The organism is Rudaea sp. 3F27F6, assembly GCF_005503555.1.
GTDB lineage: Bacteria > Pseudomonadota > Gammaproteobacteria > Xanthomonadales > Rhodanobacteraceae > Rudaea.
Map to the genome: position 1 here is coordinate 57,672 of NZ_SCNG01000009.1, position 88,366 is coordinate 146,037.

The 88,366-nt window shown below is 58.6% G+C and carries 58 protein-coding genes and 2 pseudogenes (1 of these 60 running past the window's edge); 27 read left to right on the top strand and 33 right to left on the bottom strand.

The window, feature by feature from the left end; translation table 11 throughout:
• A protein-coding gene (locus tag FFS30_RS23215) for an Ig-like domain repeat protein (RefSeq protein ID WP_171014826.1) crosses the window boundary here: on the bottom strand, positions 1-2,750 show its 5' portion. 5,200 nt of this gene lie to the left of the window's left edge; only the first 2,750 of its 7,950 coding nucleotides appear in the window; its start codon is at positions 2,748-2,750; its stop codon lies off the left edge, out of view.
• 590 nt (positions 2,751-3,340) lie between these two features.
• Between FFS30_RS23215 and FFS30_RS23220 the strand changes: the two genes are divergently transcribed.
• The gene (locus FFS30_RS23220; RefSeq protein ID WP_137915596.1) at positions 3,341-3,976 is read left to right on the top strand and encodes a YoaK family protein; all 636 of its coding nucleotides are present in this window, start codon (positions 3,341-3,343) and stop codon (positions 3,974-3,976) included.
• Positions 3,977-4,794: 818 nt separating this feature from the next.
• On the opposite strand, the pseudogene FFS30_RS23225 reads toward FFS30_RS23220, so the two are convergent.
• Positions 4,795-5,052 (bottom strand): annotated as a pseudogene (locus tag FFS30_RS23225) (transposase); the annotation flags it as partial.
• A gap of 41 nt (positions 5,053-5,093) precedes the next feature.
• On the opposite strand from FFS30_RS23225, the pseudogene FFS30_RS23230 reads away from it, so the two are divergent.
• Positions 5,094-5,177, top strand: a pseudogene (locus FFS30_RS23230) (integrase core domain-containing protein); the annotation flags it as partial.
• Positions 5,178-5,305: 128 nt separating this feature from the next.
• On the opposite strand, the gene FFS30_RS23235 reads toward FFS30_RS23230, so the two are convergent.
• From FFS30_RS23235 to FFS30_RS23275, 9 genes are all read right to left on the bottom strand, one after another.
• Entirely contained in the window at positions 5,306-7,519 is a 2,214-nt protein-coding gene (locus FFS30_RS23235; RefSeq protein WP_137915598.1) for a hypothetical protein, read from the bottom strand.
• A 154-nt stretch (positions 7,520-7,673) separates the two neighbouring features.
• Positions 7,674-9,182, bottom strand: coding sequence for a glucoamylase family protein (locus FFS30_RS23240; RefSeq protein WP_137915599.1), 1,509 nt, complete (start codon positions 9,180-9,182; stop codon positions 7,674-7,676).
• Between the two features lie 41 nt (positions 9,183-9,223).
• Positions 9,224-9,868 (bottom strand): site-specific DNA-methyltransferase, encoded by a 645-nt coding sequence (locus FFS30_RS23245; RefSeq protein WP_137915600.1) that lies wholly within the window; start codon positions 9,866-9,868, stop codon positions 9,224-9,226.
• Positions 9,869-9,955: 87 nt separating this feature from the next.
• On the bottom strand, positions 9,956-11,110 hold the full coding sequence (locus FFS30_RS23250; RefSeq protein WP_171014827.1) for a DegT/DnrJ/EryC1/StrS family aminotransferase: 1,155 nt from the start codon (positions 11,108-11,110) through the stop codon (positions 9,956-9,958).
• A 10-nt stretch (positions 11,111-11,120) separates the two neighbouring features.
• On the bottom strand, positions 11,121-13,187 hold the full coding sequence (locus FFS30_RS23255; protein WP_137915602.1) for a radical SAM protein: 2,067 nt from the start codon (positions 13,185-13,187) through the stop codon (positions 11,121-11,123).
• The gene (locus tag FFS30_RS23260; RefSeq protein WP_137915603.1) at positions 13,174-14,781 is read right to left on the bottom strand and encodes an SIS domain-containing protein; all 1,608 of its coding nucleotides are present in this window, start codon (positions 14,779-14,781) and stop codon (positions 13,174-13,176) included. Before FFS30_RS23260 ends, FFS30_RS23255 begins: the two co-directional genes overlap by 14 nt.
• Positions 14,778-15,509 (bottom strand): nucleotidyltransferase family protein, encoded by a 732-nt coding sequence (locus FFS30_RS23265; protein ID WP_137915604.1) that lies wholly within the window; start codon positions 15,507-15,509, stop codon positions 14,778-14,780. Before FFS30_RS23265 ends, FFS30_RS23260 begins: the two co-directional genes overlap by 4 nt.
• Positions 15,506-17,119 carry a glycosyltransferase family 2 protein gene (locus FFS30_RS23270; RefSeq protein ID WP_137915605.1) on the bottom strand — a complete coding sequence of 538 codons (1,614 nt, stop codon included), beginning with the start codon at positions 17,117-17,119 and terminating at the stop codon, positions 15,506-15,508. The genes FFS30_RS23265 and FFS30_RS23270 overlap by 4 nt, the downstream gene beginning before the upstream one ends.
• Positions 17,092-17,796 (bottom strand): hypothetical protein, encoded by a 705-nt coding sequence (locus FFS30_RS23275; RefSeq protein WP_137915606.1) that lies wholly within the window; start codon positions 17,794-17,796, stop codon positions 17,092-17,094. The genes FFS30_RS23270 and FFS30_RS23275 overlap by 28 nt, the downstream gene beginning before the upstream one ends.
• A 501-nt stretch (positions 17,797-18,297) precedes the next feature.
• On the opposite strand from FFS30_RS23275, the gene FFS30_RS23280 reads away from it, so the two are divergent.
• Positions 18,298-19,917 carry a glucan biosynthesis protein gene (locus FFS30_RS23280; RefSeq protein WP_137915607.1) on the top strand — a complete coding sequence of 540 codons (1,620 nt, stop codon included), beginning with the start codon at positions 18,298-18,300 and terminating at the stop codon, positions 19,915-19,917.
• On the opposite strand, the gene FFS30_RS23285 is transcribed toward FFS30_RS23280, so the two are convergent.
• From FFS30_RS23285 to FFS30_RS24015, 4 genes are all read right to left on the bottom strand, one after another.
• Entirely contained in the window at positions 19,907-23,011 is a 3,105-nt protein-coding gene (locus tag FFS30_RS23285; RefSeq protein ID WP_137915608.1) for an efflux RND transporter permease subunit, read from the bottom strand. The genes FFS30_RS23280 and FFS30_RS23285 overlap by 11 nt on opposite strands.
• A 21-nt stretch (positions 23,012-23,032) precedes the next feature.
• A complete protein-coding gene (locus FFS30_RS23290) occupies positions 23,033-25,189 on the bottom strand; it encodes a peptidase domain-containing ABC transporter (RefSeq protein ID WP_137915609.1) in 2,157 nt (718 codons plus the stop codon).
• Positions 25,186-26,016, bottom strand: a complete 831-nt coding sequence (locus FFS30_RS23295; protein ID WP_137915610.1) for an HlyD family efflux transporter periplasmic adaptor subunit — start codon at positions 26,014-26,016, stop codon at positions 25,186-25,188. The genes FFS30_RS23290 and FFS30_RS23295 overlap by 4 nt, the downstream gene beginning before the upstream one ends.
• 242 nt (positions 26,017-26,258) lie before the next feature.
• On the bottom strand, positions 26,259-26,420 hold the full coding sequence (locus FFS30_RS24015) for a hypothetical protein (RefSeq protein WP_171014829.1): 162 nt from the start codon (positions 26,418-26,420) through the stop codon (positions 26,259-26,261).
• A gap of 32 nt (positions 26,421-26,452) precedes the next feature.
• Between FFS30_RS24015 and FFS30_RS24495 the strand changes: the two genes are divergently transcribed.
• The 5 genes from FFS30_RS24495 (at position 26,453) to FFS30_RS23320 (ending at position 32,000) form a co-directional block, all read left to right on the top strand.
• Positions 26,453-26,848 carry an ATP-binding cassette domain-containing protein gene (locus FFS30_RS24495; RefSeq protein WP_283235246.1) on the top strand — a complete coding sequence of 132 codons (396 nt, stop codon included), beginning with the start codon at positions 26,453-26,455 and terminating at the stop codon, positions 26,846-26,848.
• The gene (locus FFS30_RS23305; protein WP_137915611.1) at positions 26,838-28,730 is read left to right on the top strand and encodes an HlyD family efflux transporter periplasmic adaptor subunit; all 1,893 of its coding nucleotides are present in this window, start codon (positions 26,838-26,840) and stop codon (positions 28,728-28,730) included. The genes FFS30_RS24495 and FFS30_RS23305 overlap by 11 nt, the downstream gene beginning before the upstream one ends.
• 8 nt (positions 28,731-28,738) lie before the next feature.
• Positions 28,739-29,989: an efflux RND transporter periplasmic adaptor subunit gene (locus tag FFS30_RS23310; RefSeq protein ID WP_137915612.1), complete on the top strand. Its 1,251-nt coding sequence runs from the start codon at positions 28,739-28,741 to the stop codon at positions 29,987-29,989.
• Positions 29,986-31,242 carry an ABC transporter permease gene (locus FFS30_RS23315; protein WP_137915613.1) on the top strand — a complete coding sequence of 419 codons (1,257 nt, stop codon included), beginning with the start codon at positions 29,986-29,988 and terminating at the stop codon, positions 31,240-31,242. Before FFS30_RS23310 ends, FFS30_RS23315 begins: the two co-directional genes overlap by 4 nt.
• A gap of 68 nt (positions 31,243-31,310) precedes the next feature.
• Entirely contained in the window at positions 31,311-32,000 is a 690-nt protein-coding gene (locus FFS30_RS23320; protein ID WP_171014830.1) for a DsbA family protein, read from the top strand.
• A 13-nt stretch (positions 32,001-32,013) separates the two neighbouring features.
• Here FFS30_RS23320 and FFS30_RS23325 read toward each other — a convergent pair whose 3' ends face one another.
• Both FFS30_RS23325 and FFS30_RS23330 read right to left on the bottom strand, forming a co-directional pair.
• Entirely contained in the window at positions 32,014-32,478 is a 465-nt protein-coding gene (locus FFS30_RS23325; RefSeq protein ID WP_137915615.1) for a toxin-activating lysine-acyltransferase, read from the bottom strand.
• Positions 32,471-34,225, bottom strand: coding sequence for a hypothetical protein (locus tag FFS30_RS23330; RefSeq protein ID WP_137915616.1), 1,755 nt, complete (start codon positions 34,223-34,225; stop codon positions 32,471-32,473). Before FFS30_RS23330 ends, FFS30_RS23325 begins: the two co-directional genes overlap by 8 nt.
• 206 nt (positions 34,226-34,431) lie before the next feature.
• Between FFS30_RS23330 and FFS30_RS23335 the strand changes: the two genes are divergently transcribed.
• Positions 34,432-39,669: a glucoamylase family protein gene (locus tag FFS30_RS23335; protein WP_137915617.1), complete on the top strand. Its 5,238-nt coding sequence runs from the start codon at positions 34,432-34,434 to the stop codon at positions 39,667-39,669.
• Positions 39,670-40,010: 341 nt separating this feature from the next.
• Here FFS30_RS23335 and FFS30_RS23340 read toward each other — a convergent pair whose 3' ends face one another.
• A complete protein-coding gene (locus FFS30_RS23340; RefSeq protein ID WP_137915618.1) occupies positions 40,011-40,484 on the bottom strand; it encodes a MarR family winged helix-turn-helix transcriptional regulator in 474 nt (157 codons plus the stop codon).
• A 111-nt stretch (positions 40,485-40,595) separates the two neighbouring features.
• Here FFS30_RS23340 and FFS30_RS23345 point away from each other — a divergent pair, with 111 nt between their 5' ends.
• Positions 40,596-41,996: a hypothetical protein gene (locus FFS30_RS23345; protein ID WP_137915619.1), complete on the top strand. Its 1,401-nt coding sequence runs from the start codon at positions 40,596-40,598 to the stop codon at positions 41,994-41,996.
• Here the strand turns inward: FFS30_RS23345 and FFS30_RS23350 are convergent.
• Complete coding sequence (locus tag FFS30_RS23350; protein WP_137915620.1) at positions 41,986-42,462, bottom strand: protein kinase; 477 nt, start codon at positions 42,460-42,462, stop codon at positions 41,986-41,988. The two genes, FFS30_RS23345 and FFS30_RS23350, sit on opposite strands and share 11 nt — an antisense overlap.
• A gap of 357 nt (positions 42,463-42,819) precedes the next feature.
• Here FFS30_RS23350 and FFS30_RS23355 point away from each other — a divergent pair, with 357 nt between their 5' ends.
• Positions 42,820-43,911, top strand: a complete 1,092-nt coding sequence (locus FFS30_RS23355) for a hypothetical protein (protein ID WP_137915621.1) — start codon at positions 42,820-42,822, stop codon at positions 43,909-43,911.
• Positions 43,912-44,468: 557 nt separating this feature from the next.
• On the opposite strand, the gene FFS30_RS24130 is transcribed toward FFS30_RS23355, so the two are convergent.
• Positions 44,469-44,636, bottom strand: a complete 168-nt coding sequence (locus tag FFS30_RS24130; protein WP_212742566.1) for a hypothetical protein — start codon at positions 44,634-44,636, stop codon at positions 44,469-44,471.
• A 623-nt stretch (positions 44,637-45,259) separates the two neighbouring features.
• On the opposite strand from FFS30_RS24130, the gene FFS30_RS23360 reads away from it, so the two are divergent.
• Positions 45,260-45,739 (top strand): hypothetical protein, encoded by a 480-nt coding sequence (locus FFS30_RS23360; RefSeq protein WP_137915622.1) that lies wholly within the window; start codon positions 45,260-45,262, stop codon positions 45,737-45,739.
• Between the two features lie 342 nt (positions 45,740-46,081).
• On the opposite strand, the gene FFS30_RS23365 is transcribed toward FFS30_RS23360, so the two are convergent.
• Entirely contained in the window at positions 46,082-46,960 is an 879-nt protein-coding gene (locus FFS30_RS23365) for an NmrA/HSCARG family protein (protein WP_137915623.1), read from the bottom strand.
• Between the two features lie 118 nt (positions 46,961-47,078).
• Between FFS30_RS23365 and FFS30_RS23370 the strand changes: the two genes are divergently transcribed.
• The 5 genes from FFS30_RS23370 to FFS30_RS23390 all read left to right on the top strand — a co-directional run bounded on the left by FFS30_RS23370 (position 47,079) and on the right by FFS30_RS23390 (position 50,705).
• Positions 47,079-47,978, top strand: a complete 900-nt coding sequence (locus tag FFS30_RS23370) for a LysR substrate-binding domain-containing protein (protein ID WP_137915624.1) — start codon at positions 47,079-47,081, stop codon at positions 47,976-47,978.
• A gap of 94 nt (positions 47,979-48,072) precedes the next feature.
• Positions 48,073-48,567, top strand: a complete 495-nt coding sequence (locus FFS30_RS23375; RefSeq protein ID WP_137915625.1) for a hypothetical protein — start codon at positions 48,073-48,075, stop codon at positions 48,565-48,567.
• Complete coding sequence (locus FFS30_RS23380) at positions 48,567-49,172, top strand: TetR/AcrR family transcriptional regulator (protein ID WP_171014831.1); 606 nt, start codon at positions 48,567-48,569, stop codon at positions 49,170-49,172. Before FFS30_RS23375 ends, FFS30_RS23380 begins: the two co-directional genes overlap by 1 nt.
• A 501-nt stretch (positions 49,173-49,673) precedes the next feature.
• Positions 49,674-49,988, top strand: coding sequence for a GIY-YIG nuclease family protein (locus FFS30_RS23385; protein ID WP_137915626.1), 315 nt, complete (start codon positions 49,674-49,676; stop codon positions 49,986-49,988).
• Between the two features lie 348 nt (positions 49,989-50,336).
• A complete protein-coding gene (locus tag FFS30_RS23390; protein WP_137915627.1) occupies positions 50,337-50,705 on the top strand; it encodes a hypothetical protein in 369 nt (122 codons plus the stop codon).
• Between the two features lie 333 nt (positions 50,706-51,038).
• Here the strand turns inward: FFS30_RS23390 and FFS30_RS23395 are convergent, their stop codons facing one another.
• Together FFS30_RS23395 and FFS30_RS23400 are read right to left on the bottom strand one after the other, a co-directional pair.
• Positions 51,039-51,245, bottom strand: a complete 207-nt coding sequence (locus tag FFS30_RS23395) for a hypothetical protein (protein ID WP_137915628.1) — start codon at positions 51,243-51,245, stop codon at positions 51,039-51,041.
• 21 nt (positions 51,246-51,266) lie between these two features.
• Complete coding sequence (locus FFS30_RS23400; RefSeq protein ID WP_137915629.1) at positions 51,267-51,599, bottom strand: hypothetical protein; 333 nt, start codon at positions 51,597-51,599, stop codon at positions 51,267-51,269.
• 350 nt (positions 51,600-51,949) lie between these two features.
• On the opposite strand from FFS30_RS23400, the gene FFS30_RS23405 reads away from it, so the two are divergent.
• From FFS30_RS23405 to FFS30_RS23425, 5 genes are read left to right on the top strand one after another with little or no spacing between them, the layout of a single operon-like run.
• Positions 51,950-53,077, top strand: a complete 1,128-nt coding sequence (locus FFS30_RS23405) for a VWA domain-containing protein (RefSeq protein WP_137915630.1) — start codon at positions 51,950-51,952, stop codon at positions 53,075-53,077.
• Positions 53,077-55,122 carry an SWIM zinc finger family protein gene (locus FFS30_RS23410; protein ID WP_137915631.1) on the top strand — a complete coding sequence of 682 codons (2,046 nt, stop codon included), beginning with the start codon at positions 53,077-53,079 and terminating at the stop codon, positions 55,120-55,122. Before FFS30_RS23405 ends, FFS30_RS23410 begins: the two co-directional genes overlap by 1 nt.
• Positions 55,123-55,156: 34 nt before the next feature.
• Positions 55,157-58,969 carry a DUF4132 domain-containing protein gene (locus tag FFS30_RS23415; protein ID WP_212742567.1) on the top strand — a complete coding sequence of 1,271 codons (3,813 nt, stop codon included), beginning with the start codon at positions 55,157-55,159 and terminating at the stop codon, positions 58,967-58,969.
• 58 nt (positions 58,970-59,027) lie between these two features.
• Positions 59,028-60,149, top strand: coding sequence for an AAA family ATPase (locus tag FFS30_RS23420; protein WP_212742568.1), 1,122 nt, complete (start codon positions 59,028-59,030; stop codon positions 60,147-60,149).
• A gap of 28 nt (positions 60,150-60,177) precedes the next feature.
• Entirely contained in the window at positions 60,178-62,715 is a 2,538-nt protein-coding gene (locus tag FFS30_RS23425; protein WP_212742569.1) for a DUF5682 family protein, read from the top strand.
• Positions 62,716-62,875: 160 nt separating this feature from the next.
• Here FFS30_RS23425 and FFS30_RS23430 read toward each other — a convergent pair whose 3' ends face one another.
• Positions 62,876-63,781, bottom strand: coding sequence for a hypothetical protein (locus tag FFS30_RS23430; RefSeq protein ID WP_137915633.1), 906 nt, complete (start codon positions 63,779-63,781; stop codon positions 62,876-62,878).
• Positions 63,782-64,513: 732 nt separating this feature from the next.
• On the opposite strand from FFS30_RS23430, the gene FFS30_RS23435 reads away from it, so the two are divergent.
• Positions 64,514-65,017, top strand: coding sequence for a hypothetical protein (locus FFS30_RS23435; protein ID WP_137915634.1), 504 nt, complete (start codon positions 64,514-64,516; stop codon positions 65,015-65,017).
• 43 nt (positions 65,018-65,060) lie between these two features.
• Here FFS30_RS23435 and FFS30_RS23440 read toward each other — a convergent pair whose 3' ends face one another.
• Complete coding sequence (locus tag FFS30_RS23440) at positions 65,061-65,876, bottom strand: DNA-binding protein (RefSeq protein WP_137915635.1); 816 nt, start codon at positions 65,874-65,876, stop codon at positions 65,061-65,063.
• Positions 65,877-65,978: 102 nt separating this feature from the next.
• On the opposite strand from FFS30_RS23440, the gene FFS30_RS23445 reads away from it, so the two are divergent.
• Positions 65,979-67,058 carry a site-specific integrase gene (locus FFS30_RS23445; RefSeq protein WP_137915636.1) on the top strand — a complete coding sequence of 360 codons (1,080 nt, stop codon included), beginning with the start codon at positions 65,979-65,981 and terminating at the stop codon, positions 67,056-67,058.
• Positions 67,059-67,440: 382 nt separating this feature from the next.
• Here FFS30_RS23445 and FFS30_RS23450 read toward each other — a convergent pair whose 3' ends face one another.
• The 7 genes from FFS30_RS23450 to FFS30_RS23480 form a co-directional block, all read right to left on the bottom strand.
• Positions 67,441-68,559, bottom strand: coding sequence for a hypothetical protein (locus tag FFS30_RS23450; protein ID WP_137915637.1), 1,119 nt, complete (start codon positions 68,557-68,559; stop codon positions 67,441-67,443).
• A 489-nt stretch (positions 68,560-69,048) separates the two neighbouring features.
• The gene (locus FFS30_RS23455) at positions 69,049-70,017 is read right to left on the bottom strand and encodes a glycosyl hydrolase (protein WP_137915638.1); all 969 of its coding nucleotides are present in this window, start codon (positions 70,015-70,017) and stop codon (positions 69,049-69,051) included.
• A 109-nt stretch (positions 70,018-70,126) separates the two neighbouring features.
• Positions 70,127-71,794, bottom strand: a complete 1,668-nt coding sequence (locus tag FFS30_RS23460; RefSeq protein ID WP_212742570.1) for an alpha-glucosidase — start codon at positions 71,792-71,794, stop codon at positions 70,127-70,129.
• A 133-nt stretch (positions 71,795-71,927) separates the two neighbouring features.
• Positions 71,928-73,340 carry a sugar porter family MFS transporter gene (locus FFS30_RS23465; RefSeq protein ID WP_137915640.1) on the bottom strand — a complete coding sequence of 471 codons (1,413 nt, stop codon included), beginning with the start codon at positions 73,338-73,340 and terminating at the stop codon, positions 71,928-71,930.
• Positions 73,341-73,462: 122 nt separating this feature from the next.
• Complete coding sequence (locus tag FFS30_RS23470; RefSeq protein ID WP_171014832.1) at positions 73,463-76,741, bottom strand: TonB-dependent receptor; 3,279 nt, start codon at positions 76,739-76,741, stop codon at positions 73,463-73,465.
• Positions 76,742-76,856: 115 nt separating this feature from the next.
• Positions 76,857-78,347, bottom strand: coding sequence for a GH1 family beta-glucosidase (locus FFS30_RS23475; protein ID WP_343182338.1), 1,491 nt, complete (start codon positions 78,345-78,347; stop codon positions 76,857-76,859).
• 611 nt (positions 78,348-78,958) lie between these two features.
• Positions 78,959-79,972, bottom strand: coding sequence for a LacI family DNA-binding transcriptional regulator (locus FFS30_RS23480; RefSeq protein WP_137915643.1), 1,014 nt, complete (start codon positions 79,970-79,972; stop codon positions 78,959-78,961).
• Between the two features lie 347 nt (positions 79,973-80,319).
• Between FFS30_RS23480 and FFS30_RS23485 the strand changes: the two genes are divergently transcribed.
• The 3 genes from FFS30_RS23485 to FFS30_RS23495 all read left to right on the top strand — a co-directional run bounded on the left by FFS30_RS23485 (position 80,320) and on the right by FFS30_RS23495 (position 84,613).
• Positions 80,320-80,856, top strand: a complete 537-nt coding sequence (locus FFS30_RS23485) for an ECF-type sigma factor (RefSeq protein ID WP_171014833.1) — start codon at positions 80,320-80,322, stop codon at positions 80,854-80,856.
• Entirely contained in the window at positions 80,811-83,870 is a 3,060-nt protein-coding gene (locus FFS30_RS23490; RefSeq protein WP_137915645.1) for a serine/threonine-protein kinase, read from the top strand. Before FFS30_RS23485 ends, FFS30_RS23490 begins: the two co-directional genes overlap by 46 nt.
• 281 nt (positions 83,871-84,151) lie before the next feature.
• On the top strand, positions 84,152-84,613 hold the full coding sequence (locus tag FFS30_RS23495) for a hypothetical protein (protein ID WP_137915646.1): 462 nt from the start codon (positions 84,152-84,154) through the stop codon (positions 84,611-84,613).
• Here the strand turns inward: FFS30_RS23495 and FFS30_RS24135 are convergent.
• Positions 84,536-86,896 carry a PKD domain-containing protein gene (locus FFS30_RS24135; RefSeq protein ID WP_212742571.1) on the bottom strand — a complete coding sequence of 787 codons (2,361 nt, stop codon included), beginning with the start codon at positions 86,894-86,896 and terminating at the stop codon, positions 84,536-84,538. The two genes, FFS30_RS23495 and FFS30_RS24135, sit on opposite strands and share 78 nt — an antisense overlap.
• Positions 86,897-88,366 lie beyond the last annotated feature (1,470 nt).

The following is an 88,366-nucleotide window of genomic DNA, read 5'->3' on the forward strand; positions in this document are numbered from 1 at the left end:
AGAGTGAAACTGCAGCTCGGCTGGCTCGCCGATGCATCGCAGCGCAGACCGCCGCCGAGGCCGCCGAGACCGGCGTCGCCCGCAGTGATGACGAAGCCGTCAATGACGCTATCGGCGCCGTAGCCGGCCGCGCCGCCGTTGTTCATAAGGATCACGTTCGCGCTGTTGCTGCCGGCGATCTGCGCGGCATCGAGCACGACACCGTTCGCATCGGTCGTGTCGTTGCTGTCGATATCGCCTGAGAGCACCGTGGGATTCGCCGCGATCACGCTCGACGTACGCTGATCGAGCGAGGTCTCGGTGCCGGCGAAGCCGCCGTAGAGTTTCACTCCGGCGCGCGGCTGGAAGCTGTCGCTCGTCGCGCTGCCAGGTTTGTACACGCCCTTCGCCGTCCAGATTTCGATGCAGCCGATATCGCGCACGGCGGATTGCAGGTCGGTGTAGGCATTGGTCCAGCTCGTACCGTCGTTTGTGCCGGCGGCGGTTTTGCTGACGTAGCAGCGCCGCTGCACGTTCGCCTGGAACTGATCGCCCGTGCGGAATCCACCGGAGATCGCATTGCCTGCGAGGTCGGTAATACCGGTGCCGCTGTTCTTCAGCGTGAGGAATAAATGACCGATGCCGCCGATGCGCGTGACGACGACGGTGTAGGTGCCGCCGCTGCCGCTCACAGCGCCGAGCTGGCCGGTCGCGGTGCCGTCAACGGTCTCGACAGTGAAAGCGCCCGCGGCGACGCCGGTGACGCTTTCCGAGAAGATCACCGTGTACGAGATCGTCACGCTCGTCGGCGGCGGCGAGCCGACCAGCGTGATTGCCGTCGCCGCCGGCGGCGTGCCGTCGAGCGTGATGCCGGCGAGCGAGAGCGCATTGTTCAAGGCCAATACCGCGGCGGCGGCGTTGCCCGCATCGGCGATGCCGCCGCCGTTGGCATCGATGCTGCCGGCCAAGGTGACGCCGCTGGTGTTGTTGGCAATGCCGCTGGCGACCGTGTAGCGGAAAAGCAGGTCGGCGGTGCCGCTGCCGGAAACGTAGTTCGCATACTGCGTGCCCGTGACCGGCACGCTCAGCGCGAGCCGCGGCGTTCCGGTCACCGTCACCGATTTGCTGAAATGCACGGTGAAGTCGAGCGGCTTGCCGATGCCGTAGAGGCCCGCGGCGGGGCCGTTCACCGAGGACACGGCCGGTGGAGGCGGCGCCACGTTCAACATCAGCTTGGTGCCCTGAACGCTCAAGGTGTAGAAATAACTTCCGCTCGGGCTAGTGGCCAGAGCGAAGTTCGCTGCGCTGATTCCGCTCGGTGTCGCGCCGGTGAAATCGATCAGTGTGTAGTTGCCGTAGCCGAAGCCGCCGCTGTCGGTGACGTTGATCTTGATGCCGCTTGCGGCGCTGAACGTGCCGCTGCTGACGCGTACGAGATCGCTCGTCGTGCCGAGTTCGAGATCGAGCATCGCGCCGCCGTTGAGAGTCAGTCCGTTGGTGAACGTCAACGTGCCGGGAGAATTGCCGGGCGCGAGGTGGCCGTTGTTCTGGATCGTCGCCAAGCCGTTGACGCGACCGCTGCCGCCGAGCGTCGCGTTGGCGGCAACCGCGAGCGTGCCGCTGCCGACCGCGCCGTTCACACGCAGCGTGCCCCCGTTGACGCTGGTCGTGCCGGTGTAGGTGTGGGTGCCGCTGAGGATCAGCGTGCCGCCGCCGATCTTGACCAAGGATCCCGAACCGCCCATCGCGCCAGAATACGTGGTGTTCGCACCGTTGTTGCCCGCGGCGAGCGCGACCGCGGTGCCGTCGGTGTTCTGCAGGGTGAAGTTTTGCGAGCCGGAAAGGCCGCCGAGCGTCGCGCTGGTGATCGCACTGAACGAGAGCGGGCCGCCGCTCAGCACGGCCGTACTGTTCACGAGCGCATTCACGTTGGCCAGCATCAGCGTGCCGGCTTCGACGTTGCTGTTGCCGGTGTAGGCGTTGCCGGCGCTCAAGGTCAGCGTGCCGGCACCGCGTTTGGTCACGCCGCCGCCGGTGATCGCCGGCGATATCTGACTGCCCGTGGAGAACGCCACGGGCAGCGGCTGCTGGATGCCCATGTTGCGCCCGTTCGTGTCAAAGATCGCGCCGCCCGCGTCGATCGCAAGCACGGTGTTGTTGTAACGCCTGTTCCAGCCGTTGTTGAAATTGATCCAGTTGGGATTGTCCGTGGTCCCCGCGCGCAGCGTGCCGCCGTTGAAATGCAGCTCCGCGATCGTCTGCTGGCCGACGTTGTCGCCGTTGCGGTCGATTTCGCTCGTGGTCAGCGTGCCGCCGTTGAGATAGAGATAGGCCTTGGCATTCGTCGTGCCGTCCTCGACCAGATTGACGTTGCCGCTGACATTGAGATTGCCGCCCGAGAGTGTGTAGACGCCGGTGTTGCCGGTGTAGATGGCAAATCGGAGTTTGCCGCCCGCGTTCATCGTGCCGCCGGACTGATTGAAATACGAGGTGACCGCGCCGCTGCTCCAGATGCTGATGATGAGGTCGCCGGTAAGCGTGGTCGTACCGCCGCTCATGTTGTAGGTGACGCTGTTCCACAAACCGAGTCTCTTGGCGAGGACGGTACCGCCGAGCTGGGTGATCGTCGGCGACCCGGCCGCCGTGCTCATCAGGTCGATCGAGTTCCAGCTGCGGTAGTCGTAGGTATTCGGGTCCGTATACGTGCGGTTGTAAAGAATCTCGCAGTCGGCCGCCGGGGTGTCGCACATGGCCGCGAAAACCGACGACATCGGCGCAAATGCGAGTGCCGCCAATAGGCCGGCACCGATTGCGGAACGGCGGCGGGCGAACGAAATTCGCGCCGGCAAGAACCGATGCGTAGTCGGCGGACTTTCCGTAAGAAACATGCGAGCGAATGCCGCGCGGAATCCGCGCGCCCCTGTGCAGTGATCGTCCGAGCTTAGTGGATGAGCAAAAGACGGCGTACGCCCAAAACTAGGCATATCCGTGTGCCGGGCCGAACTCGGTGCAGGGAAGAGCGCGGCGCGACGAAGCGGCCGGCGGATGGCAGTCGGATAGAGCACGGTATTCCCCTAAGTTTCCGGCAAACAGTGGCGTCGTCCCGGTATTCGTAATTCGGGGCAGCCGGGGATCATCGAGACCGAAAAGTGCAGGCGACTGTGCAGGCGGGCAGGGCTGAAGAGTGCTTCAGGTTCTTTTTTGATCGTACTTCCAGATGGGACTGGGTGCGTCACCATAAAAACCGAAGTTATCCACGATTAGAAAGCGTTATCGATGGCAAGAAGCGAATCGGACGTTGATGGCGCACTTTGGGATATCCAAGCCATGCCGGGTATCGGGTAGCCGCTAGAATGGGGCGATGCACACGACCCACCATTCCGTTCGCCGGCTTGCCTGTGGCATCGCCGCAGCTGCCGGCTATGTCGATGCGACCGGCTTCATGGCGATGAAGGGATATTTTGTATCGTTTATGAGCGGCAACTCCACGCGTCTATCGGCCGAAGTTGGCACCCTGGATCCCGCCGGTTGGGTGCCTGCGGCCATCATCGTTGGGTTTGTCGCCGGCGTGGCCGTGGGGGAGGGGCTGGGGATGTCGTTTGGCGCGGGTGCTCGGAGAACTCGATGGGTGCTGCTCCTGGTTTCAGTACTGCTTTTGCTGGCGATAGTCGTTTTCGCCAAGTCGCCGACTGTTGGTATGTTCCTGGCCGCCGGCGCGATGGGCACGAGCAACGCTGCATTGGCCGTGACGACACGGCTGCCGGTCGGCCTGACTTATATGACCGGCACGCTGGTAGCAATCGGACGGCAAGTTGCGCGACGCCTGCACCGCCAACCTTCAAACGTTTCGCCCTATTTGCTTCATTGGCTGGCGTTGATCGTCGGCGGCACTCTAGGCGCGGCGGTAGAACTGCGTATGGGAATCGATGGACTGTGGTTGGCTATTATGTGGTTGGCAATGCTGGCGCTTATGGTTCCGAAGGCTCTCGATCAATAAGACGCCTTAATGGATTTCACCGCGGCTCAGCGGTGATTTTTCGTCGCCAAATGAGTTCCGCTGCGCGGAGGCGGGCGAATAGCATTCAGTCGCACTCTCTCTTCCGAAGCGATTTCGAAAGTATTTAGGGTAGATCTCTATCGAACTCACTTGGGGCGATCAAGGAACACTCGCGATGGTGACGCGTCTCAACCCAAAGAACCGAAGGCTCTGTTATTCGATCGATATTTCCGCATGGAGAAGCGGCTCGCCAGGACTTCGAGTCGCCATCGTGGAATCGCGCGCAGACATCTTCCGCTAGTAACTCGGCTTTTAAGAGATGCGTTGGTATGCGACGAGTGGTGTGGCGAATTTCAGCCTCATGCGGAGGGCACGAGAATGTCGCAATGGCTGCTGCGATGCCACCCTTACTCGATACGAGTTCGCGATGAACCTGAGCTTCGGGGCGCATTACATTCTTCGCCTCGCCACTCACATCTGCAGGGTAGGCACCAACGTAGACCAACCGAACGAGGCCAAACAAAACAGCAAGTCGCGTGACGTCCCATAACAGCATGGCTGTAGGTTACAGGCCGAGTGCTTATCGGACGCTTACGCGTAAATTTAAAACGGTACCCCACAAGAAGTAATCGCGACCATCGCCCATTCGCCCAGGTCACCGCTTAGCAAGAGAACGCCGCCCGCATACATTGCTGGCCTGACCAATCTGGATCGCTATCTCGATACCGCAACGCGAGCGAACATCCTACCCAGAGCGCTTCCACACATCATGACCATCGCCGCTTGAATCAACTTTCGTTCTGGACCAATCCAGTCACCTCGCGCAGGATCTGATTGTCGATCACGGCATCGGACAACGCGCGCCTAAGTCGCGCATTCTCTTGTTCCAGATCCTTCAGTCGCTTGGCCTGATCGACTTTCAGGCCACCGTATTTCTTGCGCCAACGATAGTAGGTTTGCACAATCACGCCCAATTGGCGGACAAGGTCGTCAACGGTGCGCCCCTGGGCGGCGAGCACTTCGGCTTCGCGCAGCTTGTGGATCATCTCTTCCGCGTTGAAACGGTTCTTCGGCATGGCCCAAATCTCTTCGTTCTGGACCGGGATTCCCAAGTCAGGTCAACAAGGTCAGCCTCGACTTCTCTCGTCCGGACAAGCCGACAGACAACGCGTATATCGAGTCATTCAACGGTTCACTGCGTGTTGCGCGCGTGCCGCATCAAGACCGGCGCAACCGACGCCTACAACGATACAAGAACCTGAAGATCCGCGAAAACCTGAGGCACACCGCGGCATCGAAGGTGGCTCAACTTTGCGTGAAAATCCCGGCTCAATGTTCGGCGGAAATCAACGCGCGGATATCATAGAGCACGTAACTTTCATCGCGCAGGGTGGGTATGTGTGCATTCCCGTCCAATTTTGCGGCGAAGGCAAGCAGTATGCCTCCGACGTCGCAGTCGGTTTCAGAGTTCGCCGTGATTGGAACGATGAGATACTCGATTCGGTCTCTTACAAGAAAATGAGAAAAGTTCTCCAGCGTGTCGGCTTCTCCGGGACGCCCCCTAGTGACTTGTGCAATGTCTTCGAATCGTGCGGGCAGACGATAACCCATGACGTCGGAAAATCGGGTGCAACCGACGACTCGCGCGTTGTAGTTCAAGCTTTCGAGGTGTTGGGCAATCGCGAATATCCCTTGCTCTTTGAAAAGTGACTTCGAGCTATGCCTAAGCTGACGTGGGCTGCGTGTGAAATCCAGATCTAACGCCCGCGTGCCCGGTGTCCAATCGCCTGTAAGGAAGCTGCACATCGCCTGGCTTAGACAAAAGGTCATCAATGCGATGATGAAGGCCGTGTGCAACAGTCTGTGGCCACGCAGGCGAAGCCAGGCAGCAGAGAAAGTCAGCAGGAGGGCAGAGGTAACACCCGCGATGAAGTAGTTCCCGTTGCCTCCGCGAACGTTGGCTCCCGGAAGATTGAAACCCCAGAACAGCATGATTGCGAAGCCGGCCACCATGAGACTCAGGCCGGGCACGCGAATTGCGTAGTCGTCCTTCGAAATTTGTTGCGGCGTGTGTGTGAGCTGATTTCCCGATGTATTGGCGTACAGCGCAACGTGTGCGAATACCAAGGCCGCCATCCAGAGCCAAACATTGCCGGTCCAGTTGCCCCATTGTCCCGTCAGCTGCGGACGAAACAAAATATCGACAGCCAACGGGCCGACGTCACTCCAATCTTTCGGCATTACCCAGTGCATCGTCCCCGCGGGGAAAAGCAGATCAAAGCCCAAGGTACGCCACAGGTTGAACAACGGATCCGGCCCGATGGTGGGTACACCTGCGAGTATCCAGGTCCGTGCAGTGGCTAATGCGCTCACTATGATGGCGAGTGCGAGGGCAACGACGGCCACCGGTGACGGGCCTGTTGCCACGATTTGGCCGCGACGGAACACGGCGAGAAGGCAGACGGCAGGCAAAAATACGCCAATGAAGGGGACCGCAGTCAATTTCGCCTGCGTCGACAAGCACAACAGCGCGAGCATCCAGAACAAATAGTCGCGGTTACGGGTCGCGAGAAAACCCGATGCGTGGATCCAGGCGAGCACGAGCAAAAACCCGGAGAAAAGATCGCCTTTCACATCGAGAGCCGTATTGGCTATCGCCGGCAGGCTGACGACGACGGCGATGCAGAGCAATCGTGCGCGGACGTCTACGACCCCGAGCAAACGCGTCAGCTCATACGCGGCCGCAGCCAGGAAGCCAAGTATCAGGATAGACAACCCAGCGAGCACGCTGCTGCTGCCAAGGCCGCTCAATGGAAGCAGAAACAATTCGTATACTTTGGGGAAGTAGTGAATCGCTGCGACAAGCCCTTGCGATACAAAAACAGAGCCTTCACCTACGAGGACGCGCTCTCCGCGAAGGCCATACCACACGTCGTCGTAGCTGAATACTGTGGCGCTATGCGCGAACAGGGTGAGAAACCAGGCGATCAGAAGTCCTGCACAAAATCTCTCTTTGTTAGACATCGCGTGCACGCGCGCTTCGACGAATGCGCACCATGGTGGCGCGCGCGCGTAGAGCGCCGGAATAAGCAGCAGTAGCGAAAGTATGCGCAAATCCCGCAAGCTTCCCCAGCCCAACGCCGACGCGATCCAGGCACACGCGCTCCAGACCAAAAAACCCAGCGTGAAGTTGCGCAGGTAGCCGACGATATTGAACGAAGGCGTCGTACCGCAAAGTCTTGTGGCAAATGCGCCCAGCGCAAGTATGAATTCGACGTAGAGCAAATCGACGACGACGGCCGCATCGACCTCATGACGGCGCAGATACAATGCCGCAAGTCCGAGACAGATCAGCAGCCGCCACTTGCGGTCGCTCAGCTGCACTGCCGCGGCGAAAGCCAGAACAACAATGATCGCTTCGATGCCGCCTTGACGGAACCCTGGCCGCGAGACTTCGTAGTGAAGATCCCCTGCAACGATCAGTTGCCATAGCGCGGTGAGGATGCAGGCGAGGGCGCCGCCGGCGATCAAGATAAAAAGCAACGCGGTTCTTATCGATCTTGATGGAGCCATCGCGTATTCAAAGCCAAGGTATTTGCAGGCTCGATATTAATTTGTAGTCCGCACGACAAGTGCGGCTTATGCGCGATGTCTGCGATAGCGGAGTCATTGAGTATCGTGCAGAGTCGATATGCTCTTATTTCTCAGCTCTTCGCGAAGGTTTGTCCTCATCGAGCCAGCCACCGATGAATCCCGCCCTCTTCAATCCTTCGCGGATATAGGGACTCTTGCGCATCACATTCCAGACGAATTCGCTGCGATAGTTTTCGAGCATCAACAGGTTCGGTCCCTGATCGATACCGAGATACAGCGTATCGAACCAACCTTTGTCGGGCACGACCTTGCCGCTATACAGCGGTCGATCAGTGAAGGTGAAGCTTGGGTTGAATGCATTGACAAAACCGTATTGCGCGTAGAGATCCGCACCGTAGGCCACCTGCATATGTTCGATGGTCGGCACGACGATATCCGGTGTGAACGCGATCGAGGCAACCGCAGCAGTCGGCGCGATCGTGCCGTCGTCGACAGAAGGACTTAAGCCCGCACCACGCACTCCGGTATAGCCGTAGAACGGTTTGGGATCGTTCTTGTAGCGATCGGGTTCGCCCTTGGGTGTGTGCCCGCGTGGACCGTTGCTCGCGGTCAGACCCCAAATAGTTCCGCTGTAATCTTTCCACTGCAACGGATTGTGGATGGCGTATTCGCGTTGAGCGAGTGCTGCGCGTTGGGCATTGGTAAAGTAGTCGATGCCCTTGCCGCGCATGTAGTCGTCCTGGATGCCCCGAAAATCGATCCAGCTATACGCGTACTGGTGCCAGAACATCTGGCTGCCGGCAAGATAGGTCTGACCTTGAAACTCGCCCCAGATCTTGTCGTTGGGTTGGGTCCAGCGCTTCCAACTTGCAGGACCGAGCGCATAGGTTGGCGAACCGAGCGCAAGCACGTAGAGGCCAATCGCTTCGCTGAAACCGCGGTAATAGTTGTAATCAAAACCGTTCTCGGGCGTCCAACCACCCTGCAGCAGTGGGTTGCCGTCGCTAAACCATTTCCAATCAGCGCGACGGTAAATATCGTTGGCGAGCTGACGGATTTCCTTTTCGTCTTTCGAGTTCTTGTCGTAATAGGACTGCACGAAAAGCACGCCGTAGAACAACCAGGCAGAATCTACCGAAGAAAGCTCGACCCATGGAGCGCTCTCGTAGCGCTGACCGGTTTTCATATCGAGGAAGTGATAGAAGAAGCCGTGTACGCCGCTCGCATCTTTGTCTTCACTTTGTTTGGCCGTGGCAAAGAAGCGCAGCGTCGCCAGCGTGCGCTTGACCGCTTCATCGCGTTTCATCCAACCACGCTCGACACCGATCGCGTATGCGGTCAAACCGAAACCGGCTGAGGCGATCGAGGAAAAAAACCGGGGCTGCGCTTCCACGCCGGGTGCCCAGTGATCGGGCACCTGACCATTCTCGGGATTGGCCCCATCGCGAAACCACTCGAAGGTGCGCTTCTCGAGTTCGTCGAGCTTAGCTTGCTGCTCCTTAGACAGCGCCGCGTAGCCGGATGTAAGTGTGGTCTTCGCAAACGCAGCGCTGTTTGCCGAACAAAAAACGATAAGCGCAAAAAATAGTTGGGTGCCGAGCGCGCGGATCATGTGTTTCGATCTCCCTGTAGGCAAGGTTGTAAGGAACACGATTACCTCTGGTATGTCCGCAAGTACTCGTACTTGATGCGGTCGACGTTGAAGTGATGCTGTCTCTCAACGATCACTTCTTCGATCAGACGCCATTTGCAGTCCGTCATCACCTGATGCATGTCGTGCGGGAACAGATACAACGAACCGTCGCTGTGGCGCATGTTCACGTTCAGCGTCGTGAATCGTGCCTCGGGGCGTAGCGCGGGCCCCAGGCGTGCGACCAGCGCGCGAATCTTCCGCCAGTACTGGGCCCGGGTGGCGTACGTGAAATTTCCCACCTGATCCTTGCCGGCGGGGTAGGGCCCGCGGTTGATGCGGATTTGCGGCGGCGAGAACACAGCCAAATCGTAGTGAGCGGCCGGAAGCGTCGCGGTGAATGCGTTGGCGTTGTCCAGCTGCCAGTTGCGATTGCTTGGCAAGAGCTGCTCGAGACGCAGGCGGCCGATGGCGACGAGATTCGGAATCAACTCCAGGCCGTCGACCTTGCGACCGTGCTTAGCACCCCAGTGCAACGTGGTTCCGATGCTGCACATCGGATCGAGCACATGATCGCCGCGTCGGGAGTGCTGGCGGAAGATGTGATCGAGAATGAGATTGTTCATCTGCCCCGGAACGCGGAATTTGGCCAACTCCGAGGCAGTCATGGCGGGGCATGCTTTGCGGACCGTGGCCTTCGATACACGATAGTCGAGTGCGCGGTCGTCGGTGATGAGGATCAGGAGTGTTCTCCTTCAGTGTAGGACGTCGGGGTCATTGGCCAGCAACTCGCCCAGCGCCTCGATCACGTAGTCCTGCTCTTGAGGCGTCATTGCAGCCGACATCGGCAAGCACAGATGGTTGTCGCAGAAGCGTTCGGCCTCTGGGAAGCCAGGTCCCGGCGGCACCCTATCGCGGAACACCGGCTGTTTGTGACAGGGCACCCGGTAAATTAGGGCAGTGAGATGAATGTCGTAGCGCTCGCGAAGGCGTGCCCACAATCGGTCGCGGTCGACCTCAGGGTCAAGCCACGCGATGTACTTGTAATACGAACTTTCCACACCTTCAGGGATAGGAAACGCACTGATGTGTGGCATTGAGGCGAGCGCCTGATCGTAGCGCCGGGCGATCCGATGGCGGCGCTCGCGGAACTCCCGATTGCGGCGGAGTTGGTAGATGCCGAGAACCGCCTGGAATTCGGTCACGCGGTAGGTGCTGCCCATGAGGTGATGCACGTCGTTGTTCCCAGGATTCTTCCCCTGGTTGCGCAGCGATTTGCACAGATCGCGAATCGTTTCGGAATCGGTCGTGATAAAGCCGCCTTCCCCCATCGTGATCACCTTGGTCGCAAACATGGAGAATGCGGCAACGTCCGAAAACGTCCCTGCCTTACCGCCGTTCAGCGTGCTGGAGTGGGCGTGCGATGCGTCTTCAATGAGGAAATAGCCCTCGCGCTTGGCGAATGCCAAGATCGAAGGTAATTCCGGAGTGATTATCCCGCCCAGGTGGACGATCATGATTCCCGCAGTCTTGGGCGAGATGCGCTCGCGGATCTGATCCACGCGCGGAGATAGCGTGCCGGCATCCGTATCGCAGAAGACGGGCGTCCCGCCGGCAAGCACGACCGCACCTGCCGAGGCATAGTTGGTATTGGTCGGGACGATCACTTCCCGACCGCGTACGTCGAGCGCCCGAAGCGCGAGCTCCAAGGCGCTGGCGCCGCTGTTCGCAGAGACCGCGTGGCGCACACCAATAGAGGATGCAAAGTCCTCTTCGAGGCGATCGTTTTGTTTGCCCCAGGCCAGTTGCCCAGTTTCTAAGATCTCGCGGTAGTCGATCAGAATCCCTTCAATGTCTTCCGCCGGAATGCACGCCTTCGCTCCGGGTATGTGAATGCGCTTGTCCTCCACGATCGCGACCTTAGATGAAGTTAACGTGCGGCGGCGGTTCCGTGGTCTGACCCAATGTTAACAGCCAGTTCTTCGCCCATTCCCGCTGCGTCTCGCTCATTCGAAGGAGGAGTTCGAAGTACTTGTTGAGCTCATGCATCTTGCAGACGGGTGGGCAATTCTTGAAGTTGATATTCGTGATCACATCGCGTGCCTGGTCGCTGTGGAATATCTCCGATACCGAATTCTTCGCCATGTTGCCCAGTTGAATGAGCTTGTTGCCGTAATACGATTCCGCACACAGGTAGAGCGAGCCGTCGGGTCCCGACGCGCCGAACCAGGGCGTCGAAGTACACTTCTTGTAGGGTCTTTCCTTGTCCTGCGAACTGGTAAACCGGCTGACGACTTCTATCACTTTGATGCCGGTTCCACGAAGCGCTGGGCGGACTTCCTCTTCGATGCGGCGATGGGCTTCTTCGAAGATCTCGGCGCCGAGCTGCTCTCCGTCGCGATACGATCGATGCGCGAGGATAGGCCTGATCGTTAGATAGTCGATGCCGCCCTGAGTCTCCGGGTCATCTTCGAGTTCGCGAAGCCAACGCCCCAGCTTGCCTAGCTCGTCAAGGTTCAGATCGCTGGCAATGAACGACACGCCAACCGTCGTGTGGTGTCCGGACGCGCGGTTCCGCGCCGCCAGATGGCGAAGTCCCTCAGTGACTCTGCGAAACTTGTTGTCGTTCGGTTTGTAACCGCCGACTCGGGCGTGGGCGGCTGGGCTTCCTGCGTTGATGCTGTAGCGGACAAAGGTGACTTGGCAATCGATGAGGGCGTCGATCGCGATGTTGTTCATCACGATGCCATCGGTATACAGCCCGACCTCCAGACCCAGCTTTCGCGCGTGCTGCGCGCCGATTACCGTGTTGCGGTTCATCATAGGCTCGCCGCCACCGGTAAAGACGACTGCTTTGGTTCCGGCCGCAGCGATTCTCTCGAGCATTGCTTTCATCACGGGTTCGGACATCATTCGTTCTTCCCGCGACTTGTTCAACCAGCCCGGTTCCTCTTTAGTCTTGCGCCAATCCGCGTTGCTACAACCGCAACAATCCTGCGGACACTCAAGCGTCGGCACAACGTCCACCGTGACGGGCACGACGTCCTCGAGTCTCCCTTCGAGCGTCGCGATCACCTGCTGCGGGTGGTAAATCCATTTTCTCTGGGTGTACTCATCGAGTGCATCCTTCAACCCGTATTGGCAGTACAGCACCAGGCCTAGTACCGCCTCCTCAGGCACGATGCCTTCTTTTCTCCACGCGGCGAGGTCCGCCGCAACCGATTCCGCAGCGGGGCCCGCTCCGGGCCGTACAGAAATTTCGCAGAGCAACGCCAGCGCTTCCCACCAGGAGCTTTCCTCGCAGCGCGCGTACAGCTCGGTGAGAGGAGAAGAGGGCGTCAGCTGCTCCAGTATCTTGCGACGCGCCGACGGCGGCAGTCCCATGAACAACTGAAATTCCCAAGCCTGCTTGGCAAGGGCGGATAACAGGGCAGGGAGCGCCCCCATCCACGACTGGCAGGGATGCATCTGCAGGTCCGCACCGATGCGCAAGCCCAACCATGTGTCATGGCCGGCCGCGTTGGGATCAAGACATATATGCCACCCGTCCGCCCCATCGCTTTTGGCTGCGCAGCCCTCTGCAAAGCCAGGCTCGAAGGATACACCGGTGAACTTGACGCCTGTCGCTGCACCGAACTTGTTCAGAACCTGCTCGGACCAAGCGGCGGTGGATGATTCCATCGGCAGGGGCGCACCGCGCCATGTCAGCAATGGCGTCTCCTCCGTGAACTGCTCACTTCGCTTGAGCCGAGTCCAGCGTTCGCAGACCTCGGAGAAGGCGTCGACGAACGCTTCCGGATACCCCTCGTTCGCGGGCGATGAGGCAGCCAGTCCGCGCACCGCCTCACCACGAATCATGCCGGCGACTCTCTGCGCCTCATCGGGCAGTACCGGTCTTGCCCATGTTTGCCACGCCGAGGCGGCAGCAAACCTAATTGCCGCTGCGGAGTTTCCGCTCGACCACTGTGTCATATCAATGCTGTTCATTCGTGCCTCCGACTACTTGCAGTTTGCCCCTGAGGACTAACGTAATTAGGTGCACCGCGACCAGGTGGATATCTTCAATAAACTGGTAGTTGGAACTGGGTACGTGCAATGCGAGGTCGACAACCTTCTTCGCCTCACCGCCGTCGAACCCTACCAACGCGATGGTAAAAGCGCCTTGCGTCTTGGCGTATTCCAATGCCTTCACTACATTTCGGGAATTTCCGCTTCCCGTAATTCCGATGACAACGTCGCCCGGGTCGAGCGAATGATGCAACTGCCCGCAAAACGCGTCTTCGAAGGAGACGTCGTTCGACCAAGCCGTCATCGCAGGGACGTTGTCCGACAGACACATCGTTCTGATCGGGCGCTTGCCGGCGACCATGGCTGTCTTTGAAAAATCACAGCTCGCGTGCGAGGCCGTCGCAGCGCTCCCACCGTTTCCCATGAAGAATATTTTTTTGCGGTTGCGATGAGCCGCGTAAACCTCGTCTGCGATTCGGTCGATCGCGGCGTGGTCCAGCCGTCGGCTGATGGTCTCGAGCCCGAGCAGGTAACCCTCCGGTCGTAGTGGTGCGCTCGTCTGGCTTTCTTGGTTCATGAGGGTTTGCACACCTCGACGCTCGAATTGAAATTTCAACTCCTGGTGTATACCAAGCTCGGCGAGCGAACGTCGCACGTCGGTCTGAGCGTCCCGTTCTGCGTAAAGAAGAAGAAAGCCACCGCCACCTGCGCCAGCTACTTTTCCGCCCAGTGCTCCGGCGGCGCGGGCTGCCGCGTACCAACGATCGATGTCGGGATTGGAAATGCTGGCTGCGAGGCTTCTCTTCCAGTTCCAACTAACGTCCAGCAATTCGGCGAATTGCCGAAGCTCCCCGGCCAGCAGCGCATCGCGCATGGCGTACGCGGTTTCCTTCTGCCGATGCATCAATTCCACCGACGCGCTATCGCGAGAAAGCACGGACTGTCGCACTTCGGCGAGGATGGGCGTGGAATTGCGCTGGCGGTTCAAGAAGAAGAGCATGCAGCTCGCCTCGAGCTCGCGCAGCACGGATTCCGACAACGACACCGGGGTGACGCGCGTACCGTCGGCGGAGAATTCCATGAAGTTGAGTCCGCCGAACGCGCTCGCGTACTGATCCTGAAGGCCGATGGGACGGCCAAGCAGATCCATCTCGACCAGGGTCGCCTCCTCGGCGATCTCGGCGGGCGAGGCCGCCTGAGCGCGGTACTCGCGGAGCAGGTTGATCATGTTTACAGTCACAGCGCCGGACAGTCCCAGACCCGAGCCCGTGGGAACGTCTGACCTGAGCGACAACGAAAGCCCGTTGGACGCTTTGTAGCGCTGGAGCACCGTCTTTGGTATGTCGAGCACGTGCGCGGTCTGCGCGACGTTGTGCGCGTCATAGCAATAATCGAGTTTGTAGTCCGCCGAATGAATGTCGATCGACGGCCGGTCGGAACCGGACAGCACAGCGTAGGTGTACTTGGCGATGGTGGCGTTGAGCACGGCGCCGCCGTGCTCTCGAAAGTACGCAGGCAGGTCGGTGCCGCCTCCGCCGAAACTGACGCGCACGGGTGCTTTGGAGATGATCATGGCTGCCAAGTACCTTGCGCGGCGAGGGTCTGCGCGATGCGGTATTTCTCGGGAATTCCCACATCGACCATGGCTGAGCGGACGCGATAGGCATGCAGATGTTTTCCCGCGCTCAACATCTGCGGGAAGACGTCGCGGCCAAAATCCGCCGGGCGGTGTGACGGAACAAACCGGAGCACCTCGGGCTCGAGGGCATAGACGCCGCTGTTCACCCAAGGCGATCCGCAATCCTCTCTCTGCGGCTTTTCCACGAAGCCTTCAATCTTGCCGTTACGGCCGATTTCGGTGACCCCGCAGTTCCACGGGTCGGGCACACGGTAAACACCCAGCGTGGCGGTTGCTCTTCGAGCGTAGTGCGCTTTCAAGAAGCGGCGATAATTGAGTCGGTGGAGCACGTCGCCGTAGACAACGAGGAAGGTCGACTTGAGCTCCCGTCGCATCGGCGAGAGCGCTCCCGCCGTTCCGCGCAAATGCTTTTCGTGCCAATACCGAATCCGGATGCCCCAGTCACGGCCGTTGCCGAAGTGATTCATGATCACCTCTGAACGGTCGTGAAGATTGATCCAAGCGTCGCGGACTCCACAGCGCTTAAGCTGCCGGAGTTGGTAATGCAGCAACGGATAACCGCAAACGTCGACCATCGCTTTTGGCCCATCGTTGACGCCCTTCAGGCGAGTGCCCAATCCCGCGCACAGCACTACCGCGATCGTGGGCGTCTCGTGGCTCATTGTTGGTGCTGCCTGTCCACGGACAGGGTGCTGCCCGCCCGGCGGTACGGCATCTCTTTGGAGGTGAAGTAGGTCGTCGGAATGGAGAGCGCGAACGCAAGCACGATCGGGCTGCTCCAGACGAGTTTGGAGAACTCTCCGTGCGCCAGCAGCCAGCCAATCCAACACAACCCGACGACCGTGCCGGGCCACAAAGCGCCGGCAGCCTGCCGCCACGACACGCCCTTCCGCGGATTCTTGAGCATCGCATCCCACAGATTCCAGCCTTGGCGATTGGTCATCACCAGAACCAGATCCACCATGACGTAGAGAATGTTGTTTCCCGCGACCAATGTTGAGACGACGATTTCCTTAAAGATTTCCTTGACGTCATTCCAACATCGCGCAATGACGAGACGATGCGCCAGAATGATGGCAATTACCCCAAAGCCCAACAGGAGCTGCGTTATCAGGGCGCGACCCGCGAGGGAGTAACCGCCGAGGTCGGTGAATGTGATGACGTTGAACAGCACGAACAGCCCGATGCACGAGATATATGCATGCAGATTCAAATAGACGAGGAATCGCGTTCTGAGCGGAATGCCGCGCTCGAATAGGAGAAAGAATGTTTCGAGATCGCCCTTCATCCAGCGGATGTTGCGACGCCGCTCTTCGACATAGTTCGAGGGGCTTTCCTCGTAGGCGATGATGTCCTGGCAGAACACGGTGCGATATCCGCGCCGACGTAGGTAGACGGTATCCCAGATATCGTGGCTCAGCACATCCGAAGGGATGTTGAGGTGCTTCATCACGGAGCACACGCCCAAATAGTTGTGCCCGAAGGACAGCACTTCGCCGAATACGACCTGCCTGACCTTCAGGTACAGCTCCATCAGTATGGCGACGGCGTTGCGATTGTTGTCCGCGAAGTAGGTGCACGCGCTGCCTACCTGGGTGTTCGCCTGGAAGCAGCCGATGTCTTGGTTGTCCGGATGCTCCGCCTTGCGCAGCAGCCGAAGCAGGGTGTTTTTGGGCACCATCGTGTCGGCGTCGCAGGCGAAGAAATACTTGTACTCGCCTTCGTACTTCTCCAGCCACAGCTCCATCATTTCGCGTTTCTTGTTCGCGGGATTCTCGCTGTGCATCCAGTGCACGCGCCGGTCACCAAAGATCGCGCGCAGGCGGCTGAGTACGTCTTGCTCGTACCTGATGTAGCGCTCCGGCGCTTCGCCGCTCACGATCCACAGATGAACGTTCGGCAGAAAATTGTTTCGGTACGAATATTCCAGACGTTCGAAGAGACCCGTCGACTCCTTGCGGACGAAAAAGATGATCGCCGTCTTCGGGATCCTAGCCAGGGGTTGCTCGGCGAAGACGACGCCGTCCCGCAGAAAGCAGTAATACACGCCGTGCCACAACATCCAAGCATTGTTGAAGAGCAGGGGTAGCAGGCAAAGCCAGAGCAACACGTGTGCGACGCTGCCACCGGTGACACGCCACGAGAAGTAGCCGAACATGCCGGTGGCCACTGCGGCGCACGCGACCATGAGTCCGACGAAGAAAGAAGGTCGCAGGTACCAAGGATGTGTTTGGCTGGATTTCATCATCCCGCCAGCGTTCGCACGATCCATTGGCCGATCTGGAATCGTCCGTAGTAGATCTGCATGTTCGCGTCCGTGCCGTAAACATTTTCGGGCGGCTGCTCGTCGAGCCGGATGCGCACATGCACGCGGCCTGCATTTACCGGCGCAGTCTGGGCGGCATCTGAGGACTGTACGATCCGTGAGCCATCGGCAAGCTCAGTCGCAGGCATTCCGCCCACACCTTCGACAGTCCCTTTGAAAGCACGGCCCTGCAACGCGCCGAAGTGCACAGTCGCCGGCATGCCAGGCTTGACGCCAATCGCCTGACTTTCATCGACGGCCAGCAGTATCACTGACGCTGCGCCGGGCGATGGCGCATTAATGGCGGCGCTGCGCGAAGGGAGTACTTTCCCCAATCCTGAGACGAATAGCGGGAAGGGGGCGAAAATGAGAGCCACTACCGCCGCCACGGCGGCGAGTGTCACCCACTTGTGCCAAACCGTGTGGGTTCGCTGACCGAATTCCATTTCCTCCACCGGCTCGTCGATCGTCTCGACAATGTCAGGGAGGTCGTGGCCATCCACGGTGATTTCGGCACTCTGGATCAGGAGCTTCCGGAATTCCTCCTGGAGTCGTGCCATCTGCTTTTCGCGAGCGGCGATCAAGCAGGCGGCCTTCCGCAACCGTATCGTTGCCCCGACCCCGTCGCCCTCGATCGTTTGCATCCTGGTCATTGATGAATCATCAATTTCATTGGGTAGCAGTACTCATCGATGGAAAGTTCAATGAGGGCGTCTCCTATGCGGATAACGGGTTGATTGGTCTACCAAGGGGACTTTAGCTTCGATCCGGACCCATCCAATTCAAATAAGAAGCAGCATCCTTGCCAAGTTGCCGCACATGCGAAAATGACCGAATGGAAACGGTTACATGATTTCTTATCAATTACTTTTTACTCCAACACTGCTACAGTTTTCAATACCATTCGGATGACCAATTGCCTCAAATTTAAAAAATGTGATTCAGTGCGCGCTCCTCGCTTCAAGATCAGGACGTCGAGAATGTCACCATTCGCAGCGAACGAATGACTTTTTCGATGGAACGCAACAAGGGTATCGTTCGACCAGAATGATTGATTCCTCAATTGGATGGACGCTCGGCATGTACATTCCAAACCAGTGCGCGACGTTTCTAAAGTGGCCCGCACGCCATTGTCGCTATCCCCTATGATCCAGCGCAGGAGAGCCATTCTCGCTATTGCGGCCGCGTTGGCGTTTGCTAAAACACCTCGCGCCGCTGCGCGCGGGCAGGGGAGATCAGGCGCCGCAGCACCGACACCGCCCATCGATCCTCTTGGGGCGCTACATACGCGCGATGCGCAGCCCTACTCTTATTATGAGGGGCTCGTGGAAACCGCTCGGAAGTTAGCCGCGGCAGACTACGTACCACCTCCCGTCTTGCCGGGCGACGTTATGGAGCGCATCGGTTACGAGGAGCATTCGAGGATCCGGTATAAGTCCGACAAAGCGCTTTTTCTGAACGGGCCTGGCGCATACCCGATCACGTTCTTTCATGTCGGACACTTTTTCCGCGTGCCGGTGCGCATGTTTGTCGCGCAAGGCGGGCAGGCGCGCGAGATTGTCTTTGATCGCGCGAACTTCGACATGCGAGCCGATAGCCCGGCGCATGAACTACCTGCGGACGTAGGTTTTGCTGGCTTCCACGTTCAGGCAAGCCGTCTCGCCGGGAAGGGCAAACTCAACTGGCGAGACGAGGATTGGGCCGCATTCCTGGGCGCGTCGTACTTCCGCGCCATGAGCGGTGAGTTGTCCCAGTACGGCACCTCGGCCCGCGGAGTCGCGGTGAACACGGCCGTGACTGGTCGCAGCGAGGAGTTTCCAGTATTCACGCGCTTTTACTTCGAGGTGCCGGCGCGCGACGACGACGAGTTGACAATCTGCGCGCTGCTCGAAGGACCGAGCATCGCAGGTGCGTACCGTTTTCGGTTGCGACGCGAACGCGCGGTGCACATGGAAGTCGAGGCCGCGCTGTTCCTGCGCAAGGATGTCGAGCGTCTCGGTTTGGCGCCACTCACGTCGATGTATTGGTACTCGGAGACGATCAAGTCCACGGCGGTCGACTGGCGTCCCGAGGTGCACGACTCCGATGGGTTGAGTATGTGGAACGGGCGAGGCGAGCGCATCTGGCGTCCACTGATCAATCCGCCGCATACCACGGCCTCGGCGTTTCTCGATAAGAATCCCAAGGGCTACGGGTTGCTTCAACGCGACCGCAATTTCGACCACTACCTTGATGGGGTGTTTTACGAGCGCAGGCCCAGCGTTTGGGTCGAACCGATCGGCAGTTGGGGCCCGGGCGCAGTACAACTCATCGAGCTTCCGACCGACGTAGAGAGCAACGACAACATCGTGGCCATGTGGGTACCTCAAGAGCCGGCCCGCGCCGGCGCGAGCTATCGCTTGCACTACCGCTTGCTTTGGACTTCTGAGGAGCCTGCCCCAATGCTCGCTCCCTGTGTCTCTACTCGCCTGGGTCGGGGCGGCAAGTTTGGCCAGGAGGACTCGACCAGAGTCGTCGTCGAATTCCTCGGCGGTCCGCTCGCCAGCTTGAGCCAAAAATCGCCACCACTCGAGGACTCGATCTGGATTTCGCGTGGCCAGATCAGTTATCACGAAGTCGAGGCGGTCCCCGACGGCGCCCCCGGCCACTGGCGAATTTATTTCGACATCGTTGCGGGTCCCGGCGCGCCGATCGACATGCGCGTTTGCCTGCGCTCCGGCGAAAAACAACTTACCGAGACTTGGCTCTATACGCTCAATCTCTGATCCCTCCGATCCCCTCCGGTGCAGTCTGCGAGCGTAGTTGAGGCAGGCGGCTCGCCCGTGCGTCGGCAAGCACGCACTTACTCCACCGGCTCATGTCGTCGAGCAGCGAGTAGATCGTTGGCAGCACGAGAAGACTCACCAGCGTGGAAAACACCAAGCCGCCGACGATCGCGCGCGCCATGGGGTAGTACTGAGGGCCGTCGCCGCCCAGACTCGCGCCCTCGAAACACAGCGGCACCATGCCAAGAATCGCCGTTCCCATTGTCATGAGAATCGGCCGCAGGCGATCTTTGGCACCTTGGACCAGCGCATCGCGGCGTACCAGACCGTTGTGGCGCAGGTGGTTGATGTGCACGATCATGACGATGCCGTTGTTGACGACGACGCCCATCAGAATCAGCACACCGATGAATGACATGAACGTGAAAACGGTGCCCGTGATCCAGAAGAACCAGTAGATGCCGAGAACGGAGAACACGAACGTCGTGAGGATCGCAGCCGGATAGATGAGCGACTCGAACATCGCGCACATCACCACGTAGACCAGCACGAGCGCCACGAGCACGTTGAACAGCATCGTGCGCGTACCCTCTTCGCTGAGATCGAAACTTTCGCCGAAATTCCAGCGATACCCCGCAGGCAGCGTTATCCCGCTCATCGCGCGTTCGATGTCACGGCGCGCGTCGTCGCTGGTCTTGCCGTCGGCACGGTTGGCGACTATGCCGAGAGACGTCTGCCGGTTGATGCGCTCGATCGCGGCAGGCGCCTGTACCGCCTGAGCCTGGACCATCGCCATCAGGGGGACTTCCACACCCTCGGCATTGCGCACCTTGAAGCCGGCGAGGTCGGCGAGGCTGCGCGTGTCGGTCTGTGCAAACCGCAGCCACACCGGCACTTGCGCATCGCTGCCGTGAAAATCTTTGAGTTGCTGACCGCGCAGCGCGATCGCGATATGGCGCGCTATGTCGTTCGCGGAGAACCCATAGGTCTTGGCTCTTTCGCGGTCCACATGAATGGCGATCTCCTGATTGCTGCTGCCTGTCGAAGTGCGAACGTCGCGAAGGCTCGGCTGTTGCTGCAGGACCTGCACGACGTTGCGCGCGAGATCCTCCAGCGCCACGCGCGAATCGCCTATCAGCGCGATGCCCATCGAGTTTCCGCCGTCGCTGCGGCCGTTGTCGCCGCTGAAGAGAACCTCGCCGATCGCGAGCTTCGGCATGCCGTCGCGGATGGCTTGCTGAATTTTCTTGATGTCGAGTTTCTCGCCGCGCCCGGTGTCGAGATAAATATCGGTGCTTGCCTGTCCTGCTTCATTGAAGGACGTGTACATGTTGCGGATGTGAAAAGCATCGCGGTGCGCAGACAGGTAGCTTTCCACCTGCGCGATACCGCGGTTCATTTCGTCCAGCGTATAGAAGCCGTTGAAGCGGTAGTAAAAGTGCAGCATCGACGGTTCGCTGTCGCCGTTCATGTCGACCTTGGTGGCGCCGATGGGTATCGCACTTGCGACCATCAACAACAGCAGGCCGAGCATCGTCCAACGACGGTGGCTCAGCGTCCAGCCAACCCATCGGCCGTAGCGCACGAGCATACGGGCAACCAGGCCGTTGCGACCGATGAATTTGGGCGGCGGCAGCTTGGCCGATAGCATGGGCACGAGGCTGATCGCGACCAGCCATGACGACAGATGCGCAATCGCCATCGATACCGCGATCTGGAAAAGCTGCACCTTGAACTGGTTGGGCTCGCCGAATACGAGCGGCAGGAATACGATCACGCTGCACAGGGTGCCGGCCGCGATTGCGATACCGACGATCTGCGTGCCCTGCACCGCGCAATACCAAGGCCGATCGGGATAGCGCTCGCGGAAATGATAGATGCTTTCCACCACCACCACGGCGTTGTCGACCAGCATGCCGACCGCGAGCAGAAGGCCCATCATCGACAGAAGATTGAGCGTGATGCCGAACATCTGCATGCAGCCCAGCGTGATGATGAAGCAGATCGGAATCGACAGCGATACCATCATCGTCGAAGGCCAGTCGCGCAGGAAAAAGAACAGCACGAAGATCGACAGGAGCGTGCCCTCAAAACCGGCCTGGCCGAGCTGACGCAGGCTTTCGGTGATCGACTTTCCCGCGTCCCACAAGGTGACGACGCGGATGCCGTGCATATCGCTCGACGCCGTGATGCTATTGAGTTCGGCGAGCGCTGCACGGCTGACGTCGACGATGTTCGCCGCCCGCTCTTTCTGCAGCACGAGCACGATGCTGGGGTGTTCGTCGAGGAGCAACCGATAATCGGCGCGCGCAGGGCGCAGTCCGACGTCGGCCACGTCGCCCAGGCGCACGCCGCTGGCGTCGAGCACCAGGCGGCGGATCTCGTCGACGCTTTGCCATTCGCCGACCGGTCGCACCTGCAGGCGCTGACCGCGGTCGCTGATCAACCCCGCGGTTGCCGAGAAATTGGCGGCGGACAACTTCTGGTAAAGATCGGTCAGGCTCACACCGGTTGCGTTGAGACGATCGGACGACACCGCGATCTGCACTTCGCGCGGCAATGCGCCGAGCAGTTCGACTTTGGCGATACCCGGCACACGTTCCAACGGCTTGCGCAGGCGACTGTCGAGAAGTTCATAGGCGTACGTCAGGTCGCGGTCACTCGACACGGCGAGGACGAGCACGGGCGTCGCACCCGTCGAGTATTTCTGCACGTAGAAGCGCGGCAGGTCGTTAGGGAGGTCCTTGCGGATCGCATCGATCTTGCCGAGCGCTTCGATCGCCTTGAGCGACGTGTCCTGGCCGAATTTTAGGCCCAATGAAATCTGCGAACTGTCGGCGCTGGACAGCGAACTGATGCGCTGAACACCGGTAAGCGTAGCCAGTGCATCCTCGACCGGACGCGTGATCGTGCGTTCGATTTCCGACGGCGTGGACCCCGGATACGGCAGGACCACATCAAGGAACGGCGCCTGGAAATCGGGCACGAGTTCGAGTGGCAGGCGAAACGCCGCGATGAGGCCGACTACCGTCATCGACACGAACACCATGATCACGGTGACGGGGCGCTTCAGGCTGAGTTCGGCAAGAGTCATCGGTCGATCGTTGTTTGCAGATCAGTGCCGATCTCGCGAATACGAATGATCCTGGCGATGTTGTTCAGAGAGATCTTGGAGAGGCGGTGTTGCTTCGGCTTGGATGGTCCCGTCTTTTTCGAGGATCAGTACCCGGTCGGCCATCCTGATTGTTTCCGGCCGGTGGGCGACCATGACTCTGGTGATACGAACGTTGCGCAGCGCGTCGCACACCAGGCGTTCGTTCGGAACGTCGAGATGGCTGGTCGCTTCGTCGAGGATGAGAACCTGTGGTCGTCGATACAAGGCGCGGGCCATCAGCAGGCGCTGTTTTTGTCCCGCCGACAGCGTGGAGCCGAGATCGCCGACGATGGTCTGATATCCCATCGGCAGCGCAAGAATCTCGTGGTGTATTTCAGCGATCGTCGCGGCTTCGACGACCCGATCGAGGTCGGCGTCCTGGCTGAAGAAATGAACATTCTGCTCGACGGTGCCCATGAAAACCTGGTCGTCCTGCAGCACGGTCGACGCGATCGTCCGCAGGCGGCTCTTGCCGACTTCCCGAATGTCGACGCCGCCGATCAGGATCACCCCGCTCTCCGGCTCCAACAGCCCGAGCATGAGTTTTATCAGGGTGGTCTTGCCGAATCCGGACGGACCGACGATGGCGACGACTTCCGCCGGATGGACGATGAACGAGCAGCCGTGAATGACGAAGCGGCCGCCGAGATCGTAGCGGAAGCTCACGTCACGGAATTCGATCGACGGTGTCTGCGGTACGACGACAGCGGGATTCGGCGCATCGTCCTCGGGCGCATTCAGGGCGACGTCGGCAAGGCGTTCGGTCTGCAACCGGAGCATGCGGAGCTCGATGAAATAGTCGAGCATCTTGGCGCCGCGATCGCTGAACTGGCCGCTGTACAGGAGGAACACCATCAGGGCACCGACGGTCAGCTCACGGTCCAGGACCATCGCGATGCCGAAACTCAGCACGCCCAGTCGCTGAAAGCCGGCGATCAGGGTGCTGGCGCCCGTAAACAGCACCGTCAACCGTTCGACGTGGACCTTGCTCTGCACCGATTGGAACGTGACGTTGGAAAAATTCGACGCGCGAGATTCCGTCGCGTTCTGCAGCTTTATCGTTTGCACGCCGCGCACGGATTCGACCAGGAAGGATTGGACGGAGGCCGCATTTTGTATACTTTTCAGGTTGGCCGATCTGAACGCGCCGTACGTGGCAATCCTGACCGCCATGTACAAGGCGAATGCTACGAATGGTATGGTCGCGAGCACGGGGCTGTAGATGATCAGCATGGCTGCGGTGACGCAGGCCATCACGCCATCCAAAAGCGCCTCGACCGACCAGTGGGTCAATGTGTGCTGAATGGTGTTGATCGAATCGAACCGAGACAGGATGTCGCCCAGGCTGCGGTTGGAAAAATACGGCGCCGGCAAGTTCAGCAAGTGCCGGAACATGTTTCGGCTCCATCCGAATGCAGTGTCGGCGCCCAGTGCGATCAGCGACCAGCTGCGCAGGGCCGCGAGGCAGGCCTGCAAAACGAGCAGTGCACCGAAACCCAGCGATACCGCCAGCAGCAGGCGGCGGTCGTCGGTGGGTAGCACCTGGTCCAGCAGGATCTGCGTCGCGATCGGAGCCAGCAACGTCACCGCCTCCAGGCCGAGAGCCAGCGCCAGGATGTTGAACAGCGCGCGTTTCAGGCCGACGATGCTGCCGGTGAGCGCACCGAGGGAAACGCGGGATTCGCGCCGGCAGCGCTCAAACGTGTCGGCCGGTTCGATCTCCAGAGCGATGCCGGTGAAATGGCGTGACGCTTCGGCATAGCTTAGCCGGGAGGTGCCGCCGGCCGGATCGTGTATCTCGACGAACCGGCGTGTCGCACGTGCAAGGACGACGAAGTGGCTCAGGTCCCAATGCAGGATGCAAGGCGTTTTCAGCCGCGGCAGGGCGGTCAGATCGGCTTGCACCGGCCGCGTCACGAACCCGATTTCGCCGGCAATCTGCATCAGGTGCGCCAGGGTGACCCCCTGAAGCGATTGCGGATAGCGCACGCGCATGGCGTCCAGCGTCAGCGGCGAACCGTGGTATTCCGCAATCATCGCAAGGCAGGCAATGCCGCATTCGGCGACCTCGGTCTGCCACAGCAGGGGGACGCGTCGACGTTTGAAAAAACGCATCATTCTTGCCGCGGATGGGCAGCGGGAATCGTGCCGGCGGCTTCCACCCGGGGAACGAGCAACGCGATCAGGCGTTTGCGCGCGACCGGAATGGTTGCCGTCACGGCGGTGCCCGGCGCCAGCTTGTCTGCGAGGCCACCTTGTGGTTCCCGCTTGCCCGGCAGTTCCAGATCCACACGGTACAGCGGGTATTTTGTCGGTTCGCCGCGCAGGGCGGCAATCTGCGCATCGCTCGACGCAACGGAAGCCACCGCAGCGACGGCGGCGTGAATCGGCTCCGAATTCCTTTGTCCGTGGCTTTCCGCGAACAGGTCGATTCGATCGCCTGTCGCAACGACTCTTCGGACCTGCTCGGGGACCAGAAGGACGACCCGGACCGAGTTTGCTTCGGGCAGAAGCGCAAATGTCGTCGTCGCCGCTTGGACGGTGTCGCCGAGGTGAATCGAAACGCGCGCTACGATGCCGTCGATAGGGGATGCGACCGCGACAGTTTTGGTCGAATCAGGGGAGGCTGCGGCGGGATCCTGCGAGATCAGGGCAAGCACGTCGCCAGCCCGCACGCGGGCACCCTCGCCGACGAGAATGCGTGCGATGCTGCCGGTGGCACCTGCGCTGGCGAGAACCGTTTGCGTATCCGCCACGGCTCGTCCGGAGACGCGTACGTACTGCGAATACGAACCGCGCAAAAACACTATCAGGGCGACGAATAGGGACAGGATTGCGAGCAGCGAGCAGGCGCCGAGCCAGAGGGGCGTCTTTACGCGAATTTCTCCTAACCAGGATTGACGCCTTGCTGCGATGACCTCGGGCCGAAATGGTGAATGGGTCATGATTCAAATTGTCATTGCGGGGGCGGCGGCCGCGGACAAATGGTATGCGAAAGTCCCGAAAGGTTTGTCGGCGTGCCTTGCGCGGCGAACAGGAACCATACCGTGCATCGCAATCAAAAAAGACCGCTGATCCCAGCGGTCTTGTCATTCGAATGCATTCAAGTCGGACGCGGTTGCCGCCGTACGGTTTCGCCGATCAGCGAAGTCGGGAAGCTGCAATCGGTGCGCAGCGTCGGTGTTTGTCAGCCGCCGCCGTCACCGCCGCCACCACCGCCACCGCCGGGATTGCATTGACCGCCAGCGACGACCTGAGCCAGAGCGTAGTCGAAGGGGCGAATTTCGCCTTCTTCTTTGACTTCCGGCTTGCGAAGATTTTCAAAGAAACGCGTCAATCTATTTTCCATCTCGATCTCCGGGCTAAAATGAAAACGGTTACATGCCGGTGCACATTGACCGGCGCTCCGATGTTAGCACGAACATCGCCAGTGTAAACTGGTCCGAAAGTGAAGGTGAAATCCTTGCCGCGCCAATGGATTTCGTCGCGGCAGGGGCGTACATGGTTCACCTGGAAAGCATCTCGCGTTGTTATGGTCTCACCGGACGCCCTGTGCAGGCGCTTCGCGACATCGGAGTGTTCATTTCCGCCGAACAGTTCGTTTCGATCGTCGGTCCTTCCGGATCGGGAAAATCGACGCTGCTCAATATTCTGGGTTGTCTGGACCGTCCGGCCGGGGGAACGTATTGGCTGGACGGAGCGCTCGATATCGCTGCGCACGCCCAGCCCCGGATCGACGTCCGCGACGGAAAGATCGAATCCGATCATGCCGCCTAGCTTCGTTTCGCACGGCCTCGTGCTTCTGCTTGCGTGCGCCGCGCCGCGCGAATTGCATGCGCTGGCGATCACGGGGGAGGTCCGATCCGACGAATCGGCGAGCGTGTTCACTCCGTTGTCCGACGTGTCGCCGGTGGTGCTGCGCCATTTCGCTTCCGATGGAGCACACGTGAGGAAGGGCGAGGTGATACTGCGCATTGACGCGGCTCAGGCGGCGACTCATTTGCGCAGGCTCGAAGCGGACACCGAACAGTATGCGGCGAGATCGGCGAGGGAAGAGGCCGATCTGCGGTTGAAGAAAATCGCAGCCGAAATGGATCTGGTCGACGCGCAAGCCGAGTTGGACGCCGCCGCGATCGACGCGTCGATCCCGCGGTCGCTGCTGTCGCCACTGGATTTCGATCGAAATCGAAACGAACTCGATCGGACGACGCGCAACGTGGCGTTCCGGCAGCAAAAGCTGACCACGGCACAGGCTGTGCTCGAGAGGCACGAACAGGTCTCCCGTATCGAAATGGAGAAATTGCGAATTGCCCGCGAAGCTGATCGCCTCATCGTTGCCGCGGCTGAAGTCCGCGCGACGAGGGACGGCGTGCTGGTTCACGCGTTCAGCAACTGGGCCGGAAACAACGGTGCGCGCCTCGACGAAGGCTCGACGTCGTATCCCGGGCAGCTTGCCGGCGAAATTATTGGCGGTGGCAAGGTGCACGTTGCGGCCTTCGTGCTGGAGCCCGATCGCCATGCTGTTTCCATCGGCGACCGGCTGTGTTTGCGCTTCGACGGATTGCCGCGCAAGCAGGTCGACGGACGGATCCGGCGCATCTCGACGACGTCGGAAGCGCGCCCGGAATGGGGCGCAGGGCGCTATTTCACGTTGGATGTGGATCTGCCCGAAGGCGCGGAATCGTTCGCCATTGCCGGAATGAGCGTGAGGGCGGAAACGCCGTGCGCAACCGGCCGCATCGGCGTCGCGGACAAGACCGGGCCGGTGCTTGCTAACGGTGAGGTGTATCCGCGCGCGGTAACTCCGATCCTGCTGCCGGAAGTCGACGGCATATGGCAGTTCACGATTACCCGAATGGCGAATGATGGCGAAGCGGTCAAACAGGGCGATCTCATCGTCGCGTTCGATACCGGCGATCTTTCCAGACAATTGATCGCGGGACAGAACGCGCTCGCCGAGCAGCGGCTCGAGCGTGAGAAACAGCAGCTCGAAATGAGCGAAGCGATGCACGAACAGGATCTGGTCGTTGCCGAAGCCGAAGCCAACGCAACGAAAGCAGCGCTCAAGACCAACCTGCCGGTGAAATACGTTCCCGGTATCGAACTCAGGAAATTGCTGATCAATCGGCACCGCGCAGAGCAGCGACTCGACCTGTATCGCAAGCGCCGCGATACCGTGCTGGCCGACAACGAAGCACAGCGGAAAAGCAAGGCTGCGTCTTTCGAAAGACTTCAGGCCGATCTCGAGCGGATCCGTACGACGATTGCCTCGCTGAGCATCACAGCCCCGCGAGACGGAATTTTCCTGCACAGCGTCAACCTATCCGGAAAGAAGCTGGTCGTGGGTGATCCCGTCTACGTGGGACAATCGGTCGGTTCCATACCGGACATGGCGACGCTCGCCGTTCGCGCCGCGCTGCCGGAACGTGACTTCGCCCGCGTGAAAAAAGGGCAGGCGGCGCGCATCCTGGTCGAGGGGGCTGGTGCCAGTCTCGCTGGGTATGTGGAGAGCATCGGCACGGTGGTCCACAGCAAATCCGGTGTCGCGCCCGTGCCGGTGGTCGATCTGCAGATATCACTCGTCGAGCCTTCCGCGACGTTCAACCCCCATCAACCCGTGCGCGTCGAGATCCTTGCGGATCCGGCGAGTTCGAAGTAAGGGCGCCGATGTTTCGTACCTGCGCTGTCGTCATCGCGATTCTGCTCGCCGCCGCATGCTCCGCGCCGATGCAGCAGGAAAGTCGGGTCGAAGTCGTGACCGCCGGCCCCGCGATCTTGGCAATCGAAGCAATCGGCAGTCTGCATTCCAGCCAAGCTACGCCGCTGATCGTCCCCGGCGAATGGTCGCAGCGGCGGTTGATCTGGCTGATCCCGGATGGGAGCACGGTTCATCAGGGTGAGGTCATCGCCCGCTTCGCCGCCGACACGGATCAGTTCGAACTCGACATGGCCTTGCTCGATGTCGAGCGCGCGTCGCGCGAGCGGGCAACGCAGAACATGGAACTTCACGACAGATCAAGCGAACTGGACGTAAGCCAGGCGGATGTTGTCGGCCAACTCGCAATCACACGTCGCTATACCGGCGCGACCGACGGCGTGTTGGCGCGTAATACCGTTCTGGAGGCCGTGCAGGACCAGGGTTATCTACTGCGCAAGGAGCGGGTGCTGACAGACATGCAGCGCCTGTTGTCGCGCCGCGGAGGCCAGGCGATGGCGCTGCTCGACGCGAAGGAGGCGACGTTCGAGGAGCAGGTGCGGCGGCGGCGGGCGGTTCTCTCCCAATTGGAGGTCCGTGCGCCGCATGACGGGATCGTGGTTTTCGAAGCGGACGGGGCGGGACAAAAACCGCATCTGGATGCGACGCTGTGGGCCGGCACCAAATTCGCCACTCTGCCGAACCTGCAGGCCATGGAGATCGACATCGCCGTGCCGCAGATGGACGCCACCGCGATCCACGAGGGACTCGGCGTCGAGATCCATCCCGTGGACGTGCCCCAGGACAAGATCGAGACCCGAATTTCCTGGGTCGCGGCAACGGCCGCGCAGCGTGATCGCGATTCGCCCGCCCGCTATCTGTCGGTGCGCGCACCGGTATCTGCCGCCGAAATCGCGAGCCGCCGATGGCAGCCCAATCAATCATTCGTGGCAAGGATCTATCTGCTGCGCAGCGGACACGCGATTTGCGTGCCGAACGTCGCGATCGGTCGTGCTGGCGACCGCAATTTCGTCAACGTACGCGGGCGCGGCGGCGTGTCGGCGCGCGTGGTACATGTCGGCGTCCGCGGGCCCAGCCGGTCGGAGATCGTCGCCGGTTTGAATGCGGGCGATGCCGTTGAACTGGCGCCCGCCGGTCCGCCGGATGCCGTCGTCGATGCGGCCGGATCCGGATCGAGCGCGCGCTCCGGGGTGCGTCAATGATCGCCTCCGCGCGCACCCGGCGCTTCCTCGCCCTGGCGAACGAGGCCGTTGTCGAACTGTCCCGGCGCAAACTTCGTTCGTTGCTGACGCTGTTGGGCTTGATCTTCGGCGTGGCGTCGGTCGTCGCCATGCAAGGCGTCGGCGAAGGAAGCCGGCGCGAAGCTTTGCGCCTCGTCGAAAGTCTCGGGCTGCGCAACCTGATCGTCGATCGCGTGGTAGGGAGCGGCGAGCAGATCAAGGAGACGCGCGCGCGAAGCCTGGGACTTACCCGCGCCGATGCCCGCGCCGCGCTGGAAGTCATCCCGGGAGCCGTCGCATTCGCCGCCGAGAAACGCGTCGCGGCCTTCAGCGTATTCAGCGACGAAGGCGGCGGCGATATGCAGGTGAGCGGCGTCGGTGCGGATTACTTTGCCCTTGCGTCGCTTCGCCTCGACAGCGGCAGGGGATTGACCGTCGGTGACGAGGACACTGCGGCGCCGGTGGTCGTCCTCGGTTATCAGGCCGCGCGCCAGCTTTTTCCGCGAGGCAATGCGCTCGATCAATTCGTGAAGGTCAATCACGTCTGGCTGCAGGTGGTGGGTGTGCTGGCGGATCGGGATCTGGGCGCCGACCGATTCGAGGGCGTTTCTCTCAACGTGGAAAGCAACCGCCTGTTCATTCCTCTTTCCTGCGCCTTGAGGCGATTCCGCTTCGCTGCGCTGGACGACGAAATAGACCGCTTCGTGCTCCAATTGGCCGATGTCGAGCATCTCTCGGCCGATGCCAGGCTGCTGACCCGCGTTCTCAACCTGCGGCATGCCGACGTGGCCGACTACACCGTCCTGGTGCCGCAGCAACTCTACGAGCAGCACCAGAAGACGCAGAAGATTTTCGCCGTCGTAATGGGATCGATCGCCGGCGTGAGTTTGCTCGTGGGCGGCATAGGCATCATGAACATCATGCTCGCCAACGTTCTGGAACGCCGCCGCGAAATCGGTCTGTTGCGGGCACTCGGTGCGCGGCGAAGCGACATCGTGGCCGCGTTCATGTCCGAGGCGGTCATTCTTTGTGCGGTTGGGGCATTGGCCGGCTTGCTCGCGGGTTTCGCGTTGGCCTACATCATCGCGGCGTTCGCGGCGTGGAAGGTGGCATGGTCGATGTCGTTCGTCGCCATCTCGACCTTGTTGTGCGCGTTGACCGGCGTCGCGTTCGGTGTCTATCCGGCGCTGCAAGCAGCGGATCTGGACCCCATTGCGGCGATTCGGGCAGAATAAAAATTCGCATTTCGAAACAGGCAGGGCGCAAGGCGGGTGCTTCGGCCTGCGAGACGAAAGGATTGCCAATGAAGATCGCGTTGGGTTGGATCGTGATTGTCCTGACAGCCTGCGCCGCATACGCGCGTGGCGAACCGCCGGCGTCGACTCCGCCCAAGGCGGCGGCCTCGCCGCGACATTGGCAAGCCGGCGACGACTATCAACGCATCGAGCCGCCGGTGGCGTTCGCGCGTGCTGACGGCACCGACGTCAGGGTCACCGAAGCGTTCTCCTACGCGTGCAAATACTGTTATCAATTCCAGCCCGCCATGCATCGGCTGGAACGCCTGCTCGCGCAAAAGGCGCAGATCGCGTACCTGCCGATCGTATTCTTCGACAATTGGGAGCCGCTGGCCCGGACCTTCTATGCCACCCGGCTGATGAAACTCAACACCTCGCCGGACGGGGCGTTGTTCGATGCGCTGTACACGACGGATCAGGCATGGACGAGCGTGAGCGGAATCGCCACCTACTATGCCCGGCACGGCACGACGGCGGAGGAATTCTCGCGCGTCGCGCGTTCGGCCGAGGTCGATGCGATGCTAAAGGAAGGACTGGACAGACAACGTGCGCTGGGTATCGATCGTACGCCGACGTTGGTGGTGGATGGCGTCTATCGCGTTCCGATGAATCACGATCGCGGCATCGGGCCGGACGAAATGGTGGACATCGTTCTGATGCTTGTCGAACAGCAGGCGGCGTTGAAACGCGCGAAGTGAGGGGCTCCATACGTCAAGGCGGTGGCGTCCCCGATGATTGCCGCACGATCCGAACGATTGCGCGGCGCCCATCCATCCGGTGGCGCAGGAATCTCAGTTCGCCATGGCGGGGCAGCACCTCCGACTTGAGATTCCGGATCAGATCCGCGGTTCTGCGGCTGGCGGAGCCGAACGCGACGATCCAGAAATTCCCTCCCTCGTTCCATTCGCTTTCGTGCAGCAGAAGCGTTTGGTTCGATTGGATGCGTTGCTCGACGTCGGGCGCCAGCATCGCCCATGCCGCATAACCGCAGACGCGCTTGTAGGCGTCGAAGAAGAAATACACCTGCTCGTGCAGGATGGCAGGCCGCAGGTTGTTGATTTCGGCCGCCATGTCAGGCGCGTAGGCTCCCCTGCGCACCATCACCGACACGATCGCGCCCAGTTGGCGGTCGAAGCTCCATTTTCTGGAGGCCTTGGCAATGCGAATGCTAGACATGCGCCAGCGCGTCCATCGATTCTCCCCAACGTGCCCGCAACCCCGACAACGGATGCGGCGCGCATTCCGCGGCGAACGCGGCGGACCAGGCGAAACGTTCTGCGATACCGGCTCGTTCGACGATCCAGTCGTCCTGTCGTGGATCGTAGAGCACGCGACATTGCGTATCGCGATGCATCGCAAGCGTCCCACCTGAGTCGCCGTAGAGCAATTCCGTCTCCGCGAGCGTCTCGGCCAAGAGCGCCTCCGCACGACTGCGGATATCGACGGGATTGTCGTCAGCCAGCACTTCCAGGGTGATCTTCTCCATCATTTTTCCGCTGGTGAGCACCGGCACATGGGCCGCTCGCTTGAAGGCACCGAGTGCCGCCAGTCTCCTCAGCCTCGCGATTGGCAAACCCTGCTCGCATGCTTTCGCGCAGACCGCGGCCCATACGTGCCGGTAAAGCCGAATCAAGCGCGCTCGCTGCTCGTCGTCGCGGATGTGGTCTGCCATCCTGGCATCGCAGTCTGCGGAGTCCGCGTGCAGCGCGAGTTCGAACAGAATCCGACCGACGTCGTAGGTGCCGAAACGGCGGGGGCCACCGGATTCGGCATGCGCCGGCTTCAGGGTTCCGGCTTTTGCCAGTTGGATGATGGCGACCGACAACGCGATAGCGGCGGCACGATCATCGCCGGACAACCGGTCGAACAGCGACATGGGGATGCCGGTGGTCTCCAGAAACGACTGCTTCATCTCCCGGTTCAAGTCGCGCACGAACAATTCCGAAACAGCCCCCTCGGCCTCGAACTCGTGCATCCCGGCGGGAAAATACTTGCGAACGTAGAACCAGAGTTTGTTCAACGTCGGGATATGGTGTTCGTGGTCGAACCAGAACGGCGGGTCGAAGTGAGGCGAGCATTCGTAGAAGGGCAGGCACGATATGGAGTCGTAGTCGAGCCAGCGGCCATCCAGGCAAATATTCGATTCGGTATGCGCGCCGTGCATGAAGCGCCTTGCTCTGGCGACGGCGTGCTGGCGCGCGAAACGCTTCGCCAGTTCTCCCAGTCCGTGGTACAGACGCTCGAGGTCGGTCACTCGGTGCCATTCGTCCGTGGAAAATTCGTCGGGCCGCGGCAGATATTCGGTCAGGCGTCGAACTGCGTCACGTACGCGCACGCTGTCCAGCGGGATGTCGACGCCCTTGCGTGGCCTGAAATACAGAGCGCGCGTGAAGTGCGCCGGCCGTAACGCAAATTCGCGAACCAGCAGGCCACGCGGAATTTTTGCGTGCGACGTATCATTCGGCGGCAACCTGCACAACGTGCCGGTACCGATCGCAATCGGACTGCGGACGGCACCGTAAGGCAACGCGACATGCAGCACTTCACCCCAGATCATTTCGCGTATCGCTTCCGCGAGCAAGATCTCTCCGTTCGAATAGGCGAAGTCGGTTCGGTGCGAGGCCAGCAGCGGATTACAGCCGATTCCTTTGACCTGGTACCGGCCGTCGAAACCAACCCGTGCTCCACCGCCCTGCAATATGTTGCCGCCGTACCGCTCGGCATAAAAGAGTTTGGAGCCCGGCGCGCGGTCGGCTATCGCGGGTTTATCGCCTTTCGTCGAATAGGCGTATTCACGCAGTAGGGTTTGTTCGCAGTCCGATCCCAATCGGGGATTGCGCGCAGCGATGAAGGGTTCGCGAACAGGTACGGCGGAAAACGGAACCAGCAGGGTGGGCGGCAAATTCGCCGGAGTGGAAGTCACTAACGAAGAACTCCTGCGAAAGAGGGGAAATCCGGTGTGCGTTGCCTGCTCGCTGGAGATATAACGAGAACGGTTTGAGTGGTCAATAGCACTAAGCCGGCGCGTCCGGATACTCGGGCGCGGCCCGTATGAGGGTAAGATTCGAAGGCTGAAACCGGGTAGCAGTCTGGGATTCCGACCTGCGCCCGCGCACCCATCAGGATGTCATGACACGAAGTTCTGATTTCGCCGATCGATCCGACCTGGCGTCCGAGAAGACGCCGCCCGGCGCTTCGGACACTCCCACAATCGATGGCCTTACGCGATCGAAAAACCAACAGCGCTCACCGGACGCGCAGCATGGCGACGGCCGCATCGAAGCGTTGTGCAGAAATCTAGCCGCGAGCCGCCGCACGGCGCTATTGCGGTCACGCCGGGACAATCGACTTTCTCGTCTTTCGGTCTGCGGCGAGCAGCTCCGGCGCAGTATTGCTCAGGCGTCGAAGGCGCTCGCTCAGGGCGCGCGTCCCAATGCCAGCGTCCGCTGGCTGCTCGAGAACGCCTATGTCATCGAAACGCAACTCGATCGATTGCGCAGATCGTTTTCGGTTCGCCGTTCCGGGCAACTGCCAGCCGTGCTTGACGACGACGGCATGCCTGTACAGCGGGCGCTGGATCTTGCGTCGCAGTTGGTCCGTGAGGTCGATGGCGGGCTCGACAAGCAGACCATTGTCGCGGCGTTAAAATCCTACCAAACCTGCCGTCCGTTGGATTTCGCGGAATTGTGGGCGCTTCCTGACATGTTCGCATTGGCGTTGTTGGAACGTCTCGCAGCGGTTGCCGTGCGCGCCAGTGCAGGTGTTGTCGACAGTGCTCGTGCGAGTGCCTTTGTGGCGTCGTCGGATGATCCGCCGGCCGTTGGGCAGACAGCACCGCCGTACTCCGACGAGTTCATCGCCGCATTGGCATCCGCGCCCCGGAACGCCGGGAACGCCATCGAAGAGCCGTGGCGATCCATTGCCGGCGGCGCCGAGAAGATACGTGATGCGATCGTCTCGACCGCGATGCGGCAAGTCGAAGACGAAACGAGCACCAGCCGCTGCATCAACAGCCTACGTTTCGTCGAACAGGCCGACTGGCGAACCATCGTCGCCACCGTCAGCGCCGTCGAGGACGTGTTGGCGCTCGACCCAGCGGGTCACTACAAGCGGATGGATTTCGCCACGCGCAATGTCTATCGGCAAGCCGTTGCGCGGCTCGCCAGGAAATTGACCGTGGCCGAAATCGACGTGGCCTACAAAGCGCTGGCACTGGCACGGGCAGAGGGCGAGCAGGGCACGGGTCGGCGCGAATCGCACATCGGATATTTCCTGCTCGACGAAGGCGTTGACGAGACCATTGCGGCGCTGAGCGGAAAGCGACGCATTCCGTCCATTTATCGACTCCGCCGGACGGGCATCCTGCCCATTGCCTACCTTCTCGCGCAATTGATCGGGCTGGCAGTATGCGTAGGCCCGGTGATTACATGGCTCGGCGTCGTGCCGATCGGCCGTGGCTACGCCGTCTTGACCATTGTGTTGCTCGTTCTGGTCGTTTCGCAGTTGAGCACCCATCTCGTCGAAGCGGCCGCGTCGATTTTGCGCCGGCCGACACCGATGCCGCGCATGGACTACCAGCACGAGATACCGGATCACGCCAGCACCCTGGTGGTCGTTCCGTGCCTGCTCAATGATCCCGGCCATGTGCGCCTGCTGGTCGACGACTTGCGCACGCGGTTTCTGTCGAATCGAATGCGCAATATCCGCTTTGCCTTGCTGAGCGACTATGCGGATGCGCACGAGCGCTCGATGCCGGGGGATGCCGAGATGCTCAAGGCGGCGGCCGACGGCATCCGGGATCTGAACACCGAGTATGGGAGTGCACAGCAAGATGGAGAGATCTTCTACCTGTTCCATCGGGACCGGGAATGGAATCCGACGCAGAACCGATGGATGGGGCATGAACGCAAGCGCGGCAAACTTGCCGCCCTGAATGCACTGCTCTTGCGCGGGAACAGCGAGGCGTTTTCACTGATCGTCGGCGATCCGAGCCGCATCGGCGCGGTCCGCTATGTCATTACGCTCGACAGCGATACGCAATTGCCGTGGGACGGCGCGCGCCGCATGATCGAAACCATCGATCACCCGCTGAATCGGCCGGCGCTGAATAAGGAAGGCACTTCTGTCGTCGCCGGGTACACGATCATCCAGCCGCGCGTGGGCCATCTGGAAGCGGAGGGCGGGGCAACGCGCTACGCCCGTCTGTTCGGCGGCGAAACCGGTCTGGATCAATATACGCGCTCGTCCGCCGATTTGTACCACGACCTGTTCGGCGAGGGCTCCTATACCGGCAAGGGCATTTATGACGTAGCCGCTTTCGACCGGCTTCTGGAACATCGTTTCCCCGACAACCGGATTTTGAGTCACGACCTGATCGAAGGCTGCTTCGCACGCGCGACCGTGGCGACGGACGTGGTCGTCTTCGAGGAATACCCGGCGACGTATGCCGTGGAAAACAACCGGCGCCAGCGCTGGATTCGGGGGGACTGGCAAATCGCCGCGTGGCTTGGGCCATGGGTGCCCGTCGCCAATGGGCGTTGCGAATTCAACCGGCTGTCGCTGCTCTCCCGATGGAAGCTGTTGAACAACCTGCGCAGGAGCCTGTTCGAACCGGCGGCGCTCGCACTGCTCATTCTGGCTTGGTTTGCCGGTAGCGCTGCCGCGCTGTTGACCATCGCGATGCTCTTGCCGTTTCTGGTTCCCGCGGTTTGGCAGTTCGGGCGTACGGCTGCCGAGCGCCTGCTCGATACCGGTAAGGCGGTGATCCACGAGCCGATCGGCGGGGCACTGGGAATTCATCTGGGACGCGCGATATTTCGGTTGGCCTGTCTGCCGTACGCGGCGCTGCAGGGAGCGCTCGCCATTTTCAAGACATTCTGTCGGGTTCACCTCACGCATCGCAATTTGCTGGAATGGGTGGCATTCGATGTACTGCAGCGCAGATCCGCGAAGCCGAAGCGACGCGAGGTATCGCCGGATCTTGCGTTGCTCGGCGTGAATTGGGCGTTCTGCGCCGTGGTCGTCGCAGCCTGCGGCAGATGGCAACCGGCGGTATTGATCGCTGCGACTCCCTGGTTTGGCTTGTGGGCCATGGCGCCGTTTCTAGAGGTTTGGAGCAGGCGCCGTGCAGTGGTTCCAGCTTCGCGACTCGCCGGAGACGACATCGCTTTCGTTCGCAGCGCGGCGCGGCGCACATGGTCCTTCTTCGAAGACTACGTCGACGAACGTTCCTGCTGGCTGCCGCCGGACAATGTGCGCGAGCTGCCCGTTCGAGCCGTAGCGGGCCGCACGTCGCCGACGAACATGGGTCTCGGCTTGCTTTCTGCGGTGGCCGCTCACGACTTGGGTTATATCGATACGCGCGCACTGTTGGATCTTCTTGGAAACATGCTGCGGACGCTCGATGGTTTGCAGCGATATCACGGCCATTTGTACAACTGGTACGACACACAGACGCTGGAACCGATGTCGCCTCCCTACGTGTCGGTGGTGGACAGTGGCAATTTCGTCGGGCACGTACTGGTATTGCGTCAAACCCTGTCGCAGCTTGGCGCGGCAGCCCGTTCGCCGATGGTGCTGGTGCACGGGGTGAGCGACGCGTTCGCGATTTTCCGCGAATGCGCAACCCTGGACGCCACGCTTGCGCAGGAATTCGAAACGCGTCTGCGCAGCATGTCGGAGCTGGCCGATTCGAATGCCAGGCAGTTGCATGCCGATGCGATCGCCTTGGCCGAAACCGCCAATCGGATTGCCGATTCGCTGGCCCTCGATGCAGGCGAGGGCGCTCAGGCTTGGGCCGACAAGTTGCGCGGCCATTGCACGATGCTCGTGCGCAACCTCGGTCCAAAGCCGCCGGACAGCGAGAGCAGCTTGATCGCGGAGGCGGCCTCGTTGATCGCGATCTGCGACCGGCTCGCCGATTGCGATTTCGGCCTGTTTTACGACGAGGAACGCGAACTGCTGCACATCGGCATGGATGTGCGAAAAGGCAAGTGCGATGCCGGGCACTACGACATGCTGGCCTCCGAAGCTCGATTGACGGCGTATCTCGCAATAGCGCGCAAGAACATTCCGCCGAATGCATGGTTTTGCCTGGGGAGGCTGCAGACCTGCGAGAACGGCACTACGGCTCTGCTGTCCTGGAGCGGATCGATGTTCGAATACCTGATGCCGAACCTCGTCATGCCGAACTTTCCCGGCACGCTGATCGATATCGCCGTGCGCGGCGCGGTGGACCGGCAGATCGCCTACATGTCGAAAAAGGGCCTGGCATGGGGCATATCTGAATCCGGGTATGCGGATCTCGAATACGACGGCAGTTATTGCTACCGGGCTTTCGGCATTCCTTCTCTCGGTTTGCAGCCGGGCCTGTCGGGCAATTTCGTCATTGCGCCATATGCGAGCGCGCTCGCACTGCAGGTCGATCCGCCAGCCGCGGCGGCCAACCTGCGCCGTCTCGCCAACGAAGGCGTACTGACCTCTTGGGGATTCTACGAGGCCGTCGACTACGGATCGCGGTCAAGTCCCGGCCCCACAGGCTCCATCGTGCGCGAATTCATGGCACATCATCAGGGCATGAGCCTGCTGGCGTTTGCATCTACGGTGCTCGGTGATCGCATGCAACGCAGATTCTGCAGCGATCCTGAACTCAAGGCGGCAGCGATTTTGCTCAAGGAGCGTATGCCAAAACGCAGCCCGGTCGTATCCAGGGATGCTGTGACCGAACACGTTGAAACCGAATTGCTGTCCGTCTCCGCAGACGATGCCGCGCAGTCCGCAATCGAAGACGATGCCGACGTCGACTCTCTGTCTGCTGTCGGGCGCCGACAGGATGCACTGATCCGGCAATATTGTGGCCTGCGGCTCACGGAAGGTGGGATTCTCGGGGAACTCGCGACACTGCATTCTTTGCGGCTCCCATCGGTGTCCGACTTCGGTTGCGAGGAATTGCACGCGAAATTGATCGGGTCAGGGCCCGAGCGATCGAGCAATCTCGTCGTGCTGGCTCGGATACCTGATCGAAGCGGGCAGCTATTTTTGGCGCAAGCCCTGGCTTTGCACGGCTACAGCTATTGCAAGGGGCAGATTTTCACTTTGGTATTGCTGGTTCAAGAGGGGGTTGGCGAACAACCGACGGCGGTTGTCGAGATGCATCGCGCCATCGCCGCTTCGTCGTTTGGACGGTGGCTTCATGAAAAGCCCGGCGGGGTATTCGTAGTCGGGAGTAGCGACTCGTCGTCCAATGTGCGGAACGCGCTGGAACTTATTGCAGCTGCGGAGCTTGTGGCGACAGCAGGTACCTTGCGCCTGATGGCCCGACGCGACATGTCCCAAGACATCGAACAACTTGAAGGCGTTGACTGCTGAAGACAGCCAATCTTTCTTCAGATCGGTGATTGCGGATAGCTAGCCATTGCAGAAAAGTCGAATCAGGCGCGCTACCCATACTTCGGCTTGTTGCGATCGGTACCGTCAAGAATCGCGTTTCAGATGTTGTCTGCTAAGAGACATCATAAGACGTTTGTTTCCGGCCGACATTGACAATAGCTGAGATGCGATTAGCGAACTTTATCGACAGTAGGGAAGGGCAGAATTTTTCGAAAGATGCACTGTATCGAGCGTCCGTACGCCCAGAATGTCGAAGTATCACGGCTCGCCTTTGCGGCTTTGGTGCATTTCCGAATCGTGCAGTTTTGATGATACCTTGTTCAAGACCCAGATTGGGCGGCAATCAGGATCTTCAGTAGATTGGCAAGTTCTTTGCGCTGCTTTGGAGCGAGAACCGAGAGGAATTGTTCTTCAACACCGGTGAGTCTGGGACCGATGCTTGCCAGGCGCTCCGCCCCGACAGCTGTCAAGCCCACCGCGTGGGCTCGCCGATCTGTTGGGTGTCGTTCGCGTCGAATCCAGCCCTGCTTTTCGAGATTGTCGAGAAAAATGACCATCGAGGATTTCTCGATGCCAGTCCATTCGCTCAATTCGCGCTGAGTGCGCTGCGAGCCATTCGCTAATGCGCCCATGATCGCGATATGCCCCAGGTGAAGCTCGTAGCCTCCCACTACGTCCTGCAGTTGGGTGCGAAGAAGATTGTGCGCGCGTTGTAGGAGGAAACCGATCGGCTTGGCATCATCTCGCGCGGCGGCCGGAGTCCGGGCGGGAAGCTTGGTACGAGTAGCTGGCATCACCCCATCGTAAGCGAAATAGGTTGAAAATAATATAGTCTATATATAGACTATCTATTAAATCACCTATGGGGCAATGCTATGTTGCGCACGCTATTGGGAGTTGTGCTGATGATCGCCTCCACCGTCCTGCTGGCAGAAACCTCCCTCCAATCGTCGCCACTCGGAGTTACCTGGGGTGCAACGTACGGTTTCGGCAAAGCGAAAGCGCTGCCGTTCATGCCCCAAGCACGCAAGCTTGGTGCATCGTTCTCCCGCGTGACCTTGTACTGGAGTCAGCTCGAGCCGAAAGAAGGCGTCGCCCGATGGGTCGATCTCGACGCGTATATCTCGCAAATATCGTCACCCGAAGAAGCCATTCTGACACTCGCTTCGGCATCTTCGTGGGCGACGCGTACAAAGACGTGGGTCTTCCCGTCGTCTCCGGCCTTGGATGCAGCGAAATACACGGCCTTTGTTCGTAACGTGGTTCAACATGCAAAAGGGAAGGTGCGCTATTTCCAAAACGACAACGAGCCCAATAATCCTTTTTTCTGGTCGGGAACAGCCGAGGAATTTGCCGCGCAGCAACGGCTGTTCTATCGAGCCGTCAAGGAGGCCGATCCGTCGGCGACAGTGATTCTCGGTGGCTGCGATGGCCTTTTCGATCAGACGAATACCGACCCTTTTCCGGGGCAGGAGGCGGATCTCGCCTTCTGGAAGAAGGTGATTGCAATTGCCGGCGATTCGTATGATCTGTTCGATCTGCATCTGTACGGAAATCCGTATACGATTCCCGAGCGCATTGCAGTCGTACGCGACATGATGCGCGCGGTAGGCGCCGAGAAACCCATCATTGCCGCGGAATATCACGGCCCCGGTTTCTTCGAATTCAAGGCAAACCGACGTTGGTGGCGAATGCTGCTGGGCCCCGAAGCGAAACCTGACGCAGTAAGTCAGTTGCGCGCGCAGGCGGCGACGCTGCCTGTCGAGACTAGAATGTTCTTGGATGCACACGACACGGCGAATGCGGAAAGGCTCAGGACATTGCAGACCGAAGACATTGTCGTGCGCAACACAATCGCACTGTCGAGTGGCATTCAGCGCACGGCTTTCTTCGATCTCTGGCACGACTCCGCGGAGGCCAACGCGGCGAATGCAATGCTCTACGGAGCATTCAAGTTGCTCGATCACGATGCCAACGAGGCATTGACAAAAGAGCTCCCACTGGCCACCAGCTTTCTACGTTTTTCGATGGCGCTGGCTGGTCAGACGCGTATTTCTCGCATCGCGGTCTCAGCACATCCTGACGTCTATGCGTTTCGGGTTGAGCGTACTCAGCGCTCGCCGCTGCTCGTGGTCTGGCGACGGCCTGTAGACGTCGGCGGCAGTGCAGAAGTGCTCCAGGTCGACTTGCCTTGGAAGGAAAAAGCGAAGCAGGGCACTACTGCGGTAGGAGGTAAAGCGGATTTCACCAAGAAGGGCGGTACTCTCAGCGTGCTGGTTTCCGAGATGCCGATCTTCATCGACTGAGAGCAAGGCATTGATTCGTCCAAAGGTGTGCGATATTCGGATGTTTCATCTGCGCGAGGATCGCGCGCTCGCGCAAGAAGCGGGCCCTGGCATCCGCTCGGAGTTTGCTGCTCCGAATTAGCTTCAGCGCAACTTCTTGAGAAAACGCGCCGTCGTCGCGCTCAGCGCGGTAGACCACACCCATACCGCCGCGTCCGAGGCATTCGACGAGGCGGTAGTTTCCGATTCGCCACCCTGTTTGATCTGTATCTTCAGCCAGATGTGAATACAATCCGGCTTGCACCGCAATTTTTTCGATGGAAAGATCCAGCAATCCATCCCTGACCGAATCGAGTCTAAGCATCTCCAACAATCTGGCTGCGCTTATTTCGTCGCTGCCACAGGCATGCACGACGAACTTTTCCCGCTCGTCCAAAGGCAAGTTTAGGGCCTGCTCGAACAACCTGATCAGATCGTCTTCTTCCATTTCAAACTTCAACGCAAAGTTGACGTGGGCATTTTGACTGACAGGATCGATTGCAGCAGATTGTGGCCATCCACTTCAATAGCTATGGCCCGCAACGCGGTCCGCAATCCCAGATATGAAGGGATTGAGCACTGAATGTCGAAGTGCATCTAGCAGGCAAAGAGCAGACTCACGTACAGTTCCCTTCATAAAGCAGGCGTTGAAAGATAACGCTCTGTCAACGAAGATCGTCCGGCAGGTTAGCCGTTACCTATTCGTTACCGATTCATTCCCGAATCCTGGTGGCTTCGTGCCGATGGGACGCCTAGCATCGACATATCGTTCAAAGTAACGGTATTCCCAAATTCGGAGTCCTCAATGTCAGCTAGTCCGTGCAAATCCGTTTCCTTTTCCGTGTGGCTTTGCCTGACCTGCATCCTGTTTGCGAACGCCTCACACGCGGCGCGCCAGGTCGGCACCTACGTCGGCAACTACATCGGCAGCGATCAGGGCACGGCTACGATCAAGGTGAACAGCAACGGCTCCGTAACTTGTGAACTCTCAAGTACATCCCAGCAAAAGACCTTCGTTGGGAGCACGGGTGGCGTGCAGAACACGGAGCCTTTCATTTTCAATTGCCGGGGCAGTGCGGACAGTGGCTACGTTCTCGGCGTAAACGGCGGAGAATCCAGCCCTAACCTGCCCAGCGACACGATCTCGGGGAACTGGATCGTCTCCTACGGTGGCGGCGCGCCAAGCGACTCCGGTTCGTACACCGCCAAGCTCGTCAACAATTTATTCTCGGACTTGCGCGTACAGCCCAACCCGGCAGTGACGGGTCAGGTAGTCAACCTTGTCTTCCTTGCGAAGGGTTGCACTCTCTCTTCTTCAGAGGGAGCGACTGTGAAGGTCGAAGGGTCTGTCGTGAACGTAAGCACGACCTACGAGAAGACCTGTTGGGGTACTCCTCCGCCGCCCCGGGAGGTGACCGTGCCACTCGGAATTTTCGCGACGGGCGCGTATACATTGCGTTTTGTAAGCATCGAAGAAACTACCCCGAACCCGCCGATCGACATTCCATTCCAGGTGACCGACGGACTCAATCCTGCAGCGATCAGTGGCCTCTGGTATGACCCGACCTATTCTGGTTCGGGCTTCAGCATCCTCGCCTCGGGAGCCGGCCTTCTGGTCACCTACTACGGCTGGGATACGAACGGCGGGCGTCTCTGGCTGATCTCGGATACCGGCCCGAAGACGATCACACCCGGAACGACCATAACGCTGCCCATGGCGCAGGGCAACGGCGGCAGCTTCAGCCACCCGGCGCGCAATCCGACCACGTGGGGAACGTTGACCTTGAAATTCAACAGTTGCTCGACCGCAACAGCAACCTTGAACGGTACCGACGGCCAGCAGAATCAAAACCTTGTTCTGCTCGCTGGAGTAGGTAACAGCAACCTCTGCCAATAGGAATTCCGGCTTGAGCTTGGAGCCCGAGGCCCGGAGCGGAAATGCGCCGGGCTTTTTTTATGCCCGCAGGGCGTACTTGGTTGAAGCCCTCAGCCCCCCGTTCGGTGCGCCGTAAAGGCGTTCGCGGCGAGTCAAGATTGCTCGGGAGCCGCACCGTGATGCGGGGCGTCGGATCAAAGGAGCCCGTGAATGTCTCCGCGCTTATGCTGGCTCTGCGTTTAACCGCTACAAAATACACATCAAACAAGCACGGGGCTCCGATCGATCAACTTTGCATCTTTGATTCCGTTACCTTTTTCGGGTTGCCCGCTACAAAATGCACCCAAAACAAGATCACCCCTAGATCGACTCGTCGGCCTAGCTGGACCGGCCACTACGTTGTGCACCCGTGCACGCACTGCGGTACATTCCCCTCGCCGAACGCTCTAGGGGGTGTTATGACTTGGCAGGGTGAATCGAGTATTGGTGAGGGTGGCCTAGCTTCTGGGAGCAGATGCGCCAGCAGAAGTCCCAGGCTGTGTTCGATGCGTAGCAGTTAGAGCTGCGTACGGACCTGTTTAAGGATAGCGGCCCACCTGTATCCAGGGCGTGCTGTATCTCGATGATGGTGTCTCGCCAGTCGAAGACTGGGCCGGCCGGACTTTGTAGCCGTTTGCGGTGTGGATGACGCCGTCATCGTCGACGGTCCACTCGTCGAACGGCCAAGGTAGTTCGGTGTAGCGCATGGAGACCCCTATGTTTGCGTAAACGTTGCTTACACAGCCACGGCAGGGTTTTCTAGACTGGCGTCGTAGTAAATAGTTGCAAGTACTCGTGTCGGTAACCTATGACCCTGTCGTTGAATTCAACTCTTTGAATTTTCGAATAATCCTATGGAATTCATTCGCCAAAGCCATAAGATTGCGGCAACGTATGCGTACAAAAGAAAGTTTGCGACAGAGTTAGCGCGCAGACGAGAGATCGATTGGAAGCTATGACTGCAGTTGTAGAAGGGTAGCTGTCCAGGCGGACGAGCCTTGCGGGCGAAAGTCCAAGCTGTTTCAGGATAGGTCTGTGGTAGAACTGTGTAGGACAGCCCGTACGCTCAAGCGGGTCACCATGACGAGCCACGGCAAGTGGCTAGTCTACGAGGCCAAGCGAGATGAGTTCATGTGTTTCTGGGGCACATCAACAAGCGACCTCAACGCCCCCGGTGTCTTTGGCGCACCGCTCTACTGTTGGTCCGCTTAGGTCAGGCACACCTAACTATGCGGTCAAGCGGACCGCCGCGACAGGCTGCGGTATCCTGACACTCCCGGCGGCAGCGGCCGCTTAGCTCAAGCGTTAGGCCGTAAACCAGCATCATCTCGTGACAACACTTTCAAAAATCTATCCGTCGTACACTGTTTGGCTGAAATTCTCGGCTAAGACGCTTACCTTTCTCTTTACATTTTTGCTCGCCAGTGTATTCGTTGTTGATCTCATTAAGGGCGGCTCGCTCCCGAACGCATACACTGTTGCAATTCTTGTGGCTGCCTTGCTACTAGTAACTGCTGCTCTCGCACTCCTGCTCTATGGCGTTTTTCGCGCATCAGCCTGGTCAATGTCTCGTGAGGGTCTGAGAGGCAGGAGCTTCTGGGGACGCAGGACAGAAATTCCTTGGTCGAAAGTCAGCAAGGTTTCTCCTTTTTCCATGCACGGCATTCCTGGTTTCGTTGCTGGCTCCGACTCAAAGCGTGAGGTCTATGCTTGTGTGCTTGGCCTCGACCTCAATGAGGTTCACTCCCGTCTCATCCTCTATGCAGGTGCACAACACCCGCTTACCAAACTGTTTGAGCGCGCGGCCTAACTATTCGCTCAAGCGGACTGCCGATGTCGGCCTGCGCTAAGATCGTAACGTCCGCGGCAGCAGCCGCTTAGCTCAGGCGTTATGGCGCTCGCCGCCGAGAGCTGTCGGGTCATCTGAACATAACGGCCGCTTCGCGGCGCACAATTGACAGGTCCGACTGTCTCAAAGTGGCCGGAATCAGCCGCCCGGAATTGGCAGAAAGCGGACTATGCCCGCACATAATGTCTGCCCCCCGACTGGGGGGGCCAGTAGAAGAACAGGCCGGAATGGTTTCCGTCCAGGAACCCTGTTCTTGCCCGGGTTTGCAACATTATCCGACACAAAGCCATGCGTAACTGATAGTCAGTGCTTAATCCATTGCGCTGCCGCATCTCTTGCGAAGTTGCGATAGGAACGCGGTGCATGACCGAGAAGGCGGGTGAGTCGTCCGACGTCATCGGCTGTTGCACTAGCACCGTCGGCTTGATAGCGATCGAGCATCAAGCGGAGATCCAAGGCATGCCACGCCGGCACCATGGTCTTCATGCGTTTCTCAAGAGCAGTAGTGTCATTGCCGCCGTAACGAATTTGTCGGCCGAGTGCGTCGCTCCAGATACCAGCGACATCGTCACCCGTCAGTACATCGGGTCCCACCAAAGCATACGTTTCGCGAGGAAGCGATTTCGCTGCGCGTTCTCGACGCAATAATTCCAATGCGGCCGCCTCGGCGATATCGCGAATGTCCACCATGGAGATGCCCTTGCCGCCGACGGGCATACCGTAGACGCCAACGCTCAGCAACGGATCCTTCTGGCGCAAGTCATTCTGGATGAAGTAGGCAGGACGCAGCGCAGTGGCCGGCAGGTCGAGAGCCTCGATCATGCGCTCCACGGTATTTTTGCTGGCAAAGTGTGGCACGTCGGCATAGACGTCGCCTTTGTAGACAGAGAGGTAGACGATACCTTTCACGCCGCTTTCACGAGCGACCGTCAGCGCCTGCATGGCCTGAGTCAGTTCGTCGGCGACGTTCGGTACGAGCAGAAAAAGGGTACTGACGTCTTTGAGTGCCGCGCGAACGGAATCGACATCGGCAAGATCTCCCGGAGCTGCGATGACGCCGGCGGGAAATTGCGCTTTGTTCGGAGAACGGGTGAGGCCGCGAACCTCAACCCCTGAACCAGCCAGCTGATTCAGAACCTGGGAACCAATCGTCCCCGTACTGCCGGTAACCAAAATGCTCATGGCGAAATTCCTTGTTTTGTGACGTCAACGATGACGTGGACAAACAGTAGGGGGTTTTACTTTTGGCGAGAAGGTGCCAATAATTTGACGCCTCGTCTCATAATCGGAACAGTCCATCATGGACCTGCAAGCCCTCACGGATTTCGCGCTGGTTGCCACGCACGGTGGTTTCGGGCGCGCCAGCCGCGCGTCGGGTCGATCGAAAGCCACGCTTTCGCGGCGCGTGTCGGAATTGGAGCAAGGCTTGGGAGTGCGGTTGATCGAACGTGGCACGCAAAGTTTGCGCCTGACGGACGAAGGCCGAGCGTTGCACGAACGAACGCATGGGCCCCTCTCGGAGATTGCGGAGGCCGAGGAAGCGGTGACGCTTGGCGCATCGACCCCGCGTGGAAGGCTTCGAGTGAGTGCACCGCTCGTGCTCGCGCATGTCGCATTGGGTCGAGTGAGTGCGCGCTTTGCGTTGGCCTATCCCGATGTGCAGCTCGAAGTGGTTGCCGACGATCGACTGGTGGATCCAGTTGAGGATGGGTTCGATCTCGTCATACGTGTCAATCCATCACAGGACGATCGGCTTGTTGGTCGTCGCATCCTCGATGATCAACGTTGGGTGGTTGCGCCTCCGCACATGGTCATGCCGGGGCCATCTGCCCATCTCGAAGACATACCTTCCGTCCAAGCCGTTCTTGCATCGCGAACCGCAATCGATGTTGTCTGGCAATTTCTTACATGCAACGGAGATAAGAGGCTTATCAAGCCCGCAGCCGCTTTGCGCCTTTCGTCGTTGATGATGATTCGCGACGCCGTGCTGGCGGGGGCCGGAGCTGCGCTGCTACCGAAGCTGCTGGTTGAAGACGATGTCAGAAGCGGTCGACTTGCGCAGTGGGGAACCGATACGAATGCGCCGGTCGAAATTTGGGCTCTCAGGAACTCGCGCCGTTTGGTTGGCGCAAAGGTTCGCGCATTCCTTGACGTGATCGAGCAAGCCTTCCCTGGACGCACGTTTGTACGACCTCTGTGACACAGCGCTCGCTTCCGTCTCGTAGCGGACATCCAGATTTGACTATCTACCTACTGAAAGGTAGGATCAATTTCCCTTCTACCGGAACGATCTCATGGGTATTTCTCCTATTGGCTGGCTTCACACGTTGGGAAGTCTCCCCGCCATCCCTCTAGCGGCCTACATGCTTACCAAGCATGGACGAATCGTTCCTGAAACGGGGGCGGGGCGTGCCTACTTCTGGTTTATGTTGTTGGGCGTGCTCACGGTCTATCCGATTGCGCATCAGCCGATAAGCCCAATCATTGCGACCATTACTCTTGTGGCCCTTCTTCTGGGCTATGGCATCTCCAGATGGCCCGTCGTGAAGGGATCCGGGAAGTACATTCAGACGATTTCACTCAGCATCAGCGTGTTCCTGCTGATGGTTCCCGCCGTAAGCGAAAGTTTGCGGAGATTGCCCGTCGGCAATCCGCTCGTGACCGATATGAAGGACCCGCTTTTGCTGGGTGCGCAGGGCGGGCTATTTTTGATTCTGATAATTGGCATTCCTTTACAGATGCGTGCGCTTTACAAGCAAAGAGACGTTCAAAGCAAGGTTGCCACTTGATGACTCCATCCAAACCAGATTCGCAATTGCAGTATTCCCCGAAGGCCCAGGAGATCATTCAGCGGACGAATGAGCTGCTGGCATCGGGTGGATACAACAACTTCAGTTACGCCGACATTGCCAAGTTGGTGGGTGTAAGAAAAGCCAGTATTCACCATCACTTCCCCAGCAAGGTCGATTTGGTGACGGCAACGGTTGCTCTCCATCGAGATGCTGTGCGGCGTGGCCTGCGCTCGCTTGATGATCTAATCGACGATCCCTTGGAGCGTCTTGTTGCTTACTGCCGTTTTTGGGCTGAGTGTATTGAGGGATCCAATCCTCCAATTTGCATTTGTGCTCTGTTGGCGGCAGAGCTGCCGGCTATCCCCACTGAAGTCGCGGATGAGGTTAAAGGGCACTTCAAAGACCTCCACTCATGGATTGCTGCAACCATGGAGGAGGGGAAATCAAAGGGCAGAATGCAACTGGCGGATACCCCGGCAGCTGAGGCCGCTTTGCTCATGGCGTCAGTACACGGTGCCATGCTGGCTGCCCGAGCAGCTGGCGATGCATTGCTGTTCTGGGAAATTGCGAAGCAATCTACTACTCGTTTGAGAACGACGTAGCGACGGCGAAGCAAATCTGCTGGCTGGACAGGGTCATCCGCTCTTGGCCGTTTGCAGACACTGGGCAAGCGGGGGCAGGGCGATTAGCTATTCTTATTGCGGGTAGGTAAGGGCGCGCGCCCATCTCTTGCCCAAGGACAACAGTAGGGAGCCCGGTTGTTGGAGCAACTCGAGGCGCAAAGAAAGAAGACCCGGCAGCACCTCGCTACACTTGAGAAGGAGCTCAAAGCGGCACTAGCATCGAAGTCGTCTCAGATTCCGTCACCCTCGTGACTGGGAGCAAAAAGCCCCGACGAGCGGCAAAATTGAGGCCTAGCTACCCGCGGGACCGGGGTTCAACTACGGCAAATCAGAAGAAAGGCGGCTCCGGTGGCTAAACAATCGGTTCGATCCAGTTTGTTAGAAACCAAGGAATAGCGTGAGTAGCATCGTGCCCTTGCAGCGCCCGCATAGGCGGTCCATGCCTGCTTGGACCGTCCCCCCAAGAGATCACATTCGGATATGAGCAAGCATTTGGGCGGGTTGGAATCGCGAAAGCTCGCAGCGGACAATCGTCCTTGGTTTGTCTACCTATTGGAGTGTCGCAACGGTCAAATTTACACCGGCGTATCTCCCGACTACGAACGACGCGTCGCGGATCACCGCGCCGGCAAGGGCGCGGCATTCACTCGGATCAATCCGCCGGAACGACTATTGGCCGTCAAGGAATTTGCCGATAAGCGGGAGGCGATGCGCGCTGAAGCCCAAGTCAAACGACTACGAAGGCAGCAGAAAATCGCACTCGTGAAGGATTGGACTGGTTTGCGGGACCTCTGACGAAGCTGTCAGAACAGATGCATTTTGGTTTCCCGGACCTGACGGAATTGCTTCAGAAAACTCCTCGCGAAGTAAGTCTGTCAGTTCGGGTACAGAGGAAAATAGCTCGAAGGAAATACGTCAGTTCTGGGTGCTAGCGCCGGAAATGACACGCTTCGTTCGCAAGATCTGACGGAATTGCTTCGGAGGACTAAAATTCTGCAAAAAGTAGGAACAAAATCGTGCAAACGAACGACGACACCAGAGCGTCGCCAGAGTCCTACACAAATTTGACATAATATACATTCACGTCGAAATGGTGGTTTGCTAGACTGCTGCGTTCACTAATCCGACTCGTACGGGGAAACGATGAAGATCAAGGACGTGGACTGCCTTTGCCGGCCTGACGCTCGGTCGCCGGTCAACTCTTGCTACAGCCGCGTATACGACCAGCTGGTCGAAGGCAAATTCGAGTTCACCGGAGCATGGTCCGGCTGGAAGATTCGAGGCGACGGCAAACTCACCGGACCGGGCGGCGTCAAGTTCAGCCCGGTCCATCTAACCGTATTGTGGAAGCTGCGCCGAGATCTACTCGACGCGATGATCGCCGACGCATTTAACGGGCCGACTGTGCTCAAGCAATTGGACTGCCTGCGGAACACCGTTAACGACGCGGCGAACGACGATTGTACCGACGCCACCAGCAGCGACGCCCAAACAAGTTTCGTCGGGTTTTAACCGCGTGGAAATTTCCCTCTGCTGCGCCTGTCGCCGTTGCATCGCAAGACGATTCTCAGACTCCAATTTAACCTTCTGAGTATCCTTAGCTAACTGCTCACTAAGAGCACGCATCGCAAGATAAGACCACAACGCATAGCTAGCCGACGAGATAACGCCAGCAATAAGTATGCCGGCAACAATCTGCCAAACGAGTTTCACGCCCCCCCCGTGAAAAGCGGTCATCAGGCTGGCAATCGTAACAGGTAGGGGCGCTGAACAGCGTGCGACGAAATAGGCCACCGGACCGCACGCCACCGGATCAAGAGATAGACGGCCTGCGGCCTCTTGGGATCAGCGGCGAATGACGCCCGTACCCGGTGGAATCTGCGAAGCCGAGTATACGGCAGAGACGTTGACCGATTTGGCACCGGCAGCAGCAGCACGATTAGCCTCGGCTTGGGCGGTCAGGCTCGCTTCGCTCGACAGACCGCCCAAGGCGAGGCGCTCCAATGGGACGAGCGGACGTGAGTCGATTTCGCGCAACTTCTGATCACTCACGCGGTTCACCTGATCCAGCGGCTACGGCGTGCAAATGAGCGCCTTGTCTTTCCAACCCAAGCGTGCGCCGTAGTTGGTCAACACGACATCGAAACCGAGCGCACGAAGCTGCCGGAAACTGATACGTTCCATGACATGGTTCTGTGCCTCCCAGAACTCGACAATGCCCTCGTTTTTCATTCCTCCATCGTAGAGCGCCGACGCAGCAAGACGTGGGCGCGCTTGGTTCGCAATGTCGAAGACGTACGCAATCTCAGGCGGCATAGCGCTGGTGTCGAACTTCGCGGCCTTTGTATCGACCTTGGACTGCCCGACTACCTGTGCCCCGCCCTGCGGCTGCACCGTTGAGTGCATGAATATTCCCGAAGATCTGGCCGCTGCGGCTGGTGCGTGATCGCACCTCAGAAGGTGACCTAGTCGAGCGATACTGCCTTCGCCTATGCTGTGATCGACCAGAACAGCTACCTGTCGTATGACCGCTCTCGACCGCTATCTAGAAGCTGCCACGCGTGCCAATACACAACGCAGCTACGCGTCGGCTAAACAATCGTTTGTAACCAAGGTCGTCTGTAATGAACCTTCCTAATCGTCCGGGTTGTTACCGGTAGCCGCCGCTGACTCATCGTGACGGCGTGCGTGGCAGGTTCCCTGCCGACTTCTTGGAAATGAATGAGAATAGTTGCGACAAACTGTTAACGTACCCCATGCCCTCCGAAAAGCACCTGCGCCGCTGGCGTTTGATCCTCGGTCGCTACGCGTCGCAGCCGCTTGTGCGTGCCCCCTTTTCAGGCGACGACTGGAAGCTCGACCAAACACTGGAATACCTTTACGGTCGTGAGTACGAAGGTCGTGGCCTTGCAAGGCCGAGCGGTGGTGGCGGCTCTCTAGACCCTAGTCAGCTGCGTGCAGTCGAATGGCTGACCCGGTCTCGCAAGTTGTTTCCACGCGAAGTGTTCGAGCGGATGCAGACGCAAGCGATCGAGCGGTATCAATTGAAGGAGCTGCTGAGCGATCCGGCTGTACTGCGTTCGCTCGATCCGACGCCTGGCTTGGCCAAGGCGTTGTTGGGAATGCGCGGCCGACTGTCCGGGCAGATGCGCGATGCCGTACGCGAGACCATCCAGAAAACCGTAGATGAGATCACTCGCAAGTTGCGAAACGATTTCACCAATGCGCTCATGGGCAGGCGCAATCGCATGCGACGCTCGCTGATCAAGAGTGCACAGAACTTTGATGCGCGCGCAACGATTCGAGCGAATCTGCGGCACTACGATATGGGCAGTCGGCGTTTGGTGATCGAACGTCCCCAGTTCAACGCACGTGTTAAGCGTCATCTGCCGTGGGACATCATTCTGTGCGTAGATCAAAGCGGCTCAATGAGCGACTCGGTGATCTACAGCGCAGTGATTGCGGGGATCATGAGTTCGTTGCCGGCGGTTCGCGTGAAACTGGTGGTGTTCGATACCAGCATCGTCGATCTGTCGCATCTCGCGCACGATCCCGTTGAAGTGCTGCTCACGGTGCAACTCGGTGGCGGCACCGACATTGGCAGCGCGGTGCGCTATTGTGAAAAGCTCGTCGGCAACCCGCAACGTACGGTGTTGGCTTTGATCAGCGATTTCGAGGAAGGCGCGGCGCCGGCAGCGTTGCTGGCAGCAGTAAAGCGATTAGCGGAAGCGCGCGTCACATTGCTAGGCCTGGCCGCGCTCGATGAGGCGACGCAGCCTGTCTACGATCGGCGCATAGCACAGTGCTTGGCGGACAGGGGCATGCATGTTGCTGCGCTGACGCCCACGCACTTCGCGCAGTGGCTAGCGGAAGTGATGAATTGATGGCCTGGTACGACGTTTATCGTGCTTACGACGACGATACGCTTACCGCGTTGGCCAACCCAGGGCTGTTGCGACGCGCGGCCAAAGATGTCGAGGCAGAAAAAATCCGCTGGATCGAACAAGGCGTCGATTGCGGCAGGATCTTCGCGGATGGCCAGCAAGTCGAAATCGATACTCGCGGTCCGAAGCACGCACGCTGCGATTGTCCGGCACCGGACATCTGCAAGCACATTCTCAGCGCCGCGCTATGGCTTCGCGCCATGGCGCTTGTGGCGGCCACTACTCCGGAAGCGGAAGGCAACGACAAAGCGGCACTCGCAAATCACGACCCTCTGGCCGAAATTCTCGCACTGGACGCGGCGCCGTTGTTCAAGGCCGCCGGCATCGTGAACGTACGGCGCGCGGCTGCCACGCCCGCTGGCGCAGTTGAGTGGCGCGTGCAGGGAAATAATGTCGTCATCGAACTGCCGGATCTCGGTGCAACCTGCCGCTGGATTGGCGGCGCAGGATTCACCGGCATGGTGTCGGAGTTGCCTGCCGGCGAGCAAAAGGCTGTCCATCTGATAGCGCTCGTTGCCTTGCGCTCGGCATTGAGTCATCCGCTTGCTTGGCCGTCGAACGTGATGCCTCAGGCAAATTCACCGGAGCCGGCTCGGGTGGGGGATTCTGAGCGCAGTTTTCTCGCGCAGGTCGAAGCGGTGCTGCGCGAACTCATTGCTGGCGGGCTATCGCATATAGGTGAGCTGACGTCGAGCCGTTTGCTAGCGCTGAACATGTCGGCGCGAGGTGAGGGTTTGCCGCGTTTGGCTGCCCTCCTTCGTAATCTTGGCGGAACAATCGATCTGCTGGCGAAGCGCGATCACCGCGCGGATGAACACGACGCGTTGACGTTGATGGCGCGTATCCAGGCGTTATGTGAAGCGCTTTCGCATGCCGAGGGCGATCAACTGAATGCACTGCGCGGGCGACTGCGTCGCGACTTCGAGAAATTTGATTCCTCGCCAGAGCTGCTGCCGGTCGGAGCGTACTGGTGGCAGACGCGAGGTGGTGCGCGTGGCTTGACACTGGCGTTGTGGTGTCATGACGAAGCCCGTTTGCTCCAAGCCACGCTGGCACGGCCTGATGGAAGCGACAGTGCATTCACGCGCATCAGTGCGTGGAATGCACACGCGTTCTGGCCAGGAGCTGGCACCGCAGAGCATGTCAGCAGAACAGTCCTCAAACTTGAGCATCCGCGCCTGGCCGAGGACGGCCGGCTGGCTCTCGGAGGCGTTACACGCGCCCAGGTTGACCCGATGTGGGGCGTCGACGACGCGCGTTTGAAGACTGTCGGTTGCGATGACTGGCTGCAACTCACAGAGCGTCTGCGCGCCGAATCGGGTCTGATGGATGACATGCAGGACGTGGTGCTTTTGCGACCAAGTGCTACACGAGCACCCGTGCTCGACGAAGTACGGCAATGTCTCGACTGGCTTCTGCAAGATGCCCACGGCCGCTGGTTGCGCGTCGGCATTCCGGTCGATCACGCACAACGGGAGCGGCTCGAAAATCTTGAGCGCATACACGCACGCGGAGCGCCTATTCGAACGGTGCTGGTGCGTGTCGAACGCACGAACGCGAACTGCGATCTGATTCCGGTGGCGGTTCTCAGCACAGCGCAGAAGAAACTCGAGGTTTTGTCGCTCGACTTTGCTGTTGAACCAACACGAAAGACTTCTTTAGGTGGCCGCATCCTAAAACTCTTCGAGTCGAGGCAGAAGCAGACAACAGCGCCGGCGCTTGCCGAATCTACGTTGGCACGCCGTCTGTTGACGCCCATCATGGATGTTCTGGAAACGCAGGCCGCCACCGGTCGCATGCCACTGACGGAGTTGCAGCAACTATTGCTCGGCGAAGGATTGCGCAACATCCGCGCCGTCGGCCTGGATACGCTGGACGGACTTCTCGCCGCTCACATCGATCGTCCTTCTGCCGTGAGTTTGCTGCGCCTCGCCTTCGTAAGCAACCTCACCTTGGCATTTGATGGCCTGTCTCTGCAAGAATAGAAATCTGGACCAGGGGAACACTTGGATGCAATTCTTGAACAAACTCATCCGCGCGGTTGCCGGCCAGTCGACGGGTGCCGGTAGCGACGAGAAACTTGACAAAAGGCTTGTCGGCGCATTGAAGCAAGCCTTGGAATCGTTCGACAAAGTAAAGCCGAGCCTTTCCCAGAAGGCCTTGGCTTTCGTGCTCTACGGTTCGTATGAAGACGTTCTGATCGGAGTGCAGAATGCCGATCTCAACGAACTGCTAGGCCGGCCTGGACGCCTGCGATGGAACTTTCACAACCACAACGACAAGGATGCAGCGGCCATCGCGAAGAAAAGCATGGCCGCGCGTTCCGAGTTTTACGAACGCATTGATGTACAGAACCCGCCACTGGATGTGTTGGTGCGGCTGGGAAAGTTATTCGCCTCCATTGACAACGGAAAGTCGCTGGATCACCCGGGTGCACCTACGCCACCCTGGCTACAATATCTGATCAATGACGCAATATTCGCCAGTTTCAACGACCACAACGCGCCGAAAGACTTAGACAAAAAGCGGCCAGCTTGGACGATCGATCTGATCGCGAACCTGCTTGCGCATGAGGGGCTAGACGAAACAATTGCGCTACAGGAAGTGTTCGAGCGCAAGGATCTCGACGGCTACTATCACAATCGACTCGAAGCTTTGGTGCGCGCCCCGCAGGTCGGTGACTTCATGCTGGCGCATCGCGACGCCGTTGCTGCGCTGCGCACACAACTCTCGGTCTCGGGACGTATTGAGTTGACGCGCCGAATCGGCAGAGACAAGCCGCTGCTGAACGAGTTTGTCCCGTTGTTCGTGGAGCTGGCTGTCGACAGCGGCAAAACCGTGCGTACGGAAGCTGCGCTCTATTTTGAAGGCATCGTGGAACCGCAACGCTTGGAGCGGCTCGGAGCTTTGCTGAGCAGCGGCGATACCGGTCAGCGCGCTCAAGCCGCTGAAATACTTGCGCGGCAGCCTGCTGAAGCTGCCCGCAATTTGCTCGAAATAGCGCGATCTCAAGAACAGAGCAAGGCTGTGCAGGAATCGATTCGCGGTGCGCTAGCGCGCCTGGATGCCGCCGGCGACGCCGATGCAATTGAACTCCCTGCCCCCCCAACGTGGGAACCTTTCGAAGATCAACCGCTTGGCGATGAAGCGTTTCACATTCTCGTTGCCAGCCGCGCGGAATTGACGGAAAAGGCACGCGTCGCCGCCGAAGAGGAGGCGGCGCGGAACGCCAGACCTGATACCAAGTACAAGTACAACTGGGCCGCTTCGAATCTCGAAAGCCTGAAGAAGACCGGTGACGAAGACCTGAGAGTGGCATTGCGTGTGCTCAATGGACAGGCGACCCAAGCCGACCTTGAGGCACTCGGCCGTCGCAACAAATTGCTGAACATCGTGCCGCATGGACAGAAACTGCAAGCGCTGCCGGCGTTTGGCGTTCCACATCTGGCGCGTTGGATTGCAAGCACTCGACGCTGGGGAACGTTTTGGGATGACGACGGTTTTCAAAAATGGCTTGCGCGGCAAGCACCGAACTCGGTCGATCTTCGTGCACTCGCAGCAGTGTTTGAACGTTCCGACCAGCCGCTTCGCCATGTAGCGAACGCCTGCCTCATGGAGCGCTACCGCCAAGCGTCGACGCCAATTGACGTATTGGCTGCAGATCGCGTCTGGCCCTTCTTCGCCGAGCATCCGGAATTTATCGATGAAGGCCTCGGCTTGGCGCCATCGCAGGCCGACGTGGAAGGTTATCGGCGAACCGGTTTCGATATTGGTCACACGTTGCGAACACTCACTGTGTTCCCGACGGTTCCATCACGATGGTTGCCGCGCCTAATGGAAATTGCGCTCGGCGAAGGAAAAACACATCGCGCCGACGCACAGCGGGCATTGTCGTCGTTACCCGACATTGGCAAGCGTGTTGTCGACTCGCTCATGCATACCAAGAGCGAGATTCGCATCGAAGCAGCAAACTGGTTGGCCGATCTGAAGTATCGAGATGCGATTCCGGCGCTGACCAAGGCACTCGATAAGGAGAGCCGCGAGACGGTGCGTGCTGCTTTGCTGACCACGCTGGAAGCATTGGGTGACGACATCTCGTCACGCCTGACCCCGGCAGTCTTGTTGTCAGAGGCAAAGAAAGGTCTCAAAGGCAAAGCACCGATCGGCCTTGCGTGGTTTTCGCTGGACTTGCTGCCCACTTGCAAATGGATGGACGGCGAACCGGTCGACCCTGCCATCGTGCAATGGTGGGTGGTCCTCGCCTGCAAGCTCAAGGAACCTGCCGGCAACGCCCTGCTGATGCGTTATATGGGTCTGCTCGATAGCGCGAGCGTACAGAAGGTGGGCAGCCTCGTGCTCCGCCTGTTCATCGCACAGGATACGCGCCATCCTACATTGGAAGACGGTATTGCCTTCGCGCAGGCGAATGCCCCTAGCCGCTATCAGAACTACCAAACCTGGTACAAAAACGCAAAACCCGAACATCGTCAGTACTACGAGGCGAACTTCAACAAAACCCCTGAGCAGGTCTTTGAGGAATGCAAGCGCGAGAAGATGGGCGAATACCTCGGCAGTGCCATTGGGGAAAAAGGCGTTTTGGCTCTGACCGCATTCGCACCAGCACACGAAGCTGTGACGTTATTGCAGCAATTCATGCGCGACCACTATCCACGTCGCGCGCAAATCGAGGCTATGCTCGAAGGCGTGGCCGCAGGCAACGATCCGCTCGTGATCCAGCTGCTGCTCGGCCTTTCGCGGCGCTACCGCACCGCGTCCGTAAAGGACCGGGCACGTGCACTGGTGCAGGAAATCGCCGAGCGCAACGGCTGGACCCAGGAACAACTTGCCGACCGAACCATACCGACAGCCGGATTGAATGACGCCGGCAAGCTCGAGCTTCAATACGGCGAACGAGTTTTTACCGTTACGCTGGACACCGCATTGAAATCCGAACTGCGCAACCCCGAAGGCAAAGCTGTGAAAGCCCTTCCGGAAGCGCGCCAGAATGACGATGCTGCCTTGATTAAAGAAGCGAAAACGGAATTCTCGACGCACAAGAAGGAGCTCAAGCAGGTCATCGAGCTGCAAACGGCGCGACTATTCGAAGCAATGTGCACGGGCCGATTGTGGCCACAGGACGAATGGCGCGAGTATCTACATCGACACCCGATCGTCGGACGTCTCATTCAGCGACTTGTTTGGTTGGAAGTTGATATCGACGGCAAGGTTCAACGTAGCTTCCGGCCGACCGAAGACGGCAGCCTGCTCGACACGAGCGATGATGAGATCGAACTGCAACATGGAATGCTGCTGCGTTTGGGGCACGCCTCACTGGTCGACGACCGCACCGCCGCAGCGTGGACCAAACACTTCAAGGACTACAAGCTAATACCGCTATTTGCGCAAATGTCGCGAAAGATACCCGCCGTCGAGTACAAGGATTGCAATGGAGTAGATGTGACCGAGATCAGCGATCGTCTGGGCTGGATCAGCGACACATTTACGGTGCGCGGCGTACTCACCAAGCTTGGCTATCAGCGTGCGCAAGCCGAGGATGGCGGCTTCTTCAACCAGTATCTCAAGGAATTTTCCACTGCCGGGGTGCGCATTGCGATTGAGTTCTCGGGCAATTCGCTACCCGAAGAAAACGTGCCCGCAGCTTTGAAAGCTCTAAGCTTTGAAAACATCAAGGTGCGAGGTTGGTCGGACCGCGCATTCCCACTTGAACGCGTCCCACCGGTACTGCTTGCCGAGGGCTACGCCGACTATCTTGCGACAGCACAAGCTTGCGTAGGCTTCGATCCTGATTGGGAAAAGAAGATGCCATGGTAGCCGCTCCGCAGGCTCGAACCAGTGCATCAATCATATTGCCGAACATGGGGCACTACTGATGAAAGCGAAGTCTCCCGACGTCATGCATACCTCATCCGAGCGTGCCATGCGCCTTGCACCCGAGCAACGTTATGCCGAAGAACTGGAGCGCCTAGCCTCGGCTGACCGCGATGCTCGTCCGCAGGGCTGGAGGCTTTCGCCGCGCGCCGTACGTCGCTTTATCCTCGGTGATTCTTCCTTGCATGTGAGCCGCAAGTTCTACGGCGACGATCCCCTGGTCGATCGTGCCATCGTCACGCTGATGGGCCATCAAGGCCTGATGTTGGTCGGTGAGCCGGGCACTGCGAAATCGTTGCTATCGGAAATGTTGGCCGCTGCGATCAGTGGCGACTCCGGACTTATTGTGCAAGGCACAGCGGGGACGACCGAAGACCATATTAAGTACAGCTGGAACTATGCGCTACTGCTTGCCGAAGGGCCAAGCGCGCGCGCCTTGGTTCCTTCATCGATCTATCAGGCCATGCGCGCTGGCAAAATCGTGCGTTTTGAGGAAATCACGCGTTGCCCGCCGGAGATTCAGGATGTGCTGATCTCCCTGATGAGCGAAAAGCAACTGATGATTCCCGAACTCGGCGACGATGCGCGCCTATTCGCCCAGCGCGGTTTCAACATCATCGCCACAGCCAACCTGCGCGATCGCGGTGTGCACGAAATGTCCTCGGCGCTCAAGCGCCGCTTCAACTTCGAAACCGTGCGGCCGATTCGCGACCATCAATTCGAAGTCGAACTGATCCTAGCGCAGCTTCAGCGCGAACTCGCCGACGGGGAAGGATCGGTGGAAGTGCCGCGCGATGTTGTGTCGCTATTGGTTACGACTTTCCAAGAGCTGCGTGCAGGCGTCACTCAAGACGGTACTGCGATAAAGAGCCTCGATGCGGTGATGTCGACTGCAGAGGCGGTTAACGTGGCATATGCGGCAGCGTTACAAGCGCGTCACTTCAATGATGGCCACCTCACCGTGCGCGAGATCGCCGGGCAACTTCAGGGTGTGATAGTTCGCGACAGCACCGACGACACAAAGCGCGTGCGCCACTATTTCGACACCGTGGTTCGTGAGCGCGGCAAGAGAGACACGCAATGGAAGGTGTTTCACGAAGCTGCTCGCTCATTGTGGCAGTGACCCGTTGACTCACTCTTCTTTATCCGCAGTGAAGGCCGAGGAATCGACCGAAGTCGCCTTGCCGGAATCGTTAGCCCTCGCCCGCGCGCGGCTGTTTGGACACGACGATATCTACTTCGTACCGGTTCGGCACCATAGTCCGACATGTGCGTTCGCGCTACGTCAGTTGCTGAAGGACGTGGCGCCAGCGGTCGTACTTGTCGAAGGTCCGGACGACGTTGGACATCTGTTGCCTCTGATGCAGCATGAACGTACCAAAGCACCTGTTGCCTGGTTGTGCCAGGCAACGCGTAAGAAGCATTCGGACGGTATCGACAACGACAATGCCGACAAGTCGGAGACACGGACGTCTTTCTTTCCGTTCTGTGACTACAGTCCGGAATGGATCGCTATTCGCGAAGGCGCAGCGTTGGGCGCACAAATTGCGCTGATCGATCTTCCGTGGAGCGACAAAGCTTGGCACAACGAACAGAAGAAAGCGGCTGACGCGACCGACAGCCTGATGGAGGAGCGTCATTTCGCGCACAGCCGCTATCTCGGCGCGATGGCAGCTCAGCTCGGCTGTGTCGACCATCATGAACTCTGGGATCGCCTGTTCGAATTGCGTCAGCCTGCGGCACTAATGGACTGGCGCAGTTTTTTTGGTGATGTATTCGCGTGGTGCGCGATGGCGCGTCTCGACTACGAACCGGAGGTGCTGGAAGCCGAGCTGAGCCTGCCGCGCGAGCGGCATATGGCGAACCATGTCCGACATTGGCGCAAAGCCGTTAAGGGGCCAATCGTTGTGGTAACCGGCGGCTTTCATACGCCCGAGCTCGTGATGCGATGGAGCGAGGCAAAAGCTAAGTCGCGGGTTTCGGCATCCAGGATCGACGCGGGCGCTTGGTTGATTCGCTACAGCTTCGATCGGCTCGATGCGCTCAATGGCTATGCGTCGGGCATGCCGTCACCGGGCTACTACCAGCGCATCTGGGACCGACTCGAACGTGATGCGGCCCCGGATAATCGGGTGAACTGTCATGCCGCCGTGGCGCTCGAATGCCTGACGTCGTTCGCGCGCGAAACGCGCGAGCAGGACCAGGTCGACGCGGTATCGACAGCCGTCGTGCAGGCGGCCATGATCCAGGCGCAGCGCCTCGCGGCATTGCGGGGAAACATCGGGCCGAGTCGACAGGATCTGCTCGATGCGATTCGGTCGTGCTTCATCAAAGGCGCGGTTGACGAAGGCAGACGCGGATTCACGGGCGATCTGCGTCGGTTCCTCGGCGGTACACGCATCGGCGATGTGCCGGCATCGGCGGGCTCGCCACCGCTCGTCGAAGATGCGCGGCGGCGTGCACTCGTTGCGGGTGTGCGTGTCGACGACACTACACCGCGAGACGCGCGCCTGGATCTATACCGCAAATCCTCGCACCGTGATCGCAGTCGCTACTTTCATGCGATGGCGTATCTCGACACTGGGCTTGCGCATTGGCTGGGCGGACCCGACTTCCTCGGCAACAGCCGACTGAACATGTTGTTCGAGGAATGGCGCGTTGCCTGGTCGCCGTTGGTCGAAGCACGCCTTGTCGAACTGGCGGTCAGCGGTGCGAGCGTCGAAGCGGTCTGCATGGCGAAGCTGAGGATTGAGGAAGAAGCGCTCGCTCAGCAGGGGCGAGCACGCAGCGCGAGCGCAGCCGTTGCATTGATCGTCCGAGCGTGTCTGATCGGCCTGCATTCGCAACTACCGCAGATGCTGAACATGCTTTCGGCTCATCTCGATGAGGATGCAGCCATTGGGTCTGTCATCGAGTGCGGCCATCGGTTGGTCACGCTGTGGCGCTCGCGCGAACCGCTTGGCGTGCAGCAGCATCCGCAACTGGGTGCCCTGTTGCAGCGAGCGTGGGACGCAGCCCTGTTTCTGCTTCCTGATTTGAGCCGGTGTCAACAAGGCAATGAACCCCAGGCTATCAAGCAACTGCTCGGTCTGCACGAGCTAGGGCGTTTGATCGGCGCATTGGAACAGACCGATGCGGTGGCGGTTGACCATGAACCCATGTACGCCGAGTTGGAACGCTTCACCTCCGACGGCACTATCGCTGCCGGCGTAAGCGGTGCAGCAGCGACCTTACTCTATCTTGATGGCCGTTGGAGCGAAGCGACTCTCAACGAATTGGTCGATCGCCGATTCGGCAGCGGCGCAGCGCCTCACGAGGCCACACGTTTCCTCGGTGGGTTGATGACCGCTGCGCCTGAACTGTTATTGCGTGTACCGCAACTGCTCAGTCGGCTTGACGAGATCATTGCGACGTGGGACGACGAATCGTTCATCACCTATCTTGCCGATTTTCGCCAGTCTTTTGCCCAACTGAAGCCGTACGAGACGGCGATGCTCGCTGAACGAGTGGCTACGCTGCATGGCTTGAACGAGAGCGGCAAGGAATTGTTGCTGCAGACCCACTATGAAACCGCTGAAAGCGACATATCAAAAGGCACGCAAATGCAGCTGTTGCTTGCGGATAGCCTACGACAAAGCGGCTTGACCTCATGGATCGATATCGCTGGTGACGCTGCGCACTCGGATTAAGTTGCATTGGCTCTACTATCCGTCAGCTGCCTGTTCCACGCCAATATACTTGCCAGTTGCGTAGGCTGGCGGCAGTTTGCCCAACTTGAGTTTGAACTGGCTGCGCACTGTAGCTTGTCAGCTAAAACCGAGCGTACTTCACCCATCTCGTACCAAGTGCCTATTCACGTTTTGTGGGTGCGACGCTGCTCCATCCCCTCTGGGTCGCCTCAAGGCGTTCTTGTTGTGAAGGAAAGTCAGGATCGGTAGACGGCGGCATTGCTTGATAAGCTGCTAAAGCTTCCGTCAAGGTTGCCCCTAGTTTCTTGAGAGCCATTCCAGACCACGCGTCTGCGTCTAGCTCCTGCTTTTTTCTCTCGCTACTGGAAGAAGGCGGTGAATCAAAGTGGCCAAGAGCTATGTGTCCAATTTCATGAGCTACCACGGAGTAAATTGTCCAATTTGTCCGTGTCGATTTACGAAGAGAGTCCAGAAAGGACTGAGTGTAGATTAACTTATAACCAGACGACTCCTTCGTAATCGCTGCATTGTTCCATTTTTCGTCGATCTTCTCGAAAACGATTTCAGCCTTTATCCCTGTCGCGATGGAGACTTCATCAACAACATTTCGCAACTGCGCAACTGAGAAGTCTTCTTTAACATCCTTATTCGCTTGGGTTGCAACTATCGACAAACCTGGATCCTGGAGCGCTCGCCGAATATTGCCGTTCGAATCGCTAATCAACCCAGCTTCCAAAAGAAATCGGATGTTCTCGCGATTCCGTTTCGCATCAGAAGAAACAAATTTCAAGATCAGATCAGTGTCGTGTTTGTCACGAGCTAGCTTTATGTCCCACCAGCCTTTCAAATAGGAAGCGGTGAAAGTTCCAGTGAACCCGACGACGGCGACGATGATCGTCGCCAGAGGAACAGAAATATCGACCCACTGAGATCTGAGTAGACGACGCGCCTCCAGTCGTTTGACTGCGGCTTCCGCTCTATTGACTGAAGTTTCAGAGCGGACCTTTGCGGTCTCATCGAAATCCTTGTCGGCGGGAGGCACAGAAGAGGTGGTCTTCCTACTCATAGTAGTAATGCCTCAGATCCGACATGAGTCTGCAGTGGGCAGAATCGTTGATGTGGGGAAAGTCACATCCACATGGGGCTAGCTCAGAGGGTTCATTGCGCGGCAACCCTGTCATTTTCCCCTGAAATGCGCGCTAACGTTGACACTATTCGCTCGATACTTCCACTTGCCCGTGAGTAAGTCTATGTTTTCTCTTGAGTTCGCTGTCAGGGACATCGTTTGCGCGCATCGACAGCCGCGGCGGCGTTCGTGCAAGCAGCTGTGCGCAGTAATCCTGTGAGTTCCCGCGTGTCTGCCTACAAAGAATGACCCGTGTGGCGTACGACAACAGCCCATTCCCGCTCCAACAATCGCCCTGAAGTCAAATTGGTCCCGACAAATTGCCCTGCAATTGACCAGCCGCCGACTAAACGCCCGGTAGTCGATTCCCGCCCGACAAACAACATGCCCCCGAGTCGCAAACAGACCAAAGAAGCTGTGCGCAGTAATCCCGTGAGTTCCCGCGCATTAATGTTGTGAGTTTCAAAAAACACCGCTCTGTCGAAGAAATCTCTCAGTTTTGCTCGGGCCGCACTTTGTCCATCGTTGTGAGGATCGTCTCAGTGGCGTGCTTCGGAAACTGGTTCCGTCAACGATCAACATGCTCGACTGTGCGTCGAGCCAGCGATGCATCGCAGAAGTTCTCACACTTGGATATCCTGATACCCGATTGGCGTACAAGGATCCTACGATATGCGTCCAGGTTCTCCCATTCAGTCTGGCGACCAGAAAGAACCTGCTGGTTGGGAAGATGAGGGCCTGCCGCCACCGATCTCAACGGACGGGCGCGATCGTTTGCGAGCTTCTTTGGAGCGCCGCGATAGTCTGCTCCACTCAGAAACTTGGCTCTCCAGCGACGAAGTAGCTATCAGAATTTCCGCTAGCATCGCCGGAAATGACCAAGAACAGGACATTCGCTGGTTACGGAGGGAAGGCCGTTTGTTTGCCGTGCGATTCAAAGGAAGATATTTGCATCCGGACTTTCAGTTCAATGCCCAAGGACAACTCATGGCAGAGGTCAAGGACCTGCTTGATGTTCTCCCTAGAACCGATGCCAATTGGAATCTTGCCTTCTGGGTATTCCAACCAACGCGAGCACTTGGTGGAAAGCGCCCGGCAGACGTTTTTCGTCAAGACCCTCAACGTGTTGTAGTCGTAGCCCAAAAAGATTTCCTAGGCGATAACGAACGCTGGTAGCACTCGTCTGCCCGTAAGGAACTGTGCGTAAAAATTCGCAGTTTTAGCGGAGCGCAACTACCTTTCGTTTGGAGGAATTCCTGTTCTTCTTTTGTGATTTGACCTCACGTTCCAGTTCGGCCACGCGCTGTTTCATGATGCGCTTCTGCTGGGCGAGATCTTCCTCTAGTTTTACACGACGCTTGGTTTCGCCAGCGGACTTAGTGTTAGCGGCTCGTGCATCCTGCTGAGCGGATTTTGCTTCTTCACGAGCTCGATCGACCTCACATAGCCAACGTTGCTCTGTGGCCTCAGCACGTTCGCGATCTGCCCTAAATTCCTTTTGCGTCTCTTCGCTGGCCCGACGCAACGCGGCCACCGTGGCCTGAGCCTCAGCGAGCGAGTGAAGGGCCGCGGTCAAGGATTGTTGCAAATCGTCGATCCGACGCCGCTCATTGATTAGGTCCGCTTTTGCGGCCTCGCACTCGCGTTGGGAGAGCACGAGGGCCTGCTGCTGGGTTGCCTCTTGAGCCGCCGCCTGCTCAAGTTGGGCCTGCAGGGTGTTTTCCCGCTCCTGGAGTCCTCGCTCGCTTTCCTCATAACGCGCTTCCGATTCCTGCCGCGTCGCGACCACCGCTTCGCTCCATAGCGTCATCATGGCCCGCTGCACCGCTTCAGGAATATCAGGCAACTCTGCCCGTGCCTGCGCGGCCAAGCGCCCGGCCAGCTCCGACCACCATACCTCGAGCAGGCGTAGCAGCGTGTTTGGCGAGCCGGTACCGAGCTCGGCCCGCACTTTTTCGATGGTTGGCCGTTCGCCGCGCGCCAGCAACGCATCCGCGGCCTTCGTCACCTGATCTTGCGTCACGCCACGTGCCATTTCCGCCTCCGATGTCGACGCCCTACTCTTTCGCTTTTATACTAACGATAAGTTATATTTATCGTCAGTATAAGTCATATTTCGTAGTATACACTACGTTGTATGAAAGAAAAAAAATCCCTATCTGCACTCGCCTCGCCGGCTTCCCAGCTTTTGCTACCGGAACAATTGGCCGAACAAGCCGCCAATGCAGTTCGTGAGCTGCTCGCCGAAGCGGCCGCGGCGAACACTACGCGTAGTTACACGAGCGCCCTACGCTACTGGGCGGGCTGGCATCGGGTACGCTACGGGATTGAATTGTCGTTGCCGATCACCGAAGCCATCGTGATGCAGTTTGTCGTCGACCACGTCGCGCGTCGTGGCAAGACCGGCTTGAAATGGGAGTTGCCGCCGGCGGCCGACCAGGCGCTCGTCGCGGCCAAGCTGAAATCCAAGCTCGGCCCGTGGAAATTGGCCAGCGTCGTGCACCGAGTTGCTGTGCTGTCGACGGCGCATCGACTGAAACGGCTGACGAATCCGTGCGAAGAACCGGCCGTGCGGACCGTCCTCGGGCGTGCGCGTCGAGCCTCCGTCAAACGGGGTGAGCGGCCGGCCAAGAAAACGGCGATCACGAAAGCCGAACTCGAGGCGATGCTCGCGACGTGCGATGGTTCGTTGGAGGGAATTCGGGATCGCGCCCTGCTCTGCTTCGGTTTTGCGAGCGGTGGTCGTCGGCGCAGCGAGATTGCCGCCGCCGATATGCGCGATCTGCGGCAGACGGGCCCTCAAGCCTTCATCTATCGGCTGGAGCACAGCAAAACCCAGCAAGCCGGCCCCACGGCCAGCTCTACGCCCGATAAACCGATCTTGGACCAGGCGGCCGATGCCCTTTTGGAGTGGCTGGAGGCCTCGGGCGTTCAGGAGGGAGCGATTTTTCGCCGGATCTGGAAGAAACGGGTCGGCCCGGCGCTCTCCCCTGCCTCGGTCGGTCAGATCGTGCAGCGACGGGCGCGGCTAGCCGGGCTGGAGGGGAATTTTGGGGGGCACAGCCTACGCTCGGGTTTCGTCACCGAGGCCGGTAAACAAGGGGTGCCGTTGCCGGCGGTGATGGCGATGACGGAACACCGGTCGGTGGCCAGCGTCGTGGGGTATTTTCAGGCCGGACAAGCCGAGGAGAACCCCGCTGCCCGGCTTCTCAAGTAACTAACGCAGCCCCTAGATCGTGGCGGCTGACCAAACGCGCTTTTCATCAGCTGCGGACGAGAATCGGATCTTCTCGCTCATCAAGAACGAGATCGACGTCGATCGATTTGTGGTACACAGGGACCGCTGCCGGATTTATTGCAAGAAAAACTACTCCTCCAAAGATCGCGAACGCGAAATCATTTTCGATTTGTCAATCAAATGATTCGCCCCCGATGCAGATGACTGCTCGTTCGTTTTCATCCGATTGCCAACTTCAATCTACAGATATGTGAAAGTGCGGCAAACACGCATCGGAAAACCCCGCGCGTCGCCCCTCGATCCGGACTGAGAGCGTGTTGCCCTCAGTCCGGCCGACGAGCGCAAAGCGCTCACACCACGATCAGTTCGATTCGGTGAACTGGATGTAGGGTGCCGCCCCACCCGTGGCAGTACACGCACCAAGCGTCAAGTTGTTGCCCTCTGCAGTCGAACCCGAAAAAAGATTGCTCGGAGTGGAGTGGAAGCAAGTCGGAGCGTTGGAAGTGCCGTCATTCGCTTGAATTCGCACAGTCAGCGAAGAACCCGAGTTGAAAGTCAATCCCGAGCCGCCACCGTTCCCCACCACGTTGAATTCCGATGCGTTCCAGGTAGAGCCGATATCCAGCGTGCTGCCGCTTTGATTCACCGCCTTCGCCGTCGTGCCGTGATAGAACGTCACGCTATCGTTGCCGCTGACGGATGCAGCGCCCGTCAATTTCGCGTTTGCGAGATCGGTGAGAGCAACAGTATCCACCGTCACTGCGGAGCTATTCTTGAAACACCCCCCTCCCTGAACGGAACGCGTCCACCCGCTCGGGCATTTGCTCGGCAACGGAAATAGCCAGTTCTGGATGTATGCCTGCGCGGGTCCGGGAACGGTGTACTCACCGGTCGATGCATAAATGAATTGCTGCCATGTTCGGCATGTCTTCGTCCCGTATCCATAGCCTTTACAGAGAGCCGACGGCCCGTTGCTCATATTGGTGTTCAGTTGCAGGGTATAGCTGCCCGTGCTCGCCGAAGTGACGCCGGTAACAGTCGGGAAGCTGCCGGTTACCGAGGTCGTCAAACCTGACGTTTCGGCTATGTAGTCGTACCCCGACCCCGCCGTTTCCGGCGATTCACCCGAGTTGCTTTCGACGCCGTCGGCGTTCGCCGCGGCCACGGCATTCACAGTTCCGCTTGCTCCATTCGTGGATCGCCGTATAGGCGTAATGGATTCGGAAGCGGGAGGTGGCAGACAGCTCTCCCGCTCCCAGACTAGGCTGGGGTAGCTTGCATGAAAGCAACCTTCTTCCATCGGCGGGAACGCCTTGAGACCTTCATGCCATGCGTGCAGCGCCTCGGGTGCTGGGCTGACGGCTATACCGTGATAAGTCTCCGCAGCATCGGCTGGCGTCAACGCAAACAGACTCATTGAACCGATAGCGCAAGCAACCGCAAGCGCGGAGCGCTTCCCAGACTTCGCATTCGACATCATGCATATCTCCTAGAGTTAAGTGCGATAAGACGCGCCAGGTCCTCGCACGGCGCGTAGCAACCACGATATCCACAGACCCCGAACACATGCGATTCCGCATCGCGAAATAAAAACAACGGATGCGCAATCGATAATTTGAAACACAAAGCTAATGTACGGAAAATGGCCGCCAAAACCTTCATGGAAAGCGGCTGAATAGATGGCGGCGAATTTGGCGAAGAAAGTAGGCATTTACCTATCACTTTCGGTCGCCGCGTCAGCAACGAAATTAGCCTTACAGCGTGAGTTCCCAAGCATCGAATGCTTCTTAGCCCGGTGAAGCTTTCTCTCATTATTTCTGAAACCTTAGCTCTCGGAAAAAAGGCTGTTCGCCAGCTTCGCGAGTATCGGCGAACTTCTTCTTTCGGATACAAAGTTGATCGGAGCGGCGAAACGCAAGGATTGTGATCCAAACGTTTATCTTGAAGGCATGCTAACGAAATGAGCGAGCTACGCGGAGGCGGCGCTAATCTCGTCGTCCGCTTCATCGTTCTGCGAATTGGCGTACGTGAATGGCAAACTGATGTAGTGCTCGCCGAGTTGGCTCAGTTGGCCAGGACCTGCCAGGAGGCTTGTGTAGTGAGGGTCGGGGCTTAAGCGACCGGTGAACCAGGCATAGCGAAAAACATCGTCCCGGGTTTCACAGGTGTTGACCATATCCGTCATCTGATCAATCTGCTGCTGTAGGGTGTTGATCGAAAAATATTGCTCTGTGTGCCAATTGGCGAATTCGGTGACCCAGTACGGTTTGTTGTACTTCGCCATGTAATTGAGAATGAAGGTCAGGCCGAAGTCGTACCAGTGGATGCCCAAATAGTCGATACGTGGGAGCCGTCCTTGATTGCGCTCTTGGTACTCGGCGTAGAACGCATCCATCCAAACAGTTGGATCTCCGTAATTTGGCATCGTGCCGAAGGTCATCTGCGGACCCACGATTTTCACACGGGCCCGCGCCGCTACCTCTTCGTAACCCGGCCAGAGTTGGGCTGCGACGTCCGGCGTGCAGTTCGCCTGGTCTGTCAGGTTGGGTTCGTTGAGCACCAGCAAGTGATCTATGTGAGGATGGCTGCGCAGGTAGTGCACCAGCTCGTCGAGATCGTAATTGGCAGGATCGTTCCACAGCATCGGATAGAAATCCATATCGAACTTTTTCGGATATTTCTCTCCGATGCTCGCATTGGGGCTGGGGCTCCAGTTGTACCACCAGCTCACCCCTGGAGACAGAGCAATCAGATCGTTAGGGTCAGCCAAATCGTAAGCAATCCCTCGTTTGGCGCTCTTTTGAGACTCATTTTTTTTTGGCTTATCCGGATTGGCGCTGGCGATCGCCGGAGTAAGGCCGGCAAACGTTAGTGAAGCCAAGCTCACAAGGCCGGCCGTCTGACGCAACATCTTTCTACGTGAATAGCTGGTTGACATGAATTCCCTCCGTGAGTTGACTGTTGATTTTGCAAACGCCCGAATACTGTTTCAGAAAATTGCCCTACGACTCCCGTCCCCTAGGTTGCGATGCTCCGTCCTTGGCGACCTATTTCACGAGCTGTGCGATGTAGACGGCATAGGGTGGCAGGCTCGTGTCGCCCACGAGCTGCAGCTTTCTGGCGTGACTGTTTGCCGTTAGCAGCAGCGTGACCTTACTCAGGCTGTAGCCCGGTACGTTGATCTGCACCTTTTGTTCGCTGCCGGTCATGTTGAGCAGCACAAGCACTGTTTCCTTCTTGTAGCTCCGGGTATACGCAAGTACATTTTTTTCGTTCTGATTGAGTGCTGTGTAACTGCCGTCGCGTAGCGCCAAATGTGTTTTGCGCAATGCAATAAGCTTGCGGTAAAATGACAGGACCGAATTCGGGTCGGCGGATTCGGTCTCGACATTGCGCGTACGCGCACTCTCCGGCACCGGCAACCACGGGCTGCCCGTCGTGAAGCCTGCGTTCGCGCCCGGCGTCCACTGCATCGGCGTACGTTCGCCGTCGCGACCTTTTTCCTCTGGCCAGCCGAGTTGACCGATCGGATCCTTGACGTCTTCGCGACGTGCAGGATCGGTATTGACCATGCCCAATTCTTCGCCGTAGTAGAGGATCGGCGTGCCCCGCAAAGTCAGGTACATACCGGCGAGCAGCTTGGCGACCATGTCGCTATCGGCGACGCTCTTCCCGTAGCGCGACGCTGCCCGTGGTATGTCATGGTTGCCGATCACATACACTGGCCATCCGCCAGTAGCCTCCACGGTTGCGATCTTTTCGCGGAATTCCTTCGCAGAGAGATCTGGCGTCGTTGCAAATGAAACGAACATCGGCATCTGCAGATTGCCGCCGTCGGGGCTGTAATATGCCTTCAATTCGTCGACACCCGTGGTCCAGGTCTCCCCTATCAATACAGCACCGAACTGGTCCGCAGTGTTGCGCAGACCGCGCAACACTGCATTATTTTCGGTCTGCAGTTTGTTGTTGTAGAGGAACTTTGTATTTGGGTCGCCATACTTGTTCTTGCCCGGTTCGACCGGGTTGTCGCGCAGTTGGGGATCCTCGAACAAAGTATCGACCGCATCGAGGCGGAACCCGGCGATGCCGCGGCGGTACCACCAGCGCGTAACATCATTGATCGCCTCGGCGACTTGCGGATTGCGCCAATTGAGATCGGGCTGCTGTTTGTAGAAGAAATGGTAGAAATACTGTTGGGTCGTCGGATCGAACTGCCACGCAGAACCACCAAACAGCGAGATCCAATTGTTCGGCGGTGCGTCCTTCTTGCCATCGCGCCAGATGTACCAGTCGCGATACTTGGACGAACGAGAAGATTTCGAGTCGAGAAACCAGGGATGCTGGTCCGACGTATGGTTGACGACCAGATCGAGCACGATACGCTGGCCGCGTTGTCTGGCCGCTCCAATCAACTTGTCCATGTCGGCAAGCGTTCCATACATCGGGTCGATATCGCGGTAGTCGGACACGTCGTAGCCGAAGTCGACTTGCGGCGAAGGAAAACAGGGCGTGATCCAGATCGCGTCAACGCCGAGGTTGCGCAGATAGTCGAGCTTGGAGGTGATGCCATTCAGGTCGCCAATACCGTCAGCATTGCTGTCGGCGAAGCTGCGCGGGTACAGCTCGTAAAATACTGCGTGCTGCCACCATTGATGACCTTCGGCATCGACACTCTTGCCCACGGGCTCTGCGCCCGCTCGCAACGCCAGCAACATGCTGAAAATTAGTGATGCGGATCGTAGAAGCATTTGTTTCCCATAAATGATGATTTGCAATTGACAAAGCGAATGCGAAGACGCACGTGACGTTTTATTTCGTGCCGCTTTCCTTCCCGGGGGAACGTAGATCTCAATCTCGGCCGATATCTCGCAAACGACGGCCGCTCATTAGATTCCGCTCTATCTGCTCCAACGTCTTACCCTTGGTCTCAGGCACGAATACAAACGTGAGGATGACGAATAGCAGGTTCAGGGCTGCGTACAGCCAAAATGTCGCAGGACTCCCTATCCCGTTGAGCAGAGACAAAAAAGTAAAGCCCACGATCATGTTGGCGACCCAATTGGTTACTGTTGAGCAGCCGATGCCGAAGTCACGGCCTTTCAGGGGTTGGATTTCGGAGCAGAGTGTCCATACCAAAGGACCTGCCGACATGGCAAAACCAACAATGAACAGAAGCAGCATCGTCACGGAGAACATCTGTTGGCCATGAGTTCCAATGCCGATGTACATCATCGTGCCGACCGCTCCGAGACCCAAAGCCATCACGACGAATCCAGCATAGAGAATTGGCTTTCGCCCCAGCTTGTCGACGAATGCGATGGCGATAAATGTCGCAAGTACATTGGTAAGCCCTACCGCTGCAGTAAACCAAAGCTGCGCTGTCGTGGCGTATCCCATGTTTTCGAAAATGCGCGGCGCGTAGTACATCACTACGTTCATGCCTGTGAACTGCTGCATCAACTGAAGCAGAACACCGAGGCAGACCGAGCGGCGGAAATTGGAGTTCTCACGAAACATCTGCCAACCGACCTGCGGTTGACGCAATTGCTCGAAAATCGAATTGGCTTCCCGTTCCGCCGCCGCCTCGTCGCCACGCAGGCGGCGAAGGACGTCAAGCGCATCCTTGTCGAATCCTCGCATCAGCAGCCAGCGCGGACTTTCTGGCAAAAAAAGCACTCCGACCAAAAACAGAATGCCAGGAACAACGATGACTCCGAGCATCCACCTCCAACTGCCGGAGTAGCTGAAAGCGGTATCGGAGAGAAACGCGACGAAAATGCCGATGGTGATCATGAGTTGATACAGAGAGATCATGGCCCCTCGCACATGTTCGGGTGCGACTTCGGCCAGATACAGGGGGGCGGCAAACGCTGCGATGCCGATCGCGAGACCCAATACAAGGCGTGCAGCGATCAGTATCGACGGGGACGCCGCGGCTGCGCACATAAGGGAGCCAGCCAGGAAGAGAGTCGCGCCGAGAATCAAGGAGCGTTTGCGACCAAGACGTTGCGACATCCAGCCGACCCCGAGTGCACCGATCGCTGCACCCAACATCATTGCGCTCACGATCCACTCTATTTCGTGGTCGCCGATGCCGAAATCCTTTTGGATGAACTGAACGGCTCCGGAAATGACCCCGATGTCCAAACCGAACATCAGCCCGGCCAATGCACCGAGCACGCACACGAAGATTGCTCCTCGAGTTGATTGCTGCTGAAGTGCCGACGTGGATGACGCAGAAGCCACTGAGCCGACATGCATGAGCGATGTGTCCAAATAGAAGTATTGTTGCGAGCTGACCACCCTCGGTAGCGGACATTTTTCTCCCGGCACCGCTTTCCGGTGCCGGTGTTGCCTTCTTGCAGCTATCCGGGGGCGGAGTCTTAGAACGTGAAACGGAACGCCGCGTTATAGCGCCGCTCGCTGCGCAGCCAGGACTTCGGCACCTGCAGCCCTTCCGGATTGATCACGTAGTAGGTTTTGGTCTGCGTATTGAGCAGATTGCTCACCTGGAAAGCGAACTTCATGTGTTCGGAAAACGAATAGATGATCGATCCGTCGAGATACCCGGCGGGACCGCTGTACACGGGCGCGAACGGCAACGTCTGATCCTCGTTCGTGACCAGTACGCGCGAATTCCAGTTGTACGCCAAGCGCGCTGACCAAGTTTGGTTGTCGTAGAACAATGCTACGTTGGCGGTGTTTCTCGCCAGACCTTGGAGAGGCAAAGAGTATTGGCTATTGCAATCGTTCTTCTGGTCATACTGATTGGGGCAAAAAAAGGTGGGGCCGTAGTTGAATCCCTGACTCTTGATATAGGTGTAGTTGATCTGTGTCCCCAGACCGGACAACCAACCCGGCAGGAATTTGTAGAGTTGCGTGTACGCAACTTCTGCGCCCTTGATAATGCCTCGCTGACTGAGGTTGAACAGACCTGGTGTGAATCTGGCCGTATAAGTCACGCCGTTGTTGGTCACCGGATAGTAGATTGGCGGCAAGTTGCCGCCGTTCTGGATGGTGTCGGTGAGCTGCTTGTAGAAGATGGTGCCGGTCAACGAACTGCCTTCCGCGAAATACCATTCCGTCGTCACGTCGTAGTTGTGCGCTTTGATCGGTTCGAGAAACGGATTGCTGGGTGTAGGCGGATTGGTAGGTGTAGTGGTGGCCACATTCACGAGCAACTGCGAGCCACCATACAGACCGCTGATCCCACTATTACTCGAGGTCTGGCTTAGGGGCGGCCGCCATAGCGATCTCGACCAAGCGAAGCGTGTAATGAGATCGTCGGTCCAGCCGATACTTATGTTGAAGCTCGGCAACCAGTTCGTGAACACGTTGCTATTCGTTACGTTGGTGTACGCACCGTTGGCAAATTTCAGATACGACTGCTGATCAAATCCGGGATAGCAGAAGGTATTGGGTAGCGGTGTGCTGGTCTGACTCGCGCAATAACCCGCAGGGGTATACGGGTTCCCGTCGGGGTCCTTACCCAGTGTCAGCAACGGATAATTGAAATTTCCCGATGAATACTCGTAAGTACGCACGTAGCGTACGCCGGCGTTGCCAGTAATCTGCAGGCCCTCAAGGAAACCGGTGCCTTCGTTGCCGAAGTCCAAACGCAAGTAGCCGGCCTTGGTCTTTTCCTCGTTGCTGTATACGTTTCCGCGGGGGAAAAGTGTGCCCGGTACGAGATCCGTGCGGTCAGTGAGGAACTGCCAGTATTGCCCATATGAACCGCCGCGCTGCTTGAAAAGCTGCCATATGTCGTTGTTCAGGGAAACCAGAGTGGCGAACTGTTGAATCGGGTCGAAATTTGCGTACGGCAAGACATAGCCGGTCGCACCATCGAACGATTTCAGACTCAATGGAATAGATTGGAGATACTTGGGCAAGTCGGCGAGGCTGATGACTTGCGCGTGGGAAGGATCGGCGTAAGGACCTGGCCACCCGCCATAGGTGTAGATTCCACGTACGGTCTCGGCGCGATCGGCATAACGGACGCCGAACTTCAACGCCTTGAAAAAACCGCTGTCGCTGCCAGGTAGGTCGAAAATCCCGTCGGCACGGAAGGCCCGTTGGGTACCGTTGTCCCGCCCGCGTGCCTCGCCCGATGACGCCCAGTACCAATTGGCAGGATTGGCAAAATACTGAGCCGTGGACGAACCGTCCGGCGCAAGCGCGGCGATGACCGGTGAATCCTTGTCGCGCAAATCCAAAGCCCAGTTCGCCTTGGTTTGAGCGATGGCGTAGTCGGAAGCACTCTTGTCGCGCGCAAAAACATTCTGTGCGTCGAACGTCAAATGCAGGCGGTCGGTCGCCTCCCATTTCACGTTGAGACTGACGTCGTTGACGGTGCTGCGATCGTAGCTCGCAAATGTTCCCGCTTGAGTGGGCACACCACCAACGTTGTAGGGCCCGAAGCTCAAGAGATTGGATGGCTTGGGTTGAGTGATGGTGCCGTAAAGGAGCCTGCCCTGGCTGTCGAACGCGTATGGCGAGTTGCTGCTTGGTATATCGCAGTTTGTCGTAGCGAAATTGTCGGTGCCACAACTGCCTCCGTTGGCCAGAAACGTATGTTCCAGGCGGCTGGTATACGAAGAAGCGCGTACCCAGTTGAACGTGGCCTGCAGCGTTTTTTCGGGGTTTTCCCATTGCAACGCGAGCACACTACCTACACGACGCGTATCGAGATCGCTGTTACGAAACCCACCGCCGTCTGGAGCGTATACGGTCTGATTGGCGGTCAACCCCGGGTAATTGTCGGCGTAGCTGGTGCCTTCGGTGAAATTGCGTACGCTGTTGCCGCCCCAGCGCGTCTGATAGTCACGAATTTCCTTGCCGCTCGAATACGTAGGGACATCATCGAAGGACATGCCAGCGACAATGCCGAAGCGGCCGATCGACGTTTCGAATTTCTTGTCGAACATGCCGGTGAAATTGGGGCCTTGCTTCTTTTCGTTTTCGCCGTAGGTGATCCCCGTGGAGAAATAGACGCTGTCCTTGTTGGAGTCGAACGGCTTGCGCGTGATGAGGTTGATCGAGCCGGCAATACCGCCTTCGACCTGATCGGCGGTCTGATTTTTGACGATCTCGACCGCGCTGATCAACTCGGGCGAAACGGTCGAAAAATTCAATCCCGAGCCGGTACCTGCCGAAAACACTTGGCGCCCGTTGAACAAGGTGGAAATGTAGCTCAAGCCTTGCAAGGTCACTCCGGAACCCTGCACCGAGAAGTGATCCGGATCCGTGGGCGTCGCAAAGCGGGAGACCGTGATGCCCGGTACACGCTGCAAGGCTTCGGTAACCGATTGGTCCGGCAATGCACCAGCATCCTGTGCCGAAATCGCATCGATCACGGTGTCCGCGAAGCGTTTGGCTGCCTGCGCGCGACTAAAACTTGCGGCATAGCCCGAGACAGTTATTCCTCCCAATTCCTTGGGGGCGGCTGCATCGCTAGCCTGCGTATCCTGCCCTCCAGGCTGAGTTGTTGAACTGCCCTTCTTTTTTTCTGATGCGGCGCTCGGTTCACTCGCCTGCGGCGTAGTCGATGACGTCTGCGCATGCAGTTGCGCAGACGCGAACAGAGCCGCCGCGATTGCCCAAGACAATTGGCGATATCGATTGGCGGGGCCTTTATGCCCAAACGCGGATTGCTTTTTCACTATGCTCCTCCCAAGTATTCGATGAATGTTTGAGCTCTATCGGCGCGACGCCGGCCCTGTACATCTCAAATCCCCTCTATCGGCTTTCACTTACCGATTTTTTTGCTTTTTCCCTTCAGACGACTTTGTTTTCTGCGATGATTTTCGCGTACCACGCCGCCGAGTCTTTCGGCAGACGCTTCTGCCCGTTCTCGAAATCGACATAGATCAAGCCAAAGCGTTGCGTGTAGCCTTCGCTCCATTCGAAGTTGTCGAGCAGGCTCCAATGGTGGTACGCACGCACCGGCGCTCCGTTGCGGATCGCACGCGACAATTCGAGAAGGTGGGCACGCGCGTACGCTATGCGCTTGGCATCGTGCACGCCGCCATCGGCGGAAGGCCCTATGTTGTAAGCCGCACCGTTCTCGGTAATTTCGATTGGAATGCGGCCGGTGTGCCCGGCCATTTCGGTGACGATGTCGTAGAAACCTTTCGGATAGATGTCCCAGCCGAAGTCGGTCTTTTCCTGAGAAACGCGCTTCTTCGGCTCAAACGACTTTGTACCGAGGCCTGGAATCAGAGCTTGCGCATCCTCCTGCACATAGCTGCATGAGTAGTAATTCAGCCCGATGAAATCGAGCGGTGCACGCATGATTTCTTCATCGCCGGAACGGAAGCCCAGCAATTCGGACTGCCGCTCGGAGGGCAAGACGCCCGCGGGATAGTGTCCCTTGAGCGCCGGGTAGACGAACCACAAATTGCCGAATTTGTCTTGCCGCTCGGCTGCGGCGCGATCCGCGGCCGAAGCAGTGGCGGGCACGACCGGGGCGACGTTGTACGCGCTACCCACCTCCGCGCGTGGCCTCGATGCCTTGATCGCTCGATATACCAAACCTTGAGCAAGATTGGCGACATGCGTGGCGCGCAACGCCGCAAGTGGTTCCTTGCGTCCCGGTGCATGGATGCCCTGAGCGTAGCCGAGTACGGTGAAGATGTAGGGCTCGTTGAAGATGACCCACTGATCGATGCGATCGCCGAGCGCGTCGACGACGATCCGAGCGTAATCGGCCAAACGTTGTGCCGTGTCGCGCTCCGGCCAGCCTCCGGCATCTTCGAGTGGCTGCGGCAAATCCCAGTGATACAAAGTTGGCAACGGGCGAATGCCATCTTCAAGCAACGCGTCGGTGAGCCGGCGGTAATAGTCCAAACCCTTTTGATTGACTATGCCGCTGCCCTGCGGCTGCACTCGCGGCCAAGCGATCGAGTAGCGATAGCTCTGCATGCCCAGACGTTTGGCGATCGCAACGTCCTCGGCGTAGCGACGGTAACTGTCGCAAGCAACGGCGGCATTGGCGCTTCCCTTGATCTTGCCAGGCGTTCCGACGTAGTGATCCCAGATCGACTCGCCGCGTCCGTCGACATGAGTAGCGCCCTCGATCTGATAGGCTGCCGTCGCCGCGCCCCAGAGAAAGCCTTTGGGGAATTCACCGATGCGGCCTTTAGGTGAACCGACTACTGATTCGCCCGGCAGTTTTTCGGCTAGCGCAGTCTGCGTCAGCAAGGCGTTGCCGCCCAAGGCCAAAGCAAACCGCATGAAATCGCGACGACGCATTGAAGTCCTACTCATTTCAGTTGTGGGCAAGCGTCATCGCAAGGGCCTTTCGGTGAGATTCAATCGTTCTGATTGGGCCGCCGAGAGGCAGGGGATGCGTAAAGGGCAGTCTCCTTTCGAGACGACGCTCCTTCTGCGGAGCGCGGTGCAGGTACATCGGCGCCAAGTTGAAAACGAACTGCCGGATTTGCATAGGCCGGTTCTTCCAAGTCGTCAAAAACCAAATCTCAATCAAGCAATTACGCGGCACCGGTCAAATGTTCCAGCGCTGTCATTTCGCGAGAAAACAATGGGCCGGCACCGATAGGTCACTATTGCCCACGAAACCGGCCCACCCCTGTAGAAGAGACGCTTGGCGAAGAGCGCCCGAAGTAAGCACGGCTCTCCTTTTCCTGTTCCTAACCAACTAATACGAAAGAAGGCGCCTCAAACCTTCATCGAAGTTGGCTGGTGGGTTGCTCCGGGCTTTGGCGTGTTGCAAGACACCGAGTGCGGTGGACGCGAGGACTACTCTCGTACCATGGCGTACGGACAAGGATGCAGATTGCTTAGCTCACTCCCCGCTATGTACTTCCTGCATACAACTCAACTCGTCTGCAGAATGAAAACGCCGCCGGAAACGACGTTCAACGTGATTTGGGCTCGGCAGTGGAATCGCGCTGTTGAACTCGATACGGGACCTGGACCTTTTTCCGTATGACGGGACTGCCGATGGAATTCAAAACATGCTCGACCGCCAGGCGGCCCATTGCACGACAAGGCTGATGTGCGGTCGTCAGCTCAGGCGACATGAGCAGAGCGGCGGGGGTGTCGTCGAAACCGCAAACGGAAAGATCGCCGGGCACGGATAGTTTTCGTTCATAGGCTTCGCGCACCGTAGCGCAGGCCATATCGTCGTTGCCCGCAAATATCGCCGTCGGCGCTTTGGGTAGGTCCAGCAACTGTTTGGCACCAGCTATGCCTGATGCAAAAGTGAAGTCCCCTTCCACGACAAGGCTTGCGTCGAAATCGATGCCGGCATCGTGCAAAGCATCGCGATATCCGTTCAGACGCCATGTGCGAGCGCCGTGCCCTTTGAGGCCCGTGATGTGACCTATGCGCCGATGTCCCAGTTCGACTAGGTGCCGTACGATTTCAGCCGCTGCTTTGCGCTCGTCGAATCCCACATCGAGACATGTCCGGCCCGATTTCGACGAGATTGTGGAATAGCGGATGTCCAACTGATCGAGACGTTGTAACAACTCGACGTTGTTTGCATGTGGCGGTACCAGGATCACGGCTTCGGGGCGATGCCGAGCGACAAAACCATCGATCGCGGCAACCGGATCGTCCGAAGACTCAAATGGATGAAGCACTGCGTGATAAGGAGTGTTTTTGCACGCCATGAGCACACCGACGATCAGCTCCATAATGTAGTTGGAGCCGGCAGTAGGATTGTCGTAAAGCAGCGCGATGAGATACGAACGATTGCCGGCCAAGCTCCGCGCCGACGGGTTCGGTATGTAGTTGAGGGCACGGATCGAGGCTTCGATCCTCGCGCGCAGTTTGGGGCGAACGCTTGGTAGCCCGTTTAGGACTCGCGAGACGGTCTTGATGGATGCGCCCGCATGGGTCGCGACATCTTCAATTCTTGCCGGCATGTCCCGGAGCCTGCGTAGGAATGCGACTCGCGCAAAAATTCATCGTCATTCTCCTGCTTGTTCGGCCGCATTGTTCTACGATATCCCGACGAAACACCGCATCGGGGCACCTGAAAGGCGCGCATATGGCAGGTGCCGAGCGCAATAAGCTGCGACTCGCATGGTGAGACGAATTTCACACATTAATCGATTGCCAATTCTTTTACAGATACGTAAAAATGCAACCGAACCCTTCACCTTTGCCATCTTCTGGTTGGAATCTGTATGGAGTGCCACGCGCTGGCAGGATCGGGGGGCGGGTCGTTCCAGTGGTCGGGGGGGGCCGGCGGCGCTTCCATTGTGAATTTATGACCGAGTCGCGACGCGATAGCGTGCCTTCAGGCCTCCCGGCTACGCATACGCTGTTCAGCGAGATCTACGCCGATCTCCGCAAGCGTGCCAGCATACTGCTAGCGAGTAACCAAACCAGCTCACTCAATACGACCGGGCTGGTCCATGAGGCTTACCTGAAGTTCAGCAGCTCGCCCCAGTCCCCGAGCAGCGCCCTGCACTTCTTCAACATCGCGTCGGCTGCGATGCGCCAGATCATTGTCGATCATGCACGCTATCTAAAAGCCAATAAGCGCAGTAGCGAAGCCATCGTCACCCTGGACGACAGCCTAGTCGAGGAAGGAGCTCTGGACGCCGTCCAGACAATGCGGTTGAGCGACGCCCTCGAATCACTTCGCGCCAGCGATGCTCGTCTGGCGCAAATCGTCGATCTGCATTTCTTCGGCGGCCTCGGCTTTTCCGAGATTGCCAAACTGTTCGAGGTATCGCTAAGCACGATCGAGCGCGAATGGCGCACCGCACGCGCTCTGCTCTACCGCGACATGACGGGGTAGTTCTTTTGAACCGCGACATCGCAGCCCTGCTGCACGAGGTACTCAGCCAGCCTGAGACCGCGCGCCAGGAGTGGATCAACACGACCTGTGCCGATGCGCCGCAGACCGCGGCAGAACTCCGCGAACTCCTGCGCCGCGATGCGCAACTCGGCGGCATTCTCGACCGTCCGCTCGGAACACTTGCCAGAAATCTGCAGCTTGAGGTCGATGATCCGATCCAGGAACTGGTTGGCCGGCGCATCGGCCCCTACCGCCTCACTGCCCTGCTCGGCTCCGGCGGCATGGGCGTGGTCTACCTCGCCCAGCGTGCCGACGCGCCGTTCGAGCAGACCGTCGCCCTCAAGCTCGTGCGCAGCGAGAAACTCCACGGCGAAGCGCAGGCGCGTTTCGCGCGCGAACGCCGCATCCTCGCGCGTCTTTCCCATCCGCACATCGCCCGCCTGATCGACGGTGGCTTCGACGACCAAGGCCATCCCTGGCTCGCCATGGAGTACGTCGACGGCGAGCCGCTTATCCAATGGTGCAATGCGCGCAAACTCGGCATCGAGGAGCGCCTGCGCCTACTGCTCGATCTCTGCGCAGCGGTCGAATACGCGCACAGTCATTCCGTCGTCCACCGCGACATCAAGCCGAGCAACGTCCTCGTCGATCGCAGCGGCACCGTCAAGCTGTTCGACTTCGGCATCGCCAAGCAGCTCGACGAGGAACACTCGGAGACCTTCGCCACCGAAACGCGCGCGCGCCTGCTCACACCCGCCTATGCTGCCCCCGAGCAGATCCGTAGCGACAAGGCGACCACGGCGACCGACGTGCATGCACTCGGCCTGCTGCTCTACGAACTGCTCTGCGGACGCCGCGCCTACGGCAGTCATGGTGGCGCTCAATTCGACCTGTTAAGCGAGATTCTCGAACGCGACGCGCCGGCAATGGGCGCTCGGCTGCATTCCGCCGAACCTCCTGCCGCGGCCGACATCGCCGCCGAGCGCGGCCTCAACGAGCGCGCCTTGCAGCGCGTGCTGCGCGGCGATCTGCAGGCCATCGTCGCCAAGGCGCTGCGCAAGGAGCCGCAGTCACGCTACCGCACCGTCGCCGAGTTCGGCGACGATCTGCGCCGCTACCTCGACGGCGAACCGGTGCTCGCAGTGGAAGGCGCGCGCACTTACCGCCTGCGCAAATTCGTCGCCCAGCACCGCCTCCCCGTCGGCCTCGCCGCGGTCGCGTTCCTGTGTCTGCTCACGGCGCTGATCGGGATGACCTGGCTTGGCTACAAGCTGCGCTTGCAGGCCGAGCGTGCGGACCAGCAGTCACGCACCGCCGTCGCAACGCGCGATTTTCTACTCGACCTGTTCAAGGCCGCCTCGCCTGAGCGCACGCTCGGTAAGGTTCCCGATGCGGTCGAACTCGTCGACATCGGCGCGCGGCGTGCGGAAAACTGGCTCGATGCGCCGCCGGAACTGCAGGCGCAACTGCTCGGCACGCTCGGCAACGTCTACGTCAACCTGGGCGAATACGACACTGCACTGACGATACTCGATAAGGCCCGTGGCATCGCTATGAAGACGTACGGCAGCGATGCTGTATCGACCATGCAGTTAGATCTGGACATTGCAAACGCAATCTATTTGAACCGGACGAATTCCGATCAGGCACGCACATTGCTGGAGCGCATCATCGCGGCGCAGCGGCGACTTCCGCCAGAGCAGCGCACTTTGCTCGTACGCGCTCTGCGAGCACTCGGCAGTCTAGAGTATCGGAGCGATCGCGACGAACAGGCCGAGGCACTATTGCGTGAAGCCCTCGGACTTGCGCGCGCACAGGGCGAAACCCGGCCGCGCGAACTCGTCGCCACCTTGGCGGCCCTAGCCGGGGTAATGGAGAAGCATGGACAACTCGTAAATGCAGAAATGTACGTGCGCGAGGCTCTGACGATTGCGACCTCCATTCTGCCCTGGGACGATCCGGAGAGAGCCCTCCTGCAAGGGCAACTCGCCGACGATCTATCTGTGATGGGCAAAGTAGCCGAGGCGGAGAGTTTGCTGCGGGACAATGTCGAGAGACAGAAGCGCGTAGTTGGGGAAACGCATCCGCAATACATTGCTCAGTTGGGCGCACTGGGCAGGGTGCTCCTGCTCGAGCAGAAACTTGAAGAGGCAGAACGGGTCCTTATGCGGGCTCTTGTACTCGGAGAACGCGCCGATAAGCAAAGTCATGTGTTTGCATACAATCTGCAACTTTTGGCAAATCTGAAAAATCTGCAGTCCGAACCGCAGGATGCCTTGCCCTATGCCGAACATGCGCATGCGATCTTCGTAGCAAAGTACGGCGAAGACAATGCATACGCCTTCAGTGCGGCTGTGTCCTTGATAGATGTTCAACTGGACTACGGTGCGTATGCGCAAGCGGAAACTGAAGCGCGAAATATCCTCGTACGCGCCGAAAATTTGAACATACCGGCAGTGATCCCGCTTGCTTCGATTCGGCTCGGTCAAGCTCTTCGTAGGGTTGGTCGTCCGACGGAAGCAATACCTTTTCTACGTCGCGCTATCAACGATTTGAACGCGAGCAAGGGTGAGCGAAATTTTACTTCGCTTGCTGCTATCCTCGAGCTATCGAAGGCCGAACGCGATGCCGGTCACCATGATTTGGCGCGCGAGCAGGCGAAAACGGTATTGGGATTCGCGCCTTCCAGCCTACCGACCGACGACAGTCGAGTGCTCCAGGCACACGCTGTGCTCGCACAACTGGACTATTTGCAGCAGCGCTGCAACGAGAGTGCCCTCGATGACCTAGAGGCGCTCAAGAAGCAGCTTGAACGCAAGACGCCAAATGCGCGCGTCGAAATCACCGGCACGGCATTGATGGCAGGGTTGTGCAGGCGGCAAGTACAGGGCCACCCAATCGCGGCCTCTCAAGATGATTCGTCTATCCGCACCTACGCCCACGAAATTCTGCAAACCCCGACGGCCGATCCATTCTATCGAAAATTGGCGGCGCGAGAACTCGGTGCGAATTAGGCCAGCCAGAGTGTTGACACTTTCAGGCGCCTCTTTTGTGAATCTAACGATTCATCTATGAGCGTGCTGCGATGTAGGCTAGACCGTCATTTTTGTGCGATCTCCTGCGCGGATTCTTCGGGGCTCGAATCTTCGGCTTTGATCTGTAAAAACTTTTTCTTGTAGACCGTCACTTTCTGTGTGATCTCCCGCAAGCCTTTTCGTTGGCTCAAAATTACCATCGGAAGGTAGGTCTTTCATTTAGACCGTCACTTTTAGCTTGATTTCCGAGGGAACCCCAGTTGCCACTGACCGCAGCGGTGATTGAACTGGCGAGGCAGTACGGCAGGTACGGGTATCGTCGTATTCGTCCGGAGTATCGACATCACGTCTGGAGCTGGGGCTTTGTCATGGAGCCCACGCATGATGGGCGAGTACTGAAGATCCTGATGCTGATCGACGAGCACGGCCAGGCGTATCTAGCTCTGCCCCTTGCCCGGCAGATTCGCAGCAACGATGTGATCGATGTGCTCACCGAAGCGATAGTCGAGCATGCTGTGCCCAGCTATCTGCGATCGGCAGGGCTCCATTTCAATCAGAGCCCTGCCATCGCCGGCTTCCCATCAAAAGATGGCCATTGTTCTTCGCGAGGCCTTGTAGCTGCTATCAACCCGTTTCGGCGCCGCTCATGGATGCACTCGGAATGCGTCCACGAGCATATAGGTGCCACTCTGCTTCACTACTTTAATCGTATGATTCCCTGAAGACGTCCACGTTTGCGTATACAGAACTTGTTGTGCCAAGCGCGTGCTGTTGCTGGCATTGACGGTTTGCACTAGCGCGCCATCGATGTACACGGCGATCAGGCCTTCATCGGAATACTTTTCGCTAATGAAGTCGATGCCGCTGCCGGTGAACGCATAAGTAGCGGAAGCGCCATTGGTTGTCGTGTAGTGAATGTCTTTGTCGTAGTCGCCCGTGCTGCGATTGCTGCTGTAGCTAAACGCGGGCGAATACTGAATTTGACTGTATGTATCGTTGACAATCGTTGAATCGACGGTTTGAGTAGTCCAACTTGACTGCCCGTTCGTGGCGTTCCTGATCGTCTCGGTTACAGTGTACGCACCAGCTTTCGCGTAAGCATGAACAGGGCTGACCTCAGTCGAGGTGGTGCCGTCACCGAAGGTCCAGGTACGCGAACCGATTGTGTCGCCTGAAGCAGCGGTACTCGCGTCCGTGAACGTAGCCGTCAGGCCACTTAAGGCGGAAGTAAATTTCGCTGTGGGCGTGTCTGCACTGCTAGGGGCGGGTACCGCCAACAAGGTTACGTCATCCAACAAAAATGTAGTTTTTAGCGAAGTATTTTCTGTGCCTACAAATTTGATGACCACAGTTTGGCCGATGTAGGCCGAGAGATCGTGTGCATAGGGAACGTACTTCGAATTTGCATCCAGGTTCGAGTACGTCGCCAATGTTTTTAGCAGATTGCCCGAGCCATCGTATACCCCCACGGTCAGAGTGTCGTTTGCATCTGTCGTAGTCGTCTCGTCGGTGGTGATATGGAGGTAGTACTGTAGCGTTGCAGTGGTCACTGTCAACGTGCTGATCGTTTGAGTACCCGACGAGGTATTGGCCGTGTTGGCAATGCTCGCCGGGATCGCTACGCTCTGCGAGAGCTTGTCCGTATAGGCCGCCCCATAACCGTTGAGCTTGGCAAAGCCGTTGCTCGCCGTGCTCGCATACGCCTCCGTGACTCCCGTAAAGCCCGAACAGCCTCCCGAGCAATCCACCGAACCGTTCGCATTCGTGCTCGATCCTGCCCAAGGCGACAATTTCGATTCAAAGCTCGGATTGTCGAGCAACTGCCCGAGAGACTGCGTGAACTGAATGTAAGGCGCCGCTCCGCCATTGGCTACGCAGGGAAATAGAATCAGATTGTTGGTTTCTCCCGTCGAACCCGAAATGACACAGCCTGGGCTATTTTGCGTTCCATCATTTACTTGCAGTTTCACCGTAATCGATGATCCGTTGTTAAACGAAGCTACCGATCCGCCGGCATTGCCTACCACATTGAACTCCGACTGTTTCCACGTGGCGCCGATATTCAGAGTCCTACCACTTTGACTGACCGCTTTAGCGGTCGTGCCATAAGTAAAAGTGACCGTGTCATTCCCGCTTGTCGAAGCTGAGCCCGACAATTTCACGAGCGCCAGCTTGTTGCCAGGAACATTGGTTGCGGAAACTCCAGGGCTATTTTTTGCGCAGCCATAGTTGGTGTTATCGGCGGCAACAAATCCTGCCGGGCAGCCCACCGAGTGGTAATCCGTGTACGAAAGAAATATCCAATTTTGGATAAACGCTTGGGCACCGGTTACACCCGTATTAAACCCAGCTTGGGTGGTGCCATAGTCCGTCGCGTATATGAACTGCTCCCAAGTTTTACAGCCTGAAGGATATCCGAGGCTGGAGCAAAACGAACTTGAAGCCGGGCTGCTATTGGTATTGATCTGCATGGTGTAACCAGCACCGCCTGGCCCAAAATCGACAGGATTTATGATTGCCCCGGAGGTATCCGCTTCCGAAGTAACGCCTATGACAGATGGAAAACTTCCCGTGGCGGAAGTCGTTGTACCAGAGGTGGCTGCAGCATAATCTTGCCCATCGCCGACATACTCCGGTGCAGCGCCGCCGCTTCCTGCAGGGGAGCTATCCGCAGCCGCGTTGCCGAAGCTTATCCCACGTGGACCATTGGGCGAGGTTGTCGAGTTGTTCCCATAAGTGGGAGATCGATACGTGGGCACAGGTAGACACTGTTCCCGCTCCCAAACCAAATTGGGATAATTGGCATGAAAGCATCCTTCTTCGATGGGTGGAAACGCCTTGAGATTTTCGTGCCAGGCTTGCAGTGCTTCAGAAGTGGGGTTGGCCACAATCCCGTGATAAACCTCCACCGCGACAGCGGGTGACAGTGCAAACAAACCGATTGAACCGGCGGCACACGCAACGGCGAGCAGGGAACGCTCGCCGGTTTTTGCATTCGACTTCATGCATCTCTCCTGGAGTTAAGCGCAATAGAACGCGCCGCGCTCCCCGCAGCACGCAGTAATCGCGGCATTTACCTGCCCCGAAAGCAATCAACCCCAAAGCCACGTTGCGAGGCGCAAGGAACACTTCGCACAATTGAGTAAACAATCCGTAGCAACTATGAAGTACGCGAAACAATCGTGAAAACCTTCATGCGTAGCTTTGATTAGCCTCTACGATTTTCGTATCAGGACAGTTGTTAATGACGGAACCGCTCGCGCTGAAGCAAGTGGCTGTGATCTACACGGTATCGCACGAAGGCATAGCCAACGACAGGTCTGTCGGCCCTTGCATCAGCATTCCAGTGCGCAGACCTACGTTTCCTGCGAGGATCCGCGAACAACTTTGCATTGGCGGATGCATATACCTATTCGCTGAAGTTATCGGCGTCAGCAGATGCTCCCGCGTGGTGAAGGATGGCCGGCAAGCAAACAAACACCTGATCGATCAGTCGTGCTCCAAAGAATCTTTGTCGTTGCACAGCAGGTCATTTCGCTGCTGGAGCCCACTTCAATGTTAGATCGGCTTGGGCGACGCAGTGGATTTGGCTCCCTGACGGTCACCCCAAATATTCCGCACATGGCCACCTCAAATACTCCACGTCCGCTTTCGATAGAGCATTTTGAGTGGCCCGGGATGGGGCAATTTGGAGTGGCCGTCAGGGATTTGGCTTGACCGGCGATCTCACACCGGAACCGCGAGGTATGTTTTTTCTGAGCCATACCAATGGTCGATAACTGAACAGTGGCACCGCAAGACGAACCATGACGGTTTTTGTCTTGCTCTTCCGTACTTAGTATGGGGTACATGTGGCGGCAATTCCGCGCTCGACCCGCAGCTTTCTCCAGACGCTGCGGGTTTCTTTTTCTTCTCGAATGCAATAGATAAGTCCCCCTCTTCAAAGTCACCGGAGCCGCTTAAGCAACGCCTCGAGCCATTTGTCATCGCATTCGGCGACGAGCTCGGGACTTATGGCTGCGCCGAAAGCAGCGCCACGTCAACGGACGGGAAGTCTCGACTAGAAGGGCCCTCGCCCACATCCGACCCATTTTCGCAGCCGCGTCCACCATCGGATCGGAGAACCAAGTGCCAACGGTTGAGTGATATTGAGCTTGCATCAATCACCGAATGGAGAAGGCATGCAAAGCAGAGATATTGCGCACGAACTCGGTGCGAAGTGAAGAAAGTGCAACGCGGCTGCGGCTGGTTTTCAACGCAGCGCCTTACTTCAACCGCGAGTTACCGCATCCCCGGTTAGGGCGCCGTCACCATCACCTGAATCTGACACGTCGCTCCGGCAGCCAGGCTGCCGCCGCTCAACGACACCGAACCCGGATTCCCGTTCGTCGCAGTCACCGAACCGCCGCATTGCGCGCCGGCCGGCGTCGATGCCACCGTCATCCCCGCCGGGAAAGTGTCGGTGAACGCGAGCC

Excerpts from the sequence above, each read along its gene's own strand:
- FFS30_RS23220 (WP_137915596.1), top strand. The coding sequence starts at position 3,341 with ATGCACACGACCCACCATTCCGTTCGCCGGCTTGCCTGTGGCATCGCC.
- FFS30_RS23240 (WP_137915599.1), bottom strand. The coding sequence starts at position 9,182 with ATGATCCGCGCGCTCGGCACCCAACTATTTTTTGCGCTTATCGTTTTT.
- FFS30_RS23245 (WP_137915600.1), bottom strand. The coding sequence starts at position 9,868 with ATGACTGCCTCGGAGTTGGCCAAATTCCGCGTTCCGGGGCAGATGAAC.
- FFS30_RS23255 (WP_137915602.1), bottom strand. The coding sequence starts at position 13,187 with ATGAACAGCATTGATATGACACAGTGGTCGAGCGGAAACTCCGCAGCG.
- FFS30_RS23260 (WP_137915603.1), bottom strand. The coding sequence starts at position 14,781 with ATGATCATCTCCAAAGCACCCGTGCGCGTCAGTTTCGGCGGAGGCGGC.
- FFS30_RS23265 (WP_137915604.1), bottom strand. The coding sequence starts at position 15,509 with ATGAGCCACGAGACGCCCACGATCGCGGTAGTGCTGTGCGCGGGATTG.
- FFS30_RS23270 (WP_137915605.1), bottom strand. The coding sequence starts at position 17,119 with ATGGATCGTGCGAACGCTGGCGGGATGATGAAATCCAGCCAAACACAT.
- FFS30_RS23275 (WP_137915606.1), bottom strand. The coding sequence starts at position 17,796 with ATGCAAACGATCGAGGGCGACGGGGTCGGGGCAACGATACGGTTGCGG.
- FFS30_RS23280 (WP_137915607.1), top strand. The coding sequence starts at position 18,298 with ATGATCCAGCGCAGGAGAGCCATTCTCGCTATTGCGGCCGCGTTGGCG.
- FFS30_RS23285 (WP_137915608.1), bottom strand. The coding sequence starts at position 23,011 with ATGACTCTTGCCGAACTCAGCCTGAAGCGCCCCGTCACCGTGATCATG.
- FFS30_RS23290 (WP_137915609.1), bottom strand. The coding sequence starts at position 25,189 with ATGATGCGTTTTTTCAAACGTCGACGCGTCCCCCTGCTGTGGCAGACC.
- FFS30_RS23295 (WP_137915610.1), bottom strand. The coding sequence starts at position 26,016 with ATGACCCATTCACCATTTCGGCCCGAGGTCATCGCAGCAAGGCGTCAA.
- FFS30_RS24015 (WP_171014829.1), bottom strand. The coding sequence starts at position 26,420 with ATGGAAAATAGATTGACGCGTTTCTTTGAAAATCTTCGCAAGCCGGAA.
- FFS30_RS24495 (WP_283235246.1), top strand. The coding sequence starts at position 26,453 with ATGCCGGTGCACATTGACCGGCGCTCCGATGTTAGCACGAACATCGCC.
- FFS30_RS23305 (WP_137915611.1), top strand. The coding sequence starts at position 26,838 with ATGCCGCCTAGCTTCGTTTCGCACGGCCTCGTGCTTCTGCTTGCGTGC.
- FFS30_RS23310 (WP_137915612.1), top strand. The coding sequence starts at position 28,739 with ATGTTTCGTACCTGCGCTGTCGTCATCGCGATTCTGCTCGCCGCCGCA.
- FFS30_RS23315 (WP_137915613.1), top strand. The coding sequence starts at position 29,986 with ATGATCGCCTCCGCGCGCACCCGGCGCTTCCTCGCCCTGGCGAACGAG.
- FFS30_RS23320 (WP_171014830.1), top strand. The coding sequence starts at position 31,311 with ATGAAGATCGCGTTGGGTTGGATCGTGATTGTCCTGACAGCCTGCGCC.
- FFS30_RS23325 (WP_137915615.1), bottom strand. The coding sequence starts at position 32,478 with ATGTCTAGCATTCGCATTGCCAAGGCCTCCAGAAAATGGAGCTTCGAC.
- FFS30_RS23335 (WP_137915617.1), top strand. The coding sequence starts at position 34,432 with ATGACACGAAGTTCTGATTTCGCCGATCGATCCGACCTGGCGTCCGAG.
- FFS30_RS23340 (WP_137915618.1), bottom strand. The coding sequence starts at position 40,484 with ATGCCAGCTACTCGTACCAAGCTTCCCGCCCGGACTCCGGCCGCCGCG.
- FFS30_RS23345 (WP_137915619.1), top strand. The coding sequence starts at position 40,596 with ATGATCGCCTCCACCGTCCTGCTGGCAGAAACCTCCCTCCAATCGTCG.
- FFS30_RS23350 (WP_137915620.1), bottom strand. The coding sequence starts at position 42,462 with ATGGAAGAAGACGATCTGATCAGGTTGTTCGAGCAGGCCCTAAACTTG.
- FFS30_RS23355 (WP_137915621.1), top strand. The coding sequence starts at position 42,820 with ATGTCAGCTAGTCCGTGCAAATCCGTTTCCTTTTCCGTGTGGCTTTGC.
- FFS30_RS24130 (WP_212742566.1), bottom strand. The coding sequence starts at position 44,636 with ATGCGCTACACCGAACTACCTTGGCCGTTCGACGAGTGGACCGTCGAC.
- FFS30_RS23365 (WP_137915623.1), bottom strand. The coding sequence starts at position 46,960 with ATGAGCATTTTGGTTACCGGCAGTACGGGGACGATTGGTTCCCAGGTT.
- FFS30_RS23370 (WP_137915624.1), top strand. The coding sequence starts at position 47,079 with ATGGACCTGCAAGCCCTCACGGATTTCGCGCTGGTTGCCACGCACGGT.
- FFS30_RS23375 (WP_137915625.1), top strand. The coding sequence starts at position 48,073 with ATGGGTATTTCTCCTATTGGCTGGCTTCACACGTTGGGAAGTCTCCCC.
- FFS30_RS23380 (WP_171014831.1), top strand. The coding sequence starts at position 48,567 with ATGACTCCATCCAAACCAGATTCGCAATTGCAGTATTCCCCGAAGGCC.
- FFS30_RS23385 (WP_137915626.1), top strand. The coding sequence starts at position 49,674 with ATGAGCAAGCATTTGGGCGGGTTGGAATCGCGAAAGCTCGCAGCGGAC.
- FFS30_RS23390 (WP_137915627.1), top strand. The coding sequence starts at position 50,337 with ATGAAGATCAAGGACGTGGACTGCCTTTGCCGGCCTGACGCTCGGTCG.
- FFS30_RS23400 (WP_137915629.1), bottom strand. The coding sequence starts at position 51,599 with ATGCACTCAACGGTGCAGCCGCAGGGCGGGGCACAGGTAGTCGGGCAG.
- FFS30_RS23405 (WP_137915630.1), top strand. The coding sequence starts at position 51,950 with ATGCCCTCCGAAAAGCACCTGCGCCGCTGGCGTTTGATCCTCGGTCGC.
- FFS30_RS23410 (WP_137915631.1), top strand. The coding sequence starts at position 53,077 with ATGGCCTGGTACGACGTTTATCGTGCTTACGACGACGATACGCTTACC.
- FFS30_RS23420 (WP_212742568.1), top strand. The coding sequence starts at position 59,028 with ATGAAAGCGAAGTCTCCCGACGTCATGCATACCTCATCCGAGCGTGCC.
- FFS30_RS23430 (WP_137915633.1), bottom strand. The coding sequence starts at position 63,781 with ATGAGTAGGAAGACCACCTCTTCTGTGCCTCCCGCCGACAAGGATTTC.
- FFS30_RS23435 (WP_137915634.1), top strand. The coding sequence starts at position 64,514 with ATGCGTCCAGGTTCTCCCATTCAGTCTGGCGACCAGAAAGAACCTGCT.
- FFS30_RS23440 (WP_137915635.1), bottom strand. The coding sequence starts at position 65,876 with ATGGCACGTGGCGTGACGCAAGATCAGGTGACGAAGGCCGCGGATGCG.
- FFS30_RS23445 (WP_137915636.1), top strand. The coding sequence starts at position 65,979 with ATGAAAGAAAAAAAATCCCTATCTGCACTCGCCTCGCCGGCTTCCCAG.
- FFS30_RS23450 (WP_137915637.1), bottom strand. The coding sequence starts at position 68,559 with ATGATGTCGAATGCGAAGTCTGGGAAGCGCTCCGCGCTTGCGGTTGCT.
- FFS30_RS23455 (WP_137915638.1), bottom strand. The coding sequence starts at position 70,017 with ATGTCAACCAGCTATTCACGTAGAAAGATGTTGCGTCAGACGGCCGGC.
- FFS30_RS23460 (WP_212742570.1), bottom strand. The coding sequence starts at position 71,794 with ATGTTGCTGGCGTTGCGAGCGGGCGCAGAGCCCGTGGGCAAGAGTGTC.
- FFS30_RS23465 (WP_137915640.1), bottom strand. The coding sequence starts at position 73,340 with ATGCATGTCGGCTCAGTGGCTTCTGCGTCATCCACGTCGGCACTTCAG.
- FFS30_RS23475 (WP_343182338.1), bottom strand. The coding sequence starts at position 78,347 with ATGAGTAGGACTTCAATGCGTCGTCGCGATTTCATGCGGTTTGCTTTG.
- FFS30_RS23480 (WP_137915643.1), bottom strand. The coding sequence starts at position 79,972 with ATGCCGGCAAGAATTGAAGATGTCGCGACCCATGCGGGCGCATCCATC.
- FFS30_RS23485 (WP_171014833.1), top strand. The coding sequence starts at position 80,320 with ATGACCGAGTCGCGACGCGATAGCGTGCCTTCAGGCCTCCCGGCTACG.
- FFS30_RS23490 (WP_137915645.1), top strand. The coding sequence starts at position 80,811 with ATGGCGCACCGCACGCGCTCTGCTCTACCGCGACATGACGGGGTAGTT.
- FFS30_RS24135 (WP_212742571.1), bottom strand. The coding sequence starts at position 86,896 with ATGAAGTCGAATGCAAAAACCGGCGAGCGTTCCCTGCTCGCCGTTGCG.